Annotated in this window: 117 protein-coding genes (2 of these 117 only partly in view); 70 read left to right on the forward strand and 47 right to left on the reverse strand. The window is 60.2% G+C overall.

Annotated features, from left to right (window positions below; genetic code table 11):
* Both QDY28_RS05805 and QDY28_RS05810 read left to right on the forward strand, forming a co-directional pair.
* Nucleotides 1-1,711: the 3' portion of a GGDEF domain-containing protein gene (locus QDY28_RS05805; protein ID WP_331380729.1), read on the forward strand. 95 nt of this gene lie to the left of the window's left edge; 1,711 of the gene's 1,806 nt are visible here — the last part of the coding sequence; its start codon lies beyond the left edge, outside the window; its stop codon occupies nt 1,709-1,711.
* Nucleotides 1,712-1,790: 79 nt separating this feature from the next.
* Nucleotides 1,791-2,789 (forward strand): NAD(P)H-quinone oxidoreductase, encoded by a 999-nt coding sequence (locus tag QDY28_RS05810; RefSeq protein WP_331380730.1) that lies wholly within the window; start codon nt 1,791-1,793, stop codon nt 2,787-2,789.
* Here QDY28_RS05810 and QDY28_RS05815 read toward each other — a convergent pair.
* Nucleotides 2,770-4,194, reverse strand: coding sequence for an MFS transporter (locus tag QDY28_RS05815; RefSeq protein ID WP_331380731.1), 1,425 nt, complete (start codon nt 4,192-4,194; stop codon nt 2,770-2,772). The genes QDY28_RS05810 and QDY28_RS05815 overlap by 20 nt on opposite strands.
* 99 nt (nt 4,195-4,293) lie before the next feature.
* Here QDY28_RS05815 and QDY28_RS05820 point away from each other — a divergent pair, with 99 nt between their 5' ends.
* Nucleotides 4,294-4,917: a helix-turn-helix transcriptional regulator gene (locus tag QDY28_RS05820; protein ID WP_331380732.1), complete on the forward strand. Its 624-nt coding sequence runs from the start codon at nt 4,294-4,296 to the stop codon at nt 4,915-4,917.
* A 10-nt stretch (nt 4,918-4,927) separates the two neighbouring features.
* On the opposite strand, the gene QDY28_RS05825 is transcribed toward QDY28_RS05820, so the two are convergent.
* Complete coding sequence (locus tag QDY28_RS05825) at nt 4,928-5,212, reverse strand: addiction module antidote protein (protein ID WP_331380733.1); 285 nt, start codon at nt 5,210-5,212, stop codon at nt 4,928-4,930.
* A gap of 2 nt (nt 5,213-5,214) precedes the next feature.
* Nucleotides 5,215-5,505: a type II toxin-antitoxin system RelE/ParE family toxin gene (locus QDY28_RS05830; protein WP_331380734.1), complete on the reverse strand. Its 291-nt coding sequence runs from the start codon at nt 5,503-5,505 to the stop codon at nt 5,215-5,217.
* 177 nt (nt 5,506-5,682) lie between these two features.
* On the opposite strand from QDY28_RS05830, the gene QDY28_RS05835 reads away from it, so the two are divergent.
* Complete coding sequence (locus QDY28_RS05835; RefSeq protein ID WP_331380735.1) at nt 5,683-6,690, forward strand: asparaginase; 1,008 nt, start codon at nt 5,683-5,685, stop codon at nt 6,688-6,690.
* Nucleotides 6,691-6,725: 35 nt separating this feature from the next.
* Here the strand turns inward: QDY28_RS05835 and QDY28_RS05840 are convergent, their stop codons facing one another.
* Nucleotides 6,726-7,487: a DeoR/GlpR family DNA-binding transcription regulator gene (locus tag QDY28_RS05840; protein WP_331380736.1), complete on the reverse strand. Its 762-nt coding sequence runs from the start codon at nt 7,485-7,487 to the stop codon at nt 6,726-6,728.
* 121 nt (nt 7,488-7,608) lie between these two features.
* Between QDY28_RS05840 and QDY28_RS05845 the strand changes: the two genes are divergently transcribed.
* Both QDY28_RS05845 and QDY28_RS05850 read left to right on the forward strand, forming a co-directional pair.
* A complete protein-coding gene (locus tag QDY28_RS05845; protein WP_331380737.1) occupies nt 7,609-7,965 on the forward strand; it encodes a DUF4406 domain-containing protein in 357 nt (118 codons plus the stop codon).
* Between the two features lie 117 nt (nt 7,966-8,082).
* On the forward strand, nt 8,083-8,703 hold the full coding sequence (locus tag QDY28_RS05850; protein ID WP_331380738.1) for a glutathione S-transferase family protein: 621 nt from the start codon (nt 8,083-8,085) through the stop codon (nt 8,701-8,703).
* On the opposite strand, the gene QDY28_RS05855 is transcribed toward QDY28_RS05850, so the two are convergent.
* Nucleotides 8,704-9,066: an MmcQ/YjbR family DNA-binding protein gene (locus tag QDY28_RS05855; protein ID WP_442967487.1), complete on the reverse strand. Its 363-nt coding sequence runs from the start codon at nt 9,064-9,066 to the stop codon at nt 8,704-8,706.
* 110 nt (nt 9,067-9,176) lie between these two features.
* A complete protein-coding gene (locus QDY28_RS05860) occupies nt 9,177-9,362 on the reverse strand; it encodes a hypothetical protein (RefSeq protein ID WP_331380739.1) in 186 nt (61 codons plus the stop codon).
* Between the two features lie 147 nt (nt 9,363-9,509).
* Here QDY28_RS05860 and QDY28_RS05865 point away from each other — a divergent pair, with 147 nt between their 5' ends.
* Nucleotides 9,510-10,406: a LysR substrate-binding domain-containing protein gene (locus QDY28_RS05865; protein ID WP_331380740.1), complete on the forward strand. Its 897-nt coding sequence runs from the start codon at nt 9,510-9,512 to the stop codon at nt 10,404-10,406.
* 6 nt (nt 10,407-10,412) lie between these two features.
* On the opposite strand, the gene QDY28_RS05870 is transcribed toward QDY28_RS05865, so the two are convergent.
* Nucleotides 10,413-11,072 carry a glutathione S-transferase family protein gene (locus QDY28_RS05870; RefSeq protein ID WP_331380741.1) on the reverse strand — a complete coding sequence of 220 codons (660 nt, stop codon included), beginning with the start codon at nt 11,070-11,072 and terminating at the stop codon, nt 10,413-10,415.
* A 292-nt stretch (nt 11,073-11,364) separates the two neighbouring features.
* Between QDY28_RS05870 and QDY28_RS05875 the strand changes: the two genes are divergently transcribed.
* The gene (locus QDY28_RS05875) at nt 11,365-14,838 is read left to right on the forward strand and encodes an indolepyruvate ferredoxin oxidoreductase family protein (RefSeq protein WP_331380742.1); all 3,474 of its coding nucleotides are present in this window, start codon (nt 11,365-11,367) and stop codon (nt 14,836-14,838) included.
* 82 nt (nt 14,839-14,920) lie between these two features.
* Nucleotides 14,921-16,084, forward strand: coding sequence for an isovaleryl-CoA dehydrogenase (locus QDY28_RS05880; RefSeq protein ID WP_331380743.1), 1,164 nt, complete (start codon nt 14,921-14,923; stop codon nt 16,082-16,084).
* A 40-nt stretch (nt 16,085-16,124) separates the two neighbouring features.
* Here the strand turns inward: QDY28_RS05880 and QDY28_RS05885 are convergent, their stop codons facing one another.
* The gene (locus QDY28_RS05885) at nt 16,125-16,484 is read right to left on the reverse strand and encodes a type II toxin-antitoxin system HicB family antitoxin (RefSeq protein WP_331380744.1); all 360 of its coding nucleotides are present in this window, start codon (nt 16,482-16,484) and stop codon (nt 16,125-16,127) included.
* The gene (locus QDY28_RS05890) at nt 16,481-16,735 is read right to left on the reverse strand and encodes a type II toxin-antitoxin system HicA family toxin (RefSeq protein ID WP_331380745.1); all 255 of its coding nucleotides are present in this window, start codon (nt 16,733-16,735) and stop codon (nt 16,481-16,483) included. The genes QDY28_RS05885 and QDY28_RS05890 overlap by 4 nt, the downstream gene beginning before the upstream one ends.
* A 60-nt stretch (nt 16,736-16,795) precedes the next feature.
* On the opposite strand from QDY28_RS05890, the gene QDY28_RS05895 reads away from it, so the two are divergent.
* From QDY28_RS05895 to QDY28_RS05915, 5 genes are read left to right on the forward strand one after another with little or no spacing between them, the layout of a single operon-like run.
* Nucleotides 16,796-18,403: a carboxyl transferase domain-containing protein gene (locus tag QDY28_RS05895; protein ID WP_331380746.1), complete on the forward strand. Its 1,608-nt coding sequence runs from the start codon at nt 16,796-16,798 to the stop codon at nt 18,401-18,403.
* Nucleotides 18,404-18,413: 10 nt separating this feature from the next.
* Nucleotides 18,414-18,797 (forward strand): RidA family protein, encoded by a 384-nt coding sequence (locus QDY28_RS05900; RefSeq protein WP_331380747.1) that lies wholly within the window; start codon nt 18,414-18,416, stop codon nt 18,795-18,797.
* Between the two features lie 9 nt (nt 18,798-18,806).
* A complete protein-coding gene (locus tag QDY28_RS05905; protein WP_331380748.1) occupies nt 18,807-20,795 on the forward strand; it encodes an acetyl/propionyl/methylcrotonyl-CoA carboxylase subunit alpha in 1,989 nt (662 codons plus the stop codon).
* Nucleotides 20,792-21,661: a hydroxymethylglutaryl-CoA lyase gene (locus tag QDY28_RS05910; protein ID WP_331380749.1), complete on the forward strand. Its 870-nt coding sequence runs from the start codon at nt 20,792-20,794 to the stop codon at nt 21,659-21,661. Before QDY28_RS05905 ends, QDY28_RS05910 begins: the two co-directional genes overlap by 4 nt.
* Nucleotides 21,658-22,440 carry a crotonase/enoyl-CoA hydratase family protein gene (locus tag QDY28_RS05915; RefSeq protein WP_331380750.1) on the forward strand — a complete coding sequence of 261 codons (783 nt, stop codon included), beginning with the start codon at nt 21,658-21,660 and terminating at the stop codon, nt 22,438-22,440. Before QDY28_RS05910 ends, QDY28_RS05915 begins: the two co-directional genes overlap by 4 nt.
* A 4-nt stretch (nt 22,441-22,444) precedes the next feature.
* On the opposite strand, the gene QDY28_RS05920 is transcribed toward QDY28_RS05915, so the two are convergent.
* On the reverse strand, nt 22,445-23,818 hold the full coding sequence (locus QDY28_RS05920; protein WP_331380751.1) for a TIGR03808 family TAT-translocated repetitive protein: 1,374 nt from the start codon (nt 23,816-23,818) through the stop codon (nt 22,445-22,447).
* A 246-nt stretch (nt 23,819-24,064) separates the two neighbouring features.
* Between QDY28_RS05920 and QDY28_RS05925 the strand changes: the two genes are divergently transcribed.
* The 6 genes from QDY28_RS05925 to QDY28_RS05950 all read left to right on the forward strand — a co-directional run bounded on the left by QDY28_RS05925 (nt 24,065) and on the right by QDY28_RS05950 (nt 31,623).
* Entirely contained in the window at nt 24,065-26,383 is a 2,319-nt protein-coding gene (locus QDY28_RS05925) for a sensor domain-containing protein (protein WP_331380752.1), read from the forward strand.
* A 91-nt stretch (nt 26,384-26,474) separates the two neighbouring features.
* On the forward strand, nt 26,475-27,047 hold the full coding sequence (locus QDY28_RS05930; protein WP_331380753.1) for a TMEM175 family protein: 573 nt from the start codon (nt 26,475-26,477) through the stop codon (nt 27,045-27,047).
* Nucleotides 27,048-27,093: 46 nt separating this feature from the next.
* A complete protein-coding gene (locus QDY28_RS05935) occupies nt 27,094-27,825 on the forward strand; it encodes a carbon-nitrogen hydrolase family protein (RefSeq protein WP_331380754.1) in 732 nt (243 codons plus the stop codon).
* 68 nt (nt 27,826-27,893) lie between these two features.
* A complete protein-coding gene (locus QDY28_RS05940; RefSeq protein ID WP_331380755.1) occupies nt 27,894-28,904 on the forward strand; it encodes a ligase-associated DNA damage response exonuclease in 1,011 nt (336 codons plus the stop codon).
* The gene (locus tag QDY28_RS05945) at nt 28,904-30,541 is read left to right on the forward strand and encodes a cisplatin damage response ATP-dependent DNA ligase (protein ID WP_331380756.1); all 1,638 of its coding nucleotides are present in this window, start codon (nt 28,904-28,906) and stop codon (nt 30,539-30,541) included. The genes QDY28_RS05940 and QDY28_RS05945 overlap by 1 nt, the downstream gene beginning before the upstream one ends.
* Nucleotides 30,542-30,630: 89 nt before the next feature.
* Nucleotides 30,631-31,623 (forward strand): alpha/beta hydrolase family protein, encoded by a 993-nt coding sequence (locus QDY28_RS05950; RefSeq protein ID WP_331380757.1) that lies wholly within the window; start codon nt 30,631-30,633, stop codon nt 31,621-31,623.
* A 3-nt stretch (nt 31,624-31,626) separates the two neighbouring features.
* On the opposite strand, the gene scpA is transcribed toward QDY28_RS05950, so the two are convergent.
* Together scpA and QDY28_RS05960 are read right to left on the reverse strand one after the other, a co-directional pair.
* Nucleotides 31,627-33,759, reverse strand: coding sequence for a methylmalonyl-CoA mutase (scpA, locus tag QDY28_RS05955; RefSeq protein ID WP_331380758.1), 2,133 nt, complete (start codon nt 33,757-33,759; stop codon nt 31,627-31,629).
* Between the two features lie 253 nt (nt 33,760-34,012).
* A complete protein-coding gene (locus tag QDY28_RS05960; RefSeq protein WP_331380759.1) occupies nt 34,013-35,365 on the reverse strand; it encodes a methylmalonyl-CoA mutase family protein in 1,353 nt (450 codons plus the stop codon).
* Between the two features lie 157 nt (nt 35,366-35,522).
* On the opposite strand from QDY28_RS05960, the gene QDY28_RS05965 reads away from it, so the two are divergent.
* Entirely contained in the window at nt 35,523-36,326 is an 804-nt protein-coding gene (locus QDY28_RS05965) for a L,D-transpeptidase (RefSeq protein ID WP_331380876.1), read from the forward strand.
* A 158-nt stretch (nt 36,327-36,484) separates the two neighbouring features.
* The gene (locus QDY28_RS05970) at nt 36,485-37,222 is read left to right on the forward strand and encodes a L,D-transpeptidase family protein (RefSeq protein WP_331380760.1); all 738 of its coding nucleotides are present in this window, start codon (nt 36,485-36,487) and stop codon (nt 37,220-37,222) included.
* Between the two features lie 18 nt (nt 37,223-37,240).
* Here the strand turns inward: QDY28_RS05970 and QDY28_RS05975 are convergent, their stop codons facing one another.
* On the reverse strand, nt 37,241-37,711 hold the full coding sequence (locus QDY28_RS05975; RefSeq protein ID WP_331380761.1) for a MarR family winged helix-turn-helix transcriptional regulator: 471 nt from the start codon (nt 37,709-37,711) through the stop codon (nt 37,241-37,243).
* A 132-nt stretch (nt 37,712-37,843) separates the two neighbouring features.
* Between QDY28_RS05975 and QDY28_RS05980 the strand changes: the two genes are divergently transcribed.
* The 3 genes from QDY28_RS05980 to QDY28_RS05990 all read left to right on the forward strand — a co-directional run bounded on the left by QDY28_RS05980 (nt 37,844) and on the right by QDY28_RS05990 (nt 39,496).
* Nucleotides 37,844-38,266 (forward strand): organic hydroperoxide resistance protein, encoded by a 423-nt coding sequence (locus tag QDY28_RS05980; RefSeq protein WP_331380762.1) that lies wholly within the window; start codon nt 37,844-37,846, stop codon nt 38,264-38,266.
* Nucleotides 38,267-38,394: 128 nt separating this feature from the next.
* Nucleotides 38,395-38,778, forward strand: coding sequence for an antitoxin Xre/MbcA/ParS toxin-binding domain-containing protein (locus tag QDY28_RS05985; protein WP_331380763.1), 384 nt, complete (start codon nt 38,395-38,397; stop codon nt 38,776-38,778).
* On the forward strand, nt 38,738-39,496 hold the full coding sequence (locus QDY28_RS05990) for an RES family NAD+ phosphorylase (RefSeq protein WP_331380764.1): 759 nt from the start codon (nt 38,738-38,740) through the stop codon (nt 39,494-39,496). The genes QDY28_RS05985 and QDY28_RS05990 overlap by 41 nt, the downstream gene beginning before the upstream one ends.
* On the opposite strand, the gene QDY28_RS05995 is transcribed toward QDY28_RS05990, so the two are convergent.
* Complete coding sequence (locus QDY28_RS05995; protein WP_331380765.1) at nt 39,493-39,939, reverse strand: MarR family winged helix-turn-helix transcriptional regulator; 447 nt, start codon at nt 39,937-39,939, stop codon at nt 39,493-39,495. The two genes, QDY28_RS05990 and QDY28_RS05995, sit on opposite strands and share 4 nt — an antisense overlap.
* 71 nt (nt 39,940-40,010) lie before the next feature.
* Between QDY28_RS05995 and QDY28_RS06000 the strand changes: the two genes are divergently transcribed.
* From QDY28_RS06000 to QDY28_RS06010, 3 genes are all read left to right on the forward strand, one after another.
* Nucleotides 40,011-40,736 carry a DUF899 domain-containing protein gene (locus QDY28_RS06000; protein ID WP_331380767.1) on the forward strand — a complete coding sequence of 242 codons (726 nt, stop codon included), beginning with the start codon at nt 40,011-40,013 and terminating at the stop codon, nt 40,734-40,736.
* A gap of 118 nt (nt 40,737-40,854) precedes the next feature.
* Nucleotides 40,855-41,328: a DUF1579 domain-containing protein gene (locus QDY28_RS06005; protein WP_331380768.1), complete on the forward strand. Its 474-nt coding sequence runs from the start codon at nt 40,855-40,857 to the stop codon at nt 41,326-41,328.
* Nucleotides 41,329-41,339: 11 nt separating this feature from the next.
* Nucleotides 41,340-42,116, forward strand: coding sequence for a VOC family protein (locus tag QDY28_RS06010; protein ID WP_331380769.1), 777 nt, complete (start codon nt 41,340-41,342; stop codon nt 42,114-42,116).
* A gap of 159 nt (nt 42,117-42,275) precedes the next feature.
* Here the strand turns inward: QDY28_RS06010 and QDY28_RS06015 are convergent, their stop codons facing one another.
* Nucleotides 42,276-43,805: a helicase HerA-like C-terminal domain-containing protein gene (locus tag QDY28_RS06015; RefSeq protein ID WP_331380770.1), complete on the reverse strand. Its 1,530-nt coding sequence runs from the start codon at nt 43,803-43,805 to the stop codon at nt 42,276-42,278.
* A gap of 222 nt (nt 43,806-44,027) precedes the next feature.
* Between QDY28_RS06015 and QDY28_RS06020 the strand changes: the two genes are divergently transcribed.
* Together QDY28_RS06020 and QDY28_RS06025 are read left to right on the forward strand one after the other, a co-directional pair.
* Entirely contained in the window at nt 44,028-44,423 is a 396-nt protein-coding gene (locus QDY28_RS06020) for a hypothetical protein (protein ID WP_331380771.1), read from the forward strand.
* Between the two features lie 241 nt (nt 44,424-44,664).
* On the forward strand, nt 44,665-46,023 hold the full coding sequence (locus tag QDY28_RS06025; protein WP_331380772.1) for a metallophosphoesterase family protein: 1,359 nt from the start codon (nt 44,665-44,667) through the stop codon (nt 46,021-46,023).
* A 27-nt stretch (nt 46,024-46,050) separates the two neighbouring features.
* On the opposite strand, the gene zwf is transcribed toward QDY28_RS06025, so the two are convergent.
* The 4 genes from zwf to QDY28_RS06045 form a co-directional block, all read right to left on the reverse strand.
* Nucleotides 46,051-47,550: a glucose-6-phosphate dehydrogenase gene (gene zwf, locus QDY28_RS06030; protein ID WP_331380773.1), complete on the reverse strand. Its 1,500-nt coding sequence runs from the start codon at nt 47,548-47,550 to the stop codon at nt 46,051-46,053.
* 199 nt (nt 47,551-47,749) lie between these two features.
* A complete protein-coding gene (gene tam, locus QDY28_RS06035) occupies nt 47,750-48,520 on the reverse strand; it encodes a trans-aconitate 2-methyltransferase (RefSeq protein ID WP_331380774.1) in 771 nt (256 codons plus the stop codon).
* A 46-nt stretch (nt 48,521-48,566) separates the two neighbouring features.
* Nucleotides 48,567-49,607, reverse strand: coding sequence for a zinc-dependent alcohol dehydrogenase family protein (locus QDY28_RS06040; protein ID WP_331380775.1), 1,041 nt, complete (start codon nt 49,605-49,607; stop codon nt 48,567-48,569).
* Nucleotides 49,608-49,645: 38 nt separating this feature from the next.
* Nucleotides 49,646-49,816, reverse strand: a complete 171-nt coding sequence (locus tag QDY28_RS06045) for a hypothetical protein (RefSeq protein WP_331380776.1) — start codon at nt 49,814-49,816, stop codon at nt 49,646-49,648.
* On the opposite strand from QDY28_RS06045, the gene QDY28_RS06050 reads away from it, so the two are divergent.
* Both QDY28_RS06050 and QDY28_RS06055 read left to right on the forward strand, forming a co-directional pair.
* Nucleotides 49,815-50,702 carry a branched-chain amino acid aminotransferase gene (locus QDY28_RS06050; protein ID WP_331380777.1) on the forward strand — a complete coding sequence of 296 codons (888 nt, stop codon included), beginning with the start codon at nt 49,815-49,817 and terminating at the stop codon, nt 50,700-50,702. The genes QDY28_RS06045 and QDY28_RS06050 overlap by 2 nt on opposite strands.
* A 134-nt stretch (nt 50,703-50,836) precedes the next feature.
* Nucleotides 50,837-50,959, forward strand: coding sequence for a hypothetical protein (locus tag QDY28_RS06055; RefSeq protein ID WP_260303411.1), 123 nt, complete (start codon nt 50,837-50,839; stop codon nt 50,957-50,959).
* Between the two features lie 27 nt (nt 50,960-50,986).
* Here the strand turns inward: QDY28_RS06055 and QDY28_RS06060 are convergent, their stop codons facing one another.
* On the reverse strand, nt 50,987-52,225 hold the full coding sequence (locus tag QDY28_RS06060) for an MFS transporter (RefSeq protein WP_331380778.1): 1,239 nt from the start codon (nt 52,223-52,225) through the stop codon (nt 50,987-50,989).
* A 159-nt stretch (nt 52,226-52,384) separates the two neighbouring features.
* Complete coding sequence (locus QDY28_RS06065; protein WP_331380780.1) at nt 52,385-53,197, reverse strand: helix-turn-helix domain-containing protein; 813 nt, start codon at nt 53,195-53,197, stop codon at nt 52,385-52,387.
* Nucleotides 53,198-53,381: 184 nt separating this feature from the next.
* Between QDY28_RS06065 and QDY28_RS06070 the strand changes: the two genes are divergently transcribed.
* Entirely contained in the window at nt 53,382-53,726 is a 345-nt protein-coding gene (locus QDY28_RS06070) for a nuclear transport factor 2 family protein (RefSeq protein WP_331380781.1), read from the forward strand.
* 37 nt (nt 53,727-53,763) lie between these two features.
* Here QDY28_RS06070 and QDY28_RS06075 read toward each other — a convergent pair whose 3' ends face one another.
* A complete protein-coding gene (locus tag QDY28_RS06075; protein ID WP_331380782.1) occupies nt 53,764-54,270 on the reverse strand; it encodes a hypothetical protein in 507 nt (168 codons plus the stop codon).
* A gap of 176 nt (nt 54,271-54,446) precedes the next feature.
* Nucleotides 54,447-55,112, reverse strand: coding sequence for an aspartate/glutamate racemase family protein (locus QDY28_RS06080; RefSeq protein ID WP_331380783.1), 666 nt, complete (start codon nt 55,110-55,112; stop codon nt 54,447-54,449).
* A 270-nt stretch (nt 55,113-55,382) separates the two neighbouring features.
* On the opposite strand from QDY28_RS06080, the gene QDY28_RS06085 reads away from it, so the two are divergent.
* From QDY28_RS06085 to QDY28_RS06095, 3 genes are all read left to right on the forward strand, one after another.
* Nucleotides 55,383-55,985 (forward strand): superoxide dismutase, encoded by a 603-nt coding sequence (locus tag QDY28_RS06085; protein WP_331380784.1) that lies wholly within the window; start codon nt 55,383-55,385, stop codon nt 55,983-55,985.
* Between the two features lie 103 nt (nt 55,986-56,088).
* The gene (locus QDY28_RS06090) at nt 56,089-56,943 is read left to right on the forward strand and encodes a metallophosphoesterase (RefSeq protein ID WP_331380785.1); all 855 of its coding nucleotides are present in this window, start codon (nt 56,089-56,091) and stop codon (nt 56,941-56,943) included.
* A gap of 87 nt (nt 56,944-57,030) precedes the next feature.
* Complete coding sequence (locus QDY28_RS06095; protein ID WP_331380786.1) at nt 57,031-57,429, forward strand: hypothetical protein; 399 nt, start codon at nt 57,031-57,033, stop codon at nt 57,427-57,429.
* 131 nt (nt 57,430-57,560) lie between these two features.
* Here QDY28_RS06095 and QDY28_RS06100 read toward each other — a convergent pair whose 3' ends face one another.
* On the reverse strand, nt 57,561-58,457 hold the full coding sequence (locus QDY28_RS06100) for an AraC family transcriptional regulator (protein ID WP_331380787.1): 897 nt from the start codon (nt 58,455-58,457) through the stop codon (nt 57,561-57,563).
* 162 nt (nt 58,458-58,619) lie between these two features.
* Between QDY28_RS06100 and QDY28_RS06105 the strand changes: the two genes are divergently transcribed.
* Nucleotides 58,620-59,402, forward strand: a complete 783-nt coding sequence (locus tag QDY28_RS06105; protein WP_331380788.1) for an SDR family NAD(P)-dependent oxidoreductase — start codon at nt 58,620-58,622, stop codon at nt 59,400-59,402.
* A gap of 33 nt (nt 59,403-59,435) precedes the next feature.
* On the opposite strand, the gene QDY28_RS06110 is transcribed toward QDY28_RS06105, so the two are convergent.
* Nucleotides 59,436-60,137 (reverse strand): helix-turn-helix transcriptional regulator, encoded by a 702-nt coding sequence (locus tag QDY28_RS06110; RefSeq protein WP_331380789.1) that lies wholly within the window; start codon nt 60,135-60,137, stop codon nt 59,436-59,438.
* Between the two features lie 128 nt (nt 60,138-60,265).
* On the opposite strand from QDY28_RS06110, the gene QDY28_RS06115 reads away from it, so the two are divergent.
* From QDY28_RS06115 to QDY28_RS06125, 3 genes are all read left to right on the forward strand, one after another.
* Nucleotides 60,266-60,901, forward strand: coding sequence for a LysE family translocator (locus tag QDY28_RS06115; RefSeq protein ID WP_331380790.1), 636 nt, complete (start codon nt 60,266-60,268; stop codon nt 60,899-60,901).
* Between the two features lie 158 nt (nt 60,902-61,059).
* A complete protein-coding gene (locus QDY28_RS06120; protein WP_331380791.1) occupies nt 61,060-61,503 on the forward strand; it encodes a c-type cytochrome in 444 nt (147 codons plus the stop codon).
* Between the two features lie 103 nt (nt 61,504-61,606).
* The gene (locus tag QDY28_RS06125; protein ID WP_331380792.1) at nt 61,607-62,521 is read left to right on the forward strand and encodes a c-type cytochrome; all 915 of its coding nucleotides are present in this window, start codon (nt 61,607-61,609) and stop codon (nt 62,519-62,521) included.
* On the opposite strand, the gene QDY28_RS06130 is transcribed toward QDY28_RS06125, so the two are convergent.
* Nucleotides 62,494-63,312 (reverse strand): class I SAM-dependent methyltransferase, encoded by an 819-nt coding sequence (locus QDY28_RS06130; RefSeq protein ID WP_331380793.1) that lies wholly within the window; start codon nt 63,310-63,312, stop codon nt 62,494-62,496. The genes QDY28_RS06125 and QDY28_RS06130 overlap by 28 nt on opposite strands.
* Before the next feature lie 117 nt (nt 63,313-63,429).
* Here QDY28_RS06130 and QDY28_RS06135 point away from each other — a divergent pair, with 117 nt between their 5' ends.
* On the forward strand, nt 63,430-64,047 hold the full coding sequence (locus tag QDY28_RS06135; protein WP_331380877.1) for a C39 family peptidase: 618 nt from the start codon (nt 63,430-63,432) through the stop codon (nt 64,045-64,047).
* A gap of 37 nt (nt 64,048-64,084) precedes the next feature.
* Here the strand turns inward: QDY28_RS06135 and QDY28_RS06140 are convergent, their stop codons facing one another.
* Nucleotides 64,085-64,654, reverse strand: coding sequence for a GNAT family N-acetyltransferase (locus tag QDY28_RS06140; RefSeq protein ID WP_442967488.1), 570 nt, complete (start codon nt 64,652-64,654; stop codon nt 64,085-64,087).
* Between the two features lie 262 nt (nt 64,655-64,916).
* Between QDY28_RS06140 and dmeR the strand changes: the two genes are divergently transcribed.
* The 3 genes from dmeR (at nt 64,917) to bla (ending at nt 67,291) form a co-directional block, all read left to right on the forward strand.
* Nucleotides 64,917-65,189, forward strand: a complete 273-nt coding sequence (gene dmeR / locus QDY28_RS06145; protein ID WP_331380795.1) for a Ni(II)/Co(II)-sensing transcriptional repressor DmeR — start codon at nt 64,917-64,919, stop codon at nt 65,187-65,189.
* A 37-nt stretch (nt 65,190-65,226) separates the two neighbouring features.
* Nucleotides 65,227-66,180 (forward strand): CDF family Co(II)/Ni(II) efflux transporter DmeF, encoded by a 954-nt coding sequence (gene dmeF / locus QDY28_RS06150; RefSeq protein WP_331380796.1) that lies wholly within the window; start codon nt 65,227-65,229, stop codon nt 66,178-66,180.
* A gap of 85 nt (nt 66,181-66,265) precedes the next feature.
* Nucleotides 66,266-67,291 carry a class A beta-lactamase gene (bla, locus tag QDY28_RS06155; protein ID WP_331380797.1) on the forward strand — a complete coding sequence of 342 codons (1,026 nt, stop codon included), beginning with the start codon at nt 66,266-66,268 and terminating at the stop codon, nt 67,289-67,291.
* An 89-nt stretch (nt 67,292-67,380) separates the two neighbouring features.
* Here the strand turns inward: bla and QDY28_RS06160 are convergent, their stop codons facing one another.
* From QDY28_RS06160 to QDY28_RS06170, 3 genes are all read right to left on the reverse strand, one after another.
* Nucleotides 67,381-67,908 carry a hypothetical protein gene (locus QDY28_RS06160; protein WP_331380798.1) on the reverse strand — a complete coding sequence of 176 codons (528 nt, stop codon included), beginning with the start codon at nt 67,906-67,908 and terminating at the stop codon, nt 67,381-67,383.
* 73 nt (nt 67,909-67,981) lie between these two features.
* Entirely contained in the window at nt 67,982-69,490 is a 1,509-nt protein-coding gene (locus tag QDY28_RS06165; RefSeq protein ID WP_331380799.1) for a protein adenylyltransferase SelO, read from the reverse strand.
* Nucleotides 69,491-69,756: 266 nt separating this feature from the next.
* Entirely contained in the window at nt 69,757-70,713 is a 957-nt protein-coding gene (locus QDY28_RS06170) for a homocysteine S-methyltransferase family protein (protein WP_331380800.1), read from the reverse strand.
* 223 nt (nt 70,714-70,936) lie between these two features.
* Between QDY28_RS06170 and QDY28_RS06175 the strand changes: the two genes are divergently transcribed.
* Nucleotides 70,937-71,554: a TetR/AcrR family transcriptional regulator gene (locus QDY28_RS06175; RefSeq protein WP_331380801.1), complete on the forward strand. Its 618-nt coding sequence runs from the start codon at nt 70,937-70,939 to the stop codon at nt 71,552-71,554.
* Here QDY28_RS06175 and QDY28_RS06180 read toward each other — a convergent pair.
* Nucleotides 71,547-72,068: a DUF1697 domain-containing protein gene (locus QDY28_RS06180; protein ID WP_331380802.1), complete on the reverse strand. Its 522-nt coding sequence runs from the start codon at nt 72,066-72,068 to the stop codon at nt 71,547-71,549. The genes QDY28_RS06175 and QDY28_RS06180 overlap by 8 nt on opposite strands.
* A 19-nt stretch (nt 72,069-72,087) precedes the next feature.
* Nucleotides 72,088-74,181 carry a S9 family peptidase gene (locus tag QDY28_RS06185; protein WP_331380803.1) on the reverse strand — a complete coding sequence of 698 codons (2,094 nt, stop codon included), beginning with the start codon at nt 74,179-74,181 and terminating at the stop codon, nt 72,088-72,090.
* A gap of 283 nt (nt 74,182-74,464) precedes the next feature.
* Here QDY28_RS06185 and QDY28_RS06190 point away from each other — a divergent pair, with 283 nt between their 5' ends.
* Nucleotides 74,465-74,854 (forward strand): DUF930 domain-containing protein, encoded by a 390-nt coding sequence (locus QDY28_RS06190; protein WP_331380804.1) that lies wholly within the window; start codon nt 74,465-74,467, stop codon nt 74,852-74,854.
* 5 nt (nt 74,855-74,859) lie between these two features.
* On the opposite strand, the gene QDY28_RS06195 is transcribed toward QDY28_RS06190, so the two are convergent.
* Both QDY28_RS06195 and QDY28_RS06200 read right to left on the reverse strand, forming a co-directional pair.
* Complete coding sequence (locus QDY28_RS06195) at nt 74,860-75,192, reverse strand: chaperone modulator CbpM (RefSeq protein WP_331380805.1); 333 nt, start codon at nt 75,190-75,192, stop codon at nt 74,860-74,862.
* Between the two features lie 3 nt (nt 75,193-75,195).
* Nucleotides 75,196-76,107, reverse strand: coding sequence for a J domain-containing protein (locus QDY28_RS06200; RefSeq protein ID WP_331380806.1), 912 nt, complete (start codon nt 76,105-76,107; stop codon nt 75,196-75,198).
* A 274-nt stretch (nt 76,108-76,381) separates the two neighbouring features.
* On the opposite strand from QDY28_RS06200, the gene QDY28_RS06205 reads away from it, so the two are divergent.
* Nucleotides 76,382-77,176, forward strand: coding sequence for a polysaccharide deacetylase family protein (locus tag QDY28_RS06205; protein ID WP_331380807.1), 795 nt, complete (start codon nt 76,382-76,384; stop codon nt 77,174-77,176).
* A gap of 33 nt (nt 77,177-77,209) precedes the next feature.
* On the opposite strand, the gene QDY28_RS06210 is transcribed toward QDY28_RS06205, so the two are convergent.
* Nucleotides 77,210-78,379, reverse strand: a complete 1,170-nt coding sequence (locus tag QDY28_RS06210; RefSeq protein ID WP_331380808.1) for an AI-2E family transporter — start codon at nt 78,377-78,379, stop codon at nt 77,210-77,212.
* A 102-nt stretch (nt 78,380-78,481) separates the two neighbouring features.
* Nucleotides 78,482-79,348, reverse strand: coding sequence for a VOC family protein (locus tag QDY28_RS06215; RefSeq protein ID WP_331380809.1), 867 nt, complete (start codon nt 79,346-79,348; stop codon nt 78,482-78,484).
* A gap of 323 nt (nt 79,349-79,671) precedes the next feature.
* Between QDY28_RS06215 and trhA the strand changes: the two genes are divergently transcribed.
* A complete protein-coding gene (gene trhA, locus QDY28_RS06220; protein WP_331380810.1) occupies nt 79,672-80,340 on the forward strand; it encodes a PAQR family membrane homeostasis protein TrhA in 669 nt (222 codons plus the stop codon).
* Here the strand turns inward: trhA and QDY28_RS06225 are convergent.
* Nucleotides 80,315-80,830, reverse strand: coding sequence for a hypothetical protein (locus QDY28_RS06225; protein WP_331380811.1), 516 nt, complete (start codon nt 80,828-80,830; stop codon nt 80,315-80,317). The two genes, trhA and QDY28_RS06225, sit on opposite strands and share 26 nt — an antisense overlap.
* Before the next feature lie 205 nt (nt 80,831-81,035).
* Here QDY28_RS06225 and QDY28_RS06230 point away from each other — a divergent pair, with 205 nt between their 5' ends.
* A complete protein-coding gene (locus QDY28_RS06230; RefSeq protein WP_331380812.1) occupies nt 81,036-81,542 on the forward strand; it encodes a GNAT family N-acetyltransferase in 507 nt (168 codons plus the stop codon).
* A 14-nt stretch (nt 81,543-81,556) separates the two neighbouring features.
* Here the strand turns inward: QDY28_RS06230 and msrB are convergent, their stop codons facing one another.
* Complete coding sequence (gene msrB / locus QDY28_RS06235; protein ID WP_331380813.1) at nt 81,557-81,970, reverse strand: peptide-methionine (R)-S-oxide reductase MsrB; 414 nt, start codon at nt 81,968-81,970, stop codon at nt 81,557-81,559.
* A gap of 226 nt (nt 81,971-82,196) precedes the next feature.
* On the opposite strand from msrB, the gene QDY28_RS06240 reads away from it, so the two are divergent.
* The 8 genes from QDY28_RS06240 to QDY28_RS06275 all read left to right on the forward strand — a co-directional run bounded on the left by QDY28_RS06240 (nt 82,197) and on the right by QDY28_RS06275 (nt 89,099).
* Nucleotides 82,197-84,572, forward strand: coding sequence for a putative monovalent cation/H+ antiporter subunit A (locus QDY28_RS06240; RefSeq protein ID WP_331380814.1), 2,376 nt, complete (start codon nt 82,197-82,199; stop codon nt 84,570-84,572).
* The gene (locus tag QDY28_RS06245; protein ID WP_331380815.1) at nt 84,569-84,988 is read left to right on the forward strand and encodes a Na+/H+ antiporter subunit B; all 420 of its coding nucleotides are present in this window, start codon (nt 84,569-84,571) and stop codon (nt 84,986-84,988) included. The genes QDY28_RS06240 and QDY28_RS06245 overlap by 4 nt, the downstream gene beginning before the upstream one ends.
* Nucleotides 84,988-85,365 carry a Na+/H+ antiporter subunit C gene (locus QDY28_RS06250; protein ID WP_331380816.1) on the forward strand — a complete coding sequence of 126 codons (378 nt, stop codon included), beginning with the start codon at nt 84,988-84,990 and terminating at the stop codon, nt 85,363-85,365. The genes QDY28_RS06245 and QDY28_RS06250 overlap by 1 nt, the downstream gene beginning before the upstream one ends.
* Before the next feature lie 4 nt (nt 85,366-85,369).
* The gene (locus tag QDY28_RS06255) at nt 85,370-86,935 is read left to right on the forward strand and encodes a Na+/H+ antiporter subunit D (protein ID WP_331380817.1); all 1,566 of its coding nucleotides are present in this window, start codon (nt 85,370-85,372) and stop codon (nt 86,933-86,935) included.
* On the forward strand, nt 86,932-87,405 hold the full coding sequence (locus QDY28_RS06260) for a Na+/H+ antiporter subunit E (RefSeq protein ID WP_331380818.1): 474 nt from the start codon (nt 86,932-86,934) through the stop codon (nt 87,403-87,405). The genes QDY28_RS06255 and QDY28_RS06260 overlap by 4 nt, the downstream gene beginning before the upstream one ends.
* A complete protein-coding gene (locus QDY28_RS06265; RefSeq protein WP_331380819.1) occupies nt 87,402-87,770 on the forward strand; it encodes a cation:proton antiporter in 369 nt (122 codons plus the stop codon). The genes QDY28_RS06260 and QDY28_RS06265 overlap by 4 nt, the downstream gene beginning before the upstream one ends.
* Complete coding sequence (gene mnhG, locus QDY28_RS06270; RefSeq protein ID WP_331380820.1) at nt 87,770-88,132, forward strand: monovalent cation/H(+) antiporter subunit G; 363 nt, start codon at nt 87,770-87,772, stop codon at nt 88,130-88,132. Before QDY28_RS06265 ends, mnhG begins: the two co-directional genes overlap by 1 nt.
* A gap of 535 nt (nt 88,133-88,667) precedes the next feature.
* Nucleotides 88,668-89,099: a MucR family transcriptional regulator gene (locus tag QDY28_RS06275; RefSeq protein ID WP_331380821.1), complete on the forward strand. Its 432-nt coding sequence runs from the start codon at nt 88,668-88,670 to the stop codon at nt 89,097-89,099.
* A gap of 84 nt (nt 89,100-89,183) precedes the next feature.
* On the opposite strand, the gene QDY28_RS06280 is transcribed toward QDY28_RS06275, so the two are convergent.
* Together QDY28_RS06280 and QDY28_RS06285 are read right to left on the reverse strand one after the other, a co-directional pair.
* Nucleotides 89,184-89,606 (reverse strand): SufE family protein, encoded by a 423-nt coding sequence (locus QDY28_RS06280; protein WP_331380822.1) that lies wholly within the window; start codon nt 89,604-89,606, stop codon nt 89,184-89,186.
* A 135-nt stretch (nt 89,607-89,741) separates the two neighbouring features.
* On the reverse strand, nt 89,742-90,218 hold the full coding sequence (locus tag QDY28_RS06285; protein ID WP_331380823.1) for a DUF5330 domain-containing protein: 477 nt from the start codon (nt 90,216-90,218) through the stop codon (nt 89,742-89,744).
* Nucleotides 90,219-90,685: 467 nt separating this feature from the next.
* On the opposite strand from QDY28_RS06285, the gene QDY28_RS06290 reads away from it, so the two are divergent.
* Genes QDY28_RS06290 through QDY28_RS06300 form a run of 3 tightly spaced genes read left to right on the forward strand, consistent with a single transcriptional unit; the run spans nt 90,686 to nt 93,637 of the window.
* The gene (locus tag QDY28_RS06290) at nt 90,686-92,221 is read left to right on the forward strand and encodes a sensor histidine kinase (RefSeq protein WP_331380878.1); all 1,536 of its coding nucleotides are present in this window, start codon (nt 90,686-90,688) and stop codon (nt 92,219-92,221) included.
* Nucleotides 92,193-93,233, forward strand: a complete 1,041-nt coding sequence (locus QDY28_RS06295; protein WP_331380824.1) for a peptidoglycan-binding domain-containing protein — start codon at nt 92,193-92,195, stop codon at nt 93,231-93,233. The genes QDY28_RS06290 and QDY28_RS06295 overlap by 29 nt, the downstream gene beginning before the upstream one ends.
* A 47-nt stretch (nt 93,234-93,280) precedes the next feature.
* Entirely contained in the window at nt 93,281-93,637 is a 357-nt protein-coding gene (locus tag QDY28_RS06300; protein WP_331380825.1) for a DUF1491 family protein, read from the forward strand.
* Between the two features lie 22 nt (nt 93,638-93,659).
* Here the strand turns inward: QDY28_RS06300 and QDY28_RS06305 are convergent, their stop codons facing one another.
* From QDY28_RS06305 to QDY28_RS06330, 6 genes are all read right to left on the reverse strand, one after another.
* Entirely contained in the window at nt 93,660-94,181 is a 522-nt protein-coding gene (locus QDY28_RS06305; protein ID WP_331380826.1) for a GFA family protein, read from the reverse strand.
* Nucleotides 94,182-94,278: 97 nt separating this feature from the next.
* On the reverse strand, nt 94,279-95,310 hold the full coding sequence (locus QDY28_RS06310) for a DUF2336 domain-containing protein (protein ID WP_331380827.1): 1,032 nt from the start codon (nt 95,308-95,310) through the stop codon (nt 94,279-94,281).
* A 478-nt stretch (nt 95,311-95,788) separates the two neighbouring features.
* The gene (locus QDY28_RS06315) at nt 95,789-95,995 is read right to left on the reverse strand and encodes a hypothetical protein (protein ID WP_331380828.1); all 207 of its coding nucleotides are present in this window, start codon (nt 95,993-95,995) and stop codon (nt 95,789-95,791) included.
* Nucleotides 95,996-96,822: 827 nt separating this feature from the next.
* On the reverse strand, nt 96,823-97,371 hold the full coding sequence (locus QDY28_RS06320; RefSeq protein ID WP_331380829.1) for a DUF1254 domain-containing protein: 549 nt from the start codon (nt 97,369-97,371) through the stop codon (nt 96,823-96,825).
* Nucleotides 97,364-97,951, reverse strand: a complete 588-nt coding sequence (locus tag QDY28_RS06325) for a DUF1214 domain-containing protein (RefSeq protein ID WP_331380830.1) — start codon at nt 97,949-97,951, stop codon at nt 97,364-97,366. Before QDY28_RS06325 ends, QDY28_RS06320 begins: the two co-directional genes overlap by 8 nt.
* Nucleotides 97,952-98,103: 152 nt before the next feature.
* The gene (locus QDY28_RS06330; protein ID WP_331380831.1) at nt 98,104-100,299 is read right to left on the reverse strand and encodes a transglycosylase domain-containing protein; all 2,196 of its coding nucleotides are present in this window, start codon (nt 100,297-100,299) and stop codon (nt 98,104-98,106) included.
* Nucleotides 100,300-100,568: 269 nt separating this feature from the next.
* Between QDY28_RS06330 and QDY28_RS06335 the strand changes: the two genes are divergently transcribed.
* The gene (locus QDY28_RS06335) at nt 100,569-101,054 is read left to right on the forward strand and encodes a YcgN family cysteine cluster protein (protein WP_028750817.1); all 486 of its coding nucleotides are present in this window, start codon (nt 100,569-100,571) and stop codon (nt 101,052-101,054) included.
* Here QDY28_RS06335 and QDY28_RS06340 read toward each other — a convergent pair.
* The gene (locus tag QDY28_RS06340) at nt 101,032-101,361 is read right to left on the reverse strand and encodes an MmcQ/YjbR family DNA-binding protein (RefSeq protein WP_331380832.1); all 330 of its coding nucleotides are present in this window, start codon (nt 101,359-101,361) and stop codon (nt 101,032-101,034) included. The genes QDY28_RS06335 and QDY28_RS06340 overlap by 23 nt on opposite strands.
* Before the next feature lie 160 nt (nt 101,362-101,521).
* On the opposite strand from QDY28_RS06340, the gene QDY28_RS06345 reads away from it, so the two are divergent.
* The 9 genes from QDY28_RS06345 to QDY28_RS06385 form a co-directional block, all read left to right on the forward strand.
* Nucleotides 101,522-101,830 (forward strand): Dabb family protein, encoded by a 309-nt coding sequence (locus QDY28_RS06345; protein ID WP_331380833.1) that lies wholly within the window; start codon nt 101,522-101,524, stop codon nt 101,828-101,830.
* 527 nt (nt 101,831-102,357) lie between these two features.
* Nucleotides 102,358-102,606: a hypothetical protein gene (locus QDY28_RS06350; RefSeq protein ID WP_104822445.1), complete on the forward strand. Its 249-nt coding sequence runs from the start codon at nt 102,358-102,360 to the stop codon at nt 102,604-102,606.
* Between the two features lie 136 nt (nt 102,607-102,742).
* Nucleotides 102,743-103,414, forward strand: coding sequence for a response regulator transcription factor (locus QDY28_RS06355; RefSeq protein ID WP_120703601.1), 672 nt, complete (start codon nt 102,743-102,745; stop codon nt 103,412-103,414).
* Nucleotides 103,404-104,801, forward strand: coding sequence for a sensor histidine kinase (locus QDY28_RS06360; RefSeq protein ID WP_331380834.1), 1,398 nt, complete (start codon nt 103,404-103,406; stop codon nt 104,799-104,801). The genes QDY28_RS06355 and QDY28_RS06360 overlap by 11 nt, the downstream gene beginning before the upstream one ends.
* A 91-nt stretch (nt 104,802-104,892) precedes the next feature.
* Nucleotides 104,893-105,324, forward strand: a complete 432-nt coding sequence (locus QDY28_RS06365) for a hypothetical protein (protein ID WP_331380835.1) — start codon at nt 104,893-104,895, stop codon at nt 105,322-105,324.
* Nucleotides 105,325-105,419: 95 nt separating this feature from the next.
* Nucleotides 105,420-106,571, forward strand: coding sequence for a c-type cytochrome biogenesis protein CcmI (ccmI, locus tag QDY28_RS06370; RefSeq protein WP_331380836.1), 1,152 nt, complete (start codon nt 105,420-105,422; stop codon nt 106,569-106,571).
* Nucleotides 106,568-107,017: a cytochrome c maturation protein CcmE gene (gene ccmE, locus QDY28_RS06375; RefSeq protein WP_028750825.1), complete on the forward strand. Its 450-nt coding sequence runs from the start codon at nt 106,568-106,570 to the stop codon at nt 107,015-107,017. The genes ccmI and ccmE overlap by 4 nt, the downstream gene beginning before the upstream one ends.
* Nucleotides 107,014-109,002, forward strand: a complete 1,989-nt coding sequence (locus QDY28_RS06380; protein ID WP_331380837.1) for a heme lyase CcmF/NrfE family subunit — start codon at nt 107,014-107,016, stop codon at nt 109,000-109,002. Before ccmE ends, QDY28_RS06380 begins: the two co-directional genes overlap by 4 nt.
* 185 nt (nt 109,003-109,187) lie before the next feature.
* Nucleotides 109,188-109,470, forward strand: partial view of a cytochrome c-type biogenesis protein gene (locus tag QDY28_RS06385; RefSeq protein WP_331380838.1) — the 5' portion only. It continues 164 nt past the right edge of the window; only the first 283 of its 447 coding nucleotides appear in the window; the start codon lies at nt 109,188-109,190; the stop codon falls past the right edge of the window.

A 109,470-nucleotide genomic window follows, 5' to 3' on the forward strand; every position in this document is an offset into this window, starting at 1 on the left:
CCAGCCGATCGTCGAGACGGGCACCGGCACGGTTTTCGGTTATGAATCCTTGATGCGCGGGCAGGAGCGCATCGGCTTCGACAGCCCGATTCAAATCCTCGACGAGGCCGAGCGCACCGGCCAACTGCTCGGCCTGGAGCAGATGGTCACAAGCCGGGCGCTGGCGAAATTTTCGACCCTTGCCAATGCCAGAACCGCAACCCTCTTCCTCAATCTCGACGTGCGGCTGATCCCGCAGGGCGAAATGCTGGTCGATGGCTTGCTGCAACACATGAAGAAGGCCGGTATCGCGCCATCCTCCGTCTGCTTCGAGTTTTCCGAGCGCTTCGACAATACCAGCGTGCCGGAATTTTGCGATCTGGTCGCCAAAATGCGCGGTGCCGGCTTCAAGCTGGCGATCGATGATTTCGGTGTCGGTCATGGCGAAATGAAGCTCTTGTCGGACTATCCCGTCGACTATCTCAAGGTCGACCGGCATTTTGTCGCCAATATCGATCGCAACGCCCGCAAGCGCCACATTCTCAGAAACCTCGTTCATATCGCCCACGTTCTGGGCACGCGTGTCATTGCCGAAGGCATCGAGACCGAGGCGGAGTTCCTGATCTGCCGCGAATTCGGTGTCGATCTCGTGCAGGGCTGGTTCATTGCCCGTCCCACAACCCTGATCAACGAGCTGAAGCCAGCCTTTCCGCATCTGCAGGATCTTGGCAAAATGGCGCGCAACAGCCAATCGCTCGACGAAATTCTCATCCGCAAGCAGATCGAAGTGTTGCCGACCATCCGCGAGAATGACAGCATCGACAGCGTTTTCGAACTCTTCCGCCGCAATCCGAGGCGAGCCTATTTTCCGGTCGTCAACACCAATGGCGAACCGCGCGGCATCATCCACGAATATCGGCTCAAGGAATATATCTACCAGCCCTTCGGCCGGGACCTGTTGAAGAACAAGGTCTATGAGCGTTCGATTTCCCATTTCGTCGAGATGGCGCCGATCGTCGGCCTGGATTCCGATGCCGATACGCTGATGACGATCTTCGCCAATATGGAAAGCAGCGATTGCCTGATCGTCACCGAGGGCACGCATTATGCCGGCATTGTCTCGGCTGCTTCGCTGATCAAGGTCATCAACGAGAAGCAGCTCAAAATTGCGCAGGATCAGAATCCTCTGACCGGCCTGCCGGGCAATCGCGCCATTCATGATTTCATGCAGAATGCCGGTCGCGACGGCGATGAGATCAGGCACTTCTGCTATTGCGACTTCGATAATTTCAAGCCCTTCAACGATGCCTACGGCTTCCATCTCGGCGACCATGCCATTTCGCTGTTCGCGGCGCTGATGCGACGTTACTTTTTCGCCGAGCGCCAATTCCTTGGTCATGTTGGCGGCGATGATTTCTTCATCGGCGTGACTGGCTGGAACGTTGGCGAATTGCGCGAGGTCCTGGATCGGCTGCTTGCCGATTTCCACGCCGATGTGCGCGAATTCTATTCGGCGGAAGATCGCGCCGCCGGCCGCATCCGCGGGCACGACCGCAGCGGCGCGGAGGCGCTGTTCCCGCTGATGCGCTGCTCCATCGGCATTCTCGAGCTGCCTGAAGGTCTGGTCATCGACAATATCAACCGCGTGAGCACCTCGATCGCCGGCATCAAAACAAGGGCGAAGGAAGACGAAACCGGCGTTGCATTCCTGAGCCTGGGCGAGACGAATTGACGCCCTCCCATGTGGGCTTCTTTTCAAGCGGCATGCGCTAAACTATCTCCACTGCTTTGCTGGGAGAGGAGAGTGACCCATGCCCTTGCCGTCTGAAATGCGTTTTGTGGATTTGCCGTCCTTCGGCGCTCCCGAGGTGATGACGATCGCCCGCAGACCTCTGCCGGTGCTCAAGGATGGCGAAATCCTCGTTCGCGTCGAAGCGGCCGGCGTCAACCGGCCGGATGTAGCTCAGCGCCAAGGCATTTACCCGCCGCCAAAGGACGCAAGCCCGATACTTGGCCTGGAAATCGCCGGCGAAGTTGTCGATGTCGCGCGCGGCGTTACGGAATTTGCCATTGGCAACAAGGTTTGCGGCCTCGCCAATGGCGGCGCTTATGCCGAATATTGTGTTCTCCCCGCTGGCCAGGCCTTGCGATTTCCGAATGGCTACGACGCCGTTCGCGCGGCCGCGCTGCCCGAGACGTTCTTCACTGTCTGGGCCAATCTCTTCCAGATGGCCGGCCTCACCGAAGGCGAAAGCGTCCTGCTCCATGGCGGCTCCAGCGGCATCGGCACGACCGCGATCCAGCTCGCGCACGCTTTCGGCGCCACCGTCTATGCGACCGCCGGCTCGAAGGAGAAGTGCGAAGCCTGCGAGAGGCTCGGCGCCAAGCGGGCGATCAACTACAAGGAGGAAGATTTTGCCGAGGTGATCAAGGCGGAAACCGGCCATGGGGTCGATGCCGTCCTCGACATGATCGGCGCCGCCTATTTCGAAAAGAATCTCGCCTCGCTCGCCAAGGACGGCTGCTTGTCGATCATCGCCTTCCTGGGCGGTGCGGTGGCTGAAAAGGCCAATCTGCAGCCGATCATGGTCAAGCGCCTGACGGTGACGGGATCAACCATGCGCCCGCGTACGGCAGAAGAAAAACGCGCCATCCGCGACGATCTTCTTTCCCAGGTCTGGCCGTTGCTCGACGAAGGCACTGTCGCTCCCGTCATTTACCGGACATTTGCCTTCGAAGACGTCGTCGAGGCGCATAAGCTGATGGAGACCAGCAATCACATCGGCAAGATCATGCTGAAGCTCGCTTGAAGGTCAGCGACATCGCTATAGCGACAAGGCCGGGCAGGGCCATCAACGCATAGAGCCATGTGGCCGCCGACAGGCTGCCGGCGGTGCCGCCGGGATCCGCAAGGCCGGCGCCGTTGACGATGACGCCGGCAAGCGAAGAGCCGAAGGCGCCACCCAGCGACTGCACTGTCGAAATGGCAGCCGACGCCTTGTCCTGTTCGGCTGTCGCGACAAGGCCGATGACCTTGGTCACGAGATGCGCCCAGCCGAGGCCGACGCCGAAACCCATCAGGAACATGGCGACAACAGCCGGACCGAGCAGGAACAGATCGCCCGGCGGATTGTCTCTCGCCAGAAATGGGATAAGCGATGCGGTGGCCGCGGCTTCAAGTAGACAGCCGACGATGATTGCGGCGCCCGCACGCTTTCCGGAAAACGGTGCACTGAGAAAGGCCGCGAAAGTCCAGCCCAGTGCCACCAACGCGACGAGATAGCCCGAAACCAAGGGTGCTACGCCGTGCAGGCTTTGCAGGAAATAGGGAATATAGATGTCGCTCGTCAGCACCATCATCATGGTGAACATCGTCAGATAGAGCCGGGATATCGGCCTGCTGAGCATGACCGAACCTTGCGGCAGAAGCCGGTTCGCGCTTTTGCGTTCGATCGTCAGCATGGCGGAAACGGAAGCTATTGAAATTGCGACGAGTATGATCTTGCCCGGCATATTCCCGATGGCTCCGGCAAGACTTACCAATAAGACCGCTCCAATCAGGAGTGCAATCTGAAGGAATGGCGTCTTCTGTTGCGCCCGATCATCCTCGACGCGCGGCAGCAGCCACGGTGCCGAGAGAGCCATAAAACCCGCCAGCGGCACGAGAATGACGAAGGCCTGGCGCCAGGCACTGCCTTGCGAAAATAGCCCGCCCAAAGTTGGGCCGAGCACGGTCGCGACGCCCCATATGGCGGCATAAAGTGTCGACGCTTTCCGCCAAAGGGGCTCCGGATAGACGAAACGGATGAAAGCATAGCCAAGAGCGCCCAGCATGCCCGCGCCGAAACCCTGTACCGCGCGTCCGGCAAGTACGACCTCTATCGTCGGCGCCATGGCACAGATCAGGTTTCCCGCGCCAAATATTAATGCGGCCGCGATGTAGACCGTGCGTAGACCTATGCCTCTTGGCCGTGTCGCAACCGAGATCGAGCCGAGAACGCCCGCCGCGACGAAAAGCGTCGTCATCCAGGAAAACAGCTCAAGACCGCCGATATCGCGAACGACGGAAGGCGCGATCGTCGCGGTGATGTAGGATTCGACGGCATAGAGAACGACGCCTCCGCCGAGCATCAAGGTTGCCGGCAGAAGCTGGGGCGAGAAGAGTGTAAAGATGGAAGTGGGGCGGGACATATCTGCATTTTGGATGCTCGACATCGGATGATCCTCGGCATTTTCCCTGGCGAATAATATTTTTCCAAGCTATAAATTGGAAATTACATCGCCCTGAAATTAAAACAAGGGAAAACTTGGAAAATGCGGCAGTCGCCGGTCAATCGCATTCTGATCCTGCTGAAAACCGATGGACCGCAGCTCGCATCGACGATCGGCAGTGCGCTTGGCATATCGTCGGAAGCGGCGCGCCAACAACTAACGAAGATGGGAGAGGAGGGCTTGGTCGAGCCGGTGACGGAAGCCGCATCGGGCAGGGGCCGGCCGCGACAGTTCTGGCACCTGACGGCGGCCGGCAACCGCCGGTTTCCCGATGGCCATGCCGACCTGACCGCAACGCTTCTGGCGACCATGGCAGAGCGGTTAGGGCAGGGCGCCGTCGATGCCGTCATTTCCGCCCGTGAAACGGAGACGCTGAAGCGCTACCGCAGCGAGATCGACGTCACCGCCGACCTGCCGTCACGCGTCGCGGCGCTTGCCGCCATCCGCACGCGCGAGGGTTATATGGCGGATCATTGGCAAGATGAGGATGGTTCGCTTGTGTTGGTGGAAAACCATTGTCCTATCTGCGCCGCGGCCACGGTATGCGCCGGTTTCTGCCGGTCGGAACTCGAGGCATTTCGTGCGACACTCGGGGCAAACGTGGAGCGAGAAGAGCACATCCTCGTCGGGGCGCGCCGCTGCGCCTATCGGATCCGAGCAGTCTGAAGCGAAGCGGCTATGCAGCCCGCACCGTCAATTTCAAACCAAGTGCCCGAATGACGCCCGACAGCGTTTCCAGCGTCGGATTGCCGCCTTCACTGAAAGCCTTGTAGATCGTCTCACGGCTGACACCTGCTTCCTTGGCGAGTTGCGTCATTCCGCGAGCGCGGGCGACATCGCCGATAACTGCGGCAATCAGCGATGGATCGCCGTCTTCGAATGCAGCTTCGACATAGGCTGCAATAGCTTCAGGGCTGTCCAGATGTTCCGTCGGATCCCAGGGTTTGGTTTCGAGTGCCATGATCAAGCCTCCTTCGCGAGTGCTTTAGCCTTTGCAATATCGGCGGTCTGAGTGCTCTTGTCGCCGCCGCATAAGAGCAGAACGAGTGTCTGGCCGCGTTTATGATAATAGAGCCGATATCCTGGTCCATAGTCGATGCGAAGTTCGCTAATACCTTCGCCAACAGGCTTCACGTCACCGGGATTTCCGAGCGATAGGCGACGAATCCTCACCTGAATACGAGCAACCGCGTTGATATCTTTCAATTTGCCAAGCCACTCAGCAAATTCCGCAGTCTGACGGATTTCGATCATTTGTGTACTATAATACACATTCTGCAGGTGTCAATTATAATACACAGAACCTTTGCAATGCCGCCGCTTGCGTTACCTCTGTTATTCGAGCACCCGTTTCACTCCCTATACAATTGGCAATCCCCCGCTCACCGGCTATCAGTAGCGTATCTCGCAAATCAAAGAGCGCTTCCCATCATGTCCAATCCCGTCTGCGTCGAAGTCACCCGTGGAAATCTCGTTGAGAGCCGGCATCGCGGTTCGGTCGCCGTGGTCGATGGCGATGGGAAGTTGGTGCTGTCGCTCGGCGACATCGAGAGTGGAGTGTTTTCGCGTTCGGCCTGCAAGGCGATGCAGGCCTTGCCGCTGGTCGAAAGCGGGGCGGCAGATGCCTATGGCTTCGGCAATATGGAATTGGCGCTGGCCTGTTCCTCGCATAGCGGTGAAGACGCGCATGTGGCGCTGGTGGCCTCCATGCTCGCCCGCGCCGGCCGGGATGTCAGCGCGCTGGAATGCGGCGCGCATTGGTCTTTCGAGCAGAAAACGACCATCCACCAGGCGCGCACCGTCGCAAAGCCGACGGCGCTGCATAACAACTGCTCCGGCAAACACTCCGGCTTCGTTTGCGCCTGCTGCCATCAGGATATCGATCCCAAGGGCTATGTCGGCTACGACCACCCCGTGCAGCGGCAGATCCGCGCGACGATGCAAAGCCTCACCGGAGCGCCGCTTGGGCATGACAATTGCGGCACCGATGGCTGCTCCATCCCGAATTACGCTGTGCCGCTCAGAAAACTGGCGCACGGCTTCGCCAAGATGGCGACCGGCACCGGCCTGGAGCCGCTGCGCGCCAAGGCCTCGCGCCGTCTCTTTGAAGCCTGCATGGCCGAACCCTTCTACGTTGCCGGCACCGGTCGCGCCTGCACCAAGCTGATGCAGGTCGCCCCCGGCCGCATCTTTGCCAAGACGGGTGCCGAGGGCGTCTTCTGCGCTGCAATTCCGGAACAGGGCATCGCGATTGCGGTCAAATGCGATGATGGCAGCGCTCGCGCCGCCGAAACGATGATTGCCGCCGCGCTCGCCCGCTTCTTTGAAAAGGGCAGCGACGTCCATGCCGGTCTGACGCAGATGGCCAACAAGGCGATGAGCAACTGGAACGGCATTCATGTCGGCGATATCAGAGCGGCGGCAGCGCTGACGGCATAGAATACCTCCAACGCGCCTCATCGCGGCAGCTTGCGTCAGTCGCTGACTGTGAAGATCGGGACCTGTGCGCTGCGATACGGCGCCAAGCTCGCCTCAGTAATATCTGAGGGCACGATCATGCCCGACACTGCCGTGACGGGCAGGATGTGGCAGGGAGAGGCGGCATCCAGCTTTTCCTGGGTTACCGTCACATAGGTTTCCGCCGAACATTGCGCGATATGCCGCTTGATGGCAGCCTCCTCGAAATCGCCGGTCGAAAGGCCGTGAACGGGGTGAATGGCGGTGACGCCGAGAAAGAAGATGTCCGGCCGCACCAGCGAGATCGCCGCCATTGCCGCAGCACCCGTCGCCACCATCGAGTGTTTGTAGAGCTTGCCGCCGATCAGGATCACATCGGCTGTCGGATGATGTTCCAGCTCGCCCGCAATCGTCGGACTATGCGTGACGACGGTGAAGGCAAAATTCCTGGGAAGATGGCGGGCGATTTCCGCCGTCGTCGTTCCGCCATCGAGAAACACCGTTCGTCCGGGTTTAACCATCTTCGCCGCAAAGGCGCCAAGCTGCCGCTTCACATCCGGCGATACACCCCGTCGCGTTGAGAAATCCGGCAGCTCCGGCGCGAGCGGCAGCGCGCCGCCATGCACGCGCTTCAGCAGCCGTTCCGCCGCCATTTCCCTCAAGTCCCTGCGGATCGTGTCTTCGGATAGGCCGAAATCATCCGCGATCCTCTTGGCGATTACCTGGCCGTCGCGTCGGAGAATATCGAGGATGAGAGTCTTTCGTTGCCCTGTAAGCATGTCTATTTCCGCACGGTAATTCATGAAATATCGTGAAACTATCAAAAATGAGTCGACAATCAAGAAATTTAACGCATATTCGTGCAAATCCCTGCATGATGCGGGGAAGAGGAGATGTGACATGTTGATCTTGATTGCTGGGCCGTATCGTTCGGGAACGGAAGACGATCCCCGGAAGATGGCAGAAAATCTCAAGCGGCTGGAAGAGCCATCCTATGCCTTGTTCAAGGCAGGGCATCTGCCGATGATCGGCGAATGGGTCGCCTTGCCGGTCTGGCGCGCCGCCGGCGGCAAGAGCATCGGCGACGATCTCTATGACGAGATATTCCACCCGACTGCAGGCCGGTTGCTGCAATTGTGCGAAGGCGTTCTGAGGCTTCCGGGCGAGTCCAAGGGAGCCGACAACGACGTCCGCATCGCCAATGAACGTGGCATTCCCGTCTGGTACCGACTGGAGGACGTTCCAGGCTGCGCGTGAAGGTCGATGCGCAGACGGCATCCATCAAAAGCTTTCATAGCCAATATCGATCCCAGCCACTTCCGTATTCCCTCTACCGCCGTTAACGTCTGACGAAATCGAGCGGAGGAAACGGATATGCTGAATTTGTATTTCGCACCGGGCAGTTGTGCACTCGCCAGTCTGATAGCGCTTGAAGAGTCGGGCCTTGCCTACGAGGCCCGGCGCCTCAACTTTGCCAACGGAGAGCAGCGTTCGCCGGACTACCTGGCGATCAATCCCAAGGGACGTGTTCCGGCGCTGGTGACCGACCAGGGCGTTATCACGGAAAACGTGGCGATCCTCGCCTATGTTGCCCAGATTGCTCCGGCGGCTCGGCTGGCGCCGCTCGACGACCCCTTTGATTTTGCCCGCATGCAGGCCTTCAACAGCTATCTCGCCTCGACCGTGCATGTGAATCACGCCCATAAAGGGCGCGGCTATCGCTGGACCGACGATACGGCGGCAATCGAAGCGATGAAGGCCAAGGTGCCCCAGAATATGGGCGAGTGTTTCGCGCTGATCGAGGAGAAGATGCTGGAAGGGCCGTGGGTGATGGGCGAGCAATATACCGTTGCCGACGGCTATCTCTTTACGCTGGCAAGCTGGTTGCCGGGCGACAGCGTCGATCGTACCCGCTTTGAGAAGGTCAGCGCCCACCACGCGCGCATGCTGGAGCGCCCTGCCGTGCAAAGGGCGCTCGCCGCCGAGCGGATTTGATCAACCGGCGTCGAAAGCCGCCCGCAATTTTTTAGGCGCCCGAAACCGCCAGGCTTCGATCAGCCGCAGTTGCAGTTCTTCGTCGCCGACAGCGGCGATGCGCGTTGGCAGCGACGGCCAGCCGACATAGTGATCCGACTGGAAATAGATCTCCGGCGCCGTCTCGATGAGCTGCTCCTTGCGGTCGATCGGTAGCGCCAGCACGATCGTCTCGGTATTCTTGACCGAAACGAAAGCCTTGCCGCCAACCTTCAGCGCTGGCGTACCATAATGAGTGCTGACCTCGACCTCGGGCAGGCGCGCTTCCGCCGCAATGCGTTGCAGACGTTCGGAGATCGCGTCGATATCCATGCTTATAACCATGCTGCGCTATCCCGTTCCGATGCTATGTCATCCAAAATCATACATGAGCGGAGGAGATAGCCGAAGAGCTGTCGGGGTGGTTCAGCGCCGTGAAATGGCTTGTTCTTTCGTTACGCGCATTCTTTCAATCTTCGGTCTTGCTCTTGCGCCTTCCGACCCAAATTCTCCGGCATCAGTGGCAGGTCGGCCAACTCCTTCAGCGACATGGCCGCGAGGACCGGATGCTGCAACGGGTCATCCTCAGGCTCGCCGTTATCGTGCAGCAGATGATTGAAGAAAATCTTCAGTATCGACATGACATGCCTCCTCGTTCTTCCGCGACGATGCATCTGTGGCGCATCAGTCGACGGGATGGTGGCGGTTGTGGTTTTATGCCGCAATGATCGCGCGTACCGCGCAGCTTTTCAATTGAGAATGCCGGTACGCTGATATAGATATTCTATATGAAGAATCTCAACAGCGTTCATCTGAATGGACTTCGGGCACTGGAAGCCGTGGGGCGGCTCGGGTCGTTGCAGGCGGCTGCCGATGAGCTCGGGGTGACCATCGGCGCCGTCAGCCAGCAGGTGATCAAGGCCGAGGCGCAGTTGGGTCGGCCGGTTTTCGAGCGGACGCCGAAGGGCATGCTGGTGACGGAGGCGGGCATCTCGGTCTTGGCACGCCTCGGCGAGGGCTTTCAGGCCCTGTCTGCGGCGGTGACCGCCGCACAGCATCGCGATGACAATATTCTTACCATTTCGGTTGCGCCGGTCCTCGCGGCCCGCTGGCTGGTGCATCGGCTCGATCGCTTCGCCAAGCGCCATCCCGATATCAGGCTGCGCATCGATGCGACCATGCAGCTCATCAATCCTGCGACGTCGGATGTCGATATCGGCATTCGCGTCGGCGACGGCCAATGGGCTGATGTCCATTCTGAGCTATTGCTGAAGCAGGAGGTCTTTCCGGTGGTGACGCCGCAGATCGCCAGCCGATTGAAGGAGCCGGCCGATCTCCTGCAAGTTCCCGCCGTCATCGACGGCAGGGCTATGTTTACGTGGGAGGTCTGGCTGAGCAAGGCCGGCCTCTCCGGCAAATGCATGGAAGAGCGGCATATTTTCAACGATGCCTCGCTTTGCCTCGATGCGGCCATGGCGGGCCAGGGCGTGATGCTTGCCTGGCAGACGCTGGCCGCCTATGCGCTGCAACAGAAATGCCTCGTCGATCCGTTTGGCATCCGCGCCAAAACCGGTTTCGGCCATTATTTCATTACGGCCGAGGGCGTGCGCGAAGCCAAGAAGGTAACCGCCTTCAAGACCTGGATGCGTGACGAGATGGAAGAGAGCATGAGGCTTTTTCGGTGATTTGCCTCACACCGGCTCCTTGCCGCGGGTCGCCTGCATTGCCCTATAGGCATCGCGCGACTGGCAGCGCTCGATCCAATTCTTCACGTTCGGATGGCTATCGAACAATGCCTGTTCGGTCTGCACGTAACGCAGCACTTCCGCGAGATTGAGGTCGGCGACGGTAAAGCGATCCCCCAAGAGGTATTCCCGGTCCGCCAGGTGCTTTTCCAGCACGTCGAACGGCCGCTTCAGTGACCGGCAGGCAACCGCGATCCCGGTCTTGCCGGCATCGGTGTCCTCCTGCGAACGATCGTAGATGCGTACGACGGCCACCGAGTAGGGCTCTACTTCCGTTGCCGCCCACATGGTCCACATGGCGAGCAGACCCTCTTCCTCCACCGTTTTCCCAGACAGCGGCCCGCCATACTTGCGGGCGAGATAGAGATTGATGGCGAGCGATTCATGGAGGACGAGATCGCCGTCCTTGACGGCGGGGATCATGCCCATCGGATTAACGGCCAGGAATTCCGCCGACATCGTATTGACAGGTGCGTCCGGGCTTAGCGGATTTTCGAGCCGGCTGGCCTGCATCACGGGCACGGACTGAAAAAGAACGCCAAGTTCCTCGGCCATCCAGTAGTTGCGCGATGCGCGTGAGCGGTAGACGCCGTAAATTGTCAGCATGATCGGTCTCCGAAATTCAAGTCGAGGCGAGGTTATTGGTGGCTTTCGTCAAGCGGAAGGGGCTCCGGCTTATATCTGCAATGAAAGCTTTTGATGAGTGTAGAGGCTCAAGCACGAAAATATCCGTCAGGCCTTTCAATCTTTGCAAATCATGCCGGCGGCGCACCGCCTTCGTTCAGAAATTAGCAATAGCGCATGCTAACATCGATTTACATTTTCGCCGGTGCGGTAGGAGGCATGCGGCGAGGATATTCTTACGCAATCGGTGACTGCGATCTCGGGAGGAGAGCAGATGCTAGCGACTAGCGTATCGCTTGACGATAAATATACGGCAGATGAAGGCCGTGTCTTCATGACCGGACTGCAGACCCTCGTGCGTCTGCCGATGACCCAGATGCGCCGTGACCGCGCTGCCGGCCTGAACACCGCAGCCTTCATCTCCGGCTATCGCGGCTCGCCGCTCGGCGGCTACGATCAACAGCTTCTGAAGGCCAAGACCTATCTCGACGCGAATGACGTCACCTTCCAGCCAGGCATTAATGAAGACCTTGCAGCCACAGCTATCTGGGGCACCCAGCAAGTCGGATTGTCGCCCGGCGTGCGCAAGGACGGCGTGCTCGGCATCTGGTATGGCAAGGGGCCGGGCGTCGATCGCTCCGGCGACGTGCTGAAGCATGGCAATGCCGCCGGCACGTCAAAACATGGCGGCGTCCTCTGTTTCGCTGGCGACGATCATTCCGCCAAATCCTCCACGATTCCGCACCAGACCGACCATGATTTCATGTCGGCGGTCATTCCGGTCATCTATCCATCCTCGATCCACGAATTCCTCGAATATGGCCTGCTCGGCATCGCCATGTCGCGCTATTCCGGCTGCTGGGTCGGCATGAAATTTATTGCCGACACCATCGAGACGACGGCTGCCGTCGATCTTTCCGGCGAGAAGCGGCAATTCGTGCTGCCGACCGATTTCGAGTTGCCGCCTGGCGGCTTGAACCTGCGTTGGCCCGATCCGCCGTTGGTGCAGGACGACCGTCTGCAAAACTACAAGGCCTATGCAGCCATCGCTTTTGCCCGCGCCAATCGCGTCGATGAAATTACCCATGATGTGCCGAACGCCCGCTTTGGTATCATCTCCTCGGGCAAAGCCTATGAGGATGTGTTGCAGGCGCTGCGCGAACTGGAAATCGGCCCCAGGGAAATGGCCGCGATCGGGCTGCGCATCCTGAAGGTCCGCATGCCCTGGCCGCTGGAACCGGAGACTGTCCGGCATTTTTCCGAAGGGCTGGACGAGGTACTCGTGGTCGAGGAACGACGCGAGATTATTGAAAACCAGATCAAGCAGCAGCTCTTCAACTGGCGCGCCGATGTCCGCCCGCGCATCGTCGGGAAGTTCGACGAGCACGACAAGCCCTATCTCAGCCTGTCCGCGGCGCTGACCGTCGGCGCGGTGGCGAGAGCCATTGCCGGCCGCATCGTCAAGCTCGATCTCGATCCCTCGCTGCATGACCAGATCGCCGCGAAGCTTGCCTATCTCGCCGAACGCGGCCAGATCAGCCGCACGCATGTCGCGCCGTTGAATCGCACGCCGTTCTTCTGCTCCGGCTGTCCGCACAACACATCCACCCGAGTCCCCGAAGGCAGCCGCGCCATGGCCGGCATCGGCTGCCACTACATGGTCACCTGGATGGACCGAAACACCCAGACTTTCACGCAGATGGGCGGCGAAGGCGTGCCCTGGACGGCGATCGCCCCCTACACCGACGAGAAGCACATGTTCGTCAATCTCGGTGACGGCACCTACTTCCATTCCGGCATCCTCGCCATCCGCCAGTCCGTCGCCGCCAAGGTCAACGTCACCTATAAGCTGCTCTACAACGACGCCGTCGCCATGACCGGCGGTCAGTCGATCGACGGCTATCTGACGCCGCAGCTCTTGACCCGACAATTGCACGGGGAGGGCGTTTCGCCGATCTATCTGCTGTCGGAAAACCCCGCGGCCTATTCGGCATCGGATCTGGCTCCCGGCGTCGAAGTCCTGCACCGCGACAATATCGATCAGGTCATGCTGACCCTGCGCGAGACCGAGGGTTGCTCGGCCATTGTCTACGTCCAGACCTGCGCGGCCGAAAAGCGCCGTCGCCGGAGCCGCGGCCTTATGGAGGATCCGGCCAAGCGTGTCTTCATCAACCCGGCCGTCTGCGAAGGCTGCGGCGATTGTTCGGTGCAATCCAACTGTATTTCCGTAGAGCCGCTGGAGACTGAGTTCGGCCGCAAACGGCAGATCAACCAGTCGAGCTGCAACAAGGATTTCTCCTGCGTCAAAGGCTTCTGCCCGTCTTTCGTCACCGTCCATGGCGGCAAGCGCCGCAAGCGCGGGGCGTTGGAGCATTCGGATGTCGAGATCCCGATGCCTGAGGTTCCCGTCATCGGCGAGCGCCCCTGGAACATCGCGATCGCCGGCATTGGCGGTACCGGTATCCTGACGATTGGCGCCATTCTCGGCATGGCTGCCCATCTCGACGGCAAGGTGCCGATGATCCTCGACATGGCCGGCCTCGCGCAAAAGGGCGGCGCCGTGATGAGCCACCTGCGGATTGGCTATAGTGAGACCGATGTAACCTCGTCGCGCATCGTCAATGGTGGTGCCGACCTGCTGCTCGCCGCCGATGAAGTGGTCGGCGCGTCCAAGGATGCGGTCACGCTCTGCGCCTCGAACCGGACGACGGCTATCGTCAACACGGGCCTGATGCCGGTCGCCGATTTTGTCCGCAACCGCGACTTCGATTTCAAGATCGGTTCGGTTCAGCACACCATCGCCAAGACCATCAGCGACAAATCCGTCTTCCTTGATTTCGCTCATGTGGCGAGCGAGGTCACCGGCGATGCCATGTCGACCAATATCCTTCTCACCGGCTTTGCCTGGCAGCGCGGCCTGCTGCCGCTGTCGCTGGAAGCCATCGAGAAGGCGATCGAGCTCAACGGCGTGGCCGTCAAGGCCAGCCTCTCGGCCTTTCATTGGGGCCGACTGCTGGCGCATGATCCGAAGGCCGTGCGGGAGATGATGACGGAGCCAAATGCCGGCAAGACGCTGGCCGAGATGAGCCTTGCCGAGCTGATCGCCCACCGCAAGGCGCATCTGACAGCGTATCAGGATGCCGCGCTCGCCGATCGCTATGCCGCTTTCGTCCAGCGCGCCACGGCGGCGGCTGCGAGGGAGCGGCATTCGGACAAGGTGCCCTTCGCCATCGCTACGACCTATGCGCGGGTGCTGGCCTACAAGGACGAATATGAAGTGGCGCGGCTGTTGACCGATCCGGCGTTCGAGGCGCATTTGCGCGATGACATGGAAGGTGACTTCAAGCTGGCCTTCAATCTCGCGCCGCCGTTGCTGCCCGGCAAGGACCCGAACGGCCGGCCGAAGAAGCGGGAATTCGGCCCCTGGATATTGCCGTTGCTGCGCAGGCTCGCCCCGATGAAGCGGTTGCGCGGCACGGCCTTTGATCCCTTCGGCTGCATGCGGGAGCGCCGCTTGGAACGCCGCTTGATCGGCGAGTACGAGGTAATTGCCGGCCGTGTTCTCAACGGCCTGCGCGCCGGCAATGAGACGGAGGCCCTTGCCATTCTGTCATTATTCGATGAGATCAGAGGCTTCGGGCCTATCAAGGAAGAGGCGGCCCGCAAGGTCATGGCGCGGATCGCCGAGAAGCTGAAGACCTATGAAATGTCGGAGGAGAAGCACCACGTTCCCGCTGATGCGGCGTGATATTCTCAAAAGAGGATGAGGAGAGAGCATGGTGCCAAGCGGCACATAGCCGCGTCTGGTTCATGCGTTGGGAGGGAAGGCAATGTTCGTAGGGGGATTGAACTTCGCGCTCGGGGAGGAGATCGAGGCGCTGCGTGAGAGCGTGCGCCGCTTTGCCGGCCAGCGCATCGCGCCGCTCGCCGACGAGTTCGACCGCAACAATGGTTTTCCGATAGAGTTGTGGCGGGAGATGGGCGATCTTGGATTGCTCGGCATCACCGCCGATGAAGCCTATGGCGGCGCCGGTCTCGGCTACGTCGCGCATGCCGTCGCCATGGAGGAGATCAGCCGCGCTTCGGCCTCCGTTGGTCTCAGCTACGGCGCCCATTCCAATCTCTGCGTCAACCAGATCAATCGCAACGGCACCGACGAGCAGAAGACGCGTTACCTGCCGAAGTTGATTACCGGCGAACATATCGGTGCGCTGGCCATGTCGGAACCCGGCTCCGGCTCGGACGTCATCTCGATGAAGCTGCATGCCGAAAAGCGGGGTGACCGCTACGTGCTAAACGGCAGTAAGATGTGGATCACAAATGGCCCGGATGCCGACGTGCTGGTCGTCTATGCCAAGACCGCGCCGGAGGCCGGCCCGCGCGGCATTACCGCTTTCCTGGTCGAAAAAGGCTTCGAGGGTTTTTCTGTCGGCCAGAAACTCGACAAGCTCGGCATGCGCGGCTCCAGCACTTCGGAGCTGGTTTTCATCGATTGCGAGGTGCCGGCAGAGAACGTGTTAGGCCAAGTCGATGGCGGTGCCCGCGTGCTGATGTCCGGCCTCGACTATGAGCGCGTCGTCCTCTCCGGCGGCCCGCTCGGTATCATGGCCGCCTGTATGGATGTGGTGCTGCCCTATCTGCACGAACGCAGGCAGTTCGGCCAGCCGATCGGCGAATTCCAGCTCATGCAGGGCAAGCTTGCCGATATGTATGTGACCATGAACGCCGCCCGTGCTTATGTCTACGCGGTGGCCGCCGCCTGTGATCGTGGTGAAACGACCCGCAAGGACGCCGCAGGCTGCATTCTCTATGCGGCCGAAAAGGCGACTGGCATGGCGCTCGAATGCATCCAGGCTCTCGGCGGCAATGGTTACACCAACGACTACCCCGCTGGCCGCCTGCTGCGCGATGCCAAGCTCTACGAAATCGGCGCCGGCACTTCCGAAATCCGCCGTATGCTGATCGGGCGGGAGCTGTTTGCCGAGACTGTCTGATTTTAAAGGCGAAATGCCGGAAAATGCAAAGGAGAAGGAATTATGCCTTCACAACCATCGAAGCTGACTCGGCGTCCCGCGAGGCTGCTTCCGTCAACGTATCGGTGATCCATTGATTGACGGATTGAGCCTTGTTCCCTGCTGCTCGCACCACCTGCTGATGCAGGCGCGGACTCATGCGCAAGGAAAGGTTTCCGGAAAACGGACGGTCTGGCTCCTGCGATCGCTCGGCACAGAATGCAAGATAGTCATCGACGCTGTCGCGGAAGGCTTGCACCAATTCATGCGCCGTTTCTGCTTCGAAGGTCACGATGTCTCTAATGCCGACGATGCGGCCATGGAAAACCATATCGTCCTCGTCGAACTCCACCGAACCCGTATAACCCTTGTAAGGCCTCATGGCTTTATTCCCAAATCTGTCAGGAACTCCCTGACGGTGCGTACGACATATTGTTTGGTATCGGGCTTTGGATGCGGCCGATGGATGAACAATGTTCGGCCACGGAATGTGAAACGAAGGCGGGAGCCGCTTCCTTCCGACACCTCGCAGCCGATCGCAAACAACAGCGCCTCGATATCCTGCCACCTAATGGTGGCCCTCACCGGATTGGCGAAGATGGCTTCCAGCGTTTGCCGCTGCTTCGAATTCATGAATTGTATCGCTGCGACACATTATTGGTATCAAAATATGGTAGCAAGTGGGCGAGGTCGATGACTACCCTGAAATCACAAATCTCCACGCATTCAGACCGTTTCAGGGACAATCGCGCTGCGATGCTGGAGGCGATTGGGGTGGCGGGAGCAGCCGCCTTGCGGGCGGCGGAGGGTGGCGGCGCGCAGGCGCGTGAGCGCCATGTCAGCCGCGGCAAGCTACTGCCGCGCGACCGGGTAGCGGGACTGATCGATCCCGCGACGCCTTTTCTCGAAATCGGTGCGACGGCGGCGCACGGCATGTACGGCGATGAGGCACCGGGTGCGGGTTTGATCGCCGGCATCGGCCGCGTTGCCGGCCGCGACTGCATGATCGTCTGCAACGACGCCACCGTGAAGGGCGGCACCTACTATCCGATCACGGTGAAGAAGCATTTGCGGGCGCAGGAGATCGCGGCGGAAAACAATCTGCCATGCCTCTACCTGGTCGATTCCGGCGGAGCCAACCTGCCGAACCAGGACGAAGTCTTTCCGGATCGCGATCATTTCGGCCGCATCTTCTACAATCAGGCCAATATGTCGGCAGCAGGCATTCCGCAGATCGCAGTCGTCATGGGCTCATGCACCGCGGGGGGCGCTTATGTGCCGGCCATGTCCGACGAGACCATCATTGTCGAGGGGCAGGGGACGATCTTTCTCGCCGGGCCGCCGCTGGTCAAGGCTGCGACGGGCGAGGTGGTTTCGGCCGAAGATCTCGGCGGCGGCGATGTGCACACGCGCCTTTCCGGGGTTGCCGACCATCTGGCGCGCGATGACGCCCATGCGCTTGCCCTGGCGCGGCAGGCTGTGGCCAATCTCAATCGCCACAAACCGACGACTGTCGAACTCCGCACGCCGGAGCCGCCGCTCTATGATCCCGAGGATATTCTCGGCGTCGTTCCCTCTGACCTGCGCACGCCTTACGATGTCCGCGAAGTCATTGCCCGCATCGTCGACGGCTCGCGCTTTGACGAATTCAAAGCACGTTATGGCGCAACGCTTGTCTGCGGCTTCGCCCATATTCACGGCATTCCCATCGGTATCATCGCCAACAATGGCGTGCTGTTTTCGGAATCGGCGCTGAAGGGCGCGCATTTCGTCGAGCTTTGCTCGCAGCGCAAAACCCCGCTGGTCTTCCTGCAGAATATTACCGGCTTCATGGTCGGCCGAAAATACGAAACGGAAGGCATCGCCAAGCATGGGGCTAAGCTGGTGACGGCGGTGGCGACGACGAAAGTGCCGAAAATCACCATGCTGATCGGCGGCTCCTTCGGCGCCGGCAATTACGGCATGGCCGGCCGGGCCTATTCGCCGCGCTTCCTCTGGACCTGGCCCAATAGCCGTATCTCCGTCATGGGCGGAGAGCAGGCGGCCGGCGTACTGGCGACGGTACGCGGCGAGGCTCTGGCGCGCGCCGGCAAGCCTTGGACGAAAGAGGAAGAGACGGCTTTCAAGCAGCCGACGCTGAAGATGTTCGAAACCCAGAGCCACCCGCTCTACGCCTCGGCGCGTCTCTGGGACGACGGCATCATCGACCCGCGCAAGAGCCGCGACGTGCTGGCACTGTCGCTTTCGGCCGCGCTCAACGCACCGATCGAAGACACACGTTTCGGCCTATTCCGGATGTGAGGAGATGGAGATGAAACGCGACATCATCAATGCCAAGAATGCACCGCAGCCACGCGGCGGCTATGCCCAGGCGGTCAAGCTAGAGAATTTCGAGAGACTGCTGTTCGTTAGCGGCCAAATTCCGACGACGTCAGACGATGCGCTTCCGGAAGGATTTCAGGCGCAGGCGCGCCAAGTCTGGCTCAATGTCGACGCGCAGCTCAAGGCCGCGGCGATGAGCAAGGCCGACATCGTCAAGGTCACGACCTATCTTGCCGACCGTCACCATACGATCGAGAATCGCGAGATCCGCAGCGAATATCTGGGCTCGCTCACGCCGGCGATGACGGTGGTGATAGCGGGCATTTTCGATACGGCGTGGCTGCTCGAAGTCGAGGTTGTCGCCGCGCAATAGGGTTTGCCGATGTTTTCGAAGATCTTGATCGCCAATCGCGGAGAAATCGCCTGCCGGATCATCCGGACGGCAAGGCAGCTGGGTATTCGCACGGTCGCCGTCTATTCCGACGCCGATAGGGATGCGTTGCATGTGGCGTTGGCCGATGAGGCGGTGCACATCGGCCCGGCGGCTGCGAGCGAGAGCTATCTTTCGAAGGAGCGGATCCTAGGCGCCGCACAGCGATCCGGCGCCGAGGCCATTCACCCCGGCTATGGATTTCTCTCCGAAAATGCCGATTTCGCCGAGGCTGTTGAAGCAGCCGGACTGGTTTTTATCGGCCCATCGCCAGCCTCGATCCGCGCCATGGGCCTGAAGGATGCGGCCAAGGCGCTGATGGAGCGCGCCGGTGTGCCTGTCGTTCCCGGTTATCACGGCGATAAACAGGATGCGGCATTCCTTGTGGAGCGGGCAGCGGAGATCGGCTTCCCCGTTCTGATCAAGGCGCGGGCGGGCGGCGGCGGCAAGGGCATGCGGCGTGTCGACCGCCCGGAAGATTTTGCGGCTGCATTGGAAGCGGCAAGACGAGAGGCGAAATCGGCTTTCGGCGACGACGCGGTGTTGATCGAAAAATATCTGACTCAGCCCCGTCATATCGAAATCCAAGTCTTCGGCGACAGTCATGGCAATGTGGTGCATCTCTTCGAGCGCGATTGCTCTCTGCAGCGGCGGCATCAGAAGGTGATCGAGGAGGCGCCGGCCCCTGGCATGACGGATGAGATGCGCAGTGCCATGGGCGAAGCTGCCGTTCGAGCAGCCCGCGCCATCGATTACCGCGGTGCCGGCACCGTCGAATTCATTGCCGATGTCTCAGAAGGCCTGTCGCCGGATCGCTTTTTCTTCATGGAAATGAACACCCGTTTGCAAGTCGAGCACCCTGTCACCGAGGCGATAGCCGGCGTCGATCTGGTCGAATGGCAATTGCGGATTGCCTACGGCGAGCCCTTGCCGAGGACCCAGGCCGAACTCGGCATCGAGGGCTGGGCCTTCGAGGCGCGGCTTTATGCCGAAGATCCATCGCGGGGTTTCCTGCCGGTGACCGGTACGCTCTCGCACCTCAGATTTCCGGAGGGCGATGTCCGCATCGATACCGGCGTGCGTGAAGGCGATAGCATCACACCGCATTATGATCCCCTGATCGCCAAGCTCATCGTGCATGCCCCAACCCGCCAAGCCGCCCTCGCCAAGCTGACCCGGGCGCTGCAGGATACGAAGGCTGCGGGGACGGCAAGCAATCTCGATTTTCTCGTCCGATTGAGCCAGCAGCCGGATTTCGTTGCAGGCCATCCCGATACGGGCTTGATCGACCGCGAGGCGAAGACGCTGACGGCAGCATCGATACCGGACGACATTGCGCTTGCCATTGCCGCCATCCCCGAGGCGGGAGGCATGGCGCGATCCTCTGGGAGCGACCCGTGGCAGGCGCTTGGCGCCTGGCAGCTTTGGGGCGAGGTGAACCGCCCTGTCACGCTGCATCACAGCGGAGGCCATACGAACGGCCGCGTGATTGCGAAAGGGCAAGATCGATACTCGGTTCAGTTCGATAACCGCGCTGTCGCCGTTCGCATGATCAGCCGCAATGACGACAGCTGCCGCATGGAGATCGACGGCCGGCAATTGCGTGCCGAGTTTTTCCAGATGCCGCATGGCATGACGTTATTTTTCGACGGCCATACCTATCAATTCCATCGGGCCGACCCGCTGGATGGCGCTGAAGAGGAGGCCGTCGGCGGCGACCGGCTGGTAGCGCCGATGCCCGGCCTCATCAAGATCGTCCGGGTGCAGGAAGGCGATGTGGTCGCAAAAGGGGAGGCGCTGATCGTCATGGAAGCCATGAAGATGGAGCTGACGCTGACGGCAACACGCGATGGCGTGGTGGAAAGCCTGCACGTCGGCGAAGGAGATCAGACCAGCGAAAGCGCTGTGCTGCTGTCGCTCCGGCCGGAGGATGCGCAATGAACGCTCGTCCTTCCAACTACGTCACCATCGTCGAAATGGCGCCGCGAGATGGCCTGCAGAATGAGAAGCAGCCGGTCGATACGGCGCGGAAGATCGAACTGGTGGATCTGCTGTCCGACTGCGGTTTCGAGCGCATCGAGGTCACCAGCTTCGTTAGTCCCAAGTGGGTGCCGCAGCTTGCCGATGCCGCCAATGTCATGGCCGGCATCAAACGCAGGCCTGGCGTGCGCTACACCGCGTTAACGCCGAATATGCAGGGATTCGACGCCGCCCTTGCTGCGGGCGCCGATGAGGTGGCGATCTTCGCATCGGCCTCCGAAAGCTTTTCGATGCGCAACATCAACTGCTCCATCGCCAAAAGCATCGAGCGTTTCCGGCCCGTGGCGGCGGCAAGTCAGGAGCGAGGCATTCCGTTGCGTGGCTACGTCAGTTGCGTCGTCGAATGCCCCTATGAAGGCGCGGTGCCACCGGCGAATGCCGCAAGTGTCGCCCGGCAGTTGCGGGACCTTGGTTGCTACGAGATCAGCCTCGGCGATACGATCGGCCGGGGCGAACCGGAGGCGGTGGACAGAATGCTGGAAGCCGTGCTTGCCGATGTCCCCGCCGCCATGCTGGCCGGCCATTTTCACGATACCTCTGGCCGGGCATTGGACAATATCGGCATAGCCCTGGATCGGGGCCTGCGGGTGTTCGATGCCGCCGCCGGCGGTCTCGGCGGCTGCCCTTTCGCGCCCGGCGCCAAAGGCAATGTCGATACGGTGGGGGTTCATCACTATCTGGCTCTGCACGGCTTCGAGACTGGTCTCGATGAGGAGAAGCTTGCCCGCGCCGCCGCCTTTGCGCGTAGCCTGAGGAGTGCCACATGACGTCGCAAACCATCCATATCGCCATCGACGAACGTGGTGTCGCCCGCCTGAGCTTGACGCGGCCCGAAAAGCACAATGCCCTATCGGCTGAGATGATCGATGCCTTGACGGAAGCCGCTTCCGACCTCGGCCGAGATGCGAGCGTGCGCGTCGTCGTCCTTGCGGGCGAAGGCGCAAGCTTTTGCGCCGGCGGCGATCTCGGCTGGATGCGCGCCCAGTTCGATGCCACCCGCGCCGGGCGCATCGTTGAAGCCCGGCGGCTTGCCATGATGTTCAAGGCCTTGAACGAATTGCCGAAGCCGCTGATCGCGCGCGTGCACGGCAATGCCTTCGGCGGCGGCGTCGGCATCCTCAGCGTCTGCGATATGGTGATTGCAGCCGCGACCGCCCGCTTCGGCCTGACGGAAGTTCGCCTCGGCATCATTCCCGCCACCATCAGCCCCTATGTTGTTGCCCGCATCGGCGAGGCCAAGGCCCGCCCGCTCTTCCTGTCCGGTAAAGTCATCGACGCCTGGCAAGCCCATGCGGCCGACTTGTTGTCCCGCGTCGTGCCTGAGGAAGCACTCGACGAAGCCATCGAAGCCGAAATCCGCCATCTCCTCGCCGCCTCGCCGCAAGCTGCGGCGCGGGCAAAGGCGCTGGTTCGCTCTCTCGGCACGGCAATCAGTGATGAGCTCATAGATCACGTGATCACTCAATTAGCCGATACTTGGGAGACGGAGGAAGCTAGGGAAGGGGTCACGGCTTTCTTCGAGCGGCGGGAGCCAAGCTGGCGATAGACTTCTAGACTCGCCTGTTTTTCTCTATCGTAAGTTGCGGAAATTCTCCGCTCCCCGCTGCCGTCAGGTCCGCGGATGCCGGTTTGTCCCAACGAAAGCCGAGGATTGCGCCTTTTTCCACCTGCTGGAACAAATTGTCCGTGATGACGGCCGCACCGGCGCCGTCGGCGACGGAGACGGCGCAGCCGATAGGAGCTTGGCGGATGATGTTGCCGGTGGCGACGATGTTGCGGAGATAGGGACCCCAGCCGAGTTTCAGGCCCCAGAGCGGGGCGTTTTCGATGAGGTTCGACGCAATCAGCGTATCGGCTTCTGCCGAGATCCCGATGCCGAAGCCGCTTTCCTGAGGATAGGGGCCGGTCAGGGCGAGATTGCGGATGATATTGCCGGTGACACTGGCAAGCCGCCCGCCCTTGTCGAAATTGGCGATGGCTATGCCGTTCGCAGCGCCGTCGATCAGATTGTTGCTGACCACTGCCCCTTCGAACTCGAATTCGCAGAAGATCGCCGTTTCGCCGGAGCGCAGGCACTGATTGCCTGTGATCTGCACGTTCGATGCCGAGTTGGCGCGTACTGCGGTGAAGGCGCAATCGGCTATCTGGTTGCCGGAGACCAAGACGCCGTCAGCGCGAAAAATATTGATGCCGTTGCCGTTCTGGCCGGTGCCGCCATCATTTGCCCCGATGCGGGCGATGCGATTGCCGGTCACGATGCTGCCGTCTGCACCCTTGTCCCAGCGGTGGATGAGGATGCCGCCATTGCCGCAATCCTCGACCGTATTGTCGGTGACCGTCAATCCGGTCGACTGGACGGAATAGAGGCCGGCTTCTGCCGCGCCCGATATTCGGCTGCGTTCGATCCGCCCGCCGCAGCGCTCCAGTTGCAGCGCATGTTTGCGGCTGCCGGCGATGTCGCAATTGTCGATCAGCACTTGGTCAACGCCGGTAAACTGCAGCAGCCCGCCGGCATAGTCGCCAAGCCAGCGGTTGCCGCCATCGAGAACAAGGCCGGAAAGCTCGATGCGTTTCGCCTTGTCGGCGCTCATCAGATGGCCTTCGCCGCCATAGACGAGCCGGGAAGCGCCGGGAATTCCGGTAATGCGGGTATTGTCCGGCAGCGAAAGGTTCGACACATCGTAATTGCCGGGCGGCAGAAACACCGGCGTATTCGCGCGCGCCGCACTGTCGATGACAGCTTGGAGTTTGCCGCTTCTGATGTCGCTGGTGCCTGGCGTCGCCTTATAGGCGATGGCATCGATCGGCCCGCGCATCTCGGCGCCGGCCATCTTGACGAGCGGCGCGGAAAAGCCGCGTTTGGCAAACAGGCCTGTTGCCGCCGAGGCGGCGATATAGGCAATGAACGCGCGGCGCTGGACCATTATCAACTCCTGAAACAAACCTTGCGGAAGCACGAACCATGCCATGCGCATCTGTGCCGATTTGATACGGGAAAGGCCTGGTTTCGTGGAATAGGGCCTCCGATTTTTCGCAGTTTTCACCCTTTTATTCTTTCGTTCACCCATCCCTTTAAGAGCCTTGAAGGAAGCAGGAACTATAATGATCGCGTTTCGGTTGTGACATTTGAATAGAGCCGCGCCTGCGGCTGGGGTGGGAGAATGCGCATCATGAATAAGCCGGCACTTCAGCACGCCCGCACGGGCGAGCGCGGCCGTTCGCTCGATATCGAGACGGAGCGCCTGTTGGCAGCCACACAGGCGCTGATGGCGGCGAACGCGCACCACGTTGCCGATGGCATCGAGCAATTGCGCCTCAAGGCGATCGTGCATGAACTGCCGGATTTTCTCTTCGTCAAGGATCGGGAAAGCCGCTTCGTCTTCGCCAATTCCGCCACGGCAAAAAGTCTTGGCTTGGAAAGAGCAAGCGCGCTCACCGGCAAGACCGATTTCGATTTGGTGCCGTTGGAGCGCGCTACGAAATACTACCGTATCGAGCAGGAAATCATCGCGACCGGCAAGCCGCGGCTCGATATGGAGGACGTTATTCCCTCTGCAAGCAGCGGTAAGCCAGTCTATCGGCTGACCTCGAAGTTGCCGCTGCGCAACGATCGCGGTGAGGTGATCGGGCTGATCTGCATTTCGCGCGATATCACCGAACGCAAACGCCAGGAGCATCTGCGCCGCAACCAGGCCGAGCTCTTGGAAATGATTGCCAAAAGCGAGCCGATCGAAATGATCCTCGAGGCGCTGGTATTGATGGTCGAGGATCAAATGACCGACATGAAAGGGTCGGTCTTGCTGCTCGATCCCGAAGGCATCCATCTCTCCCACGGCGCGGCCCCCAATCTGCCCGCCGCCTACAGCCGCCTGATAGACGGTATCGCCATCGGCCCGAAAGTCGGCTCCTGCGGCACGGCGGCCTGGCGCGGCAAGCCGGTCTTCGTCTACGACACCCAGACGGATCCGCTCTGGGAAGAGTTTTCTGTTCTAGCCGCGCAATATGGCCTGCGCTCGTGCTGGTCGACGCCGATCATGACGTCACAGGGCAACGTTCTCGGCACTTTCGCGCTCTATTCCGGTACCGTGCGTGAGCCGACCGAACGCGAGCTGGAGCTGGTCGCCATGGCGACCCACATCGCCGGGATTGCCATCGAGCGCAAGCGCGCCGAGGACCGCGCCTATTTCATGGCCCATCATGACGACCTGACCGGTCTGCCGAACCGTGCCTTTCTCAAGGAGAACATGGCGAAGATCCTGTTCAAGGCTCGCCGAAACGGTCGCAAGGTTACGGTCGCCTACGTCGATCTCGACAACTTCAAGCAGGTCAACGACAGCCGCGGCCACAGCGCCGGCGACGAGCTGTTGAAGGAGCTGACCGCCCGCATGGTCGACAGCCTCAGGGCCTCCGATATGGTGGTGCGCCTCGGCGGCGACGAATTCCTGCTGGTCATCGTCCATCAGTCGCGCCACGACACCGGCATCACCCGGCGGCTGCGTGAACTGCAGAAGGCGATTACGCAGCCGGTGGTGATCGGGGAAATCGAGATCGCCGTGACGAGCAGCATCGGTGTCGCGGCCTTTCCGGCCGATGGAGAGACGCCGGATGAGTTGATCGCCTGCGCCGACGCGGCCATGTACAAGGCCAAGGAGCATGGCCGCAACCGGCTGCAATATTATATTCATAGGTCCGACGCGGCTGGCGTCATGCCGCTGAGCGAGCAGGAAGAATTGCGTAGCGCCATCGGCGCCAAGCAGTTCTTCCTGGAATACCAGCCGCAGGTCGATGTCGCGAGCGGTCGCATCGTCGGATTGGAAGCGCTGGTGCGCTGGCGTCATCCGCGCTACGGCATGATGCCGCCCGGTCAGTTCATCCCGCGAGCGGAAGAATCCGGGCTGATCATCCCACTCGGCTTGTTCGTGCTGAACGAGGCCTGTCGGCAGGCCAAGGAATGGCAGGCGATGGGCCTGCCGCCGGTCACGATCGCCGTCAATGTTTCGGCTCGGCAATTCGGCGATCCGGCGCTTGCCGCGCACGTCACCGAAGCTCTGGAGGCAAGCGGCCTCGAGCCGCAATGGCTGGAGCTTGAATTGACGGAGAGCACGCTGATGCATGACGTGCCCCGCGCCTTGCATGTCATGCAGGCGCTGAAGGCGCTTGGCGTACGCCTGTCTATCGACGATTTCGGCACCGGCTATTCCAGCCTGGCGGCGTTGAAGACTTTCCCCTTCGACCGTCTCAAAATGGACCGTTCCTTCGTCGAGGCCTTGCCACGCGACGAGACGACCGTCGCCATCGCCTCCGCTGTCATCTCGCTCGCGCGCCGGCTGCGTCTGGCGGTCGTCGCCGAAGGCGTGGAAACGGACGAGCAACTCGAGTTCCTGCGTCAGGCTCAATGCCACGACGCCCAAGGCTTTTATTTCTCTCGGCCGGTCGGGCCAGGGGAGATCGCGACGATTCTCGCAAGGGCCGGTGATCGCCTCGCTTGAACCCATCCCTGTCCGCTGTAATTCTGCCCCATATACGCAGGCCCCTCATTGATTCTGACGGGGGCTTGGCGCGAAGAGGGGAAATCGATTTATGGGCAAGGGGCGTATCGAGGCCTTTTCCGATGGCGTGATCGCCATCATCATCACCATCATGGTGCTGGAATTGAAAGCGCCGCATGGCGAGGGGCTGCAGGCGCTGATTCCACTGATCCCGACGCTGCTTTCCTATGTTCTAAGCTTCGTCTACGTCGGCATCTACTGGAACAATCACCACCATATGTTCCAGGCGGTGAAGCATGTCAGGGGCGGCGTGCTTTGGGCCAATCTGCATCTGCTGTTCTGGCTGTCTTTGATGCCCTTCGCCACCGGCTGGATGGACGATAACGACTTCGCCATGACTCCCGTGATGGTTTATGGCGTCGTCTTGTTGATGTGCGGTTTCGCCTACTACATTCTCGGGCGAATGCTGATCCGCGTGCATGGCAGGGAGTCCGATTTTGCTCACACGCTCGGTTCGGATGGTAAGGCTGGACTTTCCGTTAGCCTTTATATCCTCGCGATCATACTTGCCGCCGTAAACCCGTTCATTTCCCTCGGCATCTATTTCGTCGTCGCCTGTATATGGCTGATACCGGACCGGCGCTTCGAACGGATGATGAAGTAGAGGGTTTCGAGCTGTGGGAACTCAGGAATCATGTTAGTCCTTCGACATGCGGGTTGCAGCCTTTCAACGCCGAGCGCTGTTCGATGCCCTCGATGAGGTCGGGGATGTGCTTTCGCGCGACTTGACGTGGGCCGATGAGCAAGGCATCGACCTTGCCCTTTTCCCCGAATGCTATCTTCAGGGACACAGCTATGAACCGGCACTTGCCAGGCGGCGTGCACTCTCACTCGATGATCCTGCCCTGAATGCCTTGATCGCCCGCTGTGCATCGGGGAAGACCACCGCGATCATCGGCCTCTTCGAGCGGCGAGGGGAGTCGGTTTACAACAGCGCGGTGGTCGCGAGGGCGGGTCGGATAAGCGGGGTCTACGCCAAGGTGCATCCCATCGAAAGGGGCTGCACGCCGGGGACCGATTTTCCGGTCTGGGCACTCGGCAATTGGTGCTTCGGCATCAATATCTGTTCGGATCTCAGATATCCCTACACGGCGGTCCGGCTCGCCAGGAAGGGCGCCCGTCTCATCTGCAATCCGGTCAACTTGATGCTTCGCCCCCACAAGGCGGAAAAGTGGCATAGGCCGGCCATCGAGAGTTTGCGGATATGTGCCAAGCATACGAGATGCTGGGTCATGTCGGCCGATGTTGTCGGCAGCAACGATGATGGTTGGGTGAGTTACGGCAGTACCGCGATCGTCGATCCGAATGGCGTTGTCGTTGCGAAAGCCAAGGCGTACAGCGAAGATGTCCTGGTTTTCGATCTGCCCGACGGACGGCTTTGAAAGCGAACTCGATCAAAAAGCGTCAATGATCGCTACATAATTGCATAAATCACGCTATCTTTTGTCCCATGAGACCGGATCAACTGCTGTATCCCGCCCCTGAGGGGCTGTTCTGCCCGATCGGCGGCTTCTATGTCGATCCGGTGCGGCCGGTCGAGCGAGCGTTGATAACGCATGGACATTCCGACCATGCCCGCGCCGGCCATGGCCGCGTGCTCGCCACCCGCCAAACCCTGGACATCATGCGGATACGCTATGGCGATCATTTCGCTGGATCGGAGCAGCCGGTTGGTTTCGGCGAGGAGCTGACCATCAACGGCGTTCGGGTGCGGTTTCATCCGGCCGGACACGTCCTCGGTTCCGCACAGATCGCGGTGGAGAAGGACGGGCTGCGCATCGTCGTATCCGGCGATTACAAGCGGCGGCCGGACCCGACCTGCGCCGCCTACGTGCCTGTTGCCTGCGACGTCTTCATTACCGAGGCGACGTTCGGACTTCCCGTCTTTCATCATCCCGATCCGATGGACGAGACGGCGAAACTCTTGGCTTCGCTGCGGCAATTTCCCGAACGCACGCATCTGATCGGCGCCTATGCACTCGGCAAGGCGCAGCGCGTCATCCGGCTGTTGCGCGATGCTGGGTACGACAGGCCGATCTATATTCACGGCGCGCTGGAGACGCTGTGCAGTTACTACGCCGGACAGGGGATCGTGCTTGGCGAGTTATTGCCGGCGACGATCGAAAGCCGGGACCAATCGATCTTCAAGGGCGCGATCGTCGTCGGGCCGCCCTCGGCTTTTGCCGATCGCTGGGCGCGGCGGTTCCATGAGCCCCTGCCTGCCTTTGCGTCTGGCTGGATGATGGTGCGTCAGCGCGCCAAGCAGCTCGGCGTCGAGCTGCCTCTGGTCATTTCGGATCATTGCGATTGGCCGGAGCTGACCGAAACCATCTCGGAGTTGAAGCCGTCCGAAGTCTGGGTCACCCATGGACGCGAAGAGGCTCTTGTGCGCTGGTGCCAATTGCAAGGCATTCCGGCCAAGCCGCTGCATCTGATCGGCTATGAGGATGAGGGTGATTGATGAAAGCCTTTGCCGATCTCCTCGATCGCCTGGTGCTGACGCCGAGCCGCAACGGCAAGCTGAAGCTGCTTATCGATTATTTTCGCGACACGCCCGACCCCGATCGCGGCTATGGTCTCGCTGCAATCGCCGGCACGCTGGAGGTGCGCAACGTCAAGCCGGCCATGCTGCGCGAGCTTGTGCTGGAACGCATGGACGAAGTGCTGTTTCATTATTCCTATGATTACGTCGGCGATCTCGCCGAGACCATTTCGCTCGTCTGGGACAAGGAAAGCGATATCGTCCGCCCGGCGGGCGAGCAACCTAAGCTTGGCGAGGTGGTGCGTCGGATGAATGCGCTGGGGCGTACCGAGGTACGCAGCTTCGTTCGCGACCTGCTCGACCGGCTGGACACGTCAGGCCGTTTTGCCTTCCTGAAGCTCGCCACCGGTGCGCTGCGCATCGGCGTGTCGGCGCGGCTTGCCAAGCAGGCATTGGCGGAGCTGAGCGGCAAGGACGTGACCGAGATCGAAACGCTGTGGCATGGATTGCAGCCGCCCTATGAAAGCCTCTTCCAATGGCTGGAGGGCAAAGGCGACAAACCCGTGCTGGCGACGCCGGCGATCTTTCATTCCGTCATGCTCGCCAATGCCGTCGAGCCCGGCGATCTCGATGGGCTCAATCCTCTGGATTATGCTGCGGAGTGGAAATGGGACGGCATCCGCGTGCAGCTTTCGCGGGCGGGTATGACCAGCAAGCTTTATTCCCGCTCCGGCGACGATATTTCCGGCGCCTTTCCAGATATTGTCGACGCCATCAGCTTCGAGGGTGTGGTGGACGGCGAATTGTTGGTCGGGGGCACATCGCGTTCCAACAGCCCGACCCGCACCTTCTCCGACCTGCAGCAGCGATTGAACCGCAAGACGGTGACGACGAAGATGCTGGAGGAATATCCAGCCTTCATCCGTACCTATGATCTGCTGTTCGACGGTGAAGAGGACGTGCGTGCCCGCGGCTTTCTCGATAGGCGCGAGCGGTTGACGGAAATTATCGAAGCTGCGCCCCACGATCGGTTCGATCTCTCGCCGCTGGTGAATTTTACCTCTTGGGAGGAGTTGGACCAACTACGTTCGGCACCGCCCGATCCGGTTATAGAAGGCGTCATGATCAAGCGCCGCGACAGCGCCTATCTCGCCGGCCGCGCCAAGGGGCCGTGGTTCAAATGGAAGCGCAACCCATACAATGTCGATGCCGTGCTGATGTATGCCCAGCGCGGCCATGGCAAGCGTTCGAGCTATTATTCCGATTTCACCTTCGGCGTCTGGTCGATGACACCGGAGGGCGAACAACTTGTGCCGGTCGGCAAGGCCTATTTCGGCTTCACGGATGCCGAACTGGAAGTGCTCGACAAGTTCGTGCGCAACAATACGATCGACCGTTTTGGCCCGGTAAGAGCGGTCAGGGCCGATCGCGATTTCGGCTTCGTTCTCGAAGTCGCCTTCGAAGGGATCAATCGCTCGACGCGGCATAAATCCGGCGTTGCCATGCGTTTTCCACGAATTGCTCGTCTGAGACCCGACAAGCCGCCCTATGAGGCGGATCGGCTGGAAAATTTGGTGGCCCTAATTGACGCCAAGGCTCCTCCCGTTGATGAATAGGACAGGTCGATTCCTCACCACAATGTGAGTTGGCCTCGCCTTTCAACCCGTGCAGATTTTGATCCGCCGGGCATATTTGGACAGAGCATATGACAACGTCTGAAGACAATGCATTTCGCCCCACTCGCCGCACCCTTCTATCTGGCCTTGCCGTTACCCTTTTTGCTCCCAATATCGCCCGAGCTGCCGAAACCGCGGCTCCTGTTGCCAAATCGGTCGATGCCAAGGTTATGGATCCGCAGACTGGCAAACCGGCCGTCGCGGTGGCTGAGCCGCCGCTTCTGACTGGCGATTATGCCAAGGAGCGCCATAAGTTTCGCACCGACCTTCTGAATAAGGGGCCGGCGCCCGACAAATATGAGCCGTTGGTCGCCCCATCGGACGCCGATCAGATTTTCTATCGCAGCGGTCTCGGCGGCGAGCTGGAACTCGTTGCCTGGGTGTCGCGCTACGAGCGCACGCCGAAGCCGAAGCCCGCGGTACTCTTTCTCCACGGCGGCAATGCCATCGGTCAGGGCCATTGGCTGCCGATGAAGCCCTATATCGAGGCCGGCTACGTGGTCATGATCCCGTCGATGCGCGGCGAAAACGGCCAAAAGGGCAATTTCTCGGGCTTCTATGACGAGGTTGCCGACGTTCTCGCCGCATCTAATCGTTTGCGCCATCTGCCGGGCGTCGATCCGCACCGTCTGTTCCTCGCGGGCCATAGCGTCGGCGGCACGCTGGCAATGCTGGCGGCAATGTCGGCCAAACGCTTCCGCGCGGCCGCTCCCATGTCAGGCAATCCGGATGCCTTTGCCTTCTTCCATCGTTATCCGGAGGACATCCGCTTCAACGCGAAAAATCCGCGCGAATTTCAGATGCGGTCGCCGGTCTGCTATGCCCATAGCTTCAAATGCCCCTTGAAGGTCATGCACGCCAGCGAAGAGGGCACTTTGCAGGCCCGGGCGGCGCTGCTTTCGAAGCGCGCTCTCGCCGCCGGCGTAAAAATGGAGCTGGCGACGGTACAGGGCAATCACAACTCGGCGCTGCCGGGCGAGATCGAACAGAGCATCCAATTTTTCAGGAGCGTGGCGGCCTAGGGGTTAGCGCATCAACCGATCCACCACCGCCGCCGCCGCCTCGGCAATCACCGTTCCCGGCGGGAAAATCGCGTCTGCGCCGGCAGCTTCCAATGCCGCGAAATCCTGAGGCGGGATCACGCCGCCGACGGCGATGAGGATGCGGCCCGCATGGCGGCGCATCAGCGCTTCCTTGAGCTCCGGCACCAGCGTCAGATGGCCGGCGGCAAGCGACGATGCACCGATGATGTCGGCGCCTTCGCGAACCGCGAGATCGGCCACTTCCTCCGGCGTCTGAAACATGGCGCCCACGACGACATCGAAGCCGAGATCGGCGAAGGCTGTGGCAATGACCTTCTGCCCGCGATCATGTCCGTCCTGCCCCATCTTGGCGACGAGGATGCGGGGCTTCTCCCCCTTTGCCTTGCGAAAAGCTTCCACCTTGGCAACCGCTGTGTTGAACAGCGGATCGGCAGTGCCGACTTCCTTGCGGTAGACGCCGGATATGGTTCTGATCTCTGCAACATGTCGGCCATAGGCCTTTTCCAACGCCAGCGAGATTTCGCCGACCGTCGCTCTCGCGCGCGCCGCCTTGACGGCGAAATCCAGCAGATTGCCGGTGCCGCTGCGTGCAGCATCCGTCAGTGCGTCCAGAGCCGTCTCCACCGCCGCCGTCTCGCGCGTGCCCTTCAACTGCTGCAGCTTGGAAAGCTGGCGGGCGCGGACCTCGGAATTGTCGACCTTCAGCACGTCGACTTCGATATCCTGTTCCGGTCGCGAGAAATTGACGCCGACGACGGTTTGGTGGCCGCTATCGATGCGCGCTTGCGTGCGGGCGGCCGCCTCTTCGATCCGGAGTTTCGGAATGCCCTTTTCGATCGCCTTTGCCATGCCGCCGAGCGCCTCGACCTCTTCGATATGGGTGAGTGCGCGGGCTGCCAGATCATGCGTCAGCCGCTCGACATAGGCCGAGCCGCCCCAAGGATCGATGATGCCGGTCGTGCCGGATTCCTTCTGCAGCAATATCTGCGTGTTGCGGGCGATGCGGGCTGAATGATCTGTCGGCAGCGCAAGCGCTTCGTCGAAGGAGTTGGTGTGCAGGGATTGCGTATGGCCTTGTGTCGCCGCCATCGCTTCGACCATGGTGCGGATGATGTTGTTCATCGGATCCTGCGCCGTCAGCGACCAGCCGGATGTCTGGCTGTGGGTGCGAAGCGCCAGCGACTTCCCATCCTTCGGCGCAAAGTTCTTCTGCATCAATGCGGCCCAGATCAGCCGTGCCGCGCGCATCTTGGCGACTTCCATGAAGAAATTCATGCCGACCGCCCAGAAGAAGGAGAGGCGCGGCGCGAAGCTGTCGATATCGAGCCCGGCGGCGACACCGGCGCGGGCATATTCGATACCGTCCGCGATCGTGTAGGCGAGTTCCAGATCCGCCGTCGCACCGGCTTCCTGCATATGGTAGCCGGAAATCGAGATCGAATTGAATTTCGGCATCCGCTGGCTGGTATAGCTGAAAATGTCGGAAACGATCCGCATCGAGGGCTGCGGCGGATAGATGTAGGTGTTGCGGACCATGAACTCCTTAAGAATGTCGTTCTGGATCGTGCCCGAGAGCTTGTTCTCGGAAACCCCTTGCTCCTCGGCGGCGACGATATAAAGCGCCATCACCGGCAGCACCGCGCCGTTCATGGTCATCGACACGCTCATCTCGCCAAGCGGGATGCCGTCGAAAAGCTGCCGCATGTCGAGAATGGAATCGATCGCCACGCCAGCCATGCCGACATCCCCGGCAACGCGCGGATGGTCGCTGTCATAGCCGCGATGGGTGGCAAGATCGAAGGCGACGGAGAGCCCTTTCTGGCCGGCCGCGAGATTGCGGCGGTAAAAGGCATTCGATTCCTCGGCGGTGGAGAAACCCGCATATTGCCGGATGGTCCAGGGTTGCTGGACATACATGGTAGGGTAGGGGCCGCGGACGAAGGGAGCCGCGCCGGGATAGGTGTCGAGGAAGTTCAAACCGGCGAGGTCAGCCGTGTCATAGAGGCGCTTGACGGCGATGTCCTCTGGGGTCTGCCAAGCTGGGGCGTCGGTAGTTGTTGTTTTGGTTTGTGGTTTTTTCCAACTGATATTGGTGAAATCGGGGACATGGGTCATAGGGCCGATACCTCCACATATGCCGCGCCTGCGTCACCCCCCTCTGTCACTTCGTGACATCTCCCCCGCACGGGGGGAGATTGGTAGCCTGCAGCACGTCTTTGCCTCACATGGGCATCTGATCCGCTGAAACGGTGTTGGATTTTGTCACGGAGTAAATGGCAAAGTCCCAACGATCTCCCCCCTTGTGGGGGAGATGTCGCGAAAGCGACAGAGAGGGGTATTGCACTCTCCACGAACTCTACAGACGCCGTCATGCCGCGACCTCATCCAACCGCACCGGCGTCAGCCCCATACACTCCGCCACAGGCCCCAATTCTCCCGCGACCACAACCGGTCGCTCCGCCTTCGCAGCAAACAATGTCGTCCCCACAATCGGTTTTGTCGCGCGGTTCGTTCTCGCCTCGGCCACCATCGCCGTCAACCGGCCACTAGCGATAATCCCCGCAAGCCCGCCGTCCCGCTCAATGCCTCCAAAAATTTCCCAGGCCTTTTCCGCCAAAGCCTCGGTCAGCGCTTCGATACCGCCAGCCCCGGCGGCCGGATCGACGACATGGTCGAGATGGCTTTCGGCAATCAGGACGGTCTGGGTATTGCGGGCCAGGCGCCGTGCCAGCGGATCGGGAATGCCATGGGTCAAGCTGTGCGGCAGCACGGAAATCTCGTCGGCGCCCCCCGTGCCGGCGGAGAAGACGGCTATCGTGTTGCGCAGAATGTTGGTTTCCGGGTCGAGCCGGCTGAGCATGCGGTAGCTCGTTTCCATGTAGAGGTGGGCGGCAGGCGGTTCGGAAATGCCGCAGAGCTCCGCGATGCGGGCAAAGAGCAAGCGTGCGGCGCGAGCTTTCGCCATGGTGATGTATTGGTTCTGATCGGCAGACAGGCAGAGACTTGCGGCGTTGAGGGTCACCTCCGGCGCAAAGCCTGCCTTGTCCAATAGTTTCAGATGGCCGACGAGAGCCGCCGCCACGACGGCCAGTTCCTGCGCCTCCGTTCCCCCGGCATTGTGCACGGCACGGCCGTCGGCATTGAAGAGGGTGCCGGCAAATCCGGCATCCCGCAGGCGTTCGAAGCTCCCCGTCAACTCCTGCACCGTGCTGCCGGAGGCGAAAACGTCGAGGCCGAAATGCATGGTCGGGAGATGTTGGCTCTTCCCGAGCGCCGACGCCGATGCCGACGCAAAGGCCGGCGAGAAACCGTCAAGGCGCAGCGAGATGGAATTGCCCGAAACCGCAGCCGCCAATCTTGCCGCAAGCGTCTCAATGTTCCCGCCCACGCCGGCACCACAGGCCGAAGGGCTGGCTTTCGAGATCAGGCTGATGCCGGTGCAGCCTTTGGCGAGATCGTCGCCGAGCTGGATGAAAGCGCGTTCGATATCCGGATCATCCATGCGCTGGCTGACGATCCAAGGTCGGTCGGTGTGGCGGCGGGCCAAAGGCGCCGCATCGGCGCGGCGGGCATAAAGCGGCTCGATTGCGATGCCGTCATCCGTTCGCGATACCAGCGCCTCCTGGAAATCCGCGCCCTTCAGCGCCCGGTCCACCAGCTTGAGCCATGCCTCGCGACTTACCGGAGCAAAAACGTTCGGGTCGAGACTGTCGATATTCATGCCATCCTCCGTGCCTCAATGGTCTAACCCAAGCCAGGGCAAGGTAAAACAGAAGTTTGCCTTATTGGCGCAATATCTTCGCGTCCGACGCCAGCTTCGCGCCAGCCGCGTCGGTCATCATGCGGCTGACCGATCCATATTCAACTGGTTCCCGATCATGGCCGATCTCCTGCCCGCTTCCCGTCGCCTGCTTGTCGTTGCCGCACTTTCTGCGTTGTCCGGCTGCAGCATTATTCCCGATACCGGGGCGACCGATCCCGATCGGTTTGTGCAGGAAACCGCGCCTATCTTCTATCAGCCGGAAGGCATCGATCCGCAGAAGGTGAAACGCTTGCCGGTACAGCCGGTGCCGCAGGCGCGCGATCTCTTCCGCACCCAATTCAACCAGACCTATGGCCTGCCGACGTTCAATCCGGTGCATCAGGCCATGTATGCGCAGAAGAGCGAAGACGATTTCACCCTGCCGGCGATTCCATATAAGCGGATAGATCCGCGATTTCTGCGTCAGGAAGTGGACTACCGAACCAATGAAAGACCCGGCACGATCGTCGTCGATACAAGGGGCCACTATCTTTATTTCGTCGAGCCGGGCGGTAGGGCGATGCGCTACGGCGTCGGCCTTGGCGCAGCCGGTTATGCCTGGCATGGCAGAGGCGTCATCCAATGGAAGCAGAAATGGCCGCGCTGGACGCCGCCGGCCGAAATGGTGGCTCGCGAACCGGAGATCAAGCCGGTTTCGGCGCAGCGCGGTGGCATGAATCCTGGGCCGACCAATCCGCTCGGCGCCCGCGCCCTTTATATTTTCCAGAATGGCAAGGATACGCTCTATCGCATCCACGGCACGCCGGATTGGCAGTCGATCGGCAAAGAAGCGTCATCCGGCTGCGTCCGCATGCTGAACCAGGATGTGATCGATCTCTTCAATCGCGTGTCTGCAAAGGCCGAAGTCGTGGTTTTGTAACGGCAGATTGAAACAAATTTTCGTGATGTTGCATAAGTGCGATAGCCGGGCTTGGCTGTGCTCTTTAGTTTTATTCTTGTCTCTGCGAATCTTGCCGGGAACCGAATCGTATCGTTTCGGGTTTCCGCTTCCCTTCCAACAGGAATGATGCTGTCGACATGAGCCTGCCTTCTTCTCTTTCCCGACGAAATTTCCTAGCCCTCGCGGGCATTGGCGCCGTTTCGACGCTTGCCGGCTGTGCTTCCACGGTCGAGAGCAACCCGATCGTCAGTCCTGTGCAGTATAACGGCTCTACCTATCGCCCCCTCGGCGGCTGGCTTTCGAGCTATAATGGCGAGCAGCCGGACCCGGCTGTGATCTATGCGGCCATGGACGATGGCGGCTTTCATCTTCCGGCAATACCCTATCAGCAGATCGATCCAAGATATTATCGTCAGCGCGTTGTCGATCCGACCGGCGAGCCGCCGGGCACCGTCGTCGTCAATACGCGCGAGCGCTTCCTCTATGTTACCGAGCCGGGCGGCACGGCTATGCGCTACGGCATCGGCGTCGGGCGCGAAGGCTTTGCCTGGCAGGGCCGCGGTGTGATCCAGTGGCGCAAGAAGTGGCCGCGCTGGAATCCGCCGGACGAAATGGTCGCCCGCCAGCCGGAACTCGTCAAATATTCCATTGCCAACGGCGGCATGGAGCCGGGCTTGACCAATCCGCTCGGTGCGCGCGCCCTTTATATTTTCGAGGATAAGCAGGACTCGCTCTACCGTCTGCACGGCAATCCCGATTGGCGCTCCATCGGCAAGGCGGTTTCCTCGGGCTGCGTCCGTCTGCTCAATCAGGATGTCATCGATCTCTACGACCGCGTGCCGGAACGTGCACCGATTTTGGTGACGCAGGCTTAAGTTTTTGACGAATGGAATTTAACGGCTCTCATCAGCCGTTAAATTCGCTCGTAGCCGCTGTAGTTGCTCTCGCAGACTGGCCATTTCATCCATGTCGCAGCCAGCAGCTTCGACGATGGCGGCCATGATCGAATTGACCTGGCATTTCATGGCGGCGCCCTTGTCCGTCAATGAAACGATGACTTGTCGTTCGTCCTTGGGGTCGCGCATGCGCCCGATCAGGCCGGCTTGCTCGAGGCGCTTCAACAGCGGCGAGAGCGTGCCTGAATCGAGATCAAGCTGCTCGCCGATTGTCTTGACCGGCTGACAACCTTTTTCCCAGAGCACCAGCATCACCAGGTATTGCGGATAAGTCAGGCCGACACGATCGAGGATCGGCTTGTAGGCGCGATTGAAGGCATGTGCGGTCGCGTAGACGGCAAAACAGAGTTGCCGTTCCAGCCGCTTTTCCTCATCCGGGATTGCCCGCTCCTCCACCTTGTCCGTCATCACTGCTCCGCCAGTTTTTTGTTGATGTCATTGTCACAGGTTCACTTTTCAAAATCAAATCGCAAAAATAAGTTGCGCACGATTAAATCGCGCTATATACAACAGTCGTTCAACTCGCAAAGGAGATCTGACATGCCTATCCTCTACACCACCAAGGCTTCTGCCACCGGCGGCCGTGCAGGCCACGCCGTTTCCGAAAATGGCGTTCTTGACGTCACCCTGACCGTGCCGAAGGAACTTGGCGGTGACGGGGCTACCGGCACCAATCCTGAACAACTCTTCGCTGCGGGCTATTCCGCCTGCTTCCTCGGCGCTCTGAAATTTGTTGCCGGCCAGCAGAAGGTCAAGATTCCGGAAGACGCCAAGGTGACGGCAACGGTCGGCGTCGGTCCGCGTGAGGATGGCGGCGGCTTCGGTATCGAGGTCTCTCTGTCGGTTCACATTCCCGGCATGGACAAGGCCGAAGCTGAAAAGCTCGTGGCTGCCGCTCACATCGTCTGCCCCTATAGCCACGCCATGCGCACCTCGACGGAAGTGCCGGTCACGGTTGCCTGAGGATAGGCTTTCCATCTTTCGAACTGATGGAACGGATGCCATAAAGGAGCGGCATGCATTTCCCTGCATGTCGCTCCTTTTCTTTTGCAAGAAACTTGCTATATTTTTTCCTAAGAAAGGATATAGCCATGACACATGCTCAAGTGATCGGTCTTGCAAATCCGGGCGAGGCTCTGGTCATTACCAAGGCGGTCGTCAATGCGGCGGAGCGGTTGGGATTGAATGCGCGCATGCTCGCTGCCGTCATCGGCGTTTCGGAAGCAACGGTGTCGCGCATGAAGCGGCAGGATCATCTTCTGGAGCGGCACAGCAAGCCATTTGAACTCGCCGTTCTTTTCGTGCGCCTGTTCCGCTCGCTCGATGCCATTGTCGGCGGCGATGAGGCCGTGGCGCGGCAATGGCTGCGCAACGTCAATCTCGCCTTCGGCGCGACGCCGCTCGAAAAGATCACCTCCATATCCGGATTGACCGATGTCCTTGCCTATCTGGACGCCCGCCGCGCTCTCGTCTGAGGCCCGGCCGATTTCCGGCCACTATTGGCGGCTGGTGGAGGCACAGCATCAGGTCTCGACGTTGAAGCTGGTCGATACGCTGGAAGAACAGGCGCTTCTCGAGCATCTGCTGGAGGAGAGCAAGCCGGCGCTGCCGCCGGAATGCGCCGGCCTGGATTATCTGCTGGCGACCCCCTTCCGCTACGGAGCGATCTATCCGCACGGCTCACGCTTCAGACGGGCGGGGCGTACCCTGGGCGTCTTCTATGCTTCGGAACGGGTTGAAACGGCGCTGGCCGAAATGAGCTTTTACAGGCTGCTTTTCTTTGCCGATTCTCCGGAGACGCCGTTGCCCGCCAATGCCGCGGAATATACCGCCTTTGCCGCGGCGATCGCCACGAAAGAGGCGATCGACTTGACCCGTTCGCCGTTGGACCAGGATCGCGAGGCCTGGACCGATCCCGTCAGCTACGAAGCTTGCCAGTCACTCGCCGACGCAGCGCGGGCAGGGGGTATCCAGGCGATGCTCTACCGATCCGTCAGGGATCCACAAGGCGGGAAGAATATTGCGCTTCTGACGGCGCATGCCTTTGCCGCACGCGAACCCGTCGAACGGCAGACCTGGCGCATCCGGCTGTCGCCGGCGGGCGTGCAGGCACTCTGCGATTTTCCAAAAAGCCGCATCGGTTTCGCGCGCGGCGATTTTGGCGCCGATCCCCGCATGCGAAATAGCGCTTAAGACAGCGCGAGCAGGTCACGCCGCAACCGGTCCGCATTGCCGTCGGGCAGCCGTGCTTCCACCTCGGCATGAGTCACTTTCCAGATCGGCACGGCGGCCGCAAGCACCGCTTTTCCCGATGGCGTCAGGCTGAGCAGCCGGGCACGCCGATCCCTGGGATTGGGCAGAATGGTCACCCAGCCCCGCCGTGTCAGCGGCTTTAAGGCCGCCGTCAGTGTCGTCTGATCTATTGCAAGCAGGGTTGCGACCGGCCCCATGGCCGCCGGTTCTGGCCTGTTCAGCGACATCATCAGAGAAAACTGGCCATTTGTGAGTTCGAGCGGCCTCAGGGCTTCATCGAAACGGCGCGCCAAGGCCCGAGCGGCGCGCTGCACATGCAGGCAAAGGCAGGTATCGCGCACCAATAGTGTTGTCTCGAAAGGAATCTCAATCACGTTTGACATGGTTTACTAATATTGATATCAATCTATTTGTCAAGTTTGGTGAGAAGTGGACGCCGGAGGAGGGCGCGACGATGAACCAAATCGTTTCACGCGAGGTGTGGCTGGAGGCTCGCCGCGAGCTGCTTGCCAAGGAGAAAGAAGCGACGCATTTGCGTGACCGTATCAATGCCGAGCGTTTGGCGCTGCCCTGGGTCAAGGTCGACAAGGATTATTTTTTCGACACGCCTACCGGCAAGAAATCGCTTGCGGAACTCTTTGACGGCCGCAGTCAGCTCATCGTCTATCACTTCATGCTCGGTCCGAACTGGGAAGCCGGATGTCCCGGTTGCTCGTTCCTCGCTGATCATTTCGACGGTGCCTTGCCACATCTCAATCACCACGACGTCACCCTCGTTGCCGTTGCCCGCGCGCCGATCGAGAAGATCGAGGCTTACAAGAAGCGTATGGGCTGGAAATTTCCCTGGGTGTCGTCTTTCGCCAACGATTTCAATTTCGACTACCACGTCTCCTTTACGCCAGAGCAGCTCGCCGGCGAAAAGGTGTTCTACAATTTCTCTGCCATGGACGCCAAGAACGGCCACGACGAGCTTCCTGGGCTCAGCGCGTTCTACAAGGATGAAACCGGGAATATCTTCCACACCTATTCCAGCTATGCCCGCGGCGGCGAGGAGATGATCGGCACGTTGATGATCCTCGACAATGCGCCGAAGGGCCGCAACGAAGGCAGCACCATGGATTTCGTGCGTCGCCACGACGAATATGAGGAAGCCCCAAAGGCGCAGTCCTCCTGTCACTGAAGCATAACGGCTCAGCGGCGCGACTTTTTCGGGAGGCCGCGCCGGAACAAAAATCCGAAATGCCGTGTTTAGAGCACTACGGCGTATAAGGCTCGGCCGATCGCAGAGGAGGGACGCGATGAAGGCGGAACTGACGGAACAGCACACATTCCTGCAGAAACTCCTCGGCACATGGGAGGTTAACGCCACCGATCCCGAGGGCAAGATCGACCATGGCACCGGGACGGAGACCGTCCGCTCGCTGCATGGCATTTGGTTTCTGTGCGAGGGAGAGGGGACAATGCCAGGCGGCGGCGCCGCCGCGACATTGCTGACCCTCGGCTATGATCCCGAGAAGGGCAAATATACCGGCACCTGGGTCGGCAGCATGATGAACCACATGTGGGTTTACGAAGGCGCTCTCGATCAGACCGGCCGCACGCTGCTGCTCGACACGTCAGGGCCGGATTTTGAACATCAAGGCCAGTCGGCCAGCTATCGTGAAGCCATCACATTCATCAACGACAATGAACGCATCTTTTCCTCAAGCGTCCGCCAACCGGACGGAAGCTGGAAGGAATTCATGATCGCCAATTACCGCCGCAAGCAATAGGGAGAGCTGCAATGGCTGAGAAGGGATATTTTGTCTGGTACGAACTCATGACGACCGACATGGCCGCGGGGGAGGCCTTCTACCGCAAGGTAGTCGGCTGGGACGCCAAGGATGCCGGGATGCCGGACATCGAAATGGCCTATACCCTGTTCAGCGCCGGCGCCGGCCCCGTTGCCGGTATGATGATTCTGCCGGAAGAGGCCAAGGCCATGGGCACTCCGCCTTGCTGGACCGGTTATATCGGCGTGCCCAATGTCGACGAGGCCGCCAAGACGATCGCCGCAAAAGGCGGCAGGGTCTATCGCGAGCCGGGGGACATTCCGGGTGTCGGCCGCTTCGCCGTCGTCTCCGACCCCTACGGCGCCGCTTTCTGCATCTTCACGCCGTTGCCGGGCCAGGATTGGCAGCCGTCGGAGCCAAATGCTCCCGGCTATATCGGCTGGCACGAGCTCTACGCCGGCGATGGCCCGAAAGCCTTCGATTTCTACCGTGACATGTTCGGCTGGGAATCGAGCTCCGATTTCGACATGTGGCCGATGGGCACCTACAAGATCTTCAAGATCGGCGACCGCGACTTCGGCGGCATCATGACCAAGCCTGCGGAAATGCCGATGGCGGCCTGGAACTTCTATTTCAACGTCCCGGCGATCGATGCTGCCGTCGGCCGCGTCAACGAAGGCGGCGGCAAGATCGTCAACGGTCCGATGGAAGTCCCCGGTGGTAGCTGGATCGTCCAGTGCACCGACCCGCAAGGTGCATTCTTCTCGCTCGTTGCGCCGACGCGGTAAATCTCTACCTTCTCCTTCTCGGGGAGAAGGTCGCGCATAGCGCGGATTGAGGGGCATTCCTGGGGAACCGGTTTTCGAGCACGGCTTATGATATTCGTCGCTGTGCTCCCTCTCATCCGCCCTTCAGGCACCTTCTCCCCGAGGGGAGAAGGTGTTCTGCTACCGTTTCAAGCTACCCAGAATCCCGCGAACCAGTGCCCGGCCGACCTGTGTCGCGACTGTACGCGCCATGCTCTTCATCGCTGCTTCCACGATCGTCTCGCGCTGATAGCCGGAACGGCCGCGGCTTGCGGGTTTGTCATCGTCGCCGCCGAAGCCGGGGAGCGTCCAGCGGCCGCCGGCGCTTCCGCTGTCCGGTTTTGCAGCATCCTGCTCTGCAGCCTTGCGGGCACGGGCGGTGAGGATTTCGAAGGCGGATTCACGATCCACCGTCTCGTCATAGAGGCCGGCGACCGGACTGGCATTGACGATGGCCCGGCGCTCGGCATCGGTTACCGGGCCAATGCGGGCGGAGGGTGGACGAATCAGGGTGCGTTCGACGATCGAGGGTGCCCCCTTGCCTTCGAGCATGGAGACCAGCGCTTCGCCGGTGCCGAGCGTGGTGATGACTTCGGCGCAGTTGAATGCCGGGTTTGGTCTGAAGGTTTCAGCGGCGGTCTGGACTGCCTTCTGTTCGCGCGGCGAATAGGCGCGCAACGCATGCTGCACGCGATTGCCAAGCTGGGCGAGCACGGTTTCCGGCACGTCGAGCGGATTCTGCGTGACGAAATAGACGCCGACCCCCTTGGAGCGGATCAGGCGCACGACCTGTTCGACGCGTTCGATCAGCACCTTTGGTGCATCGTTGAAGAGTAGATGCGCCTCGTCGAAGAAGAACACCAGCTTCGGCTTATCGGGATCGCCGACTTCCGGCAGTTCCTCGAAGAGCTCGGATAGCAGCCACAACAGGAAGGTGGCGTAAAGGCGTGGGTTCATCATCAGCTTGTCGGCGGCAAGCACCGAGATCTGTCCGTAACCGTCATTGCTGACGCGCATGATGTCGGAAATCTGCAGTGCCGGCTCGCCGAAGAAATTTTCCGCTCCTTGCTGCTCCAGAACCAACAGAGCCCGCTGGATCGAGCCGACGGAGGACTTCGAGATAAGCCCGAACTGGCTGGAAAGCTCGCTGGCATGGTCGCCCATATAGTTGAGCAGAGACTGCAGATCCTTAAGGTCGAGCAACGCCAGACCATTGTCGTCGGCAATCTTGAAGGCGATGTTGAGCACGCCCTCCTGCGCTTCCGATGCGTTCATGAGCCGTGCCAGCAGCAGCGGCCCCATCTCGGCAATGGTGGTGCGGACGCGATGGCCCTTTTCGCCATAGAGATCCCAGAAGATCACCGGGAACTGATCGAATTCATAGGGCTTCAGCCCGATTTCCTCGGCACGCTTCAAAAGGAAGTCCTTCGGCTCGCCCTTGGCGGCAATGCCGGAGAGATCGCCCTTGATGTCGGCGCAGAAGACCGGCACCCCGGCCTTCGAAAAGCCCTCCGCCAGCACCTGCAGGGTCACCGTCTTGCCGGTGCCGGTCGCGCCGGTGACGAGACCATGGCGGTTACCGAATTTCAGCGCCAGATATTCGTCCTTGTTGATGCTGTCGTCCGGACTACGGCTGGCGCCGACGAAAATCTGTCCATCCTGTTGCGGCATCAGGCCTCGTCTCCCTTGGGCGGCCGCAGACCTCGAAAGCTGCCAGGCGCCCATTCACTGATTTGTCCTGACGCTGTTATAAGAAGAGACTTGAATGGGGACAACCGTTCGCTTCATGGTGATGCTTCCGGTACAGTCGTGCACAACCCGGCCCGACTTGAGTCGGTCGGCGCATTCAATTACGTTGACGTTCACGTCACAAGTAACAGGCAGGAGGCCAGAATGAACGAGATTATTGATCAGATCGCAACGAGAGCCGGCATTTCCCCCGATATTGCAGAGAGGGCTGTTGGCATGATGCTCGGCTTCCTGCAGCGCGAAGCACCGGATGGCCCGGTCACTAAGATGATCGAATCCATCCCGGGCGCTTCCGATCTGGTGGCGCAATATAACGGTGAAGAAACGTCCGGCGGCGGGCTGCTCGGCGGCCTCCTCAGCGCCGTCGGCGCTGGTGGCGGTCTCATGGCGCTTGGCCAGTCCTTGATGAGCAGCGGTCTCAACATGGGCGAAATTTCTTCGCTCGCAAAGGAAACCATCGCGACCGCCCGCGAGCATGCCGGCGATGAAGTGGTCGACGAGGTCGTCAACTCCGTACCGGGCTTGAGCCAGTTCCTTTGATCCATTTCATTTCCTCTCCCCGCCCGCGGGGAGAGGACTAGGGTGAGGGGCCAGGCACTTAGGCTCGGCAAGGATGGATGAGCTGACAGTCCTCGATATGGCGGGATGGCATATTCCGCATTGCGGGTGGATCGGAGAAAGCCCCTCATCCGAGTCGTCGACATTTCGCGCCGCTCAATGTCTTCGCCCACCTTCTCCCCGCTTGTGGGGCGAAGGTGTTTGATTTCTTACAGGCAGTCCCATGTCCGCAAACGCCATTCCGTCTCTTTTGCCGAACGGGCCTGGTCACCAGTTCGTGCTCTACGGTGATTCTTGTTCCGGCGTCCCCGGCGCGCTGCATGAGGAGACCTTCGCCGCCGTCAATGCCGTTTTGCGCCGGCTCTATCCGCCGCCGGAGTTCATTCTGTTTCCGGGCGACGAAATCATTGGCCTGACCGACGATCCCAAGGCTTTGAAGGCGCAATGGCGGCATTGGTTCGAGCATGAAATGGGCTGGCTCGATCGGAAAAAGACACCGCTTTGGCACACGACCGGCAACCACACCACCTATGACGAAATGAGCGAGCAGGTCTTTCGCGAGGTCCTGCAGCTTCCGGAAAACGGGCCGCCGGGTCAGCAAGGCCTGTCTTATTGGGTGCGCCGCGGTGATCTCCTGCTGGTCTTCGTTCATACGCTATGGACAGGTCTCGGCGGCGAGGGCCATGTCGAGACCGAATGGCTGGAGGCGACGCTGAAGGCGCATAGCGATGCCCGTCACAAGATCGTACTCGGCCATCATCCCGTTTTCCCCATCAACGGGTTTTCCGGATCGTATCAGCGCGAGATCGGCTCGGATTACACCAAGAGATTCTGGGACATTCTGGTCGAAGCAGAGGTTCTGGCCTATGTCTGTAGCCATATCCTCGCCTTCGACGTCCAGGTTCACCGCGGCGTTCTGCAGCTCTGCACCGCCGGCGCAGGCACCGCCCATAGAATGCCGGAGGGTGTGGAATATCTTCATTGCATCCAGGCGGCGCTTGATGCGGACAGTTTTCGCTATCAGGTGCTGGATACGAACGGCGCCGTTCGTGAGCAATTGCAATGGCCCTTTAAGCCGTCCGGTCCCGAGGCATGGCAAGACCTGTCCCCAGGGATTCATCCCGCCGGCTTTACAGGCCCGATGAACAATGATCGCATCATCGAATTGCGGATAAAGGGCCTAATGCCGGAGACGGCGCATGCACCTGCCCAAACATTCTTTTCTGCCTTCAATCCCGGCAGCATCGCACCATTCTGGCTTGGCGTACGCGGTCCGCGGCAAACTCTGACCCTCATCCTTGGACGTGAACGCGGCCGCAGTCCGCATTACTGGTTCGGGCCCGATCTCGTTTCAGGCAAGCCCTTCGATGTCGATATCGCCTTGCACGCCGGAATGGGTCCGGGCGGCATGCTCTATCGCATGCAGGGCGATGACGGATGGACCTCTTTCGCCGGAGCTTCTGCTACCGGGCTCGAACGTTTGGTCTGGCCGACGCAATGGAGCGTTGGCCATGGTCAGGGCGGCGCTAAAGATCGCGCCTTCATGGGCGAGGGATTGAAGGTAGCGTTTGCCGCAGGATAGACGCCACGCCGCCTTCTTCCTTATGTCTCAATCGTCTCCAATCTTATGCCAGACGCGGCCGTCGCGCCCGATGAGCTCGTCCGCACAGGCCGGTCCCATGCTACCCGGCGCATAGGGGTCGGGTTTGCCGCCGTCGGCCCAAAGATCGAGGAAAGGCTGCACTGCCGCCCAGCCGGCTTCGATGCTGTCGGCGCGCTGGAACAGGGTCTGATCTCCGACGAAGAGTTCGTAGAGCAGCGATTCATAGCCCGTCTGATGACCGATGTCGAAGTGGTCGGCATAGCGGAAGTCCAGCTCGATCGGCGAGGTCTTCAGCACCAAGCCCGGCGATTTGATGGAGATTCCCATCTGCAGCCCTTCGTTCGGCTGCACCTGAATGATCAGCTTGTTCGGGGGCAGGTCCGGTCGCGTGGCTACGCGCGGAAATTGCGCGAAAGGCACTTGCCGGAAGGTGATGACGACTTCAGTGTCACGCGCCTTCAACGCCTTGCCCGTGCGCAGATAGAAGGGCACGCCTGCCCAGCGCCAGGTGTCGACGAAAAGTTTCAGCGCTACATAGGTTTCGGTATTGCTGTCTGGCGCGACATCGGGCGTCTCCGTGTAGGCCGGCAGATATTTGCCGTCGAGCGGCCCGGCGGCGTAGGCGCCTCGCACCGCGTTTTTCGCCGCCTCGTCTCGCGAATAATGGCGCAACGCCTTCAGCACCTTACCCTTTTCGTTGCGGACGGATTCTGCGTCGAAGCTGTTCGGCGGCTCCATGGCCACCATGGCAAGAAGCTGGAACAGATGGTTCGGCACCATATCGCGCAAAGCGCCCGTCGCGTCGTAGAACTTGCCGCGCGTACCGACCTCCACCAATTCCGCCGCAGTGATCTGCACATGGTCGATGTAGTTGTTGTTCCACAGAGCTTCGATCATCATGTTGGCAAACCGCGTCGTCATGATGTTCTGCACCGTTTCCTTACCGAGGAAATGGTCGATGCGATAAACTTGGCTCTCGTTTGCGCTGTGCAGAAGCGTCGCGTTCAACATCTGCGCGGAAGCGAGGTCATGGCCGAACGGCTTCTCGATGGCGATGCGCCGAAAAACGCCGGCGGTTTCGTCAAGGAGCCGATGCTCGGCGAGGCGGCTGGTAATCTCGCCGAAAAAGCGCGGCTGCACGGCAAAATAGAAAGCGGCATTGGCGCTCGGCGCATGCTGTAGCCGTCTAGTGATTTCCTCATAGATCGCCGCCTGCGTGAAGTCTCCGGAAATATAAGAGATGCGCGTCTTCAATCTCTGCCAGGCGTCGCTCTGCTGCGCTTGCTCCATTCCGTTCGCCGTCAGGAAGGCGTCAAGATGCTCGACGAGGAACTCGTCGCCGCCGGGCTCGATGCTGACGCCGAGCACATGCAGATCGTCGCCCAACATACCGGCCTTGGTCATATTGATCAGCGTTGGCATCAGAAGCCGGCGCGTCAGGTCGCCGGTTGCGCCGAAGATGACGAGCGTCAGCGGCGGAGCGGGAGGAACGGTGAAGCCGGTCATGAATGCACCTCTGTCTGGAATAGGGAGATCAGGTTTCTGGACGACATGCATCTTCTCCTTCAGCCGGTTGCGTTCATACTTGGGCGAGGATGTTCTAACCCAAGATCGAGAAAACCGGAATCGCTTTTCGAAAGGCGTTGCGCTCCGGGGCACCGTCCCATTGGTGGGAGTCAACACGGCACAGATGCTATAGGGAGCCCTAATTCTTCACAGCGATCATGAACAGCCGCGGAAATCGCAGCAGGACCTTGCCGTCCACCAATGGCGGATAGGCCTTTTCAATGCGCGCGAGATAGTCGGCGGTGAAGGCATCCCGGTGTTCGTCGCCGGCATGATCGAGATAGGGACGCAAGCCCGTGCCCTTGACCCATTCGACGATCGCAGCAGCATTTTCCAATGGGTGATTGTAGTTCGTGTGCCAGAGGTCGACGCGCGCGGACTTGCCGATCAGCCGGTTATAGTAGGCCGCGGGCGAGGGAAGGGGATTGCGGCGCACGCTTTTCTTCGCGAAAGCGTCGCTCCAAGGGCCGTTTTTCGCCGTCTCCTCCATCATCAGATGGCTGAGTTCGGTCAGATTGTCGGGCATCTGGATGGCGAGCACTCCGCCTGACCTTAGTCCGTCCATCAGGCGCTCGAAAATGTCGAGATGATCAGGCAACCATTGGAAAACGGCGTTGGCGAAAAGCAGATCGACAGGTTCTTCCGGTTGCCAGGTGGCAAGATCGGCCTTGACGAAGGTCGTGCCGGGCATGCGCTTGCGAGCCGCCTCCAGCATGTTCTCGTCGCTGTCGAGGCCGGAGACGCCGGCCCCACCGTAGCGCTCCACGATAAGCTCCGTCGAATTGCCAGGCCCGCAGCCAAGATCGATAGCGCGATCTATGCGCTGCAACGGTACCTGCGCCAGCAAGTCGTGCGCCGGGCGCGTGCGCTCGTCCTCGAATTTGACGTATTGGCCGGCAGACCATGCCATGATGCTATCCTCTTCATCAGATTACACATTCGGGTGGGCGGGATGCCTAAAATTGCGTGATGACGCTGATTCCGGTGCCCTCCGCCTTGTCCAGCGCCATCAGTGCTGGCACGGCCTCTTCCAGGCTGATTTTGCGGCCGATCAGTTTTTGCGGGGCGATTTTGCCGGCGGCGAGCATGTCCAGCATGGCGTCGTACCGCCAGGCCTGCATGCCGTGGCTGCCGTAAATCTCCAGCTCATTCCCGATCACCTGCGCCATCGGAATCTGCGGCGCGGCATATTCGCCAAGCATCAGGCCGACCTGCACATGCCGGCCGCGACGGCGGAGATTCTTGATCGAATTGAAACAGGTGACGGGATGGCCGAGCGCATCGATCGAAACATGCGCGCCGCCCTTGGTGATCTCGCGTACCGCTTCGGCGACGTCGGCAACGCTAGCCGCGTTGATTGCCGCCACCGCACCGCATTCCCGCGCGAAAGCCAGCTTCTCGTCGGAAATATCGATGGCAATGGCATTCGCTCCGAGCGCGCTCGCGATCATGATGGCGGACAGGCCGACGCCGCCGCAGCCATGCACGGCGATCCATTCACCCGGGCGGGTCCTGGCCTGGTCGGCGACGGCACGAAACGAGGTGGCGAAACGGCAGCCGAGGCTCGCCGCCGTCGCATCGTCGATCGTCTCCGGCAGGTGCACCAGATTGGTGTCCGCATAATCGATCGCCACATATTCGGCGAAGGATCCCCAATGGGTGAAGCCGGGCTGGAACTGGTTCGGGCAGACCTGCTGATTGCCAGAATGGCATTCCGCGCAATGGCCGCAGCCGGACACGAAGGGTACGGTGACGCGGTCGCCGAGCTTGAAACGGACGACGCCCCGGCCCGCTGCCACCACTTTGCCGGCAAGTTCATGGCCGGGCACATGCGGCAGCTTGATGTCCGGGTCATGGCCCATCCAGCCATGCCAATCGCTGCGGCAAAGCCCTGTGGCGCCGACGGCGATGACGACACCGTCCTCGTTTGGCGTCGGGTCGGGAACGGTCCGAATCTCGGGCGTGGCCTCGAAGGCCTCATAGTACATAGCTTTCATTGGAATCTCGCGCATCCTGCCGCGTTTGAGGTGGCCCATCATTTTTCCTGATTCATCCATTCGTCAAGCTGTTGTTTCGGCGCATGAAAGTTGCGCTGGAAATGCGGCTTCCGGCGCTTTGTTGCGAATGGATTTCGTGCCGCACTTTCCCCTTGACCCCCAGGTTGTGCAGGGATTTGCTGCTTGCCGCTTTCAGGAGGAAAGATCATGGCTGTCGATACATCCCCCCGCACCACAACCTGGACCTATGTCGATGGAGAATGGCTCACCGGCAATCCGCCGCTGATCGGCCCGACCTCGCATGCCATGTGGCTGGGCTCGACCGTGTTCGACGGTGCGCGCTGGTTCGACGGCATCGCGCCCGATCTCGACCTTCATTGTCAGCGCGTCAACCGCTCCGCGCTCGCCATGGGCCTGAAGCCGCTCAAGACGGCCGAGGAAATCGAAGCGCTCGCCTGGGAGGGCGTGAAGAAATTCGATGGCAAGACACCGATCTATATCAAGCCGATGTACTGGGGCGAACACGGCTCGCCGGGCAGCGTCGTCGCCGTCGATGCGGAATCAACCCGTTTCGCGCTCTGCCTGTTCGAGGCGGCGTTGGGCGGCCATGGCGGCGTAACGTTGACGGTCTCGCCCTTCCGCCGCCCGTCGCCGGAAACGGCGATGACCGACGCCAAAGCCGGCTCGCTTTATCCGAACAGCGGCCGCATGATCGTGGAAGCGAAGAAGCGCGGTTTTGATAACGCGCTGGTGCGCGACATGAACGGCAATGTCGTCGAGACTGCCTCCTCGAACGTTTTCATGGTGAAGGACGGCATCATCTACACGCCGGTCGCCAACCGGACGTTCCTTGCCGGCATTACCCGCGCCCGCGTCATGGGTCTGTTGCGCCGGGAGGGATTTGACGTGCGCGAGGAAACGCTGTCCGTCGAGCAATTCATGGCCGCCGACGAGATCTTCACCACCGGAAACTACTCGAAAGTCGTTTCGGTCAACCGCCTCGACGACCGCGAATTTCAGCAGGGTCCGGTCGCCCGCAAGGCGCTGGAACTTTACATGGACTGGGCTTACGGGCGGACTGCCAGCGAGGAGTGAGGAGCGGTCGGGCATCAAGCGCGCGCGGTCCGATGTCGATTTCATCTGCGCCCGAAAGTAGTTAAATTAGGCGATGCGAAGGTAAGGTTTGTGGTAAAATGACGTCGGCCGGCAAAGCTATTGAGGAGGCCGACATGAAAATTTCCCTTCCCCCTTCCGTCTATCTCTTCGATTATTACAGGCTGTTTTTGCAGCTTTGCGTTATCGCGGCGACAGGCTTCGTCATCTATTCGATGCTGTTCGGATTCACCTGGTAATTTCGGACGCAGTTGAAGTCGCCGGCCCTAAGGGGCCGCCGTCTTTTTCTTCGGGCTGACCCACCAGCAACAGATCGCGCCGATCGCCAGCAGCACGCAGGTTCCGAGGAACACGGCCCGCATGCCGATGTGCCCGCCGACGAAGCCGCCCAAGACGGGGCCGGCGACCTGACCGACATATTGTGAGGAAATCGAAAGACCGAGGATGCTCCCGGCCGCTGCGTCCGGTACGTTGAGGCGAATGACGGCGGTGATGCAGGGCAAAAGCCCGCCAAGCGCGATACCCATCAGGAAGCGCAGCGCAATCAGTTGCCAGGCCGAGGTTACGAAAGCCTGCGGGATCAACAGCAGCGCCGCAACCGCGAGCGCCGCCGTGATCACCGACCAATGGCCGATGCGATCGGCGAGCTTGCCGAGCCATGAGGCCGACAGGATGCTGCCAAGCGCCGCCGCAGCCATGACCACGCCCGAAATCATCGTCACATGTGTGCCGTCGACGAACTGCGCGACATAGACGGTAATGATCGGCTCGATCGACATATTGGCGAGCATCAGCAGCAGGCCGATCAACAGCATGGCAATTGCGGGCCGTTTATCGGGTATGGAAGCCCAGCCGCCACCTTCTTTCGCAGCCTTCTTTCGCGCCGGCGATTTCTCTTCCTTGATCAGGAAAGTGGTTGCGAGGAAAGTGAAGAAGATCACGCCGCCGGCGAGCAAGAAGGTGCCGCGAATGCCGATGACGGGCGGCAGCGCGCCGCCGATCAGCGGTCCGACCAGATTGCCGGCCATGATCCCGGAGGACAATACGCCGAGCGCCCAGGCCGAGCGATGTTTTGGCGTCTGCGTCGCCACCAGCACCATCGAGCCCGAGGCATAACCGCCGGCAAGCCCCGTGAACAGGCGCAGTGCCACCAATTGCCCGACGCTGCCCGCCATTCCCATCAGAGAGATTGCCACCGTCATGCCGAGGCTTGCGCGCACCAGCATCAGCTTGCGGCCATAGATGTCGCCGAGCCGGCCCCAGAGGGGGGCGACGAAGGCGGCGGCAAAGAAGGTAGCACCGTAAGCAATGCCGGACCATTGAACGATTGCCGCCTTGTCGGTGACGCCAAGCTCCTCGACATAGAGCGGAAGGAAAGGCAGCAGCAGCGTCATCGCCACGATGGTGGTGAAGGAGCCGATGAGGCAGATGATCAGATTCCGCATCCAATAAGCGGTTTCCGGCTCGGCCGGCGCGGCCACGTCCCATCTTGTCTCAGCAGTCATTTCTTGGCCTTTGCATTCAACGTATAAAATAATTCCTGGTGACCAAACGCGAAGTATGCCCTTTCGCGTTTTAGCTCGTTCGAGCTTTTATTGGGCAGGGTCTAGCAGATCGTCTTGGTGCTCCGGGTACGAAAACGCTCAAACTTCGTCCGAAAACGCTCAACTGTTGCGCAGCCGTTCGGCGAAGCGGCGGGGAGAGCGATAGCCGGTGGCAAGGGCTGCCTCGCGCAACGACAATCCATCTTCGATGAGCAGTGTGGTCGCGAGCGCCACGCGTTCGCTTGCCATCACGTCACGCAGCGACGAACCTTCCTGCGACAAGCGCCGCCGGAGTGTCGCGTTACTGGTGCCGAGCTCGGCGGCGATGAGATCGGCGGTCCAAGCGCGATCCGGCTGCCAACGCACCAGCGCACGCACGGCCTCGGCCGTCGTTTCCGGCGAAGCGGGCAGGGCGCCGCGCATGCCGAGCACCATCAGCACCTCCATTAGTCGGTGCTCGATCAGGGCAGCCGGCAATTCGCCGGAAGCGATGCCTTCGCCGGCATGGTGGATGGCCGCGGCAAGCACCGGATCGAGCGGCAAATCGATCTGCGACGTGACGCGCCCGGGCGGAAAGCTTCTGGCAGCGCGACGCACGAGCTCGTCCGGAAAACTGATGAAGATGGCGCGATAGACGCCGCTCTGCGGATCGGGATCGTTGACGACATCGCCCCGCCAGCCGGCCGGCAGCACCAGCACCGTACTGGCCGGAAAGCGCAGATGCCGCCCCATGCTCAGCACGTCCTTGCAGCCTTCGACGAGAACGACGATCGAAAGCTCAGAAAAGGCCGAGCCGGCAATGCGCTCACGTTGGCGGGTCACGAAGGTAAAGAGCGTGGAATAGTTTTTCTCGTCAGCCGGCATTGCGGCCGGCCGATTGTCTTTCCCCGCTAGGCGGCGCAGCTTTTCCAATATTTGATGAGCCTCCGGCATTACGACCGCTTCCTACTGATGTCGATTATGCCGATAGTCTGGACCACGCCACCGGCCATGCCAAGCCCGCAAAGCGCCTTGTCGGTTCTGTCACATCGTGATATAAACTGATTGCATTTTGCAATCGGATTGCCGATGGCTAGATCGATGTCCGAAGCGACCGCCGGATAGGAGGAGATGCCCCATGAGCACTCTTGATACTGCCCGCTGCGACACGGTGCGACGGCTATATGCCGCCTATGTCGCGCAACATCCCGATGTCGTGCGCCCAATGCTGACCAGCGATTTTACCTTTTCGAGCCCGCGCGACGATCGCATCGACCGCGACCAATATTTTAAGCATTGCTGGCCGAAGGAGAAGGTCTTCCGCGCCATACATATCGAACATCTCGTGCCGGATCGCGATGAGGTGATCGTCGGCTATCGCGCCGAGAAGATGGACGGAAGCAGCTTTCGCAATGTGGAGGTGATCCGCTTTACCGGCGACAGGATCGCCGAGGTGAATGTTTATTTCGGACGTAATGTATAGCAGATGGGGCCAGCCTGAAGCCGGCCCTTCACTCGGCTTACGCTCTCACCCGGGATAGCGCATGGCCGCGATGGATCGTCCAGGCCTGCAGGAGGCTGCCGGCGGCAAACAGGATCAGCCAGACGAGCAAAGCCATTTGTACAGGCGGCGAATCCGGGCCGTTGCCGATCGGGTGCGACGGCGGTAGCCGCGAAAGCGTTTCGTTGATGCCGGGAACCCATAGCAGGAAATAGGTGAAGGAGAGGCCGAACGTCTTCAGATAAGGCCGCAGCCGGCCGAGAAAGCTCAGTCTCCCCACTAAAATTGCGCCTGACGCCACCAGCAGAGCCACGATGCCGAGCGCATGTCCCGGATTGAACCCGCCCGTTGAGGAAAGGCCGAAGGAGGTCACCACCGACAGTGCCAATCCACCGAGATAGATCTGTCCCGACCGCATTTCGGGCCGGATGCCGCCATGTCTGACAAAGCTGTAAAGCCCCGCAGCGATCGGGACGAAACTGAGGAGGGTGTGGACTTGGCCGAGCAAAGAGAGAGGGGCGGGCATAAGAATTCCTTTATCTATCGACTAGTAGGTAGTCTTCTGGGGCGAGCGATGGATGCTTGCAAGCTTCCTCGCTCTTAGACGGCCGAATTCTTAACCTACTAGTTGGTAGGCTGTCAATGACTGAATCTCCGGCTTCAATCCTGTCTTGAAGCTGCAAGTCCGGGCGCGGCTTTGGTTCAGCTTGCGGCAACCGCCGTCATTGCCGCTTTCAAAGCTAACGCCGGACCGCTCATGGGCTGTGCGTATTCTTCGCCTAAAAGTGTCGCCGCCTCGGTCATCGATGCCTGCGCGAAGACCACTGTCTTTGCCCCTTGGCGATAGGCTGCCTTGGCTGCCTCGGCAATCCGCGCCAAATAAGCGTTCTGTTCCCCGGCCCGGAATAGGGCCCATGCCCCGTCGATCAGGCGGACATCAATGTCGGCGCCGGTGGTCTTGGCTGCCTCTTCGAATAGCCGGGTGGTTGGGGCGATGGTCGTCTCGGTCGTGCAGAGTACGACGACTTTGGCCCCGGCTTTCACGGCATTTTCCGCAAGCATGCCGTCGGCCCTGACGATCGGGACCTCGGATGTGTCTGCCGCTAGCAGTGCCGCAGGGCCAAGAGTCGAGCAGTTGAGCACGACAACATCGGCGTCCAGTGCAAGGTGCTGCAGGACCGAAACCGTTTCCGCCTTGATGTCCGGTGTCAGTACGCCGGCCTGCTCGGCGGCAAAGAGAAGATCGGCGCGGACATGGTGATGAAGAGCACCGGCCGGAAGGCCGAGCTTTCTTGCGGCGTCTTCATAGACGGCGATGTTGCTTTCGGCAGTGTGCAGGCAGGCTATTTTCACGGGAGGCGGCCTCATTGAAGCCGCCTGACGGGGCGACGATCCGCTGAACATAGCCTCCGAGGATCCAGTTGTCGACGCGCGTCGCACGGCAGACCGGCCCTTATCCCATGCGTTAGGAGCAGCAAAAATACCCGCGGAGGATGCAGGCGACATATGTTGGAAAGACGGGTAAATTTTCCTTCAGTCCGCTATTTTTTGGCACGCCGCCGGTTGCCCTTCACATCGTCCCCTCCTATGTTCCCGATCACCTGCCGACGCAATTTTTTGCCAAGAGGAGATAAGACCATGGCTTTCGAATTGCCTGAACTTCCCTATGATTACGAAGCGCTTTCCCCCTTCATGTCGCGTGAAACCCTCGAGTTTCACCATGACAAGCACCACAAGGCCTATGTCGACAATGGCAACAAGCTGGCGGCCGAAGCGGGTCTCGCCGATCTTCCCCTCGAAGAGGTCGTGAAGAAGTCTTTCGGCACCAATGCCGGTCTCTTCAACAATGCGGCCCAGCACTACAACCACATCCATTTCTGGAAGTGGATGAAAAAGGGCGGCGGCGGCAGCAAGCTGCCGGGCAAGCTGGAAGCAGCCTTCACGTCCGATCTCGGCGGCTACGATAAGTTCAAGGCCGATTTCGCCGCCGCCGGCGCCACCCAGTTCGGCTCTGGCTGGGCTTGGGTTTCCGTAAAGAACGGCAAGCTCGAAATTTCCAAGACCCCGAACGGCGAAAACCCGCTCGTTCACGGCGCTACGCCGATCCTCGGCGTCGACGTATGGGAACATTCCTACTACATCGACTACCGCAATCTGCGTCCGAAGTACCTCGAGGCCTTCATCGACAGCCTGATCAACTGGGATTATGTCCTGGAGCGCTACGAAGCCGCCACGAAATAAGCTTGCCGCTTTGGCTTGCTTTCACACCCGGCGCTGCCATAGCGTCGGGTGTTTTCGTATCCGGCAACATCTCAGCCATCAGCCACTTTCCCCGCGAGGCCGCATGCCGTCTCTATCCGCTCCGCTCTTTCGTTTCGGCGTCATCGCCGATCCGCAATATGCCGCCTTGGAACCCAACCTTGCGCTTGATCGCTACCCGGCCAAGAGCCTCGCCAAGCTGGAAGAAGCGATTGCGGAGTTCAACCGGCACGACCTCGCCTTCATCGTCACGCTCGGCGATAACATCGATGGCGATTGGGAGAGTTTCGATGCGGTTTTGCCGGTCTACGAGGGCTTTCGGCACGCAAGCCACTTTCTGCTCGGCAATCATGATTTTGCCGTCGCCGCGGAGCATTTGACGGAAGTCGCAAGCCGAGTCGGCATGCCGTCGGCCTATTACGACTTCGTCCATGCCGGCTATCGTTTCATCGCGCTCGACGGCAATGAGATCAGCCTCTTTGCGCCGCCGGAGGGTGATCCGCGCCGGGCGGAGGCTAAGCTGCTGATGAAGGCGTTGTATCAGGCCGGTGCGATGAACCCTCACCGTTGGAATGCCGCTATCAGCGATACGCAATATGCCTGGCTCGTCGCCAAACTGCAGGAGGCGAAAGCCGCCGGCGAGAAGGTGATCGTCATGAACCACTATCCGATCTTCCCGGAGAATTCCCATAACGCGTTCGACAGCGAAAGCATGCTGATGCTGCTCGCCGAACAGGATCATGTGGTCGCCTATTTCAGCGGCCATAATCATGCTGGCAATTTCGGCGTGGTCGGCGGTACCCATTTCATCAATTTCAAGGGCATGGTCGATACCGAAGATAGCAATGCCTACGCGATCGTCTCGGCTTATGAGGATCGGCTGGAAATCGAAGGATTCGGGCGTGAGGAGAGCAGGGTGCTCATACTGCAGGATGCGTGAGCGGACATCCCGCATCTTCTGATACCTACAGGGAACGATCCGCACCGATGAAAGTTTAGGAACCGAGGCTGCTGTGAGGCAAAGCCGATGTTTCCGACATTGCAAATTCTGACCATCTTAGTTGTCGCGGTCGCCATGGCATTGGCACTGGCGCATTTGCTGGAACTGCCGGGCAAAATGCGGCTGTCGAAAGAAGACTATCTGACGGTTCAGCGGATTTATTATCCTGGGTTTGCGATCGGTGGTGTCACTGAGCCGCTCGGCGCTCTTTTGCTTCTCCTTCTCCTGTTCCTGACGCCACTTAACACGGTCGCGTTCTGGCTGTTTGCCGCCGCCTTCGCTGCCATGGTCGTTATGCATGCGATCTTTTGGTTGCTGACCCAACCGGTAAACAATTTCTGGCTCAAGGACGTCGAGCGAAAGGGTTGGGCGCCGGTTTCTTCTCTCACGATCCAGTTGGTGGCCATCGGATCGAGACCGTCGTGAAACCAGACTGGACCATGCTGCGCGACCGCTGGGAATTGTCACATGCCGCACGTGCCGTTTTGGGATTGCTGGCTTTTATTCTGTTGGTGACCGCGGTTGCGCTCTGACGACTCATAAACCGATGCCTGCTCCTATTCCGCCGCTATCCGCATCTCCGTCACATCCCGCTTCGGCGGGGCACCGAACATCCGGGTGTATTCGCGGCTGAACTGCGAAGCGCTTTCGTAACCGACCCGATAGGCGGCATTCTCCACGTTCAAGCTGCCGGCGACCATGAGGCGGCGGGCTTCCAGCAGCCGCATTTGCTTTTGATATTGCAGCGGCGTCATCGAAGTCAGCGTCTTGAAATGCTGATGGAAGGAGGAAGGGCTCATGCGCGCCGCGGCGGCTAGCTGTTCGATACGCACCGGTTCGGTGAAATTGTCGCGCAGCAGGCGGATCGCATCCGCAATGCGGCGCGTCTGGCCGTCCGGCAACACCAGCTTGCAGACCTCGCCGCCGTTCGGACCGGTCAGCATCCAGAAGCAGATCTCCCGCATGATCGCCGGATAGAGCACCGGAATGGCGCTGGGCGTCGCGAGGAGGCGGGCCAGTCGCACGAGGCAGTCGGCAAGCTGCTCGCTGAGATCCTCGACAAAGATGCCAAGGCGGGCGCCGCCCGTCGGTTTCGGCGGTCTGTCGAGCTGCTCCATGATCTCGCGCATCATGCCGACATCGAATTCGAGCGAGATGGCAATATAGGGTTTCTCCACACTGGCCTGCACGACTCTGCCGGCGGCTGGCAGCTCGATGCTGATGATGAGGGCCTCCATCTCGGCATAGTTAATCACGCTGTCGTTGAGCATCAACTGTTTCGCGCCCTGGAGAATGACGCAAAGCGCCGGTCGATAGATCATCGCATGCGGCATCTTCGGCTCAATCGAGCGCATGATATGCAGGCCGTCTATGCCGGTCGAAAACACCCCGTCGCTACCGCTATCATTGGCTTCGATGAATTGCGTAATCGCATCTTTGAGAGCTGACGACATCGGCGTTCTCCAGGGCAGGGTGCCATCCCACCATCATAGCAGAGGGATAACGGCCAACAAGGCAGTTGGAGGAATAGGCAAGAAATTCGAGAGTTCCGGCATTCAAGGAGATGGCCCGGCGGGCGTAACTTCCCGTCATCAATCATTTCTTGGAGAACGGAAGTGACAAGCGAAAATCTCGATAGATCAAAGACAAAGCTTGCAATCATCACCGGCGGCAGCCGCGGTCTCGGCCGGAATACCGCGGTTCATCTCGCCCGTCGCGGCGTCGACGTCATCGTGACCTATAATGCAAATCGGGCAGAAGCGGAAAGCGCAGTTGCCGAGATTGAGGCTCTCGGGCAGAAGGCCGTAGCGCTGCAACTCGATGCCGGCGACGTTGCTTCCTTCGACGCTTTCGCTGCGGAAGTCGGTCAAGCGCTGCGACAGGAATGGGGTCGCGATCGTTTCGATTTTCTCGTCAACAATGCCGGCACGTCCTATCATGCGTCCTTCGCGGAAACGACGGAAGTCGAGTTCGACAAGCTCTATAACGTCCATCTCAAGGGCGTGTACTTCCTGACGCAGAAGCTGTTGCCTTTCATTCAAGACGGCGGCCGTATCATCAACATTTCCTCCGGCCTTGCCCGTTTCAGCAATCCCGGCTCGTCGGCCTATGCTGTCATGAAGGGTGCGGTGGACGTTCTGACGCGCTATCTCGCCAAGGAGCTCGGCCCTCGCGGCATCGCCGTCAATACGGTGGCGCCGGGCGCGATCCAGACAGATTTCAGTGGCGGCATCGTTCGCGACAATCCCGAGGTCAACAGGATGGTTGCTTCCATGACGGCGCTCGGCCGCGCCGGCTTGCCCGACGATATCGGCCCGATGATCGCCTCGCTGCTGTCGGAGGACAATCGCTGGGTCAATGGCCAGCGTATCGAAGCCTCGGGTGGCATGGCTCTCTAGCGCCTGATCGTATCCCCCATGTCTTGCAACACCTCAGCCGGTTGCGGCTGGGGTGTTCATTTGCCATCCATTCACCCAGATCCGTCTCAACCCATCGCCTTCGCCCTTGAACCACAATCCCGTCGCCTCGCAGCCTTCGATGCGGTCGCTGCGGAAATTGCGGATGGCCTGGCGCAGCTCGCACCAGGCGACGATATTGGCGGTTTCCGAATAATAGATGAGGGCGATGGGACGAATGATGCGCTCGGTGGCGCGGCCCAGTTCGTCGCGGTAGGAGAGATCCAGTTTCTCCTCGTCGCGGATGGCCCGGCGCAGCAAAGCGAGGTCGATGGCAGCGGCGGAAGGCGCGGCAAATCCCCAGGCGTGCAATGCATTGGCATCGAGCGTCTGGCGAAGCGGCGGCGGCACTGCGCCAGCGATCTTGGCACTGACGCGCTTGGCCGCGAGTTTCAGCTCATTGTCTCCGTTACGCTCCAGCAGCGCCAGCGACAGCACGATCGCCTCCATTTCCTCGATTGAAAACATCAGCGGCGGCAGATCGAAACCGGGGCGCAGGATATAGCCGATGCCGCGCCCGCCTTCGATCGGCACGCGCATCGCCTGCAGCGCCACGATGTCGCGATAGACGGAGCGTACCGTCACTTCCAGCCGCTCGGCAATGACAGCCGCCGTCACCGGCGTTTTCGCCAGCCGCAGGATCTGGATGATCTCGAACAGGCGCGACGCCTTGCGCATTTCACCCTCGTCATTTGAAGGCTCCTGACAACACCCTGTCAGTTGGATTGATCTATTAAACTGCCTATCGAATTGAAAATCAACAAATTCCTCTGCGGCTCGCTCGCAGACGACGATGGGCAACTGACATGGACTACAGCGAAAATCTCTGGCTCTTCTTTCTCCTCCTCTTCGGCATCATCATCGTTCCAGGCATGGATATGCTCTTCGTGCTCGCCAATGCGCTGACCGGCGGCCGCAATAGGGGATTGGCCGCCACTGGCGGCATCATGCTCGGTGGCGCAGTGCATTCGCTGAACGGCGCGCTTGGCATCGGTCTGCTGATGCACTTCGTGCCGATCCTCTTCAATCCGCTGCTCGTTGCCGGCGCCGCCTACATGGCCTTCATCGGCATCACGCTGATGCGCAGCTCGATCACCGTCGGCCACGATGGACCAGCCGGCAGCCGTTCCGCCTGGCGGGCCTTTCGCCAGGGCGCGGTTACCTGCCTGATGAATCCGAAGGCTTACCTTTTCATGTTTGCCGTCTATCCGCAGTTTCTGAAGCCGGATTACGGCCCGATCTGGATACAAGCCACCATCATGGGGCTGATGACCGTTGCCACGCAATTTGCCGTCTATGGCGGGCTCGCGGTCACCGCCGGCCGCAGCCGCGATCTGCTCGTCGCCAATCCCGGCGCGACCGCTTTTGCCGGCCGTGCTGCCGGTCTGCTGCTGTTCGCGGTTTCGATCTTCACTGTCTGGGAGGGTTGGAGGACGGCGTGATTTCCGGCGCGAAATCCGGTACATGTCTCAAATATGACGCTGATTTTGCTCAGCTCTCACCATTTTGTGACTTCATTGCCGGCGCGGAAACCGGCAAACATATGGGCCGTGACAACGCGCCGGCCGCATTCGCGGTCCTGATCACGTAGGAGAGATATATGAAATGGAAAGCGATTGTGGCTGCGACGGTTTTAGCCGGCGTTGCCTTTGGTTCCGTCGTTGCGGCCGATGGCACGCATGATTCTCGCATCGCCGTGATGAAGAAGGTCGGCGGTGCCGCCGGCGCTCTCGGCGCCATCGCCAAGGGCGACAAACCCTACGACGCCGACGTCGTCAAGGCAGCGCTGACCACGATCGCCGAGAATGCCAAGGCTTTCCCGGACCACTTTGGCCCGAACAGCGAGAAGGCCGATGCTGAGGTCAATCCGAAGGTCTGGGATAACTTCGATGACTTCAAGGCCAAAGCCAACAAGCTTTCCAGCGACGCTGAGGTCGCGCTGGCGCAACTCCCGGCCGATAAGGCAAGTGTCGGCGCCACGCTGAAGACTCTGGGCGGGAATTGCGGCGCCTGTCATCAGGCCTACCGCATCAAGAAGGACTAAGCGGCAGGCCGGCATTGTCCGAAAATCAGCATCCGCATCGGCTTTGTCGCCGGTGCGGATTTTGGTATTTCTCGATGCACGTTGAATACGGGGGGTGCAAGGCATGGTTGCGCGATTTGTCCGGTGGCTGCTCTGTCTTATCGGCCTCGTCATAATCGGTTTTGTCACCTTCTATGTCGTCACAGCGCCATCCCCGTTGCCAGCGAGCCATTGGGCGAATTTGGGCGAGCCCGATATCAAGAACGGCGAACAGGTGTTCTGGGCTGGTGGCTGCACGAGCTGCCATGCTGCACCGGGCGCACAAGGCGACGCGAAATTGGTCCTGTCGGGTGGCCTGGCGCTGAATAGTCCCTTCGGCATTTTCCATGTCCCCAATATCTCGCCGGATGAAAAGGCCGGCCTTGGCGGTTGGACGCTTGCCGAGTTCGGCAATGCCATGAAGCGCGGCGTCGGCAAAAACGGCGAGCATCTTTATCCGGCGTTCCCATACGGCTCCTATACCCGCATGAGGGACAAGGACATCAACGACCTCTGGGGTTTCCTGAAGACTTTGCCGAAGAGTAGCAACGTCGCGCCACCACACGAACTGCCGTTCCCCTTCGATATCAGGCTGGCGCTCGGCGGCTGGAAGTTCCTCTATGTCAACGATCAGCCGCGTGTTGTCATTGCCAATGCCGACGATAAGATCAAGCGGGGCCAATATCTGGTGGAGGGCCCCGGCCATTGCGGCGAGTGCCATACCCCGCGCGACGGGCTCGGCGGTTTCGTGCGTGACCAGTGGCTGGCCGGCGCCCCGAACCCCGAGGGCAAGGGCCGCATCCCCGACATCACCCCCGGCTCGAAGTCAATGGCTAGCTGGAGCGCCGGCGATATCGCCAATTACCTGGAGACCGGCTTTACTCCGGATTTCGATAGTGTCGGCGGCTCCATGACGGAAGTCCAGCAGAACATCGCCCGCCTGCCAGTCTCGGACCGCGAGGCGATCGCGGCCTACCTGAAGGCGGTGCCGGCGCGGTGAGAAGCGGCTGGCCGGCTCTCTCGCCGTCGCTTTGCCATATAGAGGTGCGTTTCATAGCGAAGCTCCAACACTCCGCCGTATGCCGCGATAACCTCCGCGATTGCTGCAAGCAGAGCTTCCCTCCGGTCATCCGGTAGAAGTCGGTACCTTGATAGCGTGCGCAACAGATCGGTATAGCTTGCGGCATTATGCGTCCGGCTCCAGGGATAGGAACGATGCGTCGCCGGTTCAAAATATTTGGATTCCCCGAGCAGTTTCGCGAAAGGACCGTCCGGCAGATACCATGCTTCCGCGGGCGGCCCGGAGAGCGATGGCGCGTATCGTGAATAGAGACAGGCGAATTCTGCGGCGAGCGGCGATGCCGGCGGCATGGGTACATTTCCAAAGATGGCCAGCGTGCCGCCTGGCGCGAGCTGTTCAGCAGTCTTGGCAAACCGGACCTCTGGTGCAACCCAGTGAAAGGACTGGGCCGCCATCACGAGTTTGAATGTTTCAGGCTCACCCGGCCACGCTTCAAAGGTGGTTTCTGCGAAGTGTATATCGGGAAATCCGCCAAGTTTCTTCCGCGCGATACCGATCAGTTCCTTGCCGGGTTCAAGCGCAAGGATGGAAAAGCCGCGATGCGCAAAGTCTTGTGTTGCTTGTCCCGTGCCGCAGCCAATCTCAAGGATCGCATCCTTGCTGCCCAAACCGGAAAACGCGGCGATGTCATCGAAAACGGACTCGGGATAGGTCGGACGAGCATCACCATAGAGGCCCGCCACCCCGTCAAAAGTGAACCGCTGTTCCAAGGCGCATCCCCGTCTGAGATCCAGTATGACCGGCCTTTTTTCTAGCGCATTTCAGTTGAACTTTACAGCGCAACCAATTTCGGTTGCAGGCACGGGGAGCGGGCGATCATGGACGGAATGGCAGAGCGTGGAATTCCTTATTTCAGCCAATGGGAGACGCCCGATCTGACGCTGGCGGTTCTGGCGGAAGGAGCGCAGGAGGCATTGCTGAAGGACCCGCTTTGGGCAGGTTCGGGAGCGTGTGATGTTAAGGATTATGCCCGCTGGGCCGGTAATCTCTGCGGCATGGCCTGCCTGAAGATGGTTCTTGCCGCGCGTACGGGAAAAATCATGCCGACCGTGGATCTTGCGTTGGCATGCAAGGATTATGGCGGCTATGTCGAAGAGCCGGACGGCAAGATCAAGGGGCTGATCTATGCGCCCTTCGTTCCCTTCGTCAAAGATCGCTTCGGCCTGAACGCCAGGGTCGTCACGGCGATTTCCGTCGCGGATCTCGGCGATATTCTAAGGCAATCCGAATTCTTCATCGCGTCCGTCCATCACTCCATCCGCTGGCCGGACACCGCGCCGCCGTCGAAGGGCGGACATCTTGTCCTGGTGACCGCGGCTAACTCAGACATGATCCGCTTTCACAATCCTTCCGGTCACGAAGCTGCAACTCGAGAGAACGTGGAAATGCCGCTGGAAACATTCGACCGGTTTTTTGCCGGGCGCGGGATCGCCATCGATCGCTGACGATAGGAAGGTCAACGGCAATCCCGGCGGGCCGTTCTCATGCAAGCGCCTGCAGATAGCGCATGCCGGTGACCGGGCGCGGCTTGAAATCCATTTGTTCATAGAAGCGATGTGCCTGGACATTGCCGGTCGCGGCGCTGACGGAGAGATAGCCGCAGCCGGCCTTGCGGGCGATGTCGCGAGCCCGGTCGACGAGATGCTGGCCGATGCCATGGCCGCGATGGCCGTCGCGCACGAAGAGATGGTGCAGGTCCATGCCGCGTTGACCTTCCTGTGCTCGATAGAGCGGCACCAGAATGGCGTAGCCGATCAGCCCGTTTTCGCCTTCCGCCACCAGCGCGGTGATCCATGGCACCGGGCCGAAGAGATCGCGTTCGAGCTGTTCCGGGGTCGTGGCCGAGGGATCGCCATGATGGGCTGCAAGCAGCCGGATCATGTCGTTCAACTCCGGCAGATCGCGCGGGTGCGCATTGCGGATGGTGATGACGGGCGGGCGGAGAAGTGAGATTTCGCTATCGTCCAGCATGGGGTTTCTGCGTCCTTTTTCGAATATGCCGTCAGGACGCTGCCGATACAACAAAGCCGCCTGACGGCGGCTTGTTGACAATATGATCTGTCCGGCCGCCCCTTACAGGTACAGCCAAAAATACGAGCGATTATGGAGCGCGTGCGTGATCATGGGCGCATAGATGATCTGGAATGGCGGATTTGTCAATGGGGTGAGTCGATGCCTTCCCTCTCAGCGGCCCACAGGCCGGCAGTAAGCCGACGTGGCTATGCGTCAGTCGACCGCACCCGCTCCCCACCGGCGCGGGTTTTCTTTCGGCGGTAATTATAGTATACCCCCCTATATTATCAGTGAGGCCGACATGTCCCATACCGTCCGTGAGCAAGCGAAGCTTCTTTCCCGCATCCGCCGCCTCAAAGGGCAGATGGAGGCGGTGGAGAGAGCGTTGGAGGCTGAGCGGCCTTGTGGGGAAATCTTGCAGCTTCTCGCTTCCATCCGCGGTGCCCTGATGGGGCTGAACGGCGAGATACTGGAAGATCATCTGCAGGAGCATGTGCTTCAAGCCGAAAGCGAACAGGCCCGCCGGCAGGCGGTCGATGAAATATCCGATGTGCTGAAGACCTATCTGCGCTGATCAGAGGCTTTGAGATATCCAACGGGAGACTGATGTTATGAGTACTTCTTCGGATGCGTTGACGCATAGCCACGTATTCCTGGGCTCCGATCATCACCGCAACGAACGTCGCATCTGGCTGGTCATCGCGCTGACCACGGTGATGATGGTGATCGAAATCGGAGCCGGCACGCTCTACGGCTCGATGGCGCTGGTCGCCGATGGCTGGCACATGTCGACGCATGCCAGCGCCATGCTGATTTCGGCCTTGGCCTATCTCTACGCCCGTCGCCATGCCCACAACGCGCGCTTCACCTTCGGCACCGGCAAGCTTGGCGATCTCGCCGGCTTCGCCAGCGCTATCATTCTCGCCATGATCGCGTTGCTAATGGCTTGGGAAAGCCTGCTGCGCTTGCAAAATCCGGTGGCCATCAATTTCCGCGAGGCGATCGCCATTGCCGCTGTCGGCCTCCTTGTCAATCTCGTCAGCGCCTGGCTGCTGCGGGACGATCATCACCATCATGGCCATTCCCATGCCCATGGAAATGATCATCACCATGCGCACGACCATGATCATGGCGGCAAGGACAACAATCTGCGTTCCGCCTATGTCCATGTCATCGCCGACGCCATGACCTCGGTTCTGGCCATTGTCGCCCTCCTGCTCGGCAGCCGTTTCGGCTGGACTTTTCTCGACCCGCTGATGGGTATCGTCGGCGGTCTGGTGATCCTCCAATGGTCCTGGAGCCTTCTGCGTGCCTCGGGCGCAATCCTGCTCGACTTCATTCCGCCGGGTGAGGACCTGCCGGACGAGATCCGCGGGGTTATCGAGAAGGATGCCGACCGCATCACCGATCTGCATGTCTGGCAGGTCGGCCCCGGCCATCATGCGGCGATCGTGGCGGTCGTAACGCCGGAGCCGCGCGATCCCGACTTCTACAAAACACGGCTGGCCGATATTCACGAACTGTCGCATGTCACCGTTGAAGTCACGGTTAAAAAGGCAGCATAACCGCTGTTGGAAAGTGGGTGCGTCAGAGGCTTGCCATATTCCTCGCTTAGCTCAGAATCCGGCTGATTCCGCTGGAGGCTTCCACATGCCCATATCGCTTACCCGCCGCCGCCTCTTGGCAGGCTCGGCGCTGCTTTTTCCCGCTCTGACATTTGGGCCAAAAACCCTCTTTGCGCAGAATGCCAGCGCCAACACGAGCCCTAACGTGACAGCTCCGACGCCGGACGCATCCGATACCCAGGATAATTCCGCGGCACCTGATGACGGTCAGGACACGGGGGAGGATCAGGGTCCTGACAATTCTCAATTCACGGACGATGCCGACAAGCAGTTGGCGGATCTGGAAAAGAGAACGGGCGGTCGCCTCGGTGTTTCCGTGCTCGACACGGAAACCAATATTTCGCTTGGCTATCGCGAAGCGGAGCGGTTTGCCTTGTGCAGTACCTACAAGGCGCTTGCGGTCGGTTTCGTGCTCGCGCGCGTCGATCAGGGTATCGAAAAGCTCGATCGCCGTGTCACCTATGGCAAGGATGTTGTCGTCACCTATTCGCCGGAGACAGAAAAGCATGCCGGCACCGATGGCATGACGATCGCCCAACTCTGCGGTGCGGCAATCACCTTGAGCGACAACACCGCCGGCAATCTGTTGCTCGACAGCTTCGGTGGCCCCGCGGCCTTGACCGCATGGCTGCGTACGACCGGCGACACCGAAACGCGGCTCGACCGCAAGGAGCCCGACGTCAATCAGGCGATCAAGGACGACCCGCGCGATACGACGACGCCGGATTCCATGCTGGATACGATCGGGCTCCTGACGCTCGGCAATACGCTCTCCGAAACCTCGCGCGATCAATTGTCGAACTGGCTGGTCAACAACACCACGGGCAATGCCCGCCTGCGCGCCGGCTTGCCGAAGGAATGGAAGGTCGGCGACAAGACCGGTACCGGTCAGAACGGCTCCTACGCCGACGTCGCCGTCATCTGGCCCACCGACCGCGGCCCGATCCTCGTCACCACCTATGTGGGCGAAGCAACCGCACCCGCAAAAGACATCGAAGCCGTTTTTGCCGAAGTCGGAAAGATCATTGCGGGCATGGTGGGATTAAAATAGCAGCGTCTTGAAATGTAACAATAAAATCTGAGCGATACGATCTCGACGTGAATCAGGATCGTATCGCCTTCATCTCGTTTCGAGGAAGCTCACGCGATGGATAAGGCAGCGGCTGCACTATCCGTTTCATCGCTCTCGTCGGCCTGATTATCGATGCCAAGCTGCTGTTTGACTTGTTTGGCGATCTCATCATTGATCGCCTTCTGCTGGTCCGCAGGCAACTTTCTCAGGGACTCTTCCGTCAAGTTGTGCTGTTCCAGATATTGAGCGCGAATCTTTTCCGCGGGCGTCATGTGGGCCAGTTTGGTGAACTCGTCCACGATATCCTGACTGGCGGAGTCGCTCGACGAATCCGAACTGTTGATGCTGGGAGCCTCGGTATCGCTCTGATCGGCGTCGACATCCGATATGGACGGGGCCGTCTGGCCGGTCTGGCTGAGCCAGAAGCCCGACGAAATGGAGGAGGGGACGCCGCTAGATGTGAGCGAAGGCGCCTGCGTCTGCTGCTGGTCGCTGTCGTCGGGCAGCGTGAATGGCGTGCCGTCGTCGGAACCGGTATCCTGCTGGCTCTTTATCGGGCTGCTGAAAAGGCTTTGGGTGCTGTGATGAACTTTCATCGTCATGTCTCCCTGTGGGTTGGCGCGACGATGACTCGGCAAACGTGTCCGGGGCTTGTGTAGTAAGGCTCTCTTACGTTCCGCAGAAGGTTTGCAGCACCCGCTCCGCCGGTTGCGGCGGTTCGGCATAGGGCGCGAAATCAGGTTGGTCCTCATAGGGCCTTGCCAGCACTGTCAGCAGCGCCTCAAATAGTGAAAAATCCCCATCCTCGACCGCAGCTTCGATCGCCTGTTCGATTCGGTGATTGCGCGGAATGAATGCCGGGTTCACGCTCCGCATCGCCCGGGCTCGTTCGGTCTTTGCTTGCGGATCGCGGTCCAGCCGCTCGCGCCAGCGTGTGAGCCACGGCTTTGTCGATTCCGGATCCTTGAAGGAAGCTGCAAAAGCCGTTTCATTGCCTTCGCTCTCAGCAAGCGCCGCAAGCCGCCGGAACGTCAAGGTGAAATCCGCCTCCTGCTGCTGCATCAGCGCCAACACCGCCTGGATCAGATCGAGGTCGCCGTCTTCCTCGGCTGCAAGGCCGATCTTGGCGCGCATGCCGGCAAGCCAGGGAGCCTGGAAGCGCTCGCCATAGGCCTTGAGCACCGCATTCGCCAGGTCGACGGCCGCATCCACCGACGGATCGATCAGCGGCAGCAGCGTTTCGCCGAGCCGGGCGATGTTCCATCGGCCGATACCGGGCTGGTTGGCATAGGCGTAACGGCCCTGCTGATCGATCGAAGAAAAGACGGTCGCCGGATTGTAATTGTCCATGAAGGCGCAGGGGCCGTAATCAATCGTCTCGCCGGAAATGGTCATATTGTCGGTATTCATCACGCCATGGATGAACCCGATATGCAGCCAGCGCGCAATCAAGGCCGCCTGTCGTTCGGAAACGGCCTCCAAAAGCGCGAGATAGCGGTTTTTCCGGTCTTTGATCTCGGGATAATGCCGGTCGATGACATAGTCAGCGAGGATGCGCAGACTGTCGGTATCGCCGCGGGCCGCGAAGAACTGGAAGGTGCCGACACGGATATGGCTTGCCGCAACGCGGGTGAAGACCGCACCGGGCAACACTTCCTCGCGATAGACGGGCTCACCGGTGGTAACTGCCGCCAGTGCTCGTGTCGTCGGAATGCCCAGCGCATGCATGGCTTCGCTGACGATGTATTCGCGGAGAACTGGCCCGAGCGCCGCCCGCCCATCGCCGCGCCGTGAGAACCGCGTCGGTCCCGCGCCCTTGAGCTGAATATCGCAACGCTTGCCATTGCGGTCGATGACTTCGCCGAGCAGGATCGCCCGGCCATCGCCAAGCTGCGGCACGAAACCGCCGAACTGGTGGCCGGCATAGGCCATCGCGATCGGCTCGGAACCGGGCAGCAGCTTGTTGCCCGAGAAGATCGCAGCTCCGTCCCCTTCCAGCGCCTCCACGTCGAGCCCGAGCTCGTGTGCCAGCATCCTGTTGAATTTGATCAGCCGCGGCGCCGCAACGGGCGTAGGTGCCTGTTCCGCAAAAAACTGCGACGGCAGACGCGCATAGCTGTTGTCGAACGGTATCGAGAGCGCTTCAAGAGGCGCTTGGTCGTGAAGGGGTGAGCTCATAGTGTTAAGGTAGGGCTCGCAGGCAGGTGGTGCAAGGCTTGTGACCGGAGACGCTCCATTCGGAGGCATTGCGCGTCCTTATATCGGTGCTAACTGCGCATGGCCGTTTTTGAACGAAGCGTCGTCATCTTTACATTGTCGAGCATGACCGAGTGCGTTTCACCCCCATGATCGCTGGCGGGCGAGATTACGAAACGTTGTTGCGAGATCAACAATAGAGTCGAGAGTTGCGGTTCTGTGCACCGCGCCGCCCTGTCCTCCCTATCTCAAGCGCTCGCCGCCTCGCGCGGCAGGCAGGCTTCGCAGATCGCCGCAACGTGGCGATGGTCGGTGCCGCAGCAGCCGCCGAGCACGCGCATCTGTGGCATACGCAGGGTGAGCTGCCGGTAGCGACGGCCGAGATCGACGGGGTCGCCTGCATCAAGCGTCTCGCTCTCGTCAAGTTCGGCATGGCTCATCATCGAAGCGTTGGCGCGCAGGCCCCATATGCGTTTGACCCAAGCGCTGTCGTCATCGAGCGCGTTTTCAAAATGGCTCGGATGCGCGCAGTTGATCATGTAATAGGCGGGTGCGCCGTCACTTGCGGCATCCGTACTTTCGATCGCTTCCTGGATCGTTCGTCCGGTCACGAGCTTGCCGTCTGTCTCGACCGTGAAGGAAATGGCGCATGGCATGCCCTGCACTTTGGCGGCGCGGGCGATGCCGATCGCCTCATCGATGTTGTTGATCGTCAGGGCGGTCACCATGTCTGCCTCCGTGCCGGCGAAGCTGGCGATTTGCGCCGCATGAAAATCTTCGGCTTCCGTCGTGTTCATTCTGCCCGCCTTGTAGCCGTCGCCGCGCGGGCCGATATTGCCGCTGATAACGATTGGGGTCGCAGGACGCTCATATTCTGCGCGCAGCTCGGAAAGCAGCGCCACGGCGTCTTCGTTCACCGCCTTCAGCGCCCAGGAATCATAGCCGAGCTTTTCGCCCCAATCGGCGCTGGCTCGCCATGTGGGCGTTTCGAGCACGAAGCCGGTCCCGTGACGACTGGCGATATCGAGATAGCGTCGATAGTAATTCTTCGCTTTCTGGCGTCCCTCCGGGGTCGCCAGAAGGACAAAGGAAGCGAAATGTGGCAGCTCGATGCCCTCATGGAAGATCAGCACCGTTTCCATGCCGCCATCTGTCAGGAACATACCGCTTCTCCGCTGCGGCAAATCATTTCTATATTTGGCCATTTTGATCTCCACCCCTTGATATCTCCCGGCTCCATGTTCGCCCCACAGAGGGTGGATCTTCGCTTATTTACCATCTGCTAAAATAGAGGATTTGCGGTATACTACTGATGCACAAAAGCATTTCGTTTTTTATTCAATGGCTTATGGGCCCGATCTCGTGCTGATCGAGGGCGAGGCCCAGGATCGATGCAACAATACTGTACCGCTGGTACAGGAGGGAATCATGCGAAAGGGTGACGAAACGCGCAGCCGGCTATTGGAGGTTGCCGAAGCCGCCGTGCTGGCAAAGGGTTTCGGCGGCACCTCCATCGATGAACTGATCGCCGAGACCGGCATTACCAAGAGCGGTTTCTTCTATCACTTCCGCGACAAGAACGAACTCGCCAAAGCCCTTATCCAGCGTTACATCGAAAACGACAATCGCATCTATGACGAGATTTTCGGCCGTGCGCGCGAACTCATGGACGATCCGCTGCAATCCTTCCTGCTTGGCCTGAAATTGCTGTCGGAATTGTTGTCCGATCTACCGAACGGCCATCCCGGGTGCCTTGTCGCCGGCTTTTGTTACTACGAGCGGCTATTCGATCGAGAGGTTCAGGAGATCAATCGCGAGGCGGCCTTGACTTGGCGGCGGCGGTTTCGCCGCATGTTCGAGGAGATCATGGTTGTCTACGAACCACGCGAACCGCTCGATGTCGATCAGCTCGCTGATATGGTCTCGACCGTGCTTGAGGGCGGCATTGTGCTGTCCAAGGCGTTGAAAGAGCCGAACAGCCTCGCGGACCAGATTCTGGTTTTCCGGACCTTCATTAAGATGCTGTTCAGGCCGCGCTTCAGCTAGCTTCCATCTCCCGCGCCATTTCCACCAGTTTTCGCACCGTATTGAGATTGCGCGACGTACCCGTCTTCAAGGCCGGCAGCTTCAATTTCGAGCGGCCGGAGCCATCGGGATAGTGAACGTAGATTTCTTTGCCTGCGACATGCACCTCTTCTCCGCCGGGTGCCACGAGTCTGTCCAGGGCATCGGCAGGTGCGGGGTCTGGAAGGAAGTTGACGAGCAGATAGTTCGGTTTGGCATGCGGAAAGGGCGAGCCTTCGGCGATGGCCTCCAGCTCCTGACGGCTGCGCAAGACCACGCCCGGCGACTTGCCGATTTTCCGCGCCAGCGCCTCTTCCAAATCCTTCTGCACGGTCGCTTCGTTCCTGTCCGAGCGGAAGAGCACATTGCCGCTTTGGATATAGGTCTTCACATCGGCGAAGCCGATCTCCTCGCAGAGCGCTTTCAGTTCCGCCATCGGCAGCATGCCGGTGCCGCCAACATTGACGGCACGCAGCAGGGCGACATAGACCGGCATGCGCTCCTCCCGCAGTTTGCTAGATCTTGCCGGCGACCTTGACGGCAAAGCTATATTCGAAGGCGATCTCTTCCAGTCGCTGGAAGCGGCCCGACGCGCCGCCATGGCCGGCATCCATGTTGGTTTTCAAAAGGATCGGTGCATCGCCGGTGGTTTTGTCACGCAGCTTGGCCACCCACTTCGCCGGTTCCCAGTAGGTGACGCGCGGATCAGTAAGGCCGCCGAGCGCCAGAATTGGCGGGTAAGGCTTTTCGCCGACATTGTCATACGGGCTATAGGCGGCGATCTGCTCGTACTCTTCCTTGCTGTCGATCGGATTGCCCCATTCTGGCCATTCCGGCGGCGTCAGCGGCAGCGTGTCGTCGAGCATGGTGTTGAGCACATCGACGAAGGGTACGGCGGCGATGATGCCGGCGAATTTCTCCGGCGCCATGTTGGCAACGGCGCCCATCAGCATGCCGCCAGCCGAACCGCCCTCGGCGATGATCTTCGAGTAGGAGGTGAACTTTTCCTGATTCAGATAATCGGCTGCGGCGATGAAGTCCTTGAAGGTATTGGTCTTCTTGTCCATCTTGCCGTCTTCATACCAGGCAAAGCCCTTATCCTTGCCGCCGCGGATATGGGCAATGGCATAGACGAAGCCGCGGTCGGCGAGCGACAGGCAATTGGTGTTGAAGCCCGCGGGAATGGTGATGCCGTAGGCGCCGTAGCCGTAGAGCAGGCAAGGCGCGGAGCCGTCGAGCGGCGTGTCCTTGCGATAGAGCAGGGTCACCGGCACCTGTTCGCCGTCCCAGGCGGGAGCGAAGACGCGGCGCGTGACATAGTCGTCCGGATTGTGGCCTGACGGAACCTCCTGCGTTTTCAGCAAAGTGCGCTCGCGCGTCACCATGTTGTAGTCATAGAGCTGGCTCGGCGTCGTCATCGAGGAATAGGAGAAGCGGATGACGTCGGTGTCGTATTCAGCCGCACCTTGCAGGCCGAGCGAATAGGCTTCCTCGTCGAAGGCGATGGCATGTTCTTCGCCGCTGCGCCGGTCGCGGACGATGATCCGCGGCAGGCCATCCTTGCGTTCCAGCCAGATGAGGTGGCGGGCATAGGCCATGTGATTGAGAATCAGCGTGCCCGGCTTGTGTGCCACGACATCGCGCCAGTTTTCTTTGCCCGGCTTGTCGACCGGCGTTTCCATGATCTTGAAATCCTTGGCATCGCCGTCATTGGTGAGGATGTAGAAGACATCGCCGCCTTCCGCCATTTCATACTCGATACCGGTATCGCGCGCGGCCACCAGTTTCGGCTCGGCCATGAGATCCGAGGTCGGAATGATGCGGTATTCGCTGGTTTCGTGATCATGGATGTCGATGAAGATGTAGTCATCCAGCAACGAGCCGCCGACACCCATGAAGAAGCCGGAATCCTCCTCTTCATAGACGAGCCGATCTTCGGATTGCGGCGTGCCGACGATGTGGTGGAAAATCTTCGAAGGGCGATGGTTCTCGTCCTGCAGCGTATAGAAGAAACTCTTGCCGTCAGGCGCCCAGACACCGCCGCCGCCGGTGTTTTCGACCACATCGGCGAGGTCCTCGCCGGTTTCCAGGTTGCGGACCTTCAGCGTGAAATATTCCGAACCCTTGTCGTCATAGCCCCAGATGCCATGGGTATGATCGGTGGAATGATCGATGCCGGACAGGCGGAAATAGGACTTTCCCTCGTTTTCCTTGTCGCCATTCAAAAGGAGCTTGCGCTCGCCGCCATCGCGCGCCTCGCGGAAATAATGCGGCTGCTCACCGCCGGTAACATAGAGCGTGCCGTAGGCAAAAGGCCCGTCCTTGACTGGCACGGAGCTGTCATCTTCCTTGATACGGCCTTTCATTTCGGCAAAGAGCGTCTTCTGCAGCTCTTTCGTATCCGCCATGGCCGCGTTCATATAGGCGTTCTCTGCCTCGAGATGCGCGCGGATTTCCGGATCGAGGATAGAAGGGTCCTTGAACATCGCCTGCCAATTGTCGGCGCGCAGCCAGGCGTAATCGTCGCTGCGGCTAATGCCGTGGCGCGTGTCCGTGAGCGGTTTTTTGGCAGCGGCGGGCGGGGTGGGGAGGTTCTTGAATGCAGACACGAGCAGGCTTTCTCCGGCATCAAAGTCGGATATGAGGTGAGGAAGAGATAGAGGGCGCTTGCGTGCGGTTCAAGCGGCAAGTGTCCGCTCAAGCCTCAAAGCAAGCGGGTGATAACAGGCTTAAATCTAGCTGATGGAGGCAGAAGAGCGCGCTCAGGCTTGCCTTGATGTAAACACAATCTTTAACGAAATCCGCTTTGTTACGTCGATAATAAGGCGGCCTTATCGCTTTTCCCATCGAACAGAGCTTCCCAGCCTGCAGTTAAGCAAGGGATCGGTCTTCATGCTGAAATTTATTGCCATTCTCATCCCGTTGGCTGCCATCACGACATCCGCTTTTGCCGTGGACGGGACCATGAAGAAAGAATTGGAAAAGCTCGACCCCTCCGAACGAATGGAACAGACCTGCGATGCCGAGGCAATGAAACGGATCGGCACCGACAAGACCGGCTTCAAGCCCGACAAGGTCATTGCCTATACGTTCAGCGACCCCGATATGGCCCCGGACTCGATCGATGCTCCGGGCGCAGTCTTTCGCAGCAAGGGAGACTGGTATCATCTCTCCTATAAGTGCACGACCGGCCCGCAGCATATCCATGTGCGGGACCTCAGCTACGAAATCGGCGAGAAGGTGCCGCGTGATAGCTGGCAGAAATATTACCTCTATGACTGATGTCTTCAGCGCCGTCTTTGGCGCTCCAGCCGGTAGAGCTCGGAGAGAACATGCTCCTGCACATCGGGTCCCTGGTGACAGACGGCATCCGTGAGGTCACGTAGCGTCCCCCTTAACCCATGAAGCTGATCCACTAGATCCATGACCAGATCGACGCCGGGCTCGTTGACGCCCATCGCGTTGATCAGGTCGAGGATCAACTGTCCGCGCGCCAGGTCGGCTTCGCGGAAACGCCGGCCTTCCCCGGTCGTCTCGGGAACGAGCCAGCCCTGTTCAATCCAGACCTCCAGCACCGTATTGTCGATCTCGAGGCGCAAACGAAACTCGCTCTCGTTCATAGCTCAGCCTCCCATGGTCTTTCTGGGATCATACGTCTTGCCGGCCTGCCATTCGGAAACGAAGGCCGTAAGCTCCGCGTCCGGTCCGTCGGGCAAGACGATCTTCAACGAAACATAGGCATCGCCGTTTTCCTTGCCATGCACCGGCACACCTTTGCCCTTCAGCCGCAGAACCTTGCCCGTGTTGGAGTTCGGTTGAAGGGTAACAGTGACCGGACCGGAAGGTGTGGGCACGCGGATTTTGCCGCCGAGCACCGCCTCAGCAAGCGAAATCGGCAATTCAAGTCTGATATCGTTGCCGTCACGAACGAAGAAGCGGTGCGGGCGCACATGCACCTCGATCAGCGCATCGCCAGGTGCGCCGCCGCCGAACCCGGGATCACCCTTGCCGCGCAGGCGCAGCGTCTGCCCATCGCGGGTCCCAGGCGGTATCTGCACGTCGAGCGCCGGTCCGTCCGGCAGACTGATCTGCTTTTTCGCGCCGTTGATGGCGTCGAGAAAGTCGACCTCCATGGAATAGTGGCGATCCTGACCTTGCATTCCGGATTGGCCTCGGCTGCGACGTGAGAAGAAATTGGAAAATATATCGTCGGCATCGCCAAAATCGGCGAAACCGCCTGTGTTGCGGTAGGGGCCGCGCTGGCCCTCGCTCGTCGCGTAGTCGCGATAGTAGCTCCGCGGCGGCTGTTCTGCGCCTGTATTGTCGATCTCGCCGCGGTCGAAACGCGCGCGCTTCTCCTCGTCGCCGAGAATGCCATAGGCTGCGGAAACTTCCTTGAATTTATCCTCGGCCTGTTTGTCGCCAGGGTTCAGATCGGGATGCAGCTTTTTCGCAAGTTTGCGATAGGCGCTTTGAATGTCTTTTTGCGGGGCGTCCCGCTTTACGCCCAGAATCTCGTAGGGATCGCGGCTCATGGATGTTTCCCTTTGGGAGCATAGGAAAAATACGCAGATAGTGACGGGCAGACATGGTATCAATCCTACCATAAATGATGGAGCGCCGTGGCCGCGACTGCAGAAACATGACCGTTGGCGCATTTGTGATGGGCAGCGGGCGGCATTGTGAGCAAGCCGCCATATTTCCGTCGCCTTGCCGGACGATGGCGGTCGGAGCGGCAAGGAGGTCCATGGCGATCATGCACCTTTTCCGACAGACTTCATTTCATTTGAACCGACCGATGGCTGCCCGATGAACCGCTTACTGCTGACGTCCGTATTCCTGCTCGCCGCTATTCCGGCCGCTTTTGCCGCGGAGTCTGCGGTAAAGCCTGTGGTCTGGCCGCAGCTTCCGCCGAAGGCAGCGGCTTCGAATGTCAAGCTGCTCGAGCCTCATCTGCACGTCAACCGCGGCGGCAAGGGCGCGCCGCGCATCGCTCTGACCTTCGATGCCTGCATGGGCAAGACCGATCCGCGCATCCTCGGCACATTGGTCGATCATCATATCCCGGCGACAATCTTCGTCACTGCCCGCTGGCTGCGCAGCAACCCGGAGACGCTTGCCGTCTTCCTCGCGCATCCCGACATTTTCGAACTTGAGGATCACGGCCAGAACCACATTCCCGCGGTCGATATTCCAACCATGGTTTACGGCATTCCCGCAGCCGGCTCGCCGCAGGCGGTCGCGCAGGAGGTCAAAGGCGGCGCCGATGCCATGCTTGCCGCCGGCATTCCTCAGCCGCATTGGTTCCGGGGGGCGACGGCGAAATATAGCCTTTCGGCTATCGCCCAGATTCGTGGCATGGGCTATCGTATCGCCGGCTATTCCGTCAACGGCGACAGCGGCTCGCTGCTGCCGGCCAAGATGGTGGAAAAACAATACGCCTCTGCCAGGGATGGTGACGTCATCATCTCGCACATCAACCAGCCAACCCATGCCGCCGGCGAAGGCGTCGCCGCGAGCATCCTGGCGCTGAAGGCCAAGGGCGTGCAGTTCGTCCGCCTGCAGGATATCCCCGAGCAGGGGGACGACGATACGACCAACTGAGGCGGTTCGGCGAAGGCGCGGATAACCAACGCTTCACTCAGGAAGTTGCGGCTGCACCTTTTCGTCGAGGAACAACTCGTTGACCACGGTCATGACGATCAGCGACAGCGGCAGGGCAAGCATCGCGCCGACAGCGCCCCACATCCAGGTCCAGAAGATGATGGCAAGGAAGACGATGAAAGGATTGAGTTCCCATTGCCGGCCCATGACCGCCGGAAAAACCAGATTTTCCACGGTGAGATGAACGGAGAAGAAGGCGGCGGCGGGGGCAAGACCGAAGATGATATCGTCATGCGTGATGATGCCGGCGATCGCCAACGCCGTTGTTATCGTTGTGATGCCGACGAATGGAACGAAGCTGGAGAGAAAAGCGAAGACGCCCCAGAGAATCGGCGCGCTCATGCCGCCGACATAGGCGATGATCGTCATGACGACGCCGAGGCCTGCATAGATCAGCGAGGCGGTTGCGAAATAGAAACCGAGCACCTGCTCCACCGCATTGATAATACGGATCGCCGCTAGCCGGGATGTTCTGGTGGTGAAGGTCATGATGATCGTCTTGCGCAGACTGATGCGGCCGGCGAGGAACAGCAGCAGCGCCGCAAAAAAGAGCAGGCCCTGTACGATGGCAGGCGTGAGGCTGTTGGCGAGGATGTGCAGGACGTTGGCGCTGTTTTCGAGCAGCACATTGATCGACATCGGTCCGCTTTCGAAGGTTTGCGGCGTGATGTGCAACCATTTGATCCGTTCGAGATAGGGCATCAGGCGATCGACGGTGCGTTGGAAAACGTCGGGCCCCTCCTGGGCGAGCGTCGCCAACGGGCCGGCGAGTGAATTGATGATCAGGAAGATGACCAGCGCCACCGCTGACGACAACAGAACGGCGTTGAGGATGCGCGGCACGCCGAGCTTGCTTAGTCTTTCCGCAGCCAGCCCGAGGATCATGCCGACGACGACGGCCAGCGTCACAGGAATGAGGATGATCGACATCATGTAGACGCCAGCAAGCGCCAACACCAGGAAGATGCCGATGATCGCCCACGCCGATGCGATATCCAGCCCGTCCTTTTCGACCCGTTTTGCAGACGAGGTATCCAGCCGTTCCGTGTCCGCCCGCAAAGCCTCTACCCACGCGCTGGAACGCCCTTCGCTTGCCGCCGCCAGTCTGCGCGCCTGTTTGCGTATGCCGTTGGCTATATCCATCCCCGAACCCGTCGCACCCGAACCCATTGCCTCGATAAACAAACGCGAAAGGCCCGTCCGGGTTCCGGAACGGGCCTTCTCGTTAGCCTATGAATAGGCAGGTCAGGCGATCAAATTCAGCCCGATGCCCCAGGGATCACGCAGCGAAATCCCGCCGTTGCGTTTTTCCGTCTTGATCTCATGCATATCGAGCGCGGCGACCGCCTTGTCGAGCGCATCCTTATCATTGAATCGCAGCGTGTAGTCGGAAAGGCCGGTCATATCTTTGGACCGGATGCCGGCGCCGCGACTATTCCAGGTATTGGCGCCGAGATGGTGGTGATAGCCGCCGGTTGCGAGGAAGGTCGCGCCGGGATACCGCGCTGCCATCACCTGCATTCCGAGTACATCTCGATAAAAGGCATTCGCCTCTGCGACGTCGCCGACCTGCAAATGGATATGGCCTATCGCCGAACCTTCGGCCATGCCGTCCCAGCGATCCTGCGGCGCGCTTTCGTAAAGTTTCTGCAAGTCGAGCCGCAGTGTCGCCATTTCGACGGTCCCGTCGCTGTGGAATTTCCACTGCTCGTGCGGCCGGTCCGCATAGATTTCGATGCCATTGCCCTCGGGGTCGGAAAGATAGATCGCTTCGCTGACGATATGGTCGGATGCGCCTTCAAGGGCAACGCCATTATGCGCCGCGTGGCGCAGCCAACGGGCAAGCTCGACGCGATCGGGCATCAGAAAGGCGGTATGGAAGAGGCCTGCGGCCGTTTGCGGCGCGCGTTTGGCCGCGCGATCGGTCGTCAGGGTCAAAAGCGGCTGACGAGCAACGCCCAGCACCTCGCCGCTGGCTGTCTTTTCAATGACCTTCAGGCCCAGCATGTCTTGATAAAAGCGCGACACCAGCGCCAGATCGGTGACGATGAGATGCGACTGGCCGACATAGGCGGGGCGCGTCAGCGCATAGGAGGGAGCGGTTTCGGTCATGCGAGTGTTCCAACCTCAATGTTTTGTAGGAGAGCAACCGGCGTGGCGGCGAAAACGCCGCCGAGAGCAGGGCCTGAGAGCTTCGCCGGTTGATGTGCCTCTTGGGATCCTCTGGCCCGCTGTACTTGACCTACATATGGCGGATTTGGATTGTTCACAGAAGATCAGAAATTGCGGATTGAGTGTTCGTTGCTTGTTGACAGAGTGAAATGGGCTCGCTCGTCATTTACGAAGATTTACTTATATCGCAATTCCACCCAGTTGCCTCCACCCCCCTGAGATGCGACGATCAGGTGGGTGCGACCAATTCGGAACACGCATGCATGCCCGAACTCAAAGGGATCCGCTGGGCCTATGACCGATATGAGGTGATCGTTGACAGCATCGTCAACGGGACCGGCGTAGTCTTGGCTTTGATCGGCGCGACCGTTTTGATCTTCTATGCGACGGTGTGGAGCTCCTATGGCGAGATCGCCGCGGCCTGGATCTATGGCGTAGGCCTCGTTCTGACGCTAGCAATGTCCTTCGCCTACAATCTATGGCCGGTGTCGCAGACGAAGTGGTTCCTGCGGCGTTTCGATCACTCGGCCATCTTCTTGTTCATCGCCGCTACCTATACGCCGTTTCTGGAGCGCGGCGCCGAGGATCCGCTGCTGTTTGCCATGCTGATTGCCATCTGGATTTTCGGCGGATTCGGCATTTTACTGAAATGCGTTTTCCCGGGGCGGTATGACCGGCTGGCTATCCTGCTTTATCTCGCCATGGGCTGGAGCGGCGTGCTGGTGGCAAGGTCCGTTTCCCTGCACATACCATTCGCCTCGATGCTGCTGATCGTCATCGGCGGAGTCATCTATTCGCTGGGCGTGATTTTCCACGTCTGGGAGAAACTGCGCTTTCAGAACGCCATCTGGCATGGCTTCGTGCTCGCGGCTGCCGCCGTGCATTATTCGGCGGTGCTGACCTGCTTCAGCCTGTCACCGGAAAATTTTTGACGATCTGTGTCGTTGTCGCGCACTTTGTCGTCGGATGCAGGCTGCGCACCAGGCGCATGACGACGGCGTCAAAGCGCTGCATGTCCGTCTTGGGATAGTCTATTTGGAAGAAGGCCGCAGCGCCATTGCAGAGGGCGACGCCGCGCACATAGACGATGCGGCCCTGTTTGGTGCCCGAGAAGCTGATACCGCGGGAGGTCGATTTCGTATAGGAGATCTGCCAGCCATCGTTCTTGGCGAGTGCGATACGGGTATTCGCCTCCGCAGAGAAGTCGCCGTCAAGGATATTTGTCCCGAAAACCAGCAGCCGCGCCGACTGATCGGTCGGCGTCAAGGTCAGTCCGTCGCCATTGTCCGAACGGGCCGAAAGGCGGAATTCCTGTGGCAGTTCGATCGTATAGCCGAACCGCGCATTGTCGTAGGACCACCAGTCGCTGGCCATCGCCGGCACGGCAGAAAAGAACAGGAGGGCGGTCAGGCGCGCGAGCATTGCGGTTTCCGGGAGGCGGGATCTGCAAAACAGCTACGAATAACGCGTTTTTCAGCAGAAATTCCATAGTGATTCTAAGAATGATCAGAAAATAGCCTCAATTCGTTACGGTTTCATTGCGAGCCATGCAGGAATGACGGATTTACTTCGTCAATATCGCGGAGTATGCCGCAGTCTCTATCTAAAACAATTGGACAATGGGACTATGGACCAATCCGTGCTGCTTCGTGATGCGACCGAAGCCGATCTGGCTGCAATTTGCGAGATCTACAATGACGCAGTCTTGCACACGACGGCGATCTGGAACGACACGCTGGTCGATGTCGACAACCGGATTGAATGGCTCAAGGCGCGCGAGGCGAGAGGTTTTCCAGTCGTCGTCGCGGAGAAGGACGGCAAGGTTGCCGGCTACGCCTCCTACGGCGATTGGCGCGCCTTCGACGGCTATCGCCACACGGTCGAAAATTCCATTTATGTCGACAAGGATCACCGTGGCCTCGGCATCGGCGAAGGCCTGCTGCGCGAACTCGTCGTCCGTGCCGCCAACGGCAATATCCACGTCATGATCGCCGCAATCGAGACCGGCAACACCACCTCCATCCGCCTGCATGAAAAGCTCGGCTTCCGCATCGTCGGTCAATTTTCGGAAGTCGGCACCAAGTTCGGCCGTTGGCTGGATCTGACCTGCATGGAGCTGCGCATAACAGGCTGAGCAGGTCTGCCCGTCTATTTCCCTGCCTCGAACATCATGGCATGACCGTTGATGCAATAGCGCAATCCGGTCGGTGGCGGCCCGTCGGGGAAGACATGGCCGAGATGAGCTTCGCAGGCGCCGCAGCGGATTTCGGTACGCACCATGCCATGGGATTCGTCGCGATATTCCTGCACCGCCTCGGGCGAAACCGCCGCGAAATAGCTCGGCCAGCCGCAGCCGGCATCGAATTTCGTGTCCGACCGAAAAAGCGGCGCTTCGCAGCAAACGCAGCGGTACAGGCCAGTTTCGAACGAGTCCCAATAGGGGCCTGTAAAGGCGCGTTCCGTGCCGTGCTGCCGGGTGATGCGATATTGCTCCGGCGTCAGTTGCTCCCGCCATTCGGCATCGGTCTTCTCGATGTTAGGCCTCGTCATCGTCGCAGACATGAGTGTGATCCCTTTCCCGTCACTCAATGCATTCGGTGAGCCCCGTCCCACAATGTGGTGCAGCTCGACCCTTCTTCAACTATCGGACCGAGACGCCAGAAAATGATTCCGGTGGTTTACCGGTCGGTTTTTCTCGCGCAGGGCTTGAGGCAATCCAGCCTTTAGCCTATCCCAATGGAGACTTTCGGCTTTGCCGAATTCCGCGATCGTTCAGCAGGGAGAAGACATGGCCAGTGTCACCGGCCTGACATTCCTGGCTCTATGTCTGCCCTTTTCCGGTGCGATGATCGCGCCCGCCGCCGTCCGTTATCTCGGCCACAATGCGGCCTGGCCGCTGGCGCTTTTCCCTGCACTCGCCTTTCTGCATTTCGCGGCTTTTCTTCCAGACGTCGCCGCTGGCCATAATATCCAGGACGGCTTCGATTGGGTGCCAAGCCTCGGCCTGCGCTTTTCCTGGCTGCTCGACGGACTGTCACTGACGTTCGCGCTGCTGATCACGGGCATCGGGACGCTGATTGTGCTTTATGCCGGCGGCTATCTGAAGGGCCATGTGGACCAAGGCCGCTTCTTCTCCTTTATCTTCCTGTTCATGGGGTCGATGCTTGGGCTGGTCGTGTCGGACAGTTTCCTGACGCTATTCGTTTTTTGGGAGCTGACCTCCATCACCTCCTTCCTGCTGATTGGGTTCGATCATCAGCGCGAGGCCGCACGGCGCGCTGCTTTGCAGGCACTGGTCGTCACCGGTGGAGGAGAGCTTTTGCTGCTCGCGGGCCTGTTGCTGATCTGGCAGATCACAGGCGCTTCAGACATGTCCGGTCTGTTGCGGGCTGGCGGCGTGTTGCGCGAAAGTCCGCTTTATATCGCCGCGCTGATCCTGGTGCTCGGCGGCGCCTTTACCAAGTCTGCGCAGTTCCCCTTCCATTTCTGGCTGCCGAACGCCATGGAGGCGCCGACGCCTGTTTCGGCCTATCTGCATTCCGCAACCATGGTGAAGGCAGGCGTCTATCTCCTCATGCGGCTCAATCCGGCGATGGGCGGCACGCAGGCCTGGGAGACAATCCTGCCGGTCTTCGGCGGCATGACATTGATGGTCGGGACGCTGCTTGCCATCCGCCAGACCGATCTGAAGCTGAAGCTCGCCTATACCACCGTCTCCTCCCTGGGATTGCTGGTGTTGCTCACCGGCTTCGGCTCCGATCATGCGGTGCAGGCGGCCGCGCTCTATCTGGTGGCGCATTCGCTGTTCAAAGGCGCGCTGTTCATGGTCGCCGGCATCGTCGACCATGAGACGGGCACACGTGATATCACCCGTCTCGGCGGCCTGCGCAACGCCATGCCTTTAACTTTTGCGGCCGCGTTGGCGGCAGCAATTTCCATGGGCGGCTTGCCGCCCGCCGTCGGATTCCTCGCGAAAGAGGAGATCTATGATGCGCTGGCCCAATCCTCTTCTTGGCCGATCGCCCTGACAATCGTTGCGATTGCCGGTAACGCCCTGATGTTCGCCATCGGCTTCGCCGTAGCGCTGAAGCCTTTTATTGGTGCGCGTGTCGAGACGCCGAAACATCCGCATGAGGCGCCGCCGCTGCTCTGGCTCGGCCCGGTTCTGCTCGCCATTCTCGGTTTTGTCGCCGCCATGGCCTCGAGTGTTTGGCACACCTACATATCCTCGCCGATGGCAAGTGCCATCAGCGGCAAGGCGATGGAAGTATCGATCTCGCTCGTTCCCCACCTTGGCGCGCCTTTGGCGCTGTCCGCCTTGACCGTGCTGATCGGCAGCTTCGTCTATTGGAATTTCGGTCGCGCCCGCTTTGCCATGGCGGTTGTGCTGCGCAAACTCGGGCCGGGACCGGATCGCGGCTTCGATGCCTTCATCTCCGGGCTGGTGCGCCTGTCGCATGCCGTCTCTCGCTTTCTGCAGCCTGGGCGGTTGGAGATATACGTCACGGTCACCTTCCTTTGCCTTGCTGCAATGCTACTGGTTCCGCCGGTTCTCTATGGCGAACTGCCCGCCATGCCGTCATGGCCGGACATGCAGTGGCACGAGGCTGCGATTTTCCTCATCGCCATCATCGGCCTTGCGGCCGTCGTGAAGGCCCGCGATCGGCTGACGGCGATCGTTTCGCTCGGGGTTCAAGGTTTCGCCGTCGCGGTCATCTTCCTTCTGTTCGGGGCGCCGGATCTGTCCTTCACGCAGTTCATGGTCGAGACTCTCTCCGTCGTCATTCTGGCGCTGGTGATGACGCGATTGCGCCTTTCGGCTGCCGATCGCCGTTCGCCACCGCAGATGCTGTTTCATGGAGCGCTGGCGATCGCCTGCGGCCTCGGGTTCGGATTGCTGCTCCTGAAGGCCACGCAAGCACCCTTCGATTTGACGCTGACGGCGTTTTTCAATCACTATTCCAAGCTGATCGCCCATGGCGCCAACGTCGTCAACGTGATCATCGTCGACTTCCGCGGCACAGACACGCTCGGCGAGATCGCCGTTGTCACCATCACCGGCCTTGCCATTCTGGCGCTGATCCGCATCCGCGCCGGCGGTGAGCGCAAGCTTGCGGCCAACGACCCCGAGGTGAAGGGCACGACGGAGGCCGGTCGTCCATGAACACCGTCATCTTCCGGACCGCCGCGCCTTTCCTCACCGCCTTGATGCTGCTCTTTTCCGTTTTCGTGCTGCTGCGCGGCCATAACGAGCCCGGCGGAGGTTTCATCGGTGGATTGATCGCCGCGTCCGCGCTGGCGATCTATGGCATTGCCTGCGGTGTGACGGCGGTGCGCCGGGCCATTATCTTCCATCCTCTGACGATTGTCGGTTTCGGCTTGCTGGCTTCAACCGTTGCCGGATTGTTGTCGGCCTTCTCCGGTGTGCCCTTCATGACCGGGCTCTGGATCTATCCGCATCTCTTCGGCGTCGAGGTGCCGCTCTCAAGCGTCATGCTGTTCGATGCCGGCGTCTATCTGGTGGTTGTCGGCGCCATCACTTCGATCGCACTGGCGCTCGAAGAGCGGGAGGTGGACTGATGGAAGTGGCCTTTGCGACGCTGGTCGGCCTGTTCTTCGCCGCCGCGATCTATCTGATGATGTCGAAGTTTTCGATCCGCATCATGCTGGGCATCGCCATCCTCGGAAACGCCGTCAACCTGCTGCTTTTCACGGCGGGCCGGGTGACGCCCGAAGTGCCGCCGATCATTCCTGCCGGCGCCGATACGCTCAATGCGAACGCCGCCAACCCGCTGCCGCAGGCTCTCATCCTGACGGCGATCGTCATATCGTTCTCCTTCCTTGCCTTCCTGCTGGTGCTGACCTATCGGGCCTATCAAGACCTGAAGACCGACAATACCGGCGAGATGCGGCTGGCAGAACCGGAAGAGCGGCCGTTGCCGCCCTTGGGATATTGACGATATGGCGACGCCGACCAACACCGCTGTCGATCTTTCCGCCGCGCTGGTGACGGCGCCGGTAGAGGCCGGTCATTGGCTGGTCATCCTGCCGGTCGCCCTGTGCATCGGTCTTGGCGCAATTTTGATGATGCTGCGCGACCGCGCGGCGCTGCATGGCTGGATCGCCATTCCCGGTCTGGTTCTGCTGGTGCTGATCGATGCGGCTCTGCTTTATAAGGTCGCCGACGAAGGGCCGGTGACCATGGTCATGGGCCGCTGGCTGCCGCCATTCGGTATTGCCTTCAGCGCCGATCTTCTCGGCGCGGTCATGGCGCTGGCGGCGGCGGTCGTCGCACTGGCAGCGAGCCTCTATGCCCTTGGCGAGATTACGACCAGCGGTCGCCGCTACGGCTTCTTTCCCTTTCTCATGCTGTTGCTTGCCGGCGTCAGCGGCGCATTTCTGACCGGCGACATCTTCAATCTCTATGTCTGGTTCGAAGTGCTGCTGATTTCCTCCTTCGGCCTGCTGATCCTCGGCTCGGAGCGTGAGCAGATCGACGGCGCATTGAAATATGCCGTGCTGAACCTTATCGCCACAACACTGTTTCTCGTTTCCGTCGGCTATGTCTATGCCATCTTCGGCACGCTCAACATGGCCGATATCGCGATGAAGGCGAGGGCGCCCGGCAACGCGGCGCCGCTGACGACGCTAGCCGGCCTGTTCCTGCTTGCTTTCGGCATGAAGGCCGCGGCCTTCCCGGTAAATTTCTGGCTGCCGGCATCTTACCATACGCCGCGCATCACCGTTTCGGCCCTTTTCGCCGGCCTGCTCACCAAGGTCGGCATCTATGCCCTGATCAGGGTTCTGATCATGCTGCTGCCGGTCGAGCGCGCCGGGCTCGGCCCGATCACCACCATTGTTGCCATTGCGACCATGTTGGCCGGTGTGCTCGGCGCGCTCGGCGAAAGCGATATCCGCCGCCTGTTCGGCTATATCGTCATTTCCGGTATCGGCACTATGCTGGCCGGCGTCGCGCTTGGCAGTGCCAGCGGCCTCAGCGGCGCGATCTTCTATGCGCTGCATTCCATGGTGCTGATGACCGCACTCTATCTGCTGGCCGGCCAAGTGGCCAAGCTTGGCGGAGGATTCTCGCTTGCCACACTCGGGGGACTTTACCGGCAAAGCGGCTGGTTCGCCGGGCTGTCGCTTGTGCTGTTTTTCGCCACGTGCGGCCTGCCGCCATTTTCCGGCTTCTGGCCCAAGGTCATCCTGGTGAAGGCGGCGCTCGATACGGGTGCCTGGTGGATCGCCGCTGCCATCCTGCTCACGGGTTTTCTCACCACCATTGTCTTTGGCCGCATCTTTCTCCTCGCTTATTGGCGTCCGGGAATGGCGCAAGATGCTGCCGTGCCGCCGCCGATCGCTTGGCAGGCCGGGTTGCCGCTCGCCGCCCTTGCCGCCTTGGTCATAGGGTTTGGTCTGTTTCCGGAGCGGCTGCTGCATCTGACGCAGCTTGCCGCCGGCGGTCTCGAGGATCCCTCCGCCTATCTGCATTCCGTCTTTCCAGAGGGAGTGGCGGCTCAATGATCCTATTCGTCTTCAACCTGCTGCTCGCCATCGCCTGGGTCGCCGTCACCGGCAGCGCCTCTTTCCTTAATCTCGTTTTTGGTTTCGTCCTTTCGGCGCTTGTGCTGGCAACCGTGCGGCAGTCCTATGGCGGCGTACTTTATCTCGGGCGTGTCAGGCGGATTCTTGCCCTGTTGCTGCTGTTCCTACGCGAACTCGCCAAATCGGCCTGGGCAGTTGCGGTCACCGTCATGAGCCCGAACATGGATGTGAAGCCCGGCATCTTCGCCTTTCCGCTGACCGTCGACCGCGATTTCGAGATTACTTTGCTTGCCAATCTCATTACCCTGACGCCCGGCACGCTTTCCGTCGATGTTTCCGACGACCGGAAAACGCTTTACGTGCACGCGCTCGACTGTTCCGACCCGGAGGCGGTGAAGCGCAGCATAGCCGATGGTTTCGAGCGTCGAATCATGGAGGCTTTCCGATGATTGCCGCTTCCATCGTTTCCGCCGCCGCGATGGTGTCGCTTGCTATTTTGAGCCTGGCCTTCCTGCTCACCGTCTTTCGCGTGGTGATCGGTCCGACCTTGCCCGACCGGGTGCTGGCGCTCGATATGCTGGCAGCGCTCGCCATCGGCTTCATCGCGGTCATCGCCATCAAGACCGGCTTCACGCTCTATATCGACATCGCCATCGCACTCGGCCTTGTCGGTTTCCTGGCGACCGTCGCCTTCGCCCGGTTCATCCTGACCCAGGGCTCATCAGGTCAAGCCGAACGGCAGCCATCGGCGGCAACAGCGGCCGCGAGGAAGAGGGTTCGCAAGGATGGCCGCCGCAGGAAGGGAGGACGTTGATGCAACTGGTCGCTGCCATCATTGTCGCCTTCCTGCTCCTGACGGGTGCGTTGTTTTCGCTGATCGCGTCGATCGGTATCGTCCGCCTGCCGGATCTCTATAGCCGCATGCACGCCGCTTCGAAGGCGGGCACGGTCGGTTCGGGTCTGTTGCTACTTGCAGTCGGTGTTCATTCGCAGGATCTGCCGATATTGGCGCGGGCACTGGCCGGTTTTGTGTTTTTCGTCTTGACCGCGCCGATTTCCGCCCATCTTCTCTCGCGCGCCGCTCATAAGGCGGGTCACCGGCTGATGCCGCCGTCCGTGCGCGATGATCTTTCGAAAGGCCCGATAGAGCAGCGTTCTTATAAAATGAAAAACTAACAAACGCGTGGATTGCCAGAAAAGTGAATAGAAATTCTCGTCGTTAGTTACCTATTTTTAATAGATGAGAATTTTGCAAAGAAGTGATAGAATTAAAAACTGGACATTTGGAGAAAGAGTGGTAATCCAGATTCAAGTAGAGTTCTGATGTTGAGTTAGTCTCAACCGGCTTTAAGTGCCCGATGCTTGGATATTTCTTTCAAACGACGGCGGGCAAAACTTTCTTCCGGTTAAGGATTGGCGGACCTATCTCCGTCGTCACTGATTCTACCGTCAGGCGGTATAAAAACGGGTTTCGTTGCACGAAGTCTAGGGGTGGATTTCGTATTACGAGAAATATGGCATGAAATGCCCCGTTTTTTGCTGATGGCTGCTACGAATATGGGCGATGCCGTTTGCGCGGTGTGTCCAGTGCATATGCTGTGAAAACCGGAACGGTTTTCGAAGAAATATGCGCAAATTCTAAAGTATTGCTGTGTTATGTGCTCCCTAGGAGGCCTAGCGCAGTGGGCAAGCCGATGAACAGGAGAACAAAATGACAGATACGGCCCTTGGCAATGGCCAGGATTTGCTGGTTGAGCTAACCGCCGACATCGTGGCGGCTTATGTCAGCAATCATGTAGTCCCGGTCAGCGACCTTCCGAATCTGATTTCCGACGTACATTCCGCCTTGAGCAACACCTCGGCTCCGGCCCCCGCCGTTACCGTGGTTGAAAAGCAGAAGCCGGCCGTATCCGTTCGTAAATCGGTACAGGACGATCAGATCACCTGCCTGGAATGCGGCGGCAGCTTCAAGTCGTTGAAGCGCCACCTGATGACCCATCATGGTCTTTCGCCTGAAGAATATCGTGAGAAGTGGGATTTGGCGGCGGACTATCCGATGGTCGCACCCGCCTATGCCGAAGCCCGTTCGCGTCTCGCGAAGGAGATGGGCCTTGGCCAGCGCCGCAAGCGCGGCGGTCGCTGAGTTCCTGAACCAACGACACTATCGACAAAAAAACCCGGCTTTCGAGCCGGGTTAGGTTTTGTCATGCCGCCAACGTGACGGAATTTATGCGGTGGCGCGCACTCTCGCTTCTTCGCGGATACGCTTGATCATCGAGCGCAATCCATTGGCGCGCTGCGAGGAAAGATGTTCGACGAGGCCGATCTTGCCGAAGACGTCGAGAGCATCGAGCGCTGCGATCTCGGATGCCGGCTTGCCGGAATAGGTGGCGAGCACGATCGCGACCAGCCCGCGCACGATATGCGCATCCGAATCACCTTCAAAGGTTAGTACCGGATTTTCCGGGTCGCCCGCAGCATGGGTCACCAACCAGACTTGGCTGGCGCAGCCCTGCACTTTGTTTTCCAGTGTCCGCTTCTCTTCCGGCAGATCCGGCAGCGCCTTGCCGAGCTCGATCACATAGCGGTAGCGGTCCTCCCAGTCGTCCAGGAAGGAGAAATCCTCTATGATCTGATCAAGCGTCGCCATCATGCCGGTCCAATTGTCTATTTGCTTGGATATAGGTGAAAAGGCCGATGATTTGAACCCATGACAAAAAAGAACGCCGCGAGCGATGGCAAGCTCACGGCGCAGGAATGGGGAAGGTATCGATAAAAGCGGAGATCAGGTTCGCGGCTTCGGCATCGGTACCGGAATATAAGACGGCAGCTTGACGGTCCCGGTCACGACCGCATCGGCGGTCTCGGTGTTGATCATGCGCTTGGCAGGCATCGGCTGAGCCTCGGCAGCGGCCTGTTCACGATTGACGGCCGGGACAGAGGCGGCCTCGCGGGCGGCCGGCTGCTCGGCGGACTTATCGTCCTTGAAGTGCTGGCCCAAAAGATCGTAGGCGACCCGGGCGCCGTCTCGGGCTTGATAGCCGAGTGCGGTGAGCGTTTCGCTGCCTTTCAGGCAGACATCGGGTTTCTCCGTGCACATCGCGCCGACATATTGCATCACGCCGGTCGCCGCCGAAAATGCATCGGAAACCTGTACCTTCGGTTCGTCAGCCGACCGCGGAGCGCCTTCGGGCTTGGCGAAGATCGGCAGGAACATGAGCACCAGTGAAAACCAGAACCCTGCTCTAATGAGAAACCACATTGTCTTGCCCATCCTCTATTTCGTTCGGTCTCGTCGCTGATCGAACTCGTTGCCTGATGTACTCAAAGGCTATTCGACAGAGGACAACACCGCTTTTCAAAACTTGGATGCATTTTCGGCAAATTTGATTCAAATTGTAGCAATCTGCATTTCACGCGTATTTGTGTCGAATTGTAGCGATTGCTGTTAAGCATGTCTCGGCCGATCTGCCTGATATCCCGGGCCTTGCGGGCGCTGACCTCCGCGCAAAGGTTAACGTCCGACGGAAATCTAAATAAAATCCGCTGCTTACCTGCCGTTAACCACAAAAGCCAAAGGTCTCGCGAAGTGCGCCAAAACGAGATTTTCGGGCTTTTTCGACCGATCCGCGCACCCGTCCTTTATTCTTTCCTTAAGTCGCCAAGGCCTATTGTGCGGTTAAATAACGGACCGTTTGTACGGGTTTTAGTGTGCGCGTATTGAGTGACATGGCTGGCAGGGCTGGAGCCCTCGTGGACCGGGCAGGCGAAAGCTGGCTTTCCCGGACAAGCGGGAACGGTGAGGTCCGTGGACAGGAGCTGGCGATCCTGCGCCGGCTCGCGCTCGCCTCTTCCGTGGCGCTTGTCGTCGTTCCCACAGGGCTCTCCTTTATCACCAGTCCTGCCGTCGCGCTGCCGGTTGGCGTTGCCACGGTTTGCGCCGGCTTCCTGTTTTCCGCGGTCGGCACCATTGCTCTGTCGCGCCAGCGTCCGGCCCCCCGGCCGGTCGAGGCCGTCGTCGTTGAACATCGCGATCTGATGCTGGAAGCGGCCTGCGGTCTTGTACTCCTGTTTGATCCGCAGGGCAGCGTCACCGCCGTCGGCGGCCGCGATCGCGCCGAATTCCTGAGCTGGATGCGCGATCCCTCCGGCCGCGGCTTTGTCGAGCAGGTGCATGTCTCAGACCGCATCCTCTTCCTGCAGGCGGTCGATACGCTTCGCCAAGGCCGTGAAGCTCTCGGCGTCGATTTGCGTCTGGAACGTTCGGCCGTTGTCGAGGGCAACGATCAGTTCGTCCATATCCGCATGGAAATGACTGCGCGACGCGACGGCGAGGGCCGGTTGACCGGAATTGTCAGCCAGTCGCGTGATATTTCCTTCGATCAGCAGCTTCGCGAGCAGTCTGCACGCAAGGCGGCGGAGGCGGAATCGGCCAATGACGCCAAGTCGCGTTTTCTTGCCGCCGTCAGCCATGAGCTGCGCACGCCGCTCAATGCCATCCTGGGCTTTTCCGATATCCTCAGCGGCGAATACTTCGGCAAGCTTGAGAACAATCGCCAGCGCGAATATGTGAGCCTGATCCGCCAGTCCGGAGCGCACCTGCTGTCCGTGGTCAACACCATGCTCGACATGAGCAAGATCGAGGCCGGCCGCTACGAACTTCTGCTTGAGCCTTTCCCCATCGAAGCCTCCATCGGTGCTTGCGAAGCCATGCTGGCTCTGCAGGCGAAGGAAAAGGGCCTGACGTTGACCAGCCGGGTGCAACGCGGCCTCGGCGATATCGTCGCCGACCAGCGCGCCATCCAGCAGATACTCATCAACCTTGTCGGCAATGCCATCAAGTTCACCGACGCGGGCGGCGCCGTGACCATCGACGCGGCAATGACCGACGGAATGCTGAAGCTGTCGGTCAGCGACACCGGTATCGGCATCGCTACCGAGCGGCTCGCCTCGCTAGGCCAGCCCTTCGTGCAGATCCAGAACGATTATACACGCCGCTATGCCGGCACCGGGCTCGGCCTGTCGCTGGTCAAAGGGCTGGTGGCGCTGCATGGCGGCAGCTTCGCTATTGCTAGCGCACCGGGCGAGGGCACGGTCATCACGATCCTTATCCCGTTCGACGGCTCCGGCGCCGTGACGGTCCAGCAGCCTGTGGATGTCAACCGCATGGTCGATTTTCCGCCACGCCTGAAACATAATCTGGAGATGAGCGAGAAGCGAAAAGAGGAAGAGGTGAATGGCCCCGCAAAAGCGAAAATCGCCTAAGGGAAAGGGCAGGGCTAGGCGCAAGCAGCCTGGCCTTGTTTCCCAGGGGGCGGTTGCCGTTGGCAGCCTTGGCCTGCGCGGTGTTGGCGCGCTGGGCGGCCTCGGTGTGCGTGGTGTCGGTGCCTTGGCGACCTTGTGCGGCGGCGTTGTCGGCCGGCACCCGGCGGTCGCAGCCGGCATCGCGATCTTTTTCGCGGTCTTTGGTTTCGTGACTGCCAATGCGCTCTGGTATCAGTCGGGCGCCCATCCGTCGCCACTATTGCGCACGCGCGATCCCAACTCTCCCTATCAAATCCCCGGCCGCAGGGCCTTCCTGCGTGCGCAGCAGGCCGAAACGGGTAATGTCACCACGTTCCGCATCGAGCGGCAGGACACGCCATCCGCCAATGCGGCTGCACCCGCCGCACCAGTTCAGACCGCGAGCCTGCCGGCAACTCAGACGCCGGCTGCGGCCGGAACGGCGCCATCGAAGCTGGTTGCCGACGTGCAGGCCGAACTGATCCGCTGCGGCCTTTATGACGGTGCCGCCGACGGCGTCATCGGCTCGCGCACGACAGCCGCTATCTTGTTCTTTCAGGAAGCGTCCGGCCTGGCGCAAACCGGCCTAGCAAGTCCGGAGCTGCTGGCGGCGCTGAAAGCCAATGATCCCGGCACTCACGCCGCCTCCAAGACCACCGTTGCGGCCGTCCCGGCAGAGCGGCCCGTCAATGTCTCGGCCAAAACTTCTGCCATCGATCCCGTCGCCGCGGCCATTCAGAGCGCCGAGAAGGATATCAAGACTGGGACCGCGCCGAGGAGCGCGCCAAGCGATGCGGTCAATACGGTCAATATGGTGATGCAGATCCAGAAGGGCCTCAGCAACATCGCTTATAGCAATGTCAGCATCGACGGCGTTGCCGGCGAACAGACCAAGGCCGCTATTCGCCGGTTTCAGAAGCACTACCGGCTGCCGGAAACCGGCGAGCCGGACTTGGCGGTTCTGAAGAAGCTGCAGGACATCGGCGCGCTTTAATTCTTCCCTTGATTGCTTCGCTTCCGGCCGGCGGCTATAGCTCTGCCATGAGATTGCGCAGCGACATCTTCGTTTCCGCCTTGACCCGCCGTATTTTCGCCCGCGGCGATTTTGCCGCTGTGGAGCACAAGGGCGCGGAGGAGGCAGGAGCGATCTTCATTCGCCAGCGTTTTCGCGATGGGCTGGAAACCCTCTATGCCCCTGCTCCGCAAAGCGTCTTCGATGAAGAGGAGAGCGGGACGCGCCTCTTCGAAGTCCGTTTGGATCGGAGAGAACCGGAAGACGTCAGGCAGACGCTCGAACGTGAGCTGAAATTCGACCCCGATCTGTGGATCATCGAGCTGGAGACCGACGATATCGCCGATATCGTGCCGCTCGTCGAGCAACGCAGCAATCCTCTTTGATATAGGGATCACCCGATTGGCATCAGGGGAGGCGCTCCTTTGAGCCGGTCTCTGGCGGCCACTCGGCAGTGTCATGGTCGGGGTGCTGCCGGTTCGAGGCGATGATGCGGGGCAGGTATCCGTTGGGATCGACCGCGTATGTCGCCTGATCGCCCGGCAATTCATGCAAGGCAGAATACCAGGAGACTCTGCTCTCATTGCCATATTGAGCAACCGGCGGCACCTGATCGGGCTGGTCGAAGGTTCCCGCCAGAATGCCTATCTCTTCGAACTCCGGGTATTCGAAAATCATGGGCGTTCCGCAATCCTTGCAAAAGCCGCGTCGCGCCATGGCGGAGCTATGAAACCAGGAAAACGAGCCACGCGTCACCCGAAACGCCGTTTTCGCGACAGGGCAGATGACAGCGAAGGGACCGCCGACCGCTTTCTGGCACATCCGGCAATGGCACACATGCACGTTTTCAGGAGGAAGGTCGCAGGCAAAGCGGATGGCGCCGCATTGGCAGCCGCCGGTCAAAGGAAGGGCAGTCGTATCTTGGTCCATGTCACTATCCGCGCGTAAGAATCGGCCGACCAGCAATCAGACGCCTATGCTACCATGCAACGGGAAGAGGCGACACGCCAAGAACTTGTGGACTGGATCAACGCGACCGGCTGACGACCCGCAATTCGCGGATCGGACTCGCTTTGGCGCCGAAAAGCGGCGCAGCCGGGCGCGCCGCTGGCTTCTGTTCGGGCGGCAGATAGGTGTAGCTATCGGCGCGGCGCCAGGCTTCGACACGAGCGTGACTCTCCTCCGCATCGATGCTGTCCAGCACCAGCCAAGCCCGGCTGACGCTGCCATGCTGTTCGGCCAGATGCGGATAGAAGCGTTCCAGCGCATAGACAGCATCCGCAAAACCCATGCCAAGGCTCGTCAGCGTCACCGCCAGTTGCTGACCGGACGTATCGATCATGATGCGCTCGGCAAGCCAGCGGCTGGAGGAAAGCGCGTCGGCAAGCGTCGCGGCAAATTGTTGTGCCTCACGCTCTCGCGCGAAACGCACCAGCAACGCTTCCTGCACATCCGAAAGGCTGCGCAGGCCCAGACGGTTGTTGTCGTCACGGGCGAGATGGCGGGCGACCTGCTTGATCTTTTGCCGCAGGGCTTCCTCACGGGCGAGGCGCTCCGCCTCGATATCCGTAGCGCGCGCTTCGGCCGCCGAGGCCGGAGAGATAACGGCAGGCGAGATCCCCGATATGGTCATGCCGCGTTCGGGCTCGGCCTGGTGCAGGCTGACGAGGGCGTCGATGACTTTCGGGGACAGCGACGGTCGGCGAACGATCGCTTTTGCGTGCGCTGCGCCCTGCGTGCGGGCGATGGTAATCAGCGTATCGTCGTCGATCGCTTGCGAACTCGTCAGGAATGGCGCGGCGATGGCGATCGGCTGGCAGCCGATGAAAAGGGAGACGGCCGGCGGCACGGTCGCGCATTGCGAGAGCGCGGCAACTGCCTGACGTTTTGCTTCCTCGGACGAGGCCTGGAAGAGAGGGGTGAAGAGCTCGGCAAACTGGCGAAGCTCCGATTTCGAAGGATGATTGAGACCCTCGAAACTGGTGACCGTCGCCATCAGAACCACATCTTTCTTGCGGACTGTCGCAGGCTCTTCGAGATCTCGAAACCGGTCACGCACGCCAACACCCATACTGATACGCAAAACAAAAAAGACGGGAACCGGATCGGTAAATCCATGTGGCGCAGCCTATTCCTTTGGCCGAGCCGGAGCGCGCTTTGGTTCTCGCGGGCGCAATCGGGGTTGGCTATCGAAACGGGCGTGGACACGGTTGTCCTGATCTGGCTTTTTCGGGAGAGTAAGGTGCGCAGGGTTAACGGTTGGTGAAAACTTTATTAAAATCCAAATAAAAATTGCGCGTTAAGCTTGCGCGAGGATAACGGCCGAATTTTTGCCGGACTGGCTGCTTCTGCGCTCCAGTCAACATAGATGGAAACTGCTTGGCTGTGAGGCGCTGACAAGGATATGCAACTTATAAGGGCGATGAGGGTGCGCCCTGTCTGCATAGGAAGGTTGCCTTGGCGAAGAACTCGGCGCCCCAGAGCCGATCCTCTTTGAAATGGCAATTTTGAGGACTTTGGCTTGCGCCATTGGCGGGTCAGAGACCCTTATACTCCCGCAGGGCCGTCAAAAGTCTTTCGGAGGTGTTGTAGCCGGATTGAAACAGGCCGATTGCCGCCGTCGCCGCGAACTGTGCCTCGGTGCTTTTGATATCGACACGCTTCTCCAGGCACCATTTATCCAACGCGCCGCGCAGCACGATAATGTCCTCCGGGGAGAAGAAGGAATTAGCCGTCGCGAGCATTGGGGTGTCCTCTGTTTCACCCGTTACAATACGTTAAATTTTGGTTGCCGCAAATAATATTTGCATGACACTTTTCTGCAACGCGCCTCCTGGGCAGCAATTTGCCGATAAATTCGCTTATTTCTCTAAAGATATGATTCCGCAATGTTTTATGCCGGAAGTGATTCCAGAGATTTTTACATCGCCTATGAAACCAAATCCGTCCTCCCGGCGTTAGATGATCACGGCGCCGCGAGAGCCGAGGGAGTACCAAAGTGAGGCGCGGCAATGTTTAGCATTCTGTTAACTACAGTATGTCTCAATTCGGGTGATAACGGCGATTTGCAGAGTTTAGTCGTATGGTTGTTCGCATGGCCGCCACAGTTGGGCGTCCATGTCACGGTGTCTGGGGAATGCCGTGAGAATGGCGCGAATGCCCTTTGTCCCAGCCGCAGGAGGCGGTGAAGACTTGAGGGAGCGCCAGCCCGCTTGGGAATAGCGGGCAGGGTGAAATTAATCGCAAATTCATCCGTCTCGGGCCGTAAATGGAGACGAGAATGACAGAGATCATATCCCTTTTAGACCGAAGATCCCGGTTGCCGCTGCGGCCTCAGAAGGAGTCCGTCGAGGCGAAGATTCTTCTTTTCACCGGCGTGCGTTACGAGCGCCTTGATGCCAGCTCTCATCGCCCCGGGACGGGACCGAAACGCGCTAAGGGTAAATAGTTCGGCGCTTATGTCTGCGAAATGTCCCGGCGCAACCATGCCGGGCGATTTCGGTGCGGCAGCCTGCCACGCTCCTCCTGCGATTGCCGGTCCTTAGATCCGTTCTCCGCTTCGCAACCAATCTCACCGTCCATCAAATACATCGCATCCCGCTTCGGAGAGGAAGTCCCGGGCGGCATCGTCGAAGCTTGCCTGCGGCGCCATCGTGCGTAGCACGACATAACCCTCTGCACGCGGCGCTTCGACGAGGATCGATTGTGCGAGTGACGGAGGCAGCGCCTTGCGGATACCCGTGAGTTGGATCGGCGAGGCGAGCAGCAAATCCAGCACGCCGCCGACTGAGGTGCGGTCGCTCATGCTGAAGACCTCGTTCGATGCGGCGTCATAGATCGACAGCGACCAGAACGGCACCTTTCCCTTAGCCGTCAGCCGGATCGGCTGAGTTTCGATGTCGAAGGCACAGACGGCCGTGCGGATATAGGGATCGCTATTGGACAGCCCTGCATCGTCGTCCTTGTCCTCCAGCGTATAGAAGTGGTTCTCGTCGCCCTCATCCTCGACGCGGGTATAGGCGTCGCGGTCGGAAAAATGCGGCAGGGAGAGGATGATGATGACGTGCAGGAGCGTGGCGCCAAGCAGGCCGGTCAAAATAGCGAAGATTACCCTAAACATGGCCGCACCCGATTTTATCGAGCTTCGGCATCGATAGATCGATGAGGCCGGAATTGCCTGCCGCAGGCGAATCCAAGAGCGTCCACACCAGGCGGAAGCTGCCGGAAGCGGGCAGCGCCAGCCAATTGCCCGCATGCGCGTCCGGCGAAACGGTGATGGTGAAGCTCGAATCCGGATTGCGCAACACGATCCAGGAATTGAGCGCTGAGGGCCGGCCGGTAGAGTCGCCAAGTGGCTCGCCGTCGTTACCGGCGATGAACAGCGTCCACAGCCGCGCCGGCGGCGTCTGGCCGCTGATGCGGTAACTGCATCCCGCCGTCAGCCGCGCGCCGGAATCATCATCGGAGGCGGTGAAGACCAGCCCCTCCGCAGTGCCGTAGAGCAACCGCCCGGCTCGGGCGCGATGCGATTTCGCATAGGGATCGGCGTCGACCGTGTGCATTTCGGGAAATGACTGCCAGGCGCCAAGCTTGATCGCGCCGAAGCCTGAGGTCGCGTCCAATGTAAAAAGCGTGAAGAGGATTCCCCCGCCAAAGGCGATCACCAGCGAAAGCGCAACAAGAAGGGGAACCCGGAACACTCTAAGATCGTCCTCGTGACCAATCAGAGCGCCGATTTATCCCTGATTCTAACGTACGGGGGAAGTGCAGGCGGCTGCCTGCCGAACCAAAACGAGCAGAGGCAACAGGTCGGTTCCGAATTGACGGGCATAAAAGCGCAGATCCGCCAATTTTACTCCGCCGCCGCCACCTTCTGCGCGGCAAGCGGCGCTGCCGCCTTCAGCTTCTCGCCGATATCGCGCAGGATCCTCGTGGAATCCACCGACAGCGAACGCGGGCGGATGAGCGGGGGCAGGGGATTATCATCCGGCGTCGCAGCTTTCTTGGCGGCCGCGGTCTGCGGTTTTTGCACCGGGAAAGGATTGTCGATGCCGGGGATCGGCTTCAGCACGATCCCCTGGTGGGCATAGTCCATGATCTTCTTGAACGTCATGGCCGGCAGCGTGCCGCCCGTCATGTTGTTGGTCGAGGTGTAGTCGTCGTTGCCGAACCAGACAGCGCAGGTGTAGTTGCCGGTAAAGCCGATGAACCATGCATCGCGATAGGCCTGCGTCGTACCGGTCTTGCCGCCGACGACGATGCCACGGTCGAGCGCTGCCCTGCGGCCCGTACCGATCACCGGTATCTGCGTCAGCATCTGGTTCATATAGGCCGCGGCTTTTTCGCTGAGGACGCGTTTGGCCGGCGGCTCGTCGCGCGCGAAATCATAGAGCACCTTGCCGTCATAGCCCATGATCTGCGCGATGCCATGCCGGCGTGATTGCAAGCCGTCGGCCGGGAAGACGGCATAGGCCGTCGCCTGATCGAGCACGGTGACTTCCGAGGTGCCGATCGGAATGGTCTTGTCGTTGCGGATCGGCGTCTCCACGCCCATGGCCTTCGCCATGTCGCGGATCGGCTGGATGCCGAATTTCTCCTTGGCGAGGCGAACCGGAATGGTGTTGATGGACTGCGCGATCGCTTGCGTCAGCGTCACCTTGCCTTCGTAGCGGTTTTCATAATTGTGCGGGCTCCAATTGCCCCAGGTGATCGGCGCGTCGACGATGGTCGACGTCGGCGTCATGCCCTTCTCCATGGCGACGGAATAGGTGTAGATCTTGAAGGACGAGCCCGGCTGGCGCAGTGCCTTGGTGGCACGGTTGAACTGGCTTTCTCCATAATCCCGGCCGCCGACCATGGCGCGCACCGCACCGCCGTTCTCGATCATGACGCTCGCGCCCTGCTTGGCGTGATAGCGCTCGCCATATTCCATCAGGCTGGATTCGATCGAATCCTCCGTTGCCTTCTGCAGGCCCATGTCGATGGTCGTGCGGACGATCAGCGAACGCTCGGGGAAGTGGACGGCCAGCCGCTGTACCTCGTCGAAGGCCCAGTCGAGAAAGAAATCCGGGGATTCGATTTGGGCGCGGTCAACGACGGAGGCGGGGTTGCGCCTGGCGGCAATGACCTGTCCTTCGGTCATCAAACCGCTTTGTACGAGGTTGGTGAGGACATCGTTGGCGCGGGCGCGTGCTGCCGGGAGGTTGACATGCGGCGCGTATTTCGCCGGTGCCTTGAACAGACCTGCGAGCATCGCCGCCTCGGCCAGGTTGACGTCGCTGATGCTCTTGCCGAAATAGAACTGCGCTGCCGCCGCAGCACCAAAGGTTCCGCCGCCCATATAAGTGCGATCGAGATAGAGGCTGAGGATCTGCTTCTTGGAAAGATTGGCCTCCAGCCAGATCGCGAGGAAGGCTTCCTTGATCTTGCGGTCGATCGAGCGCTCATTGCTAAGGAAGATGTTCTTGGCGAGCTGTTGCGTCAGCGTAGAGCCGCCCTGGACGACGCCGCCAGCCTGCGCATTGACCGTCAATGCCCGGAAGAGGCCGAAGACATCGATGCCGAAATGGTCGAAGAAGCGGCGATCCTCGGTCGCCAGCACCGCTTTGATGAAATAGTCCGGCAATTGGTCCACCGGCACTGAGTTTTCGTGAATGATGCCGCGATGGCCGATGACACTGCCGTAACGATCGAGGAATGTGACGGCGAAGTTGCCGCGATTGCGCCAGTCGCCTTGCGTGGCTTCGAAAGCCGGCATGGCGAGCATGAGCAAGACAACGGAACCGGCGGTGCCGAGCGTCAGCCCCTCGCCAAGCAGTTCGAACAGGATGCGCCTCCACCCGCGAGTGCGAAACCTGCGGAAGAAAATTGTGATATCTTCCCAGAGCTCCGCAAGGCGAAAGCCTGCGTTCCATAGGGTAGAGTCGATCCAGGAATCAATGCGCAGGAAAAAATGGCGCTTCCGGCGTGGCCGCTGTTCCGCTTGGCCTTCCGGCTGTGTATCGGGCTTGGTCTCTGGCCCGCTTTCTGGGTTGGATGGGTCTTCCACGCTCTACTTCCCGACCACAATGCCGCGCCGCGTATTCCTCTACAGCGCCGCGCGTCACATGTGACGCGCAAAGGTTGCTGTAGCACTTTAAATCTGCTGCATAATTTTATCCTTAAATCGGTTCCGATTGTAAGGAATTATGCAGAAGGACACGCAAAGCCTACCTCTCATAGACCGGCCAATTGAATAATTGGTTGATTTAGGGAAAAGAACAAGAGACATGCATGCCGCAGCCCGCATTTCCCTCGCGAGCGGCGAGGACGACGACGATGGACGACATACCTTTTTGGAAAAGCAAGACCCTGACGGAGATGAGCACACCCGAATGGGAAAGCCTGTGTGACGGCTGCGGTCTCTGTTGTCTGAACAAGCTCGAAGAGTGGGATTCCGGGGACGTCTATTTCACCTCGATCCGCTGCAAGTTGATGGACGGCGAAAGCTGTCGCTGCACCAGCTACCCGAACCGCTGGGATTTCGTGCCCGATTGCGTGCAACTGACGCCAGAAAAAGTTCCGGAGCTGGAATGGTTGCCGCCCACCTGCGCCTATCGCCTCGTCAATGAGGGGCGCGACCTCTACTGGTGGCATCCGCTGATTTCAGGCGATCCCGAAACAGTTCACATAGCCCGCGTCTCCGCCCGCGGTCGCACGGTCAGCGAAAACGATGTCGATCTCGATGACTTCGAGGAATATATCGTCGACTGGCCGTTGACGGTGGAAGACGACATGGAGGCTAGTCCCCCGGCAAAGCCATAGATTTCGGCGCCACATTGCGCCAGGACTGCCGCACGAGCGCGCGGGTCATCTCGTCATCCAAGATATGGTAAAGAAGTCGTGTCCAGCCCTTGAGCCCCCACGCACCCGGCACGGGGAGAATGTGCTCCAATACGGTCGCCAGCACCATCTGCTGCTGGTCTGGCGTCAGCTTGACAACACAGAATTCCGGGCTTGGAAGCGTCAGGTAAATTTTGCCGCGAACGCGAAAATCCCGGTTTCCAAAATGCGAGCTCTCCACCGTCTCGGGCAGGCTGTGCGCAAGGGAAATCAGGTCGTCGTCCGTCATGCTTGAAAGATTAACATAGAAGCGGATTGCTCTGTAGCCACTCGCTTCTCTCCGCCTCTTGCGACGAAAGGGCCGCCCCCTCTGAGGCCGTCTCTCGTTGAAATGACCGGATACGCATGATATCGCCCGGTACCTTCGCCAATGCATAGGGAGCCTCCGCGTGATCCGTCATATCGTCTTCTTCACCGTTCCCGATCGCGCCAATCTCGAAGCCGTAAGATCCGGTCTGTCGATCCTGACGGCTATTCCGCATGCGCGCCTGCTGGAGATCGGAACGAATGTGAAGACCGATCAGCTCGGCACCGATATCGATCTTGTGGTCTACGGCGAATTCGACGACGAAGCGGCCTTGGCGGCCTACAAGGCGCATCCGAACTATCAGCTCTCCATCGAGCGGGTCCGCCCGTTGCGCGAAATGCGCATCGCCGCGGACTATGAGAGCACGACGGCGGTGCGAAAGCCGCTATAGCAAGATCCTGAAGGCGCAGCTCTTCGTCAATATTTCAAGAGCTTGGATGGCCTCACGGAATCAAGTTCGCCGCTCGCGGATTCATCGCGTGAAGTTTCTGATTCAACTGTTCACGTCTTGAACCCAATGCTCGAAAACATGGCGCGAAGCGCTTCAAACGACTCAAGAAAACCGCCGTGTTTTACGTGCGCAAAACACTTGAAGACCAATTGCATTGGCCAATAAACCGTCGCCGCTCTCGGCGAGTTTATGCGTTGATGATAATCAAGATAGATTAAAAATGACTGACTTTTTATCGCGTGCGCCGTCGATATTGGTTCCGCGGCTGAGATCGGAGCGGTTGGCAAGCCGCAGCCGGCACATCGCTGTTCCCGTCGCTGTCCGGTCGAATTAACACAAGAGCTTAAAGGCGAAGGACGCCGGCTCGCACGTTCTGCGCGTGGAAAATCACGCCCCATTCATTTGCCATTCAGACGCGTTTGGGTAAATATTTGCTCAAGTTAATGTCCCCGTGGGAAGTCTGGAGCATGGCATCATTTCTGAGCATAGCAGCAGCGGCCGCCATCATGGCTGGCTCGGCTGTTCTGCCGACGCCGACGCCGACCCTGGTGGCGCGTGCGAACAGCGACTGCAGCGAGGCCGCCGCCGAAGTGGTTGCAAAGACAGGGGGGCAGCTCCTTTCCGCACAGCCGTCAGGTGATAGCTGTGTCATCACCGTTCTCGTCCAGGGCAACGGCCAGCGCCCGCGCAAGGTGACCATGAAGGTGCCGATGTAAGTGAAGACACTTTCACGCCGACGCGCAAAGGACTCTTTAACGCTTTGAATTTCACGCAAAATCTTTACGGTCGAGTGATTCCACCCTGGCCTGATTTGCAGTACTATTTCTCGAACCGGGGAAATTGGGTCGAAAGATGCGCATTCTAATAGTCGAAGACGATATCAATTTGAATCGGCAGCTTGCCGAAGCCTTGAAAGAGGCGGGCTATGTGGTCGATACCGCTTTCGACGGCGAAGAGGGGCACTTTCTCGGTGAGACCGAGCCCTATGACGCCATCATTCTCGATATTGGCCTGCCGGAAATGGACGGGATCACCGTTCTGGAGAAGTGGCGCGGCGCGGGCCGGGGGATGCCAGTGCTGATCCTGACGGCGCGCGATCGTTGGAGCGACAAGGTCGCCGGCATCGATGCGGGCGCAGACGACTATGTCGCCAAGCCTTTTCACGTAGAAGAGGTGCTGGCCCGCATCCGGGCGTTGATCCGCCGCGCTGCCGGCCATTCTTCGTCTGAAATCATCTGCGGGCCGGTCCGCCTCGACACCAAGAGCTCGAAGGCCACGGTCGACGGCAAGCCGCTGAAGCTCACCTCGCACGAGTACAGGCTGCTTGCCTATCTCATGCATCACAAGGGCGAGGTCGTGTCGCGCACGGAGCTGGTCGAGCACATGTATGACCAGGATTTCGACCGCGATTCCAACACGATCGAAGTTTTTGTCGGCCGTCTGCGCAAGAAGATGGGCGTCGATCTGATCGAAACAGTACGGGGTCTCGGCTATCGTATCCAAGCGCCGACCAATGCGAATTAAGTCACTTACCGCCCGCGTTCTGCTGTTGACCACACTCTGGTCCGCCGTTGCGCTGGTGGTGATCGGCCTTGTCATCTCCAATATCTATCGCAAGAGCGCCGAACGCGGTTTTCAGGACTTGCTAAGAGCGCAGCTCTATAACGTCATCAACTCCGTGACGATCGGCGATCAGGGGGCGCTATCTGGCAGCCCGCAGCTTGGTGACCTGCGTTTCGCTCAGCCGAAGACCGGCTGGTACTGGATGGTCGAACCGCTCGGTACTTACACGGCGACGCCATTGGTTTCGCCCTCGCTCGGCGCGTCGAGCCTGCCCGTTCTTTCCGTCCTGGAAGCACCCTTCGACAAGAATTACGAACGCTATTACGTCGTCACCGACGCCTTCGGAAACCAGGTTCAGGTTGCCGAAACCGAGGTCGTGCTCGATACCGACGGACGCGCCGCGCGCTTCCGCGTCACCGGCAACGTCGCCGTGGTGGAGGACGATGTCCGCAATTTCTCCCACAGCCTCTATTTCGCCCTCGTCGGCTTCGGCGTCGGCAGCCTCGTCGTCAATGCCCTCGCCATTCTCTATGGCCTGATGCCGCTCGATAAGGCGCGCGGGGCGCTGGAGCGTATCCGTGCCGGCGAGAGCGAACGATTGCACGGCGATTTCCCGCGCGAAATCCTGCCACTCGCCAACGAGGTCAATGCCCTCATCGACAGCAACCGCCGCATTGTGGAGCGGGCGCGCATGCAGGTCGGCAATCTCGCCCATTCGCTGAAGACGCCGATCGCCGTTTTGCTGAACGAGTCCCGCGTGCTGGAACGCTCGCACGGCGATCTCGTCAAGAACCAGGCCGAGGTCATGCAGGGGCAGGTCCAATCCTACCTCAACCGTGCCCGCATCGCCGCGCAGCGCGAATCCGTGCTAGCCCGTACCGAAGCGGAGCCGGCGCTGGAGCGGCTGGTGCGCGTCATGCGGCGGCTCAATGCCGATAAAGAATTCGAGCTTTCCGTTTCGCCGCACCTGCAACTCGCCATGGAGCAACAGGATCTGGAGGAAACGGTCGGTAATCTCCTGGAAAATGCCGCTCGTTTCGCCGAACACAAGGTGCGCGTCGCAGCCAACGAGGCGCCGGCCGAAGTGAAGGGCATCGATCCGGCGCGACGCCACTGGGTGGAGCTGGTCGTCGAGGACGATGGGCCTGGCCTGGAGCCGGATCAGATCCGGGAGGCAATGAAGCGGGGCCGCAGGCTGGATGAAAGCAAGCCGGGCACCGGTCTCGGCCTGTCGATCGTCACCGAGATCACCAACGAATATCAGGGGCGGTTCGAGCTGTCCCGTGGTTCCTGGGGCGGACTTCGCGCCAGCCTAATTCTACCGGGGGTAACAAAGGATGTTGCGTGATGCGCGGCGTGATGCCAGAAAGACGCGGTGCGCCATGGTGTTGCCGCATCGCAGTACCTCTAGTTTTGCTCGTTGATACTGGTTCGGTTGTATGAAGCTTCGTACTTTTTTCCTTGCTCCGTCCCTTCTTGCCGTCATCGCTCTTTCCGGCTGCTCGACCACCAGCGGCAAAGGCGGCGTCACGGGCTTTCTCTCTTCCTCGAGCAAGCCGGCGGCTTCGGCGCGTTATATCTCGGCCTTGGAAGGCGGCATCGTCGGCCGCACCGGCATCAAGCTCAGCGACAATGACAAGCAGCGGGCGCTGGAGGCAGAATATCGGGCCCTGGAAACCGCACCGCTCGGTCAGCCGGTCGCCTGGAGCGGCAAGAACGTCAGCGGCCAGGTCGTGGCCGCCGCTCCCTATCAGGTCGGCTCCCAAAATTGCCGGCAATATACCCATACGATCACGGTCGACGACAAGCCGACCCAGGCGAGGGGCGCTGCCTGCCGCAACGACGATGGCACCTGGACGCCGCTGAACTAGGTCACCACTCTGGAAATCGCGGCTAAACGCCTCAAATCTTCGTCAGCGGGGCTTTGACAGTTGGAATAAGCGCCCCGTTAAAGTATTGGGCGTCTATGCTGTTCTGGATTCTCGTGGCCGTTCTGACGGCCGTTGTCGGTGCCGTCCTGCTCTATCCCCTTCTGCGTGGAGCAAAGGTGGCTGACGACGGTCGTGCCGGCGAAGCTGCCGTCTATCGCGATCAACTTCGGGAGCTGGACCGCGATCTCGCCGGCGGCTTGATTTCCGCGGAAGAGGCGGGCTATGCCCGCGCCGAAATCGGCCGCCGCCTTCTCGCCATTTCGAATGCCGAACGGGGTGTCGAAAAAAAGCCCGCGGGCGGCCATTACTTTTCCCAGGCCTTCATCATCGTCCTGCTGCCGATCGTCTGTCTCTGCCTCTATCTCGCCAAGGGCGATCCCGGTCTGCCTTCGCAGCCGCTGCAGGCGCGTCTCGATCATCCCGGCAATGATCTCGCGATCTCGATCGTCAAGGTCGAGCAGCATCTGGCGCAGCATCCGGACGACGGCAAGGGGTGGGAAGTGCTGGCGCCGATCTACCTTAAGACCAACCGCATCGGCGACGCGGAGGTTGCCTACCGCAATGTCATTCGTCTGCTCGGCGCGAATGCGGAGCGACTTGGCAATCTGGGTGAAATTCTGATCATGAAGGCCGACGGCGTCGTGACGGCGGAGGCGCGCACCACATTGCAGCAATCCCTTGCGCTCGATGCGAATAATCCCCGTGCGCTCTTCTATCTGGCCTTGGCATTGGAGCAGGATGGCAAGGTGGCGGAAGCCAAAACTGCCTTCGAGGCGCTGGCGAAGCAATCGCCTGCCGATGCGCCCTGGATGGCTGCCGTCAACGATCATATCGCCAAGAACGGCGGCACGGCCGATATGGCCGCAGCAGCGCCGGCAAACGCCAATGCGCCTGGAAATCCGACCAGCGAGCAGGTCGCCGCCGCCGAGGCCATGAACAGCGGCGACCGTCAGCAAATGATCCGCGGCATGGTCGAAAGCCTCGACGCCAAACTTAAGGAAGATCCGAGGAACTTCGAAGGCTGGATGCGGTTGATCCGTTCCTATGCCGTGTTGAATGACAAGGACCACGCGGCGGATGCGCTGAAGCGCGGCCTGAAAGCTTTCCCCGCCGATGGCGACGAAGGCAAGCAGCTTGTGGCACTGGCGAAGGAGCTGGGATTGCCGACGGAGGTAACGCAGCAGTGACCCGCAAGCAGAAACGTCTGGCCGTCATTGCCGGCGGCATGAGCTTCATCGCCGCCGCCGTGCTACTCGTTCTCTTCGCCTTCAGCCAGTCTGTCGCTTATTTCTATATGCCGGCCGACCTCGCCAAGAACCCGGTCAGCGCCGGCACGCTGATCCGCCTCGGCGGTCTCGTCGGTCAGGGCAGTCTGGTGCGCGGCCAGGGAACGCAGGTTCAGTTTTCCGTCACCGACGGCACCGACGCGATCAAAGTCAAATATAATGGTATCCTGCCGGATCTCTTCCGCGAGGGGCAGGGCGTGGTCACGGAAGGCAGGTTCGAACCCGGCAGCGACGTCTTTGTTGCCGACAGTGTGCTTGCCAAGCATGACGAGCGCTATATGCCGAAGGAAGTCGCCGACAAGCTGAAGGCGGACGGCGTCTGGAAAGGCGAGGAAGCAAGCCAATGATCATCGAGCTCGGACACTATGCGCTGGTGCTGGCGCTTGCGACCGCGATCATCGTGTCGATCATCCCGGTCGTCGGTGCCCGGCGGGGCGAATTGTCGATGATGGACATCGCGCCGGTCGGCGCCGTCGTCATGTTTGCGCTGGTTGCCTTTTCCTTCGGTGTGTTGACCTACGCCTATGTCGTCTCCGATTTTTCGGTCCTGAACGTCTGGGAGAATTCCCATTCGCTGATGCCGCTGATCTTCAGGATTTCCGGTGTCTGGGGCAATCACGAAGGATCGATGATGCTCTGGCTGCTGATCCTGGCGCTATTCAGCGCCCTGGTGGCGCTGTTCGGGCGCAATCTACCGGATACGTTGCGCGCCAACGTGCTCGCGGTGCAGTCCTGGATTTCGGCCGCCTTTCTGATCTTCATCCTTTTGACCTCCAATCCGTTTCTCCGTCTCAATCCGGCGCCTGCCGAAGGCAAGGACCTCAATCCGGTGCTGCAGGATATCGGCTTGGCGATCCATCCGCCGCTGCTTTATCTCGGCTATGTCGGCTTCTCGATCTGCTTTTCCTTCGCCGTCGCCGCTCTGCTCGAAGGCCGTATCGATGCCGCCTGGGCGCGCTGGGTTCGTCCCTGGACGCTCGCTGCCTGGACCTTTCTGACGCTCGGCATCGCCATGGGCTCCTACTGGGCCTATTACGAGCTCGGCTGGGGCGGCTGGTGGTTCTGGGATCCGGTGGAGAACGCCTCCTTCATGCCTTGGCTGGCGGGCACGGCGCTCCTGCATTCCGCCGTTGTCATGGAGAAGCGCGATGCGCTGAAGATCTGGACGGTTCTTCTGGCGATCCTGACATTCTCGTTGTCGTTGCTCGGCACCTTCCTGGTGCGCTCCGGCGTGCTCACCTCAGTGCATTCCTTTGCCAGCGATCCGACGCGCGGCATCTTCATTCTCTGCATCCTCCTGATCTTCATCGGCGGCGCCCTGGCGCTCTTTGCGCTGCGCGCCCCGCGGCTTGCCGCCGGCGGTCTGTTCGCGCCGATCTCGCGTGAGGGATCATTGGTGCTGAACAACCTCATCCTGACGGTTGCCTGCGGCACGGTGCTGACGGGCACGCTTTATCCGCTGGCGCTGGAAACGTTGACTGGCGATAAGATTTCCGTCGGCCCACCGTTCTTCAACATGACCTTCGGGCTGCTGATGACGCCTATCCTGATCGCCGTTCCCTTCGGGCCGCTGCTTTCCTGGAAGCGCGGCGATCTGCTCGGCGTGCTGCAGCGGCTCTATGTCGCCGCCGGCCTCGCCCTGGTCGCCGGCCTCATCCTGTTCTACATCCGCCATGGCGGACCGGTGCTTGCCGTTTTCGGCCTTGCCGCCGGTTTCTTCCTGCTCTTCGGCGCAGTCACCGATCTCTGGTATCGCGCCGGTGCCGGCAAGGTAGCTGGGGATGTCGCGTGGCGGCGCCTGCTCGGTCTGCCGCGTTCGGCCTTCGGGACGGCGCTCGCCCATGCAGGGCTTGGCATCACCGTGCTTGGCATCATCGCGGTCACGACATTCCAATCCGAAAACATCACCGAGATGAAGCCGGGCGGCACGGCCGAACTCGGCGGCTACACGCTGCGCTTCGACAGCATTCAGCCGGGTGTCGGCCCGAATTACACCGAGGATCGCGCCAGCTTTACGGTCAGCCGCGGCGGCGTTGCCGTCGCCAACGTCTCGTCGGCCAAACGCATCTTCACCGCCGGCCGCACCGCCACGACCGAGGCCGGCATTCTGACGCTTGGTCTCAGCCAGCTTTATGTCTCGCTCGGCGATCCCACCAATGATGGCGGCATGGTCGTGCGCATCTGGTGGAAGCCCTTTATCATCTGCATCTGGGGCGGCGCCATCGTCATGGCGGTGGGCGGTTTCGTCTCCCTCAGCGACCGCCGTCTGCGCATCGGAGCGCCGAGCCGCAAGGCAAAGCCGGTTCGTCCGGCAATGGAGCCGGCGGAATGAAGCGCGCGTGGCAATTTTCCCTTCTCCCCGGCGCGGAAAAGGTGTCCGAAGGGCGGATGAGGGGGGCGAGGAGCGGCAGCGACGCGCGCTTTGAGCGTAAGCGAAAAGCAGCCTTACGGTGCAACGCCCCTTCAACCCGCGCTACGCGCGACCTTCTCCCCGCGGGGGAGAAGGTAAGGGCGCTTTTGAGCCTCTTGCTCATTCTTGTGTTCCTTGCTCCCACCGCAGCCTTCGCCGTCAATCCCGACGAAGTACTTCCCGATCCGGCTCTGGAGACACGGGCACGAACGATCTCGGCCGAATTGCGCTGCATGGTCTGTCAGAACCAGTCGATTGACGATTCCAATGCCGATCTTGCCCGCGATCTGCGCCTCCTGGTGCGCAAGCGCCTCGTCAACGGCGATACCGATCGGCAGGTGCTGGACTATATCGTTTCCCGCTATGGCGAGTTCGTACTGCTGAAGCCGC

This window comes from Rhizobium sp. BR 362, assembly GCF_036528765.1.
Lineage (GTDB): Bacteria > Pseudomonadota > Alphaproteobacteria > Rhizobiales > Rhizobiaceae > Rhizobium.

What these genes read in the sequence shown, in the direction of transcription:
- QDY28_RS05970 (WP_331380760.1), top strand. Translation starts at nt 36,485, where the DNA reads ATGAGCCTGCCTTCTTCTCTTTCCCGACGAAATTTCCTAGCCCTCGCG.
- QDY28_RS05915 (WP_331380750.1), top strand. Translation starts at nt 21,658, where the DNA reads ATGACGTCGCAAACCATCCATATCGCCATCGACGAACGTGGTGTCGCC.
- QDY28_RS06280 (WP_331380822.1), bottom strand. Translation starts at nt 89,606, where the DNA reads ATGGCGACGCTTGATCAGATCATAGAGGATTTCTCCTTCCTGGACGAC.
- QDY28_RS05860 (WP_331380739.1), bottom strand. Translation starts at nt 9,362, where the DNA reads ATGTCGATACTGAAGATTTTCTTCAATCATCTGCTGCACGATAACGGC.
- QDY28_RS06050 (WP_331380777.1), top strand. Translation starts at nt 49,815, where the DNA reads ATGGCTGTCGATACATCCCCCCGCACCACAACCTGGACCTATGTCGAT.
- scpA (WP_331380758.1), bottom strand. Translation starts at nt 33,759, where the DNA reads ATGACCCATGTCCCCGATTTCACCAATATCAGTTGGAAAAAACCACAA.
- QDY28_RS06195 (WP_331380805.1), bottom strand. Translation starts at nt 75,192, where the DNA reads ATGAACGAGAGCGAGTTTCGTTTGCGCCTCGAGATCGACAATACGGTG.
- QDY28_RS06295 (WP_331380824.1), top strand. Translation starts at nt 92,193, where the DNA reads ATGGCCCCGCAAAAGCGAAAATCGCCTAAGGGAAAGGGCAGGGCTAGG.
- QDY28_RS06025 (WP_331380772.1), top strand. Translation starts at nt 44,665, where the DNA reads ATGTCCGCAAACGCCATTCCGTCTCTTTTGCCGAACGGGCCTGGTCAC.
- QDY28_RS06070 (WP_331380781.1), top strand. Translation starts at nt 53,382, where the DNA reads ATGAGCACTCTTGATACTGCCCGCTGCGACACGGTGCGACGGCTATAT.
- QDY28_RS06205 (WP_331380807.1), top strand. Translation starts at nt 76,382, where the DNA reads ATGAACCGCTTACTGCTGACGTCCGTATTCCTGCTCGCCGCTATTCCG.
- QDY28_RS06085 (WP_331380784.1), top strand. Translation starts at nt 55,383, where the DNA reads ATGGCTTTCGAATTGCCTGAACTTCCCTATGATTACGAAGCGCTTTCC.
- QDY28_RS06305 (WP_331380826.1), bottom strand. Translation starts at nt 94,181, where the DNA reads ATGGACCAAGATACGACTGCCCTTCCTTTGACCGGCGGCTGCCAATGC.
- QDY28_RS06290 (WP_331380878.1), top strand. Translation starts at nt 90,686, where the DNA reads ATGGCTGGCAGGGCTGGAGCCCTCGTGGACCGGGCAGGCGAAAGCTGG.
- QDY28_RS06300 (WP_331380825.1), top strand. Translation starts at nt 93,281, where the DNA reads ATGAGATTGCGCAGCGACATCTTCGTTTCCGCCTTGACCCGCCGTATT.
- QDY28_RS06215 (WP_331380809.1), bottom strand. Translation starts at nt 79,348, where the DNA reads ATGACCGAAACCGCTCCCTCCTATGCGCTGACGCGCCCCGCCTATGTC.
- QDY28_RS05950 (WP_331380757.1), top strand. Translation starts at nt 30,631, where the DNA reads ATGACAACGTCTGAAGACAATGCATTTCGCCCCACTCGCCGCACCCTT.
- QDY28_RS05880 (WP_331380743.1), top strand. Translation starts at nt 14,921, where the DNA reads ATGTTCGTAGGGGGATTGAACTTCGCGCTCGGGGAGGAGATCGAGGCG.
- QDY28_RS05810 (WP_331380730.1), top strand. Translation starts at nt 1,791, where the DNA reads ATGCCCTTGCCGTCTGAAATGCGTTTTGTGGATTTGCCGTCCTTCGGC.
- QDY28_RS06365 (WP_331380835.1), top strand. Translation starts at nt 104,893, where the DNA reads ATGAAGCTTCGTACTTTTTTCCTTGCTCCGTCCCTTCTTGCCGTCATC.
- QDY28_RS05945 (WP_331380756.1), top strand. Translation starts at nt 28,904, where the DNA reads ATGAAAGCCTTTGCCGATCTCCTCGATCGCCTGGTGCTGACGCCGAGC.
- QDY28_RS06135 (WP_331380877.1), top strand. Translation starts at nt 63,430, where the DNA reads ATGGCAGAGCGTGGAATTCCTTATTTCAGCCAATGGGAGACGCCCGAT.
- QDY28_RS06000 (WP_331380767.1), top strand. Translation starts at nt 40,011, where the DNA reads ATGAACCAAATCGTTTCACGCGAGGTGTGGCTGGAGGCTCGCCGCGAG.
- QDY28_RS06095 (WP_331380786.1), top strand. Translation starts at nt 57,031, where the DNA reads ATGTTTCCGACATTGCAAATTCTGACCATCTTAGTTGTCGCGGTCGCC.
- QDY28_RS06275 (WP_331380821.1), top strand. Translation starts at nt 88,668, where the DNA reads ATGACAGATACGGCCCTTGGCAATGGCCAGGATTTGCTGGTTGAGCTA.
- QDY28_RS05835 (WP_331380735.1), top strand. Translation starts at nt 5,683, where the DNA reads ATGTCCAATCCCGTCTGCGTCGAAGTCACCCGTGGAAATCTCGTTGAG.
- QDY28_RS06360 (WP_331380834.1), top strand. Translation starts at nt 103,404, where the DNA reads ATGCGAATTAAGTCACTTACCGCCCGCGTTCTGCTGTTGACCACACTC.
- QDY28_RS06080 (WP_331380783.1), bottom strand. Translation starts at nt 55,112, where the DNA reads ATGAGGCCGCCTCCCGTGAAAATAGCCTGCCTGCACACTGCCGAAAGC.
- QDY28_RS06260 (WP_331380818.1), top strand. Translation starts at nt 86,932, where the DNA reads ATGATCCTATTCGTCTTCAACCTGCTGCTCGCCATCGCCTGGGTCGCC.
- QDY28_RS06160 (WP_331380798.1), bottom strand. Translation starts at nt 67,908, where the DNA reads ATGAAAGTTCATCACAGCACCCAAAGCCTTTTCAGCAGCCCGATAAAG.
- QDY28_RS05845 (WP_331380737.1), top strand. Translation starts at nt 7,609, where the DNA reads ATGTTGATCTTGATTGCTGGGCCGTATCGTTCGGGAACGGAAGACGAT.
- QDY28_RS06110 (WP_331380789.1), bottom strand. Translation starts at nt 60,137, where the DNA reads ATGCGCAAGGCGTCGCGCCTGTTCGAGATCATCCAGATCCTGCGGCTG.
- QDY28_RS05930 (WP_331380753.1), top strand. Translation starts at nt 26,475, where the DNA reads ATGGGCAAGGGGCGTATCGAGGCCTTTTCCGATGGCGTGATCGCCATC.
- QDY28_RS06175 (WP_331380801.1), top strand. Translation starts at nt 70,937, where the DNA reads ATGCGAAAGGGTGACGAAACGCGCAGCCGGCTATTGGAGGTTGCCGAA.
- QDY28_RS06250 (WP_331380816.1), top strand. Translation starts at nt 84,988, where the DNA reads ATGGAAGTGGCCTTTGCGACGCTGGTCGGCCTGTTCTTCGCCGCCGCG.
- QDY28_RS06255 (WP_331380817.1), top strand. Translation starts at nt 85,370, where the DNA reads ATGGCGACGCCGACCAACACCGCTGTCGATCTTTCCGCCGCGCTGGTG.
- QDY28_RS05815 (WP_331380731.1), bottom strand. Translation starts at nt 4,194, where the DNA reads ATGTCGAGCATCCAAAATGCAGATATGTCCCGCCCCACTTCCATCTTT.
- msrB (WP_331380813.1), bottom strand. Translation starts at nt 81,970, where the DNA reads ATGTCTGCGACGATGACGAGGCCTAACATCGAGAAGACCGATGCCGAA.
- QDY28_RS06015 (WP_331380770.1), bottom strand. Translation starts at nt 43,805, where the DNA reads ATGCCGCAACAGGATGGACAGATTTTCGTCGGCGCCAGCCGTAGTCCG.
- QDY28_RS05975 (WP_331380761.1), bottom strand. Translation starts at nt 37,711, where the DNA reads ATGACGGACAAGGTGGAGGAGCGGGCAATCCCGGATGAGGAAAAGCGG.
- QDY28_RS06065 (WP_331380780.1), bottom strand. Translation starts at nt 53,197, where the DNA reads ATGCCGGAGGCTCATCAAATATTGGAAAAGCTGCGCCGCCTAGCGGGG.
- QDY28_RS06225 (WP_331380811.1), bottom strand. Translation starts at nt 80,830, where the DNA reads ATGCTCGCGCGCCTGACCGCCCTCCTGTTCTTTTCTGCCGTGCCGGCG.
- QDY28_RS05920 (WP_331380751.1), bottom strand. Translation starts at nt 23,818, where the DNA reads ATGGTCCAGCGCCGCGCGTTCATTGCCTATATCGCCGCCTCGGCGGCA.
- QDY28_RS06340 (WP_331380832.1), bottom strand. Translation starts at nt 101,361, where the DNA reads ATGACGGACGACGACCTGATTTCCCTTGCGCACAGCCTGCCCGAGACG.
- QDY28_RS05870 (WP_331380741.1), bottom strand. Translation starts at nt 11,072, where the DNA reads ATGCTGACAATTTACGGCGTCTACCGCTCACGCGCATCGCGCAACTAC.
- QDY28_RS06100 (WP_331380787.1), bottom strand. Translation starts at nt 58,457, where the DNA reads ATGTCGTCAGCTCTCAAAGATGCGATTACGCAATTCATCGAAGCCAAT.
- QDY28_RS06165 (WP_331380799.1), bottom strand. Translation starts at nt 69,490, where the DNA reads ATGAGCTCACCCCTTCACGACCAAGCGCCTCTTGAAGCGCTCTCGATA.
- mnhG (WP_331380820.1), top strand. Translation starts at nt 87,770, where the DNA reads ATGCAACTGGTCGCTGCCATCATTGTCGCCTTCCTGCTCCTGACGGGT.
- QDY28_RS06350 (WP_104822445.1), top strand. Translation starts at nt 102,358, where the DNA reads ATGGCATCATTTCTGAGCATAGCAGCAGCGGCCGCCATCATGGCTGGC.
- QDY28_RS06240 (WP_331380814.1), top strand. Translation starts at nt 82,197, where the DNA reads ATGGCCAGTGTCACCGGCCTGACATTCCTGGCTCTATGTCTGCCCTTT.
- QDY28_RS06020 (WP_331380771.1), top strand. Translation starts at nt 44,028, where the DNA reads ATGAACGAGATTATTGATCAGATCGCAACGAGAGCCGGCATTTCCCCC.
- dmeR (WP_331380795.1), top strand. Translation starts at nt 64,917, where the DNA reads ATGTCCCATACCGTCCGTGAGCAAGCGAAGCTTCTTTCCCGCATCCGC.
- QDY28_RS06040 (WP_331380775.1), bottom strand. Translation starts at nt 49,607, where the DNA reads ATGAAAGCTATGTACTATGAGGCCTTCGAGGCCACGCCCGAGATTCGG.
- QDY28_RS06200 (WP_331380806.1), bottom strand. Translation starts at nt 76,107, where the DNA reads ATGAGCCGCGATCCCTACGAGATTCTGGGCGTAAAGCGGGACGCCCCG.
- bla (WP_331380797.1), top strand. Translation starts at nt 66,266, where the DNA reads ATGCCCATATCGCTTACCCGCCGCCGCCTCTTGGCAGGCTCGGCGCTG.
- QDY28_RS05935 (WP_331380754.1), top strand. Translation starts at nt 27,094, where the DNA reads ATGCGGGTTGCAGCCTTTCAACGCCGAGCGCTGTTCGATGCCCTCGAT.
- QDY28_RS06060 (WP_331380778.1), bottom strand. Translation starts at nt 52,225, where the DNA reads ATGACTGCTGAGACAAGATGGGACGTGGCCGCGCCGGCCGAGCCGGAA.
- QDY28_RS05820 (WP_331380732.1), top strand. Translation starts at nt 4,294, where the DNA reads ATGCGGCAGTCGCCGGTCAATCGCATTCTGATCCTGCTGAAAACCGAT.
- QDY28_RS06045 (WP_331380776.1), bottom strand. Translation starts at nt 49,816, where the DNA reads ATGATCTTTCCTCCTGAAAGCGGCAAGCAGCAAATCCCTGCACAACCT.
- QDY28_RS06320 (WP_331380829.1), bottom strand. Translation starts at nt 97,371, where the DNA reads ATGTTTAGGGTAATCTTCGCTATTTTGACCGGCCTGCTTGGCGCCACG.
- QDY28_RS05850 (WP_331380738.1), top strand. Translation starts at nt 8,083, where the DNA reads ATGCTGAATTTGTATTTCGCACCGGGCAGTTGTGCACTCGCCAGTCTG.
- QDY28_RS06265 (WP_331380819.1), top strand. Translation starts at nt 87,402, where the DNA reads ATGATTGCCGCTTCCATCGTTTCCGCCGCCGCGATGGTGTCGCTTGCT.
- QDY28_RS05995 (WP_331380765.1), bottom strand. Translation starts at nt 39,939, where the DNA reads ATGTCAAACGTGATTGAGATTCCTTTCGAGACAACACTATTGGTGCGC.
- dmeF (WP_331380796.1), top strand. Translation starts at nt 65,227, where the DNA reads ATGAGTACTTCTTCGGATGCGTTGACGCATAGCCACGTATTCCTGGGC.
- QDY28_RS05825 (WP_331380733.1), bottom strand. Translation starts at nt 5,212, where the DNA reads ATGGCACTCGAAACCAAACCCTGGGATCCGACGGAACATCTGGACAGC.
- QDY28_RS06010 (WP_331380769.1), top strand. Translation starts at nt 41,340, where the DNA reads ATGGCTGAGAAGGGATATTTTGTCTGGTACGAACTCATGACGACCGAC.
- QDY28_RS06055 (WP_260303411.1), top strand. Translation starts at nt 50,837, where the DNA reads ATGAAAATTTCCCTTCCCCCTTCCGTCTATCTCTTCGATTATTACAGG.
- QDY28_RS06285 (WP_331380823.1), bottom strand. Translation starts at nt 90,218, where the DNA reads ATGTGGTTTCTCATTAGAGCAGGGTTCTGGTTTTCACTGGTGCTCATG.
- QDY28_RS06230 (WP_331380812.1), top strand. Translation starts at nt 81,036, where the DNA reads ATGGACCAATCCGTGCTGCTTCGTGATGCGACCGAAGCCGATCTGGCT.
- QDY28_RS05885 (WP_331380744.1), bottom strand. Translation starts at nt 16,484, where the DNA reads ATGAGGCCTTACAAGGGTTATACGGGTTCGGTGGAGTTCGACGAGGAC.
- QDY28_RS05830 (WP_331380734.1), bottom strand. Translation starts at nt 5,505, where the DNA reads ATGATCGAAATCCGTCAGACTGCGGAATTTGCTGAGTGGCTTGGCAAA.
- QDY28_RS05865 (WP_331380740.1), top strand. Translation starts at nt 9,510, where the DNA reads ATGAAGAATCTCAACAGCGTTCATCTGAATGGACTTCGGGCACTGGAA.
- QDY28_RS05840 (WP_331380736.1), bottom strand. Translation starts at nt 7,487, where the DNA reads ATGCTTACAGGGCAACGAAAGACTCTCATCCTCGATATTCTCCGACGC.
- QDY28_RS06075 (WP_331380782.1), bottom strand. Translation starts at nt 54,270, where the DNA reads ATGCCCGCCCCTCTCTCTTTGCTCGGCCAAGTCCACACCCTCCTCAGT.
- QDY28_RS05960 (WP_331380759.1), bottom strand. Translation starts at nt 35,365, where the DNA reads ATGAATATCGACAGTCTCGACCCGAACGTTTTTGCTCCGGTAAGTCGC.
- QDY28_RS05905 (WP_331380748.1), top strand. Translation starts at nt 18,807, where the DNA reads ATGTTTTCGAAGATCTTGATCGCCAATCGCGGAGAAATCGCCTGCCGG.
- QDY28_RS06115 (WP_331380790.1), top strand. Translation starts at nt 60,266, where the DNA reads ATGGACTACAGCGAAAATCTCTGGCTCTTCTTTCTCCTCCTCTTCGGC.
- QDY28_RS06355 (WP_120703601.1), top strand. Translation starts at nt 102,743, where the DNA reads ATGCGCATTCTAATAGTCGAAGACGATATCAATTTGAATCGGCAGCTT.
- QDY28_RS05890 (WP_331380745.1), bottom strand. Translation starts at nt 16,735, where the DNA reads ATGAATTCGAAGCAGCGGCAAACGCTGGAAGCCATCTTCGCCAATCCG.
- QDY28_RS05940 (WP_331380755.1), top strand. Translation starts at nt 27,894, where the DNA reads ATGAGACCGGATCAACTGCTGTATCCCGCCCCTGAGGGGCTGTTCTGC.
- QDY28_RS06190 (WP_331380804.1), top strand. Translation starts at nt 74,465, where the DNA reads ATGCTGAAATTTATTGCCATTCTCATCCCGTTGGCTGCCATCACGACA.
- QDY28_RS05855 (WP_442967487.1), bottom strand. Translation starts at nt 9,066, where the DNA reads ATGGTTATAAGCATGGATATCGACGCGATCTCCGAACGTCTGCAACGC.
- QDY28_RS06210 (WP_331380808.1), bottom strand. Translation starts at nt 78,379, where the DNA reads ATGGATATAGCCAACGGCATACGCAAACAGGCGCGCAGACTGGCGGCG.
- ccmI (WP_331380836.1), top strand. Translation starts at nt 105,420, where the DNA reads ATGCTGTTCTGGATTCTCGTGGCCGTTCTGACGGCCGTTGTCGGTGCC.
- QDY28_RS06120 (WP_331380791.1), top strand. Translation starts at nt 61,060, where the DNA reads ATGAAATGGAAAGCGATTGTGGCTGCGACGGTTTTAGCCGGCGTTGCC.
- QDY28_RS05910 (WP_331380749.1), top strand. Translation starts at nt 20,792, where the DNA reads ATGAACGCTCGTCCTTCCAACTACGTCACCATCGTCGAAATGGCGCCG.
- QDY28_RS06170 (WP_331380800.1), bottom strand. Translation starts at nt 70,713, where the DNA reads ATGGCCAAATATAGAAATGATTTGCCGCAGCGGAGAAGCGGTATGTTC.
- QDY28_RS06180 (WP_331380802.1), bottom strand. Translation starts at nt 72,068, where the DNA reads ATGCCGGTCTATGTCGCCCTGCTGCGTGCCGTCAATGTTGGCGGCACC.
- QDY28_RS05875 (WP_331380742.1), top strand. Translation starts at nt 11,365, where the DNA reads ATGCTAGCGACTAGCGTATCGCTTGACGATAAATATACGGCAGATGAA.
- QDY28_RS05900 (WP_331380747.1), top strand. Translation starts at nt 18,414, where the DNA reads ATGAAACGCGACATCATCAATGCCAAGAATGCACCGCAGCCACGCGGC.
- QDY28_RS05980 (WP_331380762.1), top strand. Translation starts at nt 37,844, where the DNA reads ATGCCTATCCTCTACACCACCAAGGCTTCTGCCACCGGCGGCCGTGCA.
- tam (WP_331380774.1), bottom strand. Translation starts at nt 48,520, where the DNA reads ATGGCATGGTCTGCCGGCCAATACGTCAAATTCGAGGACGAGCGCACG.
- QDY28_RS06380 (WP_331380837.1), top strand. Translation starts at nt 107,014, where the DNA reads ATGATCATCGAGCTCGGACACTATGCGCTGGTGCTGGCGCTTGCGACC.
- QDY28_RS06005 (WP_331380768.1), top strand. Translation starts at nt 40,855, where the DNA reads ATGAAGGCGGAACTGACGGAACAGCACACATTCCTGCAGAAACTCCTC.
- QDY28_RS06090 (WP_331380785.1), top strand. Translation starts at nt 56,089, where the DNA reads ATGCCGTCTCTATCCGCTCCGCTCTTTCGTTTCGGCGTCATCGCCGAT.
- QDY28_RS05895 (WP_331380746.1), top strand. Translation starts at nt 16,796, where the DNA reads ATGACTACCCTGAAATCACAAATCTCCACGCATTCAGACCGTTTCAGG.
- QDY28_RS06315 (WP_331380828.1), bottom strand. Translation starts at nt 95,995, where the DNA reads ATGCTCGCGACGGCTAATTCCTTCTTCTCCCCGGAGGACATTATCGTG.
- QDY28_RS06335 (WP_028750817.1), top strand. Translation starts at nt 100,569, where the DNA reads ATGGACGACATACCTTTTTGGAAAAGCAAGACCCTGACGGAGATGAGC.
- QDY28_RS06245 (WP_331380815.1), top strand. Translation starts at nt 84,569, where the DNA reads ATGAACACCGTCATCTTCCGGACCGCCGCGCCTTTCCTCACCGCCTTG.
- QDY28_RS05965 (WP_331380876.1), top strand. Translation starts at nt 35,523, where the DNA reads ATGGCCGATCTCCTGCCCGCTTCCCGTCGCCTGCTTGTCGTTGCCGCA.
- QDY28_RS05925 (WP_331380752.1), top strand. Translation starts at nt 24,065, where the DNA reads ATGAATAAGCCGGCACTTCAGCACGCCCGCACGGGCGAGCGCGGCCGT.
- trhA (WP_331380810.1), top strand. Translation starts at nt 79,672, where the DNA reads ATGCCCGAACTCAAAGGGATCCGCTGGGCCTATGACCGATATGAGGTG.
- zwf (WP_331380773.1), bottom strand. Translation starts at nt 47,550, where the DNA reads ATGACCGGCTTCACCGTTCCTCCCGCTCCGCCGCTGACGCTCGTCATC.
- QDY28_RS05990 (WP_331380764.1), top strand. Translation starts at nt 38,738, where the DNA reads ATGTCCTTGCCTATCTGGACGCCCGCCGCGCTCTCGTCTGAGGCCCGG.
- QDY28_RS05985 (WP_331380763.1), top strand. Translation starts at nt 38,395, where the DNA reads ATGACACATGCTCAAGTGATCGGTCTTGCAAATCCGGGCGAGGCTCTG.
- QDY28_RS06125 (WP_331380792.1), top strand. Translation starts at nt 61,607, where the DNA reads ATGGTTGCGCGATTTGTCCGGTGGCTGCTCTGTCTTATCGGCCTCGTC.